The sequence below is a fragment of the Bradyrhizobium sp. BRP19 genome, from assembly GCF_020194195.1.
Lineage (GTDB): Bacteria > Pseudomonadota > Alphaproteobacteria > Rhizobiales > Xanthobacteraceae > Bradyrhizobium > Bradyrhizobium yuanmingense.
This window is the reverse complement of the sequence record NZ_JADYVZ010000006.1, coordinates 112,940-224,700: the sequence shown is the minus strand read 5'-3', so window position 1 is coordinate 224,700 and position 111,761 is coordinate 112,940. Positions and strand designations below refer to the sequence as shown.

Annotated in this window: 110 protein-coding genes and 1 tRNA gene (2 of these 111 running past the window's edge); 58 read left to right on the top strand and 53 right to left on the bottom strand. The window is 65.1% G+C overall.

Translation table 11 applies throughout. The annotated features are described in order from the left end of the window. The 4 genes from I6F36_RS21000 to I6F36_RS20985 form a co-directional block, all read left to right on the top strand. Positions 1-491, top strand: the 3' end of a protein-coding gene (locus I6F36_RS21000) for an aminotransferase class I/II-fold pyridoxal phosphate-dependent enzyme (protein ID WP_036038885.1). It extends 724 nt beyond the left edge of the window; the window shows 491 of its 1,215 coding nt (coding positions 725-1,215); its start codon lies off the left edge, out of view; the stop codon is at positions 489-491. 9 nt (positions 492-500) lie between these two features. Then, entirely contained in the window at positions 501-2,981 is a 2,481-nt protein-coding gene (locus I6F36_RS20995) for a DNA translocase FtsK (protein ID WP_036024275.1), read from the top strand. Between the two features lie 152 nt (positions 2,982-3,133). Continuing rightward, positions 3,134-3,892, top strand: a complete 759-nt coding sequence (locus tag I6F36_RS20990; RefSeq protein WP_225172057.1) for an outer membrane lipoprotein carrier protein LolA — start codon at positions 3,134-3,136, stop codon at positions 3,890-3,892. 160 nt (positions 3,893-4,052) lie between these two features. Next, positions 4,053-4,868: an exodeoxyribonuclease III gene (locus I6F36_RS20985; protein ID WP_036003067.1), complete on the top strand. Its 816-nt coding sequence runs from the start codon at positions 4,053-4,055 to the stop codon at positions 4,866-4,868. A gap of 142 nt (positions 4,869-5,010) precedes the next feature. Here the strand turns inward: I6F36_RS20985 and I6F36_RS20980 are convergent, their stop codons facing one another. Beyond that, positions 5,011-5,454 carry a Crp/Fnr family transcriptional regulator gene (locus I6F36_RS20980; protein ID WP_025033074.1) on the bottom strand — a complete coding sequence of 148 codons (444 nt, stop codon included), beginning with the start codon at positions 5,452-5,454 and terminating at the stop codon, positions 5,011-5,013. Between the two features lie 58 nt (positions 5,455-5,512). Beyond that, positions 5,513-6,199 (bottom strand): response regulator transcription factor, encoded by a 687-nt coding sequence (locus I6F36_RS20975; protein WP_008142830.1) that lies wholly within the window; start codon positions 6,197-6,199, stop codon positions 5,513-5,515. Positions 6,200-6,402: 203 nt separating this feature from the next. On the opposite strand from I6F36_RS20975, the gene I6F36_RS20970 reads away from it, so the two are divergent. After that, positions 6,403-6,972, top strand: a complete 570-nt coding sequence (locus I6F36_RS20970; RefSeq protein ID WP_036024277.1) for a L,D-transpeptidase — start codon at positions 6,403-6,405, stop codon at positions 6,970-6,972. A gap of 79 nt (positions 6,973-7,051) precedes the next feature. Here the strand turns inward: I6F36_RS20970 and I6F36_RS20965 are convergent, their stop codons facing one another. Then, positions 7,052-7,741, bottom strand: a complete 690-nt coding sequence (locus I6F36_RS20965; protein ID WP_225172056.1) for a YggS family pyridoxal phosphate-dependent enzyme — start codon at positions 7,739-7,741, stop codon at positions 7,052-7,054. A gap of 109 nt (positions 7,742-7,850) precedes the next feature. Here I6F36_RS20965 and I6F36_RS20960 point away from each other — a divergent pair, with 109 nt between their 5' ends. Then, positions 7,851-9,554, top strand: coding sequence for a diguanylate cyclase (locus I6F36_RS20960; RefSeq protein ID WP_225127963.1), 1,704 nt, complete (start codon positions 7,851-7,853; stop codon positions 9,552-9,554). Positions 9,555-9,723: 169 nt separating this feature from the next. On the opposite strand, the gene I6F36_RS20955 is transcribed toward I6F36_RS20960, so the two are convergent. Then, positions 9,724-10,770: a diguanylate cyclase gene (locus I6F36_RS20955; RefSeq protein ID WP_225172103.1), complete on the bottom strand. Its 1,047-nt coding sequence runs from the start codon at positions 10,768-10,770 to the stop codon at positions 9,724-9,726. Positions 10,771-10,957: 187 nt separating this feature from the next. Between I6F36_RS20955 and leuS the strand changes: the two genes are divergently transcribed. The 3 genes from leuS (at position 10,958) to holA (ending at position 15,241) form a co-directional block, all read left to right on the top strand. Further along, on the top strand, positions 10,958-13,609 hold the full coding sequence (gene leuS, locus I6F36_RS20950; protein ID WP_225172055.1) for a leucine--tRNA ligase: 2,652 nt from the start codon (positions 10,958-10,960) through the stop codon (positions 13,607-13,609). Then, positions 13,596-14,147: an LPS assembly lipoprotein LptE gene (gene lptE, locus I6F36_RS20945; RefSeq protein ID WP_036003091.1), complete on the top strand. Its 552-nt coding sequence runs from the start codon at positions 13,596-13,598 to the stop codon at positions 14,145-14,147. Before leuS ends, lptE begins: the two co-directional genes overlap by 14 nt. Positions 14,148-14,212: 65 nt before the next feature. Then, a complete protein-coding gene (gene holA / locus I6F36_RS20940; RefSeq protein WP_036024285.1) occupies positions 14,213-15,241 on the top strand; it encodes a DNA polymerase III subunit delta in 1,029 nt (342 codons plus the stop codon). 160 nt (positions 15,242-15,401) lie between these two features. On the opposite strand, the gene I6F36_RS20935 is transcribed toward holA, so the two are convergent. From I6F36_RS20935 to hemJ, 7 genes are all read right to left on the bottom strand, one after another. Next, positions 15,402-16,289, bottom strand: a complete 888-nt coding sequence (locus I6F36_RS20935) for a ParB/RepB/Spo0J family partition protein (protein WP_036003095.1) — start codon at positions 16,287-16,289, stop codon at positions 15,402-15,404. Positions 16,290-16,426: 137 nt separating this feature from the next. Next, positions 16,427-17,293 (bottom strand): ParA family protein, encoded by an 867-nt coding sequence (locus I6F36_RS20930; protein ID WP_036044952.1) that lies wholly within the window; start codon positions 17,291-17,293, stop codon positions 16,427-16,429. A 28-nt stretch (positions 17,294-17,321) separates the two neighbouring features. Then, complete coding sequence (rsmG, locus tag I6F36_RS20925; protein ID WP_225172102.1) at positions 17,322-17,993, bottom strand: 16S rRNA (guanine(527)-N(7))-methyltransferase RsmG; 672 nt, start codon at positions 17,991-17,993, stop codon at positions 17,322-17,324. 124 nt (positions 17,994-18,117) lie between these two features. After that, positions 18,118-19,998 (bottom strand): tRNA uridine-5-carboxymethylaminomethyl(34) synthesis enzyme MnmG, encoded by a 1,881-nt coding sequence (gene mnmG / locus I6F36_RS20920; protein WP_225172054.1) that lies wholly within the window; start codon positions 19,996-19,998, stop codon positions 18,118-18,120. A gap of 527 nt (positions 19,999-20,525) precedes the next feature. Beyond that, positions 20,526-21,881, bottom strand: a complete 1,356-nt coding sequence (mnmE, locus tag I6F36_RS20915) for a tRNA uridine-5-carboxymethylaminomethyl(34) synthesis GTPase MnmE (protein ID WP_225172053.1) — start codon at positions 21,879-21,881, stop codon at positions 20,526-20,528. Between the two features lie 311 nt (positions 21,882-22,192). Beyond that, entirely contained in the window at positions 22,193-23,458 is a 1,266-nt protein-coding gene (rho, locus tag I6F36_RS20910; RefSeq protein WP_008133567.1) for a transcription termination factor Rho, read from the bottom strand. 255 nt (positions 23,459-23,713) lie between these two features. Continuing rightward, entirely contained in the window at positions 23,714-24,148 is a 435-nt protein-coding gene (gene hemJ, locus I6F36_RS20905; protein WP_225172052.1) for a protoporphyrinogen oxidase HemJ, read from the bottom strand. Between the two features lie 460 nt (positions 24,149-24,608). Here hemJ and I6F36_RS20900 point away from each other — a divergent pair, with 460 nt between their 5' ends. The 4 genes from I6F36_RS20900 to dnaQ are packed head-to-tail and all read left to right on the top strand — an operon-like array spanning position 24,609 to position 27,447. Beyond that, positions 24,609-25,454, top strand: a complete 846-nt coding sequence (locus I6F36_RS20900; protein ID WP_036003121.1) for a pyruvate, water dikinase regulatory protein — start codon at positions 24,609-24,611, stop codon at positions 25,452-25,454. A gap of 9 nt (positions 25,455-25,463) precedes the next feature. Continuing rightward, positions 25,464-26,072, top strand: a complete 609-nt coding sequence (locus I6F36_RS20895) for a Maf family nucleotide pyrophosphatase (RefSeq protein ID WP_225142265.1) — start codon at positions 25,464-25,466, stop codon at positions 26,070-26,072. Between the two features lie 23 nt (positions 26,073-26,095). Continuing rightward, positions 26,096-26,695, top strand: a complete 600-nt coding sequence (gene coaE / locus I6F36_RS20890; RefSeq protein ID WP_109141967.1) for a dephospho-CoA kinase — start codon at positions 26,096-26,098, stop codon at positions 26,693-26,695. Positions 26,696-26,724: 29 nt separating this feature from the next. After that, positions 26,725-27,447 (top strand): DNA polymerase III subunit epsilon, encoded by a 723-nt coding sequence (gene dnaQ / locus I6F36_RS20885; protein WP_109141966.1) that lies wholly within the window; start codon positions 26,725-26,727, stop codon positions 27,445-27,447. Here the strand turns inward: dnaQ and secB are convergent. Next, entirely contained in the window at positions 27,438-27,926 is a 489-nt protein-coding gene (gene secB, locus I6F36_RS20880; RefSeq protein ID WP_109141965.1) for a protein-export chaperone SecB, read from the bottom strand. The genes dnaQ and secB overlap by 10 nt on opposite strands. A 397-nt stretch (positions 27,927-28,323) precedes the next feature. On the opposite strand from secB, the gene I6F36_RS20875 reads away from it, so the two are divergent. The 3 genes from I6F36_RS20875 to I6F36_RS20865 are packed head-to-tail and all read left to right on the top strand — an operon-like array spanning position 28,324 to position 31,128. Next, positions 28,324-29,031 carry a Tim44/TimA family putative adaptor protein gene (locus I6F36_RS20875; RefSeq protein ID WP_225142264.1) on the top strand — a complete coding sequence of 236 codons (708 nt, stop codon included), beginning with the start codon at positions 28,324-28,326 and terminating at the stop codon, positions 29,029-29,031. Further along, complete coding sequence (locus I6F36_RS20870; RefSeq protein ID WP_225172051.1) at positions 29,009-30,541, top strand: murein transglycosylase A; 1,533 nt, start codon at positions 29,009-29,011, stop codon at positions 30,539-30,541. The genes I6F36_RS20875 and I6F36_RS20870 overlap by 23 nt, the downstream gene beginning before the upstream one ends. After that, positions 30,538-31,128: a Smr/MutS family protein gene (locus I6F36_RS20865; RefSeq protein WP_225135512.1), complete on the top strand. Its 591-nt coding sequence runs from the start codon at positions 30,538-30,540 to the stop codon at positions 31,126-31,128. The genes I6F36_RS20870 and I6F36_RS20865 overlap by 4 nt, the downstream gene beginning before the upstream one ends. Positions 31,129-31,523: 395 nt before the next feature. Here the strand turns inward: I6F36_RS20865 and I6F36_RS20860 are convergent, their stop codons facing one another. From I6F36_RS20860 to hslV, 5 genes are all read right to left on the bottom strand, one after another. Next, positions 31,524-32,648, bottom strand: a complete 1,125-nt coding sequence (locus tag I6F36_RS20860; protein ID WP_225172050.1) for a hypothetical protein — start codon at positions 32,646-32,648, stop codon at positions 31,524-31,526. A 28-nt stretch (positions 32,649-32,676) separates the two neighbouring features. Further along, positions 32,677-33,981: an ATP-dependent protease ATPase subunit HslU gene (hslU, locus tag I6F36_RS20855; protein WP_036003145.1), complete on the bottom strand. Its 1,305-nt coding sequence runs from the start codon at positions 33,979-33,981 to the stop codon at positions 32,677-32,679. Positions 33,982-34,030: 49 nt separating this feature from the next. Further along, entirely contained in the window at positions 34,031-34,648 is a 618-nt protein-coding gene (locus I6F36_RS20850; RefSeq protein ID WP_225144164.1) for a DUF2585 domain-containing protein, read from the bottom strand. Continuing rightward, positions 34,645-35,127: a GNAT family N-acetyltransferase gene (locus tag I6F36_RS20845; RefSeq protein ID WP_109141961.1), complete on the bottom strand. Its 483-nt coding sequence runs from the start codon at positions 35,125-35,127 to the stop codon at positions 34,645-34,647. Before I6F36_RS20845 ends, I6F36_RS20850 begins: the two co-directional genes overlap by 4 nt. Positions 35,128-35,317: 190 nt before the next feature. Then, positions 35,318-35,878 carry an ATP-dependent protease subunit HslV gene (gene hslV / locus I6F36_RS20840; RefSeq protein ID WP_225172049.1) on the bottom strand — a complete coding sequence of 187 codons (561 nt, stop codon included), beginning with the start codon at positions 35,876-35,878 and terminating at the stop codon, positions 35,318-35,320. 191 nt (positions 35,879-36,069) lie between these two features. Between hslV and hisB the strand changes: the two genes are divergently transcribed. The 8 genes from hisB to I6F36_RS20800 all read left to right on the top strand — a co-directional run bounded on the left by hisB (position 36,070) and on the right by I6F36_RS20800 (position 41,170). After that, positions 36,070-36,663, top strand: coding sequence for an imidazoleglycerol-phosphate dehydratase HisB (gene hisB / locus I6F36_RS20835; RefSeq protein ID WP_036044988.1), 594 nt, complete (start codon positions 36,070-36,072; stop codon positions 36,661-36,663). Positions 36,664-36,727: 64 nt separating this feature from the next. After that, positions 36,728-37,258, top strand: a complete 531-nt coding sequence (locus I6F36_RS20830; protein ID WP_225172048.1) for a DUF2628 domain-containing protein — start codon at positions 36,728-36,730, stop codon at positions 37,256-37,258. After that, complete coding sequence (gene hisH / locus I6F36_RS20825; protein WP_109141958.1) at positions 37,255-37,905, top strand: imidazole glycerol phosphate synthase subunit HisH; 651 nt, start codon at positions 37,255-37,257, stop codon at positions 37,903-37,905. The genes I6F36_RS20830 and hisH overlap by 4 nt, the downstream gene beginning before the upstream one ends. Then, entirely contained in the window at positions 37,902-38,633 is a 732-nt protein-coding gene (gene hisA / locus I6F36_RS20820) for a 1-(5-phosphoribosyl)-5-[(5-phosphoribosylamino)methylideneamino]imidazole-4-carboxamide isomerase (RefSeq protein ID WP_225172047.1), read from the top strand. Before hisH ends, hisA begins: the two co-directional genes overlap by 4 nt. 3 nt (positions 38,634-38,636) lie before the next feature. Continuing rightward, positions 38,637-39,410: an imidazole glycerol phosphate synthase subunit HisF gene (hisF, locus tag I6F36_RS20815; protein ID WP_018646048.1), complete on the top strand. Its 774-nt coding sequence runs from the start codon at positions 38,637-38,639 to the stop codon at positions 39,408-39,410. Positions 39,411-39,512: 102 nt separating this feature from the next. Beyond that, a complete protein-coding gene (locus I6F36_RS20810; protein WP_036003183.1) occupies positions 39,513-39,836 on the top strand; it encodes a phosphoribosyl-ATP diphosphatase in 324 nt (107 codons plus the stop codon). Positions 39,837-39,872: 36 nt separating this feature from the next. Then, positions 39,873-40,829, top strand: a complete 957-nt coding sequence (coaA, locus tag I6F36_RS20805; RefSeq protein ID WP_036003185.1) for a type I pantothenate kinase — start codon at positions 39,873-39,875, stop codon at positions 40,827-40,829. A gap of 101 nt (positions 40,830-40,930) precedes the next feature. Continuing rightward, on the top strand, positions 40,931-41,170 hold the full coding sequence (locus tag I6F36_RS20800; RefSeq protein WP_036003274.1) for a hypothetical protein: 240 nt from the start codon (positions 40,931-40,933) through the stop codon (positions 41,168-41,170). A 45-nt stretch (positions 41,171-41,215) separates the two neighbouring features. Here the strand turns inward: I6F36_RS20800 and I6F36_RS20795 are convergent, their stop codons facing one another. The 5 genes from I6F36_RS20795 to I6F36_RS20775 all read right to left on the bottom strand — a co-directional run bounded on the left by I6F36_RS20795 (position 41,216) and on the right by I6F36_RS20775 (position 47,619). Beyond that, a complete protein-coding gene (locus tag I6F36_RS20795; protein WP_225172046.1) occupies positions 41,216-42,274 on the bottom strand; it encodes an AI-2E family transporter in 1,059 nt (352 codons plus the stop codon). A gap of 71 nt (positions 42,275-42,345) precedes the next feature. Continuing rightward, positions 42,346-42,975: a histidine phosphatase family protein gene (locus tag I6F36_RS20790; RefSeq protein ID WP_036024309.1), complete on the bottom strand. Its 630-nt coding sequence runs from the start codon at positions 42,973-42,975 to the stop codon at positions 42,346-42,348. A gap of 84 nt (positions 42,976-43,059) precedes the next feature. After that, a complete protein-coding gene (locus I6F36_RS20785; protein WP_225172045.1) occupies positions 43,060-45,303 on the bottom strand; it encodes a PAS domain-containing hybrid sensor histidine kinase/response regulator in 2,244 nt (747 codons plus the stop codon). Between the two features lie 201 nt (positions 45,304-45,504). After that, positions 45,505-45,972 carry a hypothetical protein gene (locus tag I6F36_RS20780; protein WP_036003195.1) on the bottom strand — a complete coding sequence of 156 codons (468 nt, stop codon included), beginning with the start codon at positions 45,970-45,972 and terminating at the stop codon, positions 45,505-45,507. A 108-nt stretch (positions 45,973-46,080) separates the two neighbouring features. Further along, the gene (locus tag I6F36_RS20775; RefSeq protein WP_225172044.1) at positions 46,081-47,619 is read right to left on the bottom strand and encodes a YifB family Mg chelatase-like AAA ATPase; all 1,539 of its coding nucleotides are present in this window, start codon (positions 47,617-47,619) and stop codon (positions 46,081-46,083) included. A 228-nt stretch (positions 47,620-47,847) separates the two neighbouring features. Between I6F36_RS20775 and I6F36_RS20770 the strand changes: the two genes are divergently transcribed. Both I6F36_RS20770 and I6F36_RS20765 read left to right on the top strand, forming a co-directional pair. Further along, on the top strand, positions 47,848-48,093 hold the full coding sequence (locus I6F36_RS20770; protein WP_018644993.1) for a PilZ domain-containing protein: 246 nt from the start codon (positions 47,848-47,850) through the stop codon (positions 48,091-48,093). Positions 48,094-48,173: 80 nt separating this feature from the next. Next, positions 48,174-48,971: a tetratricopeptide repeat protein gene (locus tag I6F36_RS20765; RefSeq protein WP_128265741.1), complete on the top strand. Its 798-nt coding sequence runs from the start codon at positions 48,174-48,176 to the stop codon at positions 48,969-48,971. Between the two features lie 119 nt (positions 48,972-49,090). Here I6F36_RS20765 and I6F36_RS20760 read toward each other — a convergent pair whose 3' ends face one another. The 7 genes from I6F36_RS20760 to rsmI form a co-directional block, all read right to left on the bottom strand. Next, positions 49,091-50,380, bottom strand: a complete 1,290-nt coding sequence (locus I6F36_RS20760; RefSeq protein ID WP_036003204.1) for an AAA family ATPase — start codon at positions 50,378-50,380, stop codon at positions 49,091-49,093. Further along, entirely contained in the window at positions 50,377-51,108 is a 732-nt protein-coding gene (locus tag I6F36_RS20755; protein ID WP_109141930.1) for a CpaD family pilus assembly protein, read from the bottom strand. Before I6F36_RS20755 ends, I6F36_RS20760 begins: the two co-directional genes overlap by 4 nt. Positions 51,109-51,157: 49 nt before the next feature. After that, entirely contained in the window at positions 51,158-52,675 is a 1,518-nt protein-coding gene (locus I6F36_RS20750; protein ID WP_225113139.1) for a type II and III secretion system protein family protein, read from the bottom strand. 10 nt (positions 52,676-52,685) lie between these two features. Next, a complete protein-coding gene (gene cpaB / locus I6F36_RS20745; RefSeq protein WP_036024324.1) occupies positions 52,686-53,507 on the bottom strand; it encodes a Flp pilus assembly protein CpaB in 822 nt (273 codons plus the stop codon). 284 nt (positions 53,508-53,791) lie between these two features. Then, entirely contained in the window at positions 53,792-54,736 is a 945-nt protein-coding gene (gene gshB, locus I6F36_RS20740; protein ID WP_036024326.1) for a glutathione synthase, read from the bottom strand. A 10-nt stretch (positions 54,737-54,746) separates the two neighbouring features. After that, complete coding sequence (locus I6F36_RS20735; RefSeq protein WP_036045010.1) at positions 54,747-55,148, bottom strand: YraN family protein; 402 nt, start codon at positions 55,146-55,148, stop codon at positions 54,747-54,749. Next, a complete protein-coding gene (gene rsmI, locus I6F36_RS20730) occupies positions 55,135-56,085 on the bottom strand; it encodes a 16S rRNA (cytidine(1402)-2'-O)-methyltransferase (RefSeq protein ID WP_225172043.1) in 951 nt (316 codons plus the stop codon). Before rsmI ends, I6F36_RS20735 begins: the two co-directional genes overlap by 14 nt. Positions 56,086-56,439: 354 nt before the next feature. Between rsmI and I6F36_RS20725 the strand changes: the two genes are divergently transcribed. After that, complete coding sequence (locus I6F36_RS20725) at positions 56,440-57,672, top strand: penicillin-binding protein activator (RefSeq protein ID WP_225172042.1); 1,233 nt, start codon at positions 56,440-56,442, stop codon at positions 57,670-57,672. A gap of 100 nt (positions 57,673-57,772) precedes the next feature. Here I6F36_RS20725 and hemW read toward each other — a convergent pair whose 3' ends face one another. From hemW to rph, 3 genes are read right to left on the bottom strand one after another with little or no spacing between them, the layout of a single operon-like run. Continuing rightward, the gene (gene hemW, locus I6F36_RS20720) at positions 57,773-58,930 is read right to left on the bottom strand and encodes a radical SAM family heme chaperone HemW (RefSeq protein WP_157285181.1); all 1,158 of its coding nucleotides are present in this window, start codon (positions 58,928-58,930) and stop codon (positions 57,773-57,775) included. Beyond that, a complete protein-coding gene (gene rdgB, locus I6F36_RS20715) occupies positions 58,917-59,552 on the bottom strand; it encodes an RdgB/HAM1 family non-canonical purine NTP pyrophosphatase (RefSeq protein ID WP_225127987.1) in 636 nt (211 codons plus the stop codon). Before rdgB ends, hemW begins: the two co-directional genes overlap by 14 nt. 11 nt (positions 59,553-59,563) lie before the next feature. Further along, entirely contained in the window at positions 59,564-60,277 is a 714-nt protein-coding gene (gene rph / locus I6F36_RS20710) for a ribonuclease PH (protein ID WP_036024340.1), read from the bottom strand. A 168-nt stretch (positions 60,278-60,445) separates the two neighbouring features. Here rph and hrcA point away from each other — a divergent pair, with 168 nt between their 5' ends. Beyond that, entirely contained in the window at positions 60,446-61,534 is a 1,089-nt protein-coding gene (hrcA, locus tag I6F36_RS20705; protein ID WP_036003234.1) for a heat-inducible transcriptional repressor HrcA, read from the top strand. 94 nt (positions 61,535-61,628) lie between these two features. Continuing rightward, positions 61,629-62,246, top strand: coding sequence for a nucleotide exchange factor GrpE (grpE, locus tag I6F36_RS20700; protein ID WP_036003237.1), 618 nt, complete (start codon positions 61,629-61,631; stop codon positions 62,244-62,246). 152 nt (positions 62,247-62,398) lie between these two features. On the opposite strand, the gene pncA is transcribed toward grpE, so the two are convergent. Together pncA and I6F36_RS20690 are read right to left on the bottom strand one after the other, a co-directional pair. Beyond that, a complete protein-coding gene (gene pncA / locus I6F36_RS20695; RefSeq protein ID WP_036003240.1) occupies positions 62,399-63,121 on the bottom strand; it encodes a bifunctional nicotinamidase/pyrazinamidase in 723 nt (240 codons plus the stop codon). 230 nt (positions 63,122-63,351) lie between these two features. After that, positions 63,352-64,293, bottom strand: a complete 942-nt coding sequence (locus I6F36_RS20690) for a hypothetical protein (protein ID WP_193760603.1) — start codon at positions 64,291-64,293, stop codon at positions 63,352-63,354. Between the two features lie 394 nt (positions 64,294-64,687). Between I6F36_RS20690 and dnaK the strand changes: the two genes are divergently transcribed. From dnaK to I6F36_RS20650, 8 genes are all read left to right on the top strand, one after another. After that, on the top strand, positions 64,688-66,589 hold the full coding sequence (dnaK, locus tag I6F36_RS20685) for a molecular chaperone DnaK (RefSeq protein WP_225113134.1): 1,902 nt from the start codon (positions 64,688-64,690) through the stop codon (positions 66,587-66,589). 272 nt (positions 66,590-66,861) lie between these two features. Next, positions 66,862-67,998, top strand: coding sequence for a molecular chaperone DnaJ (dnaJ, locus tag I6F36_RS20680; protein ID WP_225142479.1), 1,137 nt, complete (start codon positions 66,862-66,864; stop codon positions 67,996-67,998). An 88-nt stretch (positions 67,999-68,086) separates the two neighbouring features. After that, the gene (locus tag I6F36_RS20675) at positions 68,087-68,686 is read left to right on the top strand and encodes a class I SAM-dependent methyltransferase (protein WP_036003251.1); all 600 of its coding nucleotides are present in this window, start codon (positions 68,087-68,089) and stop codon (positions 68,684-68,686) included. A 55-nt stretch (positions 68,687-68,741) separates the two neighbouring features. After that, positions 68,742-69,320 carry an NADPH-dependent FMN reductase gene (locus I6F36_RS20670; RefSeq protein ID WP_225172041.1) on the top strand — a complete coding sequence of 193 codons (579 nt, stop codon included), beginning with the start codon at positions 68,742-68,744 and terminating at the stop codon, positions 69,318-69,320. 6 nt (positions 69,321-69,326) lie between these two features. Next, positions 69,327-70,037: an orotidine-5'-phosphate decarboxylase gene (gene pyrF, locus I6F36_RS20665; RefSeq protein WP_036024347.1), complete on the top strand. Its 711-nt coding sequence runs from the start codon at positions 69,327-69,329 to the stop codon at positions 70,035-70,037. Between the two features lie 26 nt (positions 70,038-70,063). Continuing rightward, the gene (locus tag I6F36_RS20660; RefSeq protein WP_036003256.1) at positions 70,064-70,375 is read left to right on the top strand and encodes a DUF1330 domain-containing protein; all 312 of its coding nucleotides are present in this window, start codon (positions 70,064-70,066) and stop codon (positions 70,373-70,375) included. A gap of 284 nt (positions 70,376-70,659) precedes the next feature. Further along, entirely contained in the window at positions 70,660-71,475 is an 816-nt protein-coding gene (gene dapB, locus I6F36_RS20655; protein WP_109141920.1) for a 4-hydroxy-tetrahydrodipicolinate reductase, read from the top strand. A 26-nt stretch (positions 71,476-71,501) separates the two neighbouring features. Next, the gene (locus tag I6F36_RS20650; protein WP_036003261.1) at positions 71,502-72,125 is read left to right on the top strand and encodes a 2,3-bisphosphoglycerate-dependent phosphoglycerate mutase; all 624 of its coding nucleotides are present in this window, start codon (positions 71,502-71,504) and stop codon (positions 72,123-72,125) included. Between the two features lie 151 nt (positions 72,126-72,276). Here the strand turns inward: I6F36_RS20650 and I6F36_RS20645 are convergent, their stop codons facing one another. Beyond that, positions 72,277-73,173, bottom strand: coding sequence for a bifunctional helix-turn-helix domain-containing protein/methylated-DNA--[protein]-cysteine S-methyltransferase (locus I6F36_RS20645; RefSeq protein WP_036024351.1), 897 nt, complete (start codon positions 73,171-73,173; stop codon positions 72,277-72,279). A 54-nt stretch (positions 73,174-73,227) separates the two neighbouring features. Further along, positions 73,228-73,761 carry a DUF2244 domain-containing protein gene (locus tag I6F36_RS20640; protein WP_225127992.1) on the bottom strand — a complete coding sequence of 178 codons (534 nt, stop codon included), beginning with the start codon at positions 73,759-73,761 and terminating at the stop codon, positions 73,228-73,230. A 22-nt stretch (positions 73,762-73,783) separates the two neighbouring features. On the opposite strand from I6F36_RS20640, the gene nth reads away from it, so the two are divergent. After that, complete coding sequence (gene nth / locus I6F36_RS20635; protein WP_192893023.1) at positions 73,784-74,536, top strand: endonuclease III; 753 nt, start codon at positions 73,784-73,786, stop codon at positions 74,534-74,536. A gap of 20 nt (positions 74,537-74,556) precedes the next feature. Here the strand turns inward: nth and I6F36_RS20630 are convergent, their stop codons facing one another. The 3 genes from I6F36_RS20630 to I6F36_RS20620 all read right to left on the bottom strand — a co-directional run bounded on the left by I6F36_RS20630 (position 74,557) and on the right by I6F36_RS20620 (position 78,456). Next, positions 74,557-75,297, bottom strand: a complete 741-nt coding sequence (locus I6F36_RS20630; RefSeq protein ID WP_225127993.1) for a sulfate transporter family protein — start codon at positions 75,295-75,297, stop codon at positions 74,557-74,559. Between the two features lie 137 nt (positions 75,298-75,434). Continuing rightward, a complete protein-coding gene (nikR, locus tag I6F36_RS20625) occupies positions 75,435-75,881 on the bottom strand; it encodes a nickel-responsive transcriptional regulator NikR (RefSeq protein ID WP_197955077.1) in 447 nt (148 codons plus the stop codon). A 124-nt stretch (positions 75,882-76,005) separates the two neighbouring features. Then, positions 76,006-78,456 (bottom strand): heavy metal translocating P-type ATPase, encoded by a 2,451-nt coding sequence (locus tag I6F36_RS20620; protein WP_225127994.1) that lies wholly within the window; start codon positions 78,454-78,456, stop codon positions 76,006-76,008. Positions 78,457-78,519: 63 nt separating this feature from the next. Here I6F36_RS20620 and I6F36_RS20615 point away from each other — a divergent pair, with 63 nt between their 5' ends. After that, positions 78,520-78,795: a metal-sensitive transcriptional regulator gene (locus I6F36_RS20615; protein ID WP_036003300.1), complete on the top strand. Its 276-nt coding sequence runs from the start codon at positions 78,520-78,522 to the stop codon at positions 78,793-78,795. A 153-nt stretch (positions 78,796-78,948) separates the two neighbouring features. On the opposite strand, the gene I6F36_RS20610 is transcribed toward I6F36_RS20615, so the two are convergent. After that, the gene (locus tag I6F36_RS20610) at positions 78,949-79,914 is read right to left on the bottom strand and encodes a YiiX/YebB-like N1pC/P60 family cysteine hydrolase (protein ID WP_225127995.1); all 966 of its coding nucleotides are present in this window, start codon (positions 79,912-79,914) and stop codon (positions 78,949-78,951) included. A gap of 189 nt (positions 79,915-80,103) precedes the next feature. On the opposite strand from I6F36_RS20610, the gene I6F36_RS20605 reads away from it, so the two are divergent. Continuing rightward, a complete protein-coding gene (locus tag I6F36_RS20605) occupies positions 80,104-81,492 on the top strand; it encodes an NAD(P)/FAD-dependent oxidoreductase (protein ID WP_225127996.1) in 1,389 nt (462 codons plus the stop codon). Positions 81,493-81,682: 190 nt separating this feature from the next. Here the strand turns inward: I6F36_RS20605 and I6F36_RS20600 are convergent, their stop codons facing one another. The 5 genes from I6F36_RS20600 to rpmI all read right to left on the bottom strand — a co-directional run bounded on the left by I6F36_RS20600 (position 81,683) and on the right by rpmI (position 86,851). Then, positions 81,683-82,453, bottom strand: a complete 771-nt coding sequence (locus I6F36_RS20600; protein ID WP_225127997.1) for a sulfite exporter TauE/SafE family protein — start codon at positions 82,451-82,453, stop codon at positions 81,683-81,685. A gap of 55 nt (positions 82,454-82,508) precedes the next feature. Next, a complete protein-coding gene (gene pheT / locus I6F36_RS20595) occupies positions 82,509-84,917 on the bottom strand; it encodes a phenylalanine--tRNA ligase subunit beta (RefSeq protein ID WP_225172040.1) in 2,409 nt (802 codons plus the stop codon). Next, the gene (gene pheS / locus I6F36_RS20590; RefSeq protein WP_225172039.1) at positions 84,914-85,996 is read right to left on the bottom strand and encodes a phenylalanine--tRNA ligase subunit alpha; all 1,083 of its coding nucleotides are present in this window, start codon (positions 85,994-85,996) and stop codon (positions 84,914-84,916) included. Before pheS ends, pheT begins: the two co-directional genes overlap by 4 nt. Positions 85,997-86,210: 214 nt before the next feature. Then, positions 86,211-86,570 carry a 50S ribosomal protein L20 gene (rplT, locus tag I6F36_RS20585; RefSeq protein WP_027550107.1) on the bottom strand — a complete coding sequence of 120 codons (360 nt, stop codon included), beginning with the start codon at positions 86,568-86,570 and terminating at the stop codon, positions 86,211-86,213. Between the two features lie 80 nt (positions 86,571-86,650). Next, positions 86,651-86,851, bottom strand: coding sequence for a 50S ribosomal protein L35 (rpmI, locus tag I6F36_RS20580; RefSeq protein ID WP_008539890.1), 201 nt, complete (start codon positions 86,849-86,851; stop codon positions 86,651-86,653). Between the two features lie 275 nt (positions 86,852-87,126). On the opposite strand from rpmI, the gene I6F36_RS20575 reads away from it, so the two are divergent. Then, positions 87,127-87,522, top strand: a complete 396-nt coding sequence (locus tag I6F36_RS20575) for a hypothetical protein (protein ID WP_225172038.1) — start codon at positions 87,127-87,129, stop codon at positions 87,520-87,522. A 67-nt stretch (positions 87,523-87,589) separates the two neighbouring features. Here I6F36_RS20575 and infC read toward each other — a convergent pair whose 3' ends face one another. Beyond that, on the bottom strand, positions 87,590-88,129 hold the full coding sequence (infC, locus tag I6F36_RS20570; protein WP_074447655.1) for a translation initiation factor IF-3: 540 nt from the start codon (positions 88,127-88,129) through the stop codon (positions 87,590-87,592). 251 nt (positions 88,130-88,380) lie between these two features. Between infC and I6F36_RS20565 the strand changes: the two genes are divergently transcribed. Together I6F36_RS20565 and I6F36_RS20560 are read left to right on the top strand one after the other, a co-directional pair. After that, positions 88,381-89,169: a carboxylesterase gene (locus tag I6F36_RS20565; protein WP_225172037.1), complete on the top strand. Its 789-nt coding sequence runs from the start codon at positions 88,381-88,383 to the stop codon at positions 89,167-89,169. Between the two features lie 193 nt (positions 89,170-89,362). Continuing rightward, positions 89,363-89,830, top strand: coding sequence for a nuclear transport factor 2 family protein (locus I6F36_RS20560; RefSeq protein WP_225172036.1), 468 nt, complete (start codon positions 89,363-89,365; stop codon positions 89,828-89,830). A gap of 129 nt (positions 89,831-89,959) precedes the next feature. Here the strand turns inward: I6F36_RS20560 and I6F36_RS20555 are convergent, their stop codons facing one another. The 3 genes from I6F36_RS20555 to I6F36_RS20545 all read right to left on the bottom strand — a co-directional run bounded on the left by I6F36_RS20555 (position 89,960) and on the right by I6F36_RS20545 (position 92,754). Next, complete coding sequence (locus tag I6F36_RS20555) at positions 89,960-90,757, bottom strand: acyl-CoA thioesterase domain-containing protein (RefSeq protein ID WP_225172035.1); 798 nt, start codon at positions 90,755-90,757, stop codon at positions 89,960-89,962. 180 nt (positions 90,758-90,937) lie between these two features. Continuing rightward, the gene (gene queG / locus I6F36_RS20550) at positions 90,938-92,113 is read right to left on the bottom strand and encodes a tRNA epoxyqueuosine(34) reductase QueG (RefSeq protein ID WP_225153089.1); all 1,176 of its coding nucleotides are present in this window, start codon (positions 92,111-92,113) and stop codon (positions 90,938-90,940) included. Next, the gene (locus tag I6F36_RS20545; protein WP_036024387.1) at positions 92,062-92,754 is read right to left on the bottom strand and encodes a glutathione S-transferase family protein; all 693 of its coding nucleotides are present in this window, start codon (positions 92,752-92,754) and stop codon (positions 92,062-92,064) included. The genes queG and I6F36_RS20545 overlap by 52 nt, the downstream gene beginning before the upstream one ends. Before the next feature lie 169 nt (positions 92,755-92,923). Here I6F36_RS20545 and I6F36_RS20540 point away from each other — a divergent pair, with 169 nt between their 5' ends. The 3 genes from I6F36_RS20540 to I6F36_RS20530 all read left to right on the top strand — a co-directional run bounded on the left by I6F36_RS20540 (position 92,924) and on the right by I6F36_RS20530 (position 95,973). Further along, positions 92,924-93,730: an undecaprenyl-diphosphate phosphatase gene (locus I6F36_RS20540; RefSeq protein WP_036003355.1), complete on the top strand. Its 807-nt coding sequence runs from the start codon at positions 92,924-92,926 to the stop codon at positions 93,728-93,730. A gap of 173 nt (positions 93,731-93,903) precedes the next feature. Further along, positions 93,904-95,229 (top strand): FAD-binding oxidoreductase, encoded by a 1,326-nt coding sequence (locus I6F36_RS20535; protein ID WP_225172034.1) that lies wholly within the window; start codon positions 93,904-93,906, stop codon positions 95,227-95,229. A 3-nt stretch (positions 95,230-95,232) separates the two neighbouring features. Further along, positions 95,233-95,973, top strand: coding sequence for an SDR family oxidoreductase (locus tag I6F36_RS20530; protein ID WP_036003361.1), 741 nt, complete (start codon positions 95,233-95,235; stop codon positions 95,971-95,973). A gap of 186 nt (positions 95,974-96,159) precedes the next feature. Here the strand turns inward: I6F36_RS20530 and I6F36_RS20525 are convergent, their stop codons facing one another. Next, positions 96,160-97,125 (bottom strand): complex I NDUFA9 subunit family protein, encoded by a 966-nt coding sequence (locus I6F36_RS20525; protein WP_225144138.1) that lies wholly within the window; start codon positions 97,123-97,125, stop codon positions 96,160-96,162. 151 nt (positions 97,126-97,276) lie between these two features. Here I6F36_RS20525 and I6F36_RS20520 point away from each other — a divergent pair. Then, positions 97,277-97,363: transfer RNA gene (locus tag I6F36_RS20520), tRNA-Leu, on the top strand. A 156-nt stretch (positions 97,364-97,519) separates the two neighbouring features. On the opposite strand, the gene I6F36_RS20515 is transcribed toward I6F36_RS20520, so the two are convergent. Together I6F36_RS20515 and I6F36_RS20510 are read right to left on the bottom strand one after the other, a co-directional pair. Then, entirely contained in the window at positions 97,520-98,017 is a 498-nt protein-coding gene (locus tag I6F36_RS20515; protein ID WP_057030568.1) for a lysozyme inhibitor LprI family protein, read from the bottom strand. A 295-nt stretch (positions 98,018-98,312) separates the two neighbouring features. Next, a complete protein-coding gene (locus tag I6F36_RS20510; RefSeq protein ID WP_225172033.1) occupies positions 98,313-99,182 on the bottom strand; it encodes a tripartite tricarboxylate transporter substrate binding protein in 870 nt (289 codons plus the stop codon). Position 99,183: 1 nt separating this feature from the next. Between I6F36_RS20510 and I6F36_RS20505 the strand changes: the two genes are divergently transcribed. Continuing rightward, positions 99,184-99,579 (top strand): hypothetical protein, encoded by a 396-nt coding sequence (locus I6F36_RS20505; protein WP_225172032.1) that lies wholly within the window; start codon positions 99,184-99,186, stop codon positions 99,577-99,579. A gap of 90 nt (positions 99,580-99,669) precedes the next feature. Here I6F36_RS20505 and I6F36_RS20500 read toward each other — a convergent pair whose 3' ends face one another. Then, complete coding sequence (locus tag I6F36_RS20500) at positions 99,670-100,935, bottom strand: MFS transporter (RefSeq protein ID WP_036024395.1); 1,266 nt, start codon at positions 100,933-100,935, stop codon at positions 99,670-99,672. 275 nt (positions 100,936-101,210) lie between these two features. Here I6F36_RS20500 and I6F36_RS20495 point away from each other — a divergent pair, with 275 nt between their 5' ends. From I6F36_RS20495 to I6F36_RS20450, 10 genes are all read left to right on the top strand, one after another. Further along, positions 101,211-102,521, top strand: a complete 1,311-nt coding sequence (locus tag I6F36_RS20495; RefSeq protein WP_225172031.1) for a UbiA family prenyltransferase — start codon at positions 101,211-101,213, stop codon at positions 102,519-102,521. 207 nt (positions 102,522-102,728) lie between these two features. Next, entirely contained in the window at positions 102,729-103,343 is a 615-nt protein-coding gene (locus I6F36_RS20490; RefSeq protein WP_225113827.1) for a ribonuclease D, read from the top strand. Positions 103,344-103,507: 164 nt separating this feature from the next. Then, the gene (gene lptC, locus I6F36_RS20485; RefSeq protein WP_036003378.1) at positions 103,508-104,239 is read left to right on the top strand and encodes an LPS export ABC transporter periplasmic protein LptC; all 732 of its coding nucleotides are present in this window, start codon (positions 103,508-103,510) and stop codon (positions 104,237-104,239) included. A gap of 5 nt (positions 104,240-104,244) precedes the next feature. Further along, positions 104,245-104,961 carry an LptA/OstA family protein gene (locus I6F36_RS20480; RefSeq protein ID WP_036003381.1) on the top strand — a complete coding sequence of 239 codons (717 nt, stop codon included), beginning with the start codon at positions 104,245-104,247 and terminating at the stop codon, positions 104,959-104,961. 224 nt (positions 104,962-105,185) lie between these two features. Continuing rightward, positions 105,186-106,199 (top strand): LPS export ABC transporter ATP-binding protein, encoded by a 1,014-nt coding sequence (lptB, locus tag I6F36_RS20475; RefSeq protein WP_036024403.1) that lies wholly within the window; start codon positions 105,186-105,188, stop codon positions 106,197-106,199. Positions 106,200-106,289: 90 nt separating this feature from the next. Continuing rightward, positions 106,290-107,927 (top strand): RNA polymerase factor sigma-54, encoded by a 1,638-nt coding sequence (rpoN, locus tag I6F36_RS20470; RefSeq protein WP_225128030.1) that lies wholly within the window; start codon positions 106,290-106,292, stop codon positions 107,925-107,927. 81 nt (positions 107,928-108,008) lie between these two features. After that, entirely contained in the window at positions 108,009-108,614 is a 606-nt protein-coding gene (gene raiA / locus I6F36_RS20465) for a ribosome-associated translation inhibitor RaiA (protein WP_036009184.1), read from the top strand. 219 nt (positions 108,615-108,833) lie between these two features. Next, entirely contained in the window at positions 108,834-109,295 is a 462-nt protein-coding gene (gene ptsN / locus I6F36_RS20460) for a PTS IIA-like nitrogen regulatory protein PtsN (RefSeq protein WP_008141251.1), read from the top strand. A gap of 410 nt (positions 109,296-109,705) precedes the next feature. Continuing rightward, positions 109,706-110,926, top strand: a complete 1,221-nt coding sequence (locus tag I6F36_RS20455; protein ID WP_225172030.1) for an O-antigen ligase family protein — start codon at positions 109,706-109,708, stop codon at positions 110,924-110,926. A gap of 13 nt (positions 110,927-110,939) precedes the next feature. Further along, positions 110,940-111,761, top strand: the 5' portion of a protein-coding gene (locus I6F36_RS20450; protein WP_225172029.1) for a glycoside hydrolase family 5 protein. The gene runs 198 nt beyond the window's last position; the window shows 822 of its 1,020 coding nt (coding positions 1-822); its start codon is at positions 110,940-110,942; the stop codon falls past the right edge of the window.

Below are 111,761 nucleotides of genomic sequence, written 5' to 3'. Positions count from 1 at the left end.
GCGTGGTCGCGTTCCAGTCACTGTCGAAGCGCTCCAACCTGCCGGGCCTGCGCGTCGGCTTTGCCGCCGGCGACAAGAGGTTCATCGGCATGTTCCTCGAGCTGCGCAACATCGCCGCGCCCCAGGTGCCGGTGCCGCTGCAGCATGTCGCGACGGTCGCCTATGGCGACGAGGCGCATGTCGAGGAGAATCGGCGGCTGTACCGGATCAAGTTCGACCTCGCCGACCAGATCATCGGCAATCGTTACGGCTATCGCCGCCCCGATGCCGGCTTCTGCGTCTGGCTCAACACCTCCGAGATCGGCGACGACGTGTCGGTGACGCTCAAGCTGTTCAGGGAAGCCGGCGTGCGCGTGGTGCCCGGCAGCTTCCTGGCGCGACAGCAGCCTGACGGATTCAATCCCGGCGCAGGCTATATCCGCCTCGCACTGGTGCAGGACGGCGAGACCACGGCGCAGGCGCTGCACCGGCTGGTCGAGACTCTGGGTTAGGCGGGGCCCGTGAGCATGTCGGCAATCGAACGCGTCATTCCTCTGGTCGGCCATCTGCCGCCCTCGATCCGCGAGGGGCTGGCGCGGCGCATGCGCGAGCTCGCCGGCCTCGGCCTGATCGCGCTGGCGGGCATCGCCGCGGCGGCGCTGATGACGTGGTCGGTGCAGGATCCCAGTCTCAGCCACGCGACCTCGCGGCCGATCCGCAACATCCTCGGCTATGCCGGCGCGATCGGCGCCGATCTCGCCATGCAGATCCTGGGGCTCGGCGCGATCATGCTGGTCCTGACCGTTGCGGTCTGGGGCTGGCGTATGATGACGCATCGGCCGTTCGACCGCGAGGCGCTGCGGCTCGGCTCCTGGATTCTCTGCACGGTGATCGCGGCAGGCTTCGTCAGTTGCTTTCAGCATGGCGGGGCCTGGCCGCTGCCGACCGGCCTCGGCGGCGTGGTCGGCGATGCGCTGGTGCGCGCGCCCGCGGTGATCTTCGGGCCGGCCGGTACGATCTATCGCATCGTGCTGGGCACGATCCTGTTCGCCGCGATGACAGCGACCTTCCTGATCGCCTGCGGCCTCGGCGCGCGCGAGCAAGACGACGAGATCGCTGAGGTCGCCGATGACGACAAGCCGCTCGACGAAGACGAGGAGAGCGATCGGGGTTCGGTCTCGCTGGGCTGGCTGTTCCATGCATTGATGAGCACCAAGGCGCGGCTGATCTGGCTGTGTGGTGCCGCCTACCGCTCGCTGGTCTCGAGCGGACCGAAGACCAAGGCCGCCCAGTTCAGCCGGCAGGAGCCGAATCTCGGCGGCGGCCGCTCGGCGCCGTCGATCTCGCCGCAGTCTCAAGACGAGGACTACGAGGACGAGCACGAAGACGAATTGGAGGACGAGGAGGAGGAAGAGGAGGAGCCCGCCGCGCGCGCCCCGAAGAAAAAAGCCGCGCCGAAGCCCGCTTCCAAGAAATCCTCCGACAAGTTCGACCTCCCGTCCGTCTCCATGCTGGCCGCACCAAAGGCCGGCGATCGCCAGCCGCTCAGCAAGGCCGAGCTGGAGAACAATTCCCGTTCGCTCGAAGGCGTGCTGCAGGATTTCGGCGTGCGCGGCGAGATCGTGAAGGCCAATCCCGGTCCGGTCGTTACGCTGTACGAGCTGGAGCCGGCGCCCGGCATCAAGTCCTCGCGCGTGATCGGCCTTGCCGACGACATCGCCCGCTCGATGAGCGCGCTGTCGGCACGCGTCGCCGTCGTGCCCGGCCGCAACGCGATCGGCATCGAGCTGCCGAACGCGCATCGCGAGAAAGTGTATTTGCGCGAATTGCTGGTGGCGAAGGAGGCGACCGACACGGTGGCGAAGCTGCCGCTCTGCCTCGGCAAGACCATCGGCGGCGACCCCGTCATCATCGACCTCGCGCGCACCCCGCACATGCTGATCGCCGGTACCACCGGCTCGGGCAAGTCGGTCGCGATCAACACCATGATCCTCAGCCTGGTCTACCGGCTGCGGCCGGACCAGTGCCGCCTGATCATGGTCGATCCGAAGATGCTCGAGCTCTCCGTCTATGACGGCATTCCCCATCTGCTCACGCCTGTTGTGACCGACCCGAAGAAGGCGGTGGTCGCGCTGAAATGGGCCGTGCGCGAGATGGAAGAGCGCTACAAGAACATGGCCAAGCTCGGTGTGCGCAACATCGACGGTTACAACACGCGCCTGCTCGAATTGAAGGCCAAGGGAGAGGAGCCGACGCGCACGGTGCATACCGGCTTCGACAAGGAGACCGGCAAGGCGATCTACGAGGAAGAGAAGCTCTCGCTCGATCCGCTGCCCTACATCGTCATCATCGTCGACGAAATGGCCGACCTGATGATGGTCGCCGGCAAGGACATCGAAGGCGCGGTGCAGCGTCTGGCGCAGATGGCGCGCGCCGCCGGCCTGCACGTGATCCTGGCGACGCAGCGTCCGTCGGTCGACGTCATCACCGGCACCATCAAGGCGAACTTCCCGACCCGTATCGCCTTCCAGGTCACGTCCAAGATCGACAGCCGCACCATTCTCGGCGAGATGGGCGCAGAGCAGCTGCTCGGCCAGGGCGACATGCTCTACATGGCGGGCGGCGGCCGCATCAGCCGCGTGCACGGACCGTTCGCCTCCGACGAGGAAGTCGAGAAGGTGGTGCGTCACCTCAAGACCCAGGGACAGCCGGAATATCTCGAAGCCGTCACCGCCGAAGAGCCGACCGAGGACGAGGACGGTGCCGTGTTCGACGCCACCGGCATGGGCGGCGATGGCGGCGGCGATCTCTTCCAGCAGGCGGTTGCGATCGTCAAACGCGATCGCAAGGCCTCGACCAGCTACATCCAGCGCCGCCTGCAAATCGGCTACAACCGCGCCGCATCGCTGATGGAGCGCATGGAACTGGAAGGCATCGTCGGTCCCGCCAACCATGCCGGCAAGCGCGAGATTCTGGTCGAGGAAGAAGACAGCCATATGTGAGGCGAGGAGCCTCTGAGCAACATTTCACGCAAATTCGATATCTGCTTTTGCCCGAAATCACGGTAAAAGGGCGCCCAGCCACACAGGACGACGCGTTGATCAGACATCCGGACATTCGATTCGCTGCCACGATCGCCGCGCGAAGCGCGCGCATGGCCGGCGTGCTTCTCGTCACCGCCGCGATGGTGACCGCTGCGGCTTTCGCGCAGACCGTGCCGGTGCCGAAGCCCGCGCCGAAGGGGCGTGACGGCGGCGCGACCGCCGGTGGGCCGGCCGTCACCGGCGCGACGCAGGCGCCGCCCAATCCGGTGATCCCGGATCCGCGGCGCAACGTTCCGAGCAGCATCTTCCAGACCTTCGACGCCAACCAGAAAGCGCAGGCGGCCAAGGTCAGCGCCTATCTGTCGTCGCTGCAGACGTTGGTCGGGAATTTCGTCCAGGTCGGTCCCGACGGCAGCAAGACGCAGGGCGACTTCTACATCCAGAAACCCGGCAAGGTACGCTTCGAATATGATGCGCCGAGCCCGATCGACATCGTCGCCGACGGATCCTCGCTCGTGGTGCGCGACCGCAAGCTCGCGACCCAGGACGTCTACCCGCTGTCGCAGACGCCGCTGCGCTTTCTATTGTCCGACCGCATCGACCTGATGAGGGACACCAATGTCGTTGGCGTCTCGGCCGACGACGTCTTCGTCAGCGTCACCATCGAGGAGAAGCAGGCCCTGGTCGGCACCAGCCGCTTGCTGCTGATGTTCGGCGCCAAGGACGGCCAGCTCAAGCAGTGGACCGTCACCGATCCGCAGGGCTACGACACGACGATTGCGGTGTACAATCTGGACTCGAGCAAGAAGCTCGACCCCAACATGTTCAAGATCGATTTCACCAATTACAACACGCCGTCGCGGGGTTGAGCGCTCCGCTGCCGTAGGGTGGGCAAAGGCGCTCTTGCGCCGTGCCCACCACCTCTCCTCACGGCCATCACGGTGGGCACGCTTCGCTTTGCCCACCCTACGAGAGCTCGCTGTGGACAAGCATTTTCCCCACGCCAATCCATGCTAAGACGCATTTCCTATGCGTCTTTCCCTGACAACCTGGAACATCAATTCGGTGCGGCTACGCATCGACCTGGTCGCGAAATTTCTCAAGAGCGCGCGGCCAGAAGTGCTGTGCCTGCAGGAGACCAAGTGCATCGACGATGCTTTTCCGCTGAAGCGCTTCAAGCGGCTCGGCTACGAGCACGTCGCGCTGAACGGTCAGAAGGGCTATCACGGCGTCGCCATCATCTCGAAGATCCCGTTCGAATCGAAGGACATCCGCACCTTCTGCGACAAGGTGGATTCGCGCCACATCTCGGTGTCGTTCGGTGAAAAGGCGGGCATCGCAAAACCACTGGTGCTGCATAATTTCTACGTGCCCGCGGGCGGCGACATTCCCGATCCCGCGCTGAACGAGAAATTCGACCACAAGCTCCGCTTCCTCGACGAGATGAAAGCGTGCGAGCCGCTGCATCCGCGCGGTGAGGACCGCCACATCCTGGTCGGCGATCTCAACGTCGCCCCGCACGAGAACGACGTGTGGTCGCACAAGCAGCTGCTGAAAGTGGTCTCGCACACGCCTGTCGAAACGGAGAAGCTGAAGGCGGCGCTCGCGGCCGGCGAATGGGTCGACGTCGCGCGCGAGCGCATCCCGATGTCGGAGAAGGTCTATACGTGGTGGAGCTACCGCTCCGCCGACTGGACCATCGGCGATCGCGGCCGCAGGCTCGACCACATCTGGGTCTCGCGCGCGCTGAAGGATGCAGTCAGCGATTTCAGGATTCTGCGCGATGCGCGCAGCTGGGAGCGGCCATCGGACCACGTGCCTGTGACGGTGACGCTGGAGGTGTGAGCCGCGGTGGTCATTCCGGGGCGCGCCACTTGGCGCGAGCCCGGAATCCATTCATCAACTGACTCTGCCGCTCAATGGATTCTCAGGTGCGCAATTGCGCACCATAGTTCGCGACTTCGTCGCGCCCCGGAATGACGACGGCTCAGCTCGTCAGCTTCGCACCCGCCATCAGGATATCACTGGCGATCTGGCTGGAGCGCACCGCGAACTCGTCGCGCAGGCGCACCGCCGCAGCGGGATCGCTTTCGAGCACGCGCTGGAACAGGCTGCGGGCGACGCGGATGACGGAGGAATGCTCCAGCGCGACCGCGCTCGACGGCCGCTTCATCGGCACCACCAGCGCGAGCTCGCCGATCAACGCGCCGGGACCGGCGATCATTTCGGCGCCGGCGCCGTCTTCAACCCGGAAGGCGCCGCGCTGGACCACGAAGCCGGCGTCGGCGTCGTCGCCGAGATTGAACAGCACGTCGCCGCGGACGAAATCACGCTGCTCCGAGCCGATCGCCAGCATGCGCAACGAGGCGTCTCCCAACAGGCGCAGTGTCGGGACACGCTCGAGAAGCGCTACATCATCGTCGATTGACATTCAGGTCCGAGGCTCGAAGGCGTGCGATCTAAAACGATTCGCACGCCATCGAAGCGTATCACGGCACCAGCTTGTAGCCACCGGCTTCCGTCACCAGGATCTCCGGGTTGGCGGCGTCCTTCTCGATCTTCTGGCGGAGGCGGTAGATGTGGGTTTCCAGCGTGTGCGTGGTGACGCCGGAATTGTAGCCCCAGACTTCCTGGAGCAGGGTCTCGCGCGACACCGGCATCTGGCCGGCCCGGTAGAGGAAGCGGAGAATCGCGGTTTCCTTCTCGGTGAGGCGGACCTTCCGGGCATTGGCCGCGGTCAGCATCTTCGAGCCGGGGCGGAAGGAGTAGGGCCCGACCGAGAACACCGCGTCCTCGCTGGCTTCATGCTGACGGAGCTGGGCGCGGATGCGCGCCAGCAGCACGGCGAAACGGAAGGGCTTTGCCACATAGTCGTTGGCGCCGGATTCCAGGCCCAGGATCGTGTCGGAATCGGTGTCGTGCCCGGTCAGCATGATGATCGGGGCCTTGAAGCCGCCCTTCCGCAGCGAGCGGACAACCTCGCGGCCGTCGGTGTCGGGCAGGCCGACATCCATCAGAACCAGATCGGGGGAATTGGCCTTCGCGGCGCTGGCGCCCTTGGCGCCGGTATCGACCGCAGAGGCTTCGAATTCTTCGTGTAGCGATAATTGCTCCACCAACGTGTCGCGCAGATCGGTATCGTCATCCACGATCAGGATCTTGCGGGCATTGGCCATGGGGGGTCATCCTTTTGGGGTCCGGCTCGGCGGCACATCCATGCCGCACCCAGCCGCGAGGGGAAGTTTAAGGTCGCCGTGATTATTGTTGTTCGTGTTGAAGTAGTGGGCTGTTACCGATTCACAAGCCAGAAGCACTCTAACTCAGAATAGCAGGACGTTTTGATGAATGTCCTGTAATGAATTCGACATTGCACGTTCACATGAAAAACAAAGCAGCTTCAGTCGGTTACATCAGGAATCGAGGCCCCGGGCCGCTCTCGGCGATCCGCGTTAAGCCTGCTGCCGGCAATCCGCGCCGAGGCTGGCTGACGGCGGGAGCGCTGACCATTCCGGTTGCGCTGGGGCGAGGCGGCATTCTCGCCAACAAGCGCGAGGGCGATGGCGGCACCCCCAGAGGCAGCTTCCGGCCCAGGCAATTGTGGTGGCGGGGCGACCGGCACAGCCGTCCCCGGACGTTCCTGCCGGCCCGGATGATCACCGGCGTGGACGCCTGGTGCGAGGATCCGCGGGACCGCCGCTACAACCAGAGCATCCGGCTCGGCGAGGGGCAGGGCGGCGACCGGCTCCAGCGCGCCGACCATCTCTACGACTTCATCATCGAGATCGACCACAACACCCGACCCCGCATCGCCGGCCGCGGCAGCGCGGTGTTCCTGCACCTTGCCCGCGACAATTTCGGCCCGACCGCCGGCTGCGTCTCCATGACGAAATCCGCCATGCTGCAATTGCTGCGGCGCCTGGGCCCGCGCACAAAGATCATCATCGGGTGAGGCACACCGCCGTCATTGCGAGGAGCCCTTGCGACAATATTGACAGCGTTCGGGCGGCATCGGCCCTCGCCAACGGCAATTACCGATGCCCGAAGATCGCGCTGCCGACGCGCACATGGGTGGCACCCAGCATGATGGCGGTCGCGAAATCGGCGCTCATGCCCATCGAGAGATTCGTCAAGCCATTGCGCGCGGCGATCTTGGCCGTGAGCGCAAAGTGGGCGGCGGGCGGCTCGTCGACCGGCGGGATGCACATCAATCCGGAGATCGTCAGCCCGTAGGTGTCGCGGCAGCTTGCAATGAAGGCATCGGCCTCGCCCGGGGCAATCCCGGCCTTCTGCGGCTCCTCGCCGGTGTTGATCTGGACGAACAGCTGCGGGTGCCTGTTCTGGGATTCGATTTCCTTGGCTAACGCTTGGCAAATGCTCGGACGGTCGACCGAATGGATGGCGTCGAACAGCGCAACCGCCTCTTTCGCCTTGTTGGATTGCAGCGGCCCGATCAGATGCAGCGCGATATCGGGGTAAGCAGACGTGAACGCCGGCCACTTGGCTTTGGCCTCCTGCACCCGATTCTCGCCAAATACGCGCTGTCCTGCGGCGATAACCGGGATAATTGCATCCGCTGCGAACGTCTTGGACACGGCGATCAGCGTGACCGAGGCGCGGTCACGCTGCGCGTCCCTGCAGGCGCGTGCAATTTCGGCTTCGACTGCGGCGAGCGCGTTTGGTGAATGGCCGGTGACCGGCGCGACGTTGGCTTCCGTCATGACGTCTCTTGGTTGTGACCATAGCCCGAGTTAGGTCCAATTTTACCGAGTTCAAGAAACAGTTTTTGAACCCTTCGCTTTACCTTAGCCCGCGGGGTGGGTAGCGAAAATGGCAAGCGTCAGTCTCAACCGCAAGCGCGCGAAACTCAAGCAGGTTCTCGGTATCCGGGCGCGGCTTGCGTTGCTCGCGGTGATTCTCGTGACGCCCTTGATGATCGAGCGCATCCGTTCCCTCGAAGACACGCGCGCGCGGCAAGTTGCGCAGGCCGCGGCTGAATTCACCACGGTGGCGAGGCACAGCGCCGATGCGCAGCGCCAGGTGATCTCGTCGGTCGAGACCATTCTGAAATCGGAGGCCTTCATCCGCGCCTCCGCCGGCGGCATCAGCAAGAGCTGCGACGTGCTGCGCGCGAGCCTGCCGTCGAGCCTGCCCTGGATCCGCACGCTTCTGATCGCCGGCCAGGACGGCCGCATCCAATGCGCCACCAACAACATGTATGTCGGCCTCGATCTCAGCGACCGACCGTACTTCCAGCAGGCCCAGGAAACCGGCCGCTTCGTGCTGAGCGACTTCATCATGTCGCGACCGGTACCGTCGCCAACGGTGATGGCGGTCTATCCGGTCTCCGCCTTCAGCGGTGTGGCTGATGCCGTCGTGCTCGCCACCGTCAATCTCGACTGGATGTCGAAGGTCATGAACAATCTGGGCGGTCGCGCCGGCATCACTGCGGTGCTGGTCGACAGCGCGGGCACCGTGCTGGCGGCCCCGGCCGATCAGCACAGCGCGGTCGGCCGTCCGCTCGACAACATGCCGCTGATGTCCGCGATCGCCGACAAGGCGCTGCGCTCCGATCAGGATGAGGGTTCGCTGTCCTTTCTCGCCGCCGACGGCTCCCGCCGCGCGGTCAGCTATATCCGCATCGCCGGCACCAATGCCCGCCTGATCGCCAGCATCGACGAAGACAAGGTGTCCGCAGCGGTCAGCCGCGACATCCGCACCGCCTATCTGCAGCTCGCCTTTGTGCTCATGTTCGTCCTGCTCGGCGCGCTGATCGCCGCCGAAAAGCTCGTGATCAAGCCGATCGAGATGCTCGCCGACATGGCCAAGCGGCTCGGCGAGGGAGACCTGTCGGCGCGCGCCGCGCGCAATCGCCTGCCCGCCGAGTTCGTGCCGCTGGCCCGCGCGTTCAACGCGATGGCCGCGCAGCTGAGCCAGCGCGAGCGCGAGCTGATCGCAAGCAACGACCGCCTGACGGTGATGGCGTCGATCGACATGCTGTCCGGTCTCGCCAACCGCCGCGGCTTCCAGAGCCGGCTGGATTTCGAATGGATGCGCGCGCAGCAATATGGCAGCGAGCTGGCGCTTCTGATGATCGACGTCGACCATTTCAAGCTGTTCAACGACACGTACGGCCATCTCGAAGGCGATTCCTGCCTGACGCGGCTCGGCGAATCACTGTCCGGCATCGCCGCCGACACGATGGGCTTCGCGGCCCGCTACGGCGGCGAGGAGTTCTGCCTGCTGCTGCCGAACACCGACGTGACGCGCGCCGTCGCGATCGGCGAGCAGGTGCGTTCGGCCGTGCTGAGGCTCTGCCTGCCTCACATCACCTCGAACCACATGATCGTCACGGTCTCGATCGGCGTCGCCGCGACCAAGCCGAGCGAATCCTTGCGTCCCGGCGACCTGATCGAAGCCGCCGACGCCGCGCTCTACGCCGCCAAGCATCGTGGCCGCAACAATGTCGTCGAGCACGGCGTGCAGGCGATCGCGACCAGCACGGCCGAGATAATGATGGTGGCGAGCGCCTAAAGCGCTGGTTCTTCACCTCGCCCCGCTTGCGGCAGGCTATCGCGTATGAGATGTGGGCCATGGGCACCGACTATCTCCACGTCGTCATGGCCGAGCTTGACGCCTCTCGAAAATTGAAATGCGATTGCCCTGCCGCAAGCGGGGCGAGGGAGCATACCGTCGCTGACCGCTAGCCCGCAGCCCCGGCGCGATCGAGCTCGATCTCCGTTACCACACGATTGCGGCCGCCGCCCTTGGCGAGATAGAGCGCACGGTCGCAGCGTTCGATCAGATCCGTGATCGCCTCGCCGACCCGGAATTGCGCCACGCCGATCGACACGCTGATGCCGGGCAGGGTCTCGCCGGTCGATCGACGCGTGAGCGTGCAATCTGCGATCGCGCGCCTGATGCGTTCGGCGATCTCGGCGCAAGCGGCGAGATCGGCGTCCGGCAGCACCGCGATCAGCTCCTCGCCGCCATAGCGTGCCGGCAGATCTTGCGCGCGAACCTTCTCGCGCAGGACCTTGGCCATCAGGCGCAGCACCTGGTCGCCGACACCGTGGCCGAAATTGTCGTTGAACGACTTGAAGTAGTCGATGTCGAGCATCAGCACGCTGAGCGGCTCGCCCCATTCCGCCGTCGTCTGCGCCTTGCGCAGGAATTCGTCGAGGGCCCGCCGGTTCGCCAGCCCGGTCAGCGTGTCGGTCCGGGCGCGCTGCTCGGACCGCGACAGCGAATCGCGGATCACGTCGAGCTCGCGGGTCTTTTCCGCAAAGCCTGCCTCCAGCCGCGTCGCCCGCGTGGCCGCCCGCGCCAGCTCGTTCATGAGCTGGGCAACCAGCAGCTTTGGATCGACGCCGGCCTTGCCCTGGTCAGCCACCTGGCTGATGACCTGCATCTGCGAATGATTGTCGGCGATCGCCGTCGCCAGAAACTCCTTCGCCGTCCCCATCAGCGCCTGCAGCCGCTCGGACGTGTCGACCACGACGGCACCCACCTGCGGCGCGACGTAGGTCTCGAACAGATCCTGATTGGTTTGGGCGTCGAAGGGACGATTGTGGTCGATCAGGAGATCGATCGCGTTGCGCAGATCGTCATGGCTGCCCGCGAAATACTGGAACCAGACGGCAAAGTTGGCCGGGGTCGGTGCAATACGCTGTTCGGCCATGCTCCGCATCGCCCGCCCGGCGACGGACGCGGCATAGTCGTAATCGGGATCGTCGAAGCTGGAATCCATGTGCGGTAACGCGGCCTTGTCGGGCTGCAACTTGGCATCGACGCCTTAATCACACCCCAACGCGGACCCTCGTAGTTATGCGGAGGGGTCAAAGTTCCAAAACGCGGCAACCCATTGACCCCTTAAGGGCTTCTATGGCCTAGTCCGCCGTCTTGAGACGGCCGAACCACGAAAACCCAACGATTCCATGACCTCCGAACGCTATAACGCCCGCGACGCCGAACCGCGCTGGCAACGCCTCTGGGACGAGCAGGCGATCTTCGTCTCCAAGAACGACGATCCGCGGCCGAAATATTACGTGCTCGAGATGTTCCCCTACCCGTCCGGGCGCATCCATATCGGCCATGTCCGGAATTACACGCTCGGTGACGTGCTGGCCCGCTTCATGCGCGCCAAGGGGTTCAACGTGCTGCATCCGATGGGCTGGGACGCCTTCGGCCTGCCGGCCGAGAACGCCGCGATCGAGCGCAAGGTCGCCCCGAAGGCCTGGACCTACGACAACATCGCCGCGATGAAGAAGCAGCTCCGCTCGATCGGGCTGTCGCTGGACTGGTCCAGGGAGATCGCGACCTGCGACCCCTCCTATTACAAGCACCAGCAGAAGATGTTCCTGGATTTCCTGCGCGCAGGGCTTGCCGAGCGCGAGAAGCGCAAGGTGAACTGGGACCCCGTCGACATGACCGTGCTCGCCAACGAGCAGGTGATCGACGGCCGCGGCTGGCGCTCGGGCGCCGTGGTCGAGCAGCGCGAGATGAACCAGTGGGTCTTCAAGATCACGAAGTACTCGCAGGAGCTGCTGTCGGCGCTCGACGGGCTGGACCGCTGGCCCGACAAGGTACGGCTGATGCAGCGCAACTGGATCGGCCGCTCCGAGGGCCTGTTGATCCGCTTCGCGCTGGATGCGGCGACGACGCCGGCCGGCGAGAGCGAGCTGAAGATTTTCACGACGCGGCCGGATACGCTGTTCGGCGCCAAGTTCATGGCGATCTCGGCGGATCATCCGCTGGCGCAGGCCGCCGCCGCAAAGAACCCTGAGCTTGCGGCTTTCGTTGCCGAGATCAAGAAGATCGGCACCGCGCAGGAGATCATCGACACCGCTGAGAAGCAGGGTTTCGACACCGGCATCCGCGCGTTGCATCCGTTCGATCCGTCCTGGAAGCTGCCGGTCTATGTCGCCAATTTCGTGCTGATGGAATACGGCACCGGCGCCATCTTCGGCTGCCCGGCGCACGATCAGCGCGACCTCGACTTCGTCAACAAGTACGCTCTCGGCAACACGCCCGTCGTATGCCCGGAAGGCCAGGACCCGAAGAGCTTCGTCATCACCGACACCGCCTATGACGGCGACGGCCGCATGATCAATTCTCGCTTCCTCGACGGCATGACCATCGAGCAGGCGAAGGAAGAGGTGGCGAAGCGGCTCGAGACGGAGCTGCGCGGCAATGCGCCGGTCGGCGAGCGCCAGGTGAATTTCCGTCTGCGCGACTGGGGCATTTCGCGCCAGCGCTATTGGGGCTGCCCGATTCCCGTCATTCACTGTCCGAAATGCGACGTGGTGCCGGTGCCGGATGCCGACCTGCCCGTGAAGCTGCCGGACGATGCGACCTTCGACAAGCCGGGCAACGCACTCGATCATCATCCGAGCTGGAAGCACGTCACCTGCCCGCAATGCGGCGGCAAGGCTCAACGCGAAACCGACACCATGGACACGTTCGTGGACTCGTCCTGGTACTTTGCGCGCTTCACCGATCCCTGGAACGAGGCTTCGCCGACCACGCCTGCGGTCGCCAACCGGATGCTGCCGGTCGACCAATATATCGGCGGCGTCGAGCACGCGATCCTGCATCTGCTCTACAGCCGCTTCTTCACCCGCGCGATGAAAGCGACCGGGCATATCGCTCTGGACGAGCCGTTCGCCGGCATGTTCACGCAAGGCATGGTGGTGCACGAGACCTACCAGAAGGCCGACGGCAGCTATGTGCAGCCGGCCGAGGTGAAGGTCGAGGTCGGCGGCAACGGACGCCGCGCCACGCTGCTGACGACGGGCGAAGACATCGCGATCGGCCCGATCGAGAAGATGTCCAAGTCGAAGAAGAACACGGTCGACCCCGACGACATCATCGAGACCTATGGCGCCGACGTCGCCCGCTGGTTCATGCTGTCGGACTCCCCGCCCGACCGCGACGTGATCTGGAGCGACGAGCGCGTCCAGGGTGCCTCGCGCTTCGTGCAGCGGCTGTGGCGGCTGGTGAACGATGCCGCCACCCTCGGCAAGGCTGCGCCGGCAGCCCGGCCGGCCAGCTTCGGCCCGGACGCCACGGCGTTGCGCAAGGCCGCCCACGGCGCGCTGGACAAGGTCACATCAGGAATCGAGCGGCTGCACTTCAACGTTTGCCTCGCCCATATCCGCGAATTCACCAATGCATTCTCGGAGGTGCTCCAGCGCGCCGGCCAGCCCGCCCCGGATCTCGCTCCAGATTTGGCTTGGGCGATCCAAGAGGCCAGCCAGATTCTGGTCCAGCTGTTCTCGCCGATGATGCCGCACCTCGCCGAGGAGTGCTGGCAGGTGCTTTTTGAGAATGGTCTTGGCCGAAAGGGGCTGGTTTCGGAGGCCGATTGGCCGCAAATCGAACGCGATTTGCTGGTTGAAGACAGCGTGACCCTGGTGGTGCAGGTCAACGGCAAGAAGCGAGGTGAGGTCACAGTTGCAACAGCGGCCCAAAATCCGGAAATCGAGGCTGCCGTTTTGGCCCTCGATGCGGTAAAGCTGGCCCTGGACGGCAAGCCCGTCCGCAAGGTGATCATCGTTCCCAAGAGGATCGTGAATGTTGTCGGCTAGGACCCGTATCGCAGCCCGCTTGCTGGCAGTTGCCGCGCTGGCGGCGCTGACGGCCGGCTGCTTCCAGCCGATGTATGCCGAGCGCAGCGACGGCACCCCGGGCCTGCGCGAGAAGCTGATGGGGGTCGAGCTGCCCCCGATCAACAAGCCCAATGCGTCCCGCGAGGCCCGCGTCGGCGTCGAGATCCGCAACGCGCTGGCCTTCAAGCTTTACGGCACGGCGACGGGCATGCCGCCGACCCACCGGCTCGACATCCGCTTCACCACCAGCCGCTCCTCCCTGATCGTCAGCTCCGCAACGGGATTGCCGACCAGCGAAAATCTCGGCATCGACGCCCAGTACAATCTGGTCGAAGTCGTAACCGGCAAGTCTGTGATGACCGGCTCGACCTTCTCGCGCGTGTCCTATGACATGCCGGGGTCCTATCAGCGTTTCTCGCGCACCCGCGCCGTGCGCGATGCCGAGGATCGCGCCGCCAACGAGATCGCCGAGAACATCACCACCCGGCTCGCCTCGTTCTTCACCGCGGGAACGTAATACGCTTCCGTCATTCCGGGTTCGCCTTCTGACGAGGCATTCCGGAATGACGAGTATCGGACGATATGGTCGCACTGCGCGGAAAAGAGATCGACGCCTTCCTCGCCCGCCCCGATGCGGGCCGTCCGATCATCCTGCTCTACGGTCCCGATGCCGGCCTCGTGCGCGAGCGCGCCGACGCGCTGATCGCGTCCGGCGTCGACGATCCCAACGATCCGTTCTCGCTGGTCAAGCTCGACGGTGACGAGCTCTCCGCCGAGCCGTCGCGCCTGGTCGACGAGGCCATGACGGTGCCGCTGTTCGGCGGCCGACGCGCCATCCGCGTTCGCGCTGGCTCGCGCAGCTTTGCCTCCGGCATCGAGACCCTGGCCGAGATGAACGTGAAGGATTGCCGCATCGTGATCGAGGCCGGCGAGCTCCGTCCGGAATCGCCGCTGCGCAAGACCTGCGAGAAAGCCAAGACCGCCGTGGCGATCGGCTGTTATCCCGACACCGAGCGCGATCTTGCCAAGCTGATGGACGACGAGCTGCGGATCGCGAATTTGCGCATCGCGCCGGACGCCCGCGCGGCGCTGATGTCGTTCCTCGGCGGCGACCGTCAGGCCTCGCGTAACGAGCTGCGCAAGCTGACGCTCTACGCCCATGGCAAGGGCGAGGTCACGCTGGATGACGTCATGGCCGTGGTCGCCGATGCCTCGGAGCTGAAGCTCGATCCGATCGTCGACGGTGCCTTCGCCGGGCGGCCCGACATCGTCGAGACCGAGTTTGCAAAGGCGATGATCGCCGGGACCTATCCCGGCGTGATCATCTCGGCCGCGCAGCGCCAGGCCGCGTGGCTGCACAAATCCGCGCTGGCGATTGCCGACGGCACGCCCGCCTCCGCCGTGCTCGACGGCGGCTTTCCGCGCCTGCATTTTTCACGAAAGCCCGCGGTCGAAACCGCGCTGCGCAATTTCAGCCCGGCGCGGCTCGCCGCTGTGATCGAGCAGCTGGCGACCGCCGCCCTCGACACGCGCAAGCAGTCCACCCTCGCCGCCGCCATCGCCCAACGCGCGCTGATGGCGATCGCCGCGAATGCGAAACGGCGGGGCTAGACCTCCGCTCTCTCCACGTCATTGCGAGCGCAGCGAAGCAATCCAGAGTCCCTACGCGGAAAGATTCTGGATTGCTTCGTCGCTTCAGCGCAAAATTGCTTCGCAATTTTGTCGCGAGCTCCTCGCAATGACGCGTGGAGAGAGTGGCGTGAAAATGGCTCTACAGCGCGCCCTTGGCCAGCCGCTTCATCACCTCGTCGAGCTGATCGAGGTTGCGGTAGTTGATCTGCACGGAGCCGCCGGGATCGCGGTGATTGACGGTGACCTTGAGGCCGAGCGCGTCGCTGACGCGCTTCTCCAGATCGATCGTGTCGGGATCCTTCTCCTTGCCCCCGCTGGCGCGCGCCTTCTGCGGCTTGCGCTCCGGCACGCCCTCTTCATGCGCAAGCGCCTCGGCCTGGCGGACGTTGAGACCTTCCTCGACGATGCGCTTGGCGGCGGCGAGTGGATCGGGCACGCCGATCAGCGCGCGGGCGTGGCCGGCCGTCAGCTCGCCGGTCGCGATGAAGGCCTGCACCTCCGCCGGCAGCTTGGTCAGCCGCATCATGTTGGCGACGTGACTGCGGCTCTTGCCGACGACCTTGGCGATGTCCTCCTGGCTGCGTTTGAACTCGTTGGCGAGCGCATGATAGCCCTGCGCCTCTTCCATCGGGTTGAGGTCCTCGCGCTGCACGTTCTCGACGATCGCGAACTCCAGCGCATCGCTGTCGCTGATGTCGACGGGCACGATCGGCACTTCATGCAGGCCGGCCATCTGCGAGGCGCGCCAACGCCGTTCGCCGGCAATGATCTCGTAGCGATCCTGCGCGCCTTTCACCGGACGCACCACGATCGGCTGGATCACGCCATGCTGCTTGATGGACTCCGAGAGCTCCTTCAGCTCGGTGTCCGAAAAGGTGCGGCGCGGGTTGCGCGGATTGGCCTTGATGAATTCAATCGGCACCTTGCGCTGCGCGCGCGGACGATCGACATGCTGAGCCTCGCCGCCGACGTCACCGATCAGACTTGCAAGACCCCGGCCCAGTCGCGAACGCGCTTCGTCGGCCATCGCCAGCTCCCTTGGATTCACGGTGCAGCACTCCAGAACTGAATTATCGTAGGGTGGGTAAAGCGAAGCGTGCCCACCGATTGTGTGCGGAAGACGGTGGGCACGGCGAAGACGCCTTTGCCCACCCTACGGCATTGTCAATGCGTGGTGCGCAACTCGCGCTCGCGCTGGATCACTTCGGTGGCGAGGCGCAAGTAAGCTTCGCTGCCGACGCATTTGAGATCGTAGACCAGCACCGGCTTGCCGTAGGACGGCGCTTCCGAGATGCGCACGTTGCGCGGGATCATGGTCTTGTAGACCTTCTCGCCCATGAACTGGCGGACGTCGGCGACGACCTGGTTCGACAAATTGTTGCGCGAGTCGAACATGGTCAGCACGATGCCGTGGATCGACAGGTTCGGGTTGAGCGTCGAGCGCACCTGCTCCACCGTCTGCAACAATTGCGACAGACCTTCGAGCGCGAAGAACTCGCATTGCAGCGGCACCAGGATCGCGTCGGAGGCTGCCATGGCGTTGACCGTAAGCAGGTTGAGCGAGGGCGGACAGTCGATCAGCACGTAGGTGTAGTCGGCGTCCGGCGAGACGTTGTTGTTGAGCGCGCCGATCGCATCGCGCAACTTGAAGGCGCGGCCGGGCGTGGTGCCGAGCTCGAGCTCGAGGCCGGAGAGATCCATGGTCGAGGGTGCGATGTGCAGCCGCGGCACTGCGGTCGAGACCACCGCCTCGCGCAAGGCGGCTTCTCCGACCAGCACGTCATAGGTCGAGCAGGAGCGGTTGCGGCGATCGATGCCGAGACCGGTCGAGGCGTTGCCCTGGGGATCGAGATCGACGATCAGGACCCGCTCGCCGATCGCCGCGAGCGCCGTGCCAAGATTGATCGCTGTGGTTGTTTTTCCAACGCCGCCCTTTTGATTCGCCAAGGCGAGGATGCGCGGATGGCCATGGGGGACCTCGTCGGTCTTTTGGGCCGTCTGTTCTTGCTGCGGTTCGTCAATCACGCTCATCGCAATTCCCCAATCACCCCTCAACGCCTCAGCTGCGCCGTTCGGCGGCATTGAGCTCCACGATCCAGCCGTCGCCCGTGCGGCTTTGGTGGAGCTGTGGCCGAATATTCCAATATTTAGCGGCTTCGGTCAATTCAGCCTCTACATCTTGACCCTTGAGAAACAACGCCTTTGCGCCTTGGCGCATCAGCGGCTCCGCAAAGCCGATGAGTTGATGTAGCGGAGCGAGCGCACGCGCGGTGACGCAATCGACGGGGCCGGTGATTCTATCCACATTATCCCCGATCTCAGCGAGATGTACGACTCCCGGAGATGTGGTGACGCGGATCGCTTCGCGCAAAAAAGCGGCCTTCTTGGCGATTCGCTCGACGAGATGGACGCTCGCGCCAGGTGTGCCGGCCATGGCGCAGGCGAGCACGATGCCGGGAAAGCCGCCGCCGCTCCCCAGATCCGCCCAGCGTTTTGCGGCCGGCGCGAGATTAACCAGCTGGAGCGAGTCGGCGATGTGTCGGGTCCAGAGGTTTGGCAAGGTCGATGGCGCGACCAGATTGGTCTTGGCCTGCCACTCCCGGAGTAGCGCGATGTAGCGATCAAGCCGCTCCTCGGTTTCACGTGAAACGGGAGCGAGCTTAAGGGCAGCGATCTTGTCCGCAGCGATGATGGAATCGAGCGCCTTGTCGTTGGCTGCGGCCTTGCTGATCTTCGGGCTGGCCGCCCCAGGTTCAGTTCGCCGCCCGGCGCCCTCACCCGCTCCGAGTCGCCGCGATGGCGGTCGATCCCCGCCGGGTCCGCGCTGTTTCACGTGAAACGCCTATGCGATTGGCTTATGCGATTGCTTTGGAAGTCTTCCGTGCCTCGCGGCGGAGATAGGCCGCGAGAATGCCGAGCGCCGCCGGCGTCATCCCGTCGATCCGGCCGGCCTGGCCGACGGTGAACGGTCGTGCCTTCTCCAGCTTGGCGCGCACTTCATTGGAGAGACCGGGAACGAGGCGGTAATCGACATCCGCCAGCACCATTCCCTCGTCGCGCCGGAAGGCTTCGACGTCGGCGCTCTGGCGCTCCAGGTAGACGTCGTACTTGGCGTCGATCTCGAGATGGGTCGCGATGACGGGATCGATGGCCGACAGCTCAGGCCAGATCGCGCGGACCTGGCTCCAGCCGATCTCCGGATAGGCCATCAGCTCGAAGGCCGAGCGGCGCTGGCCGTCCCGGTTCAGCGATAGCCCATGCTTGATGGCCTCGTTCGGGGTGATGGTCAGGGACTTCGACAGCGTCCGGGCAGCGTTCAGGGCGTCCATCTTGGCACGATGATGCCTGATCCGGGCGCTGCCGACACATCCCAGAGCGATGCCTTTCTCGGTCAGACGCTGGTCGGCATTGTCGGCCCGCAGGGTCAGCCGGTACTCGGCCCTGGAGGTGAACATGCGATAGGGCTCGCTGATCCCGCGGGTGACGAGGTCGTCGATCATCACGCCGAGATAGCCGTCGGCACGGTCGAACACCGTCAGCGCAGCGCCGCTGGCGGAGAGCGCGGCATTCAGGCCGGCCACGATGCCCTGCCCGGCGGCTTCCTCATATCCGGTGGTGCCGTTGATCTGCCCGGCCAGGAACAGCCCGCGCAGACGCTTGGTCTGGAGGGTCGGATCGAGCTCGCGGGGATCGATGTGGTCGTATTCGATGGCGTAGCCGGGACGAACCATCTTCACCCGCTCCAGGCCGGGAATGCTGGCGAGGATCGCGAGCTGGACCTCCTCTGGCAACGAGGTCGAGATGCCATTGGGATAGACGGTCGTGTCGTCGAGCCCTTCCGGCTCCAGGAAGATCTGATGGCCGTCGCGGTCGCCGAAGCGGACGATCTTGTCCTCGATCGAGGGGCAATAGCGCGGTCCGGAGCTCTTGATCTGGCCGGAGTACATCGGAGAGCGATGGAAATTGGCCCGGATCACCTCATGGGTGGCGGCCGTAGTCCGGGTGATCCCGCACTCGATCTGCGGCGTCGTGATCCGCTCGGTCATCACCGAGAACGGCTCCGGCGGCTCGTCGCCGGGCTGCATCTCGACTGCGGACCAGTCGATGGTGGTGCCGTCGAGACGCGGCGGCGTCCCGGTCTTGAGACGTCCAAGAGTGAAGCCGGCGCGCTCGAAGGAGCCGGAAAGGCCCATCGCAGGAGCCTCGCCGACGCGTCCGGCGGGCCAGTTCTTCTCACCGAGATGGATCAGTCCGCGAAGGAAGGTGCCGGTGGTGACGACAACGGCCCCTGCCCGGAGCTCCCGGCCGTCGGCTAGGCGGAGTCCGGTCACCCGGTTATCGATCACGACCAACTCGTCGGCTTCGCCCTCGATGACGGAAAGACCTTCGGTCTGGCGGATCGCGGCCTGCATCGCCGCCGCATAGAGCTTGCGGTCGGCCTGGGCCCGCGGACCACGGACGGCAGGACCTTTCCGGCGATTGAGGACGCGAAACTGGATGCCGCCAGCATCACCCACACGGCCCATCAGGCCGTCGAGCGCATCGACCTCGCGGACCAGATGGCCTTTTCCGAGCCCGCCGATGGCGGGATTGCAGGACATCGCGCCAACGGTGGAGAAGCGGTGCGTCACCAGAGCGGTCGTCGCACCCATCCGGGCAGAAGCAGCCGCGGCCTCACAGCCCGCGTGGCCGCCGCCGATGACGATGACGTCGAAACTCTCTCGCTCTGATCGCATGGGCGGACTTCTAGCTTAGAGGCGAGAAAGCCGGAAGTGGAAACTCGGGGGTGACGTGTTTCACGTGAAACAGGCGCGGGCCCAGGTCGGAAGCACTTTCGCGAAAACAACCCCATGCACAGTAGGAGGTGCATTGATTCACAAGTTGTTTCACGTGAAACAAGATCGGGGCGGCGAGATGGCCAAGCACACAAGCCCTATCACCTGCCCCTTGCCTGGGCTACCGGAGCTGCCAGCCGAACGCGGGGCACCGCATCATGCTCCGTCATTGCGAGCGCAGCGTCGCAACCAGAATCTCGCGGCGCAGACAGTCTGGATTGCGTCGTCGCAAGGGGTCCTCGCAATGACGAGGTTCGAAGCACGGCCGCCGCCTTGACACTCTCTCCGAAGATCGGAACGGTCGACCGATTGGGCCCGGCGCTGTTTCACGTGAAACAACCAGAACCACCGCGCGGAACCGAACCCCCTTGTTTCACGTGAAACAGACGAAATGGAACAAGCGCTAGTTCTACAATGAAGAACTAGCGCTACTTTCCGATGCAGAACTTCTGAAAGATCGCCCCAAGGACGTCCTCGACGTCCACCCGGCCGAGCAGTCGGCCCAGGGCATAAGCGGCCGCCCGCAGCTCTTCGGCCGCGAGCTCCTCTCCGTCTTCTACAAGGTCCAGACTCCGGCGCAAGCTATCTGAGGCACGGCTCAACAATTCGCGCTGGCGGGCCCGGGTCACCATGGCGCCCTCGGTCGTTCCGAAGAACTCCGAAGCGAATTTCACCAGCGCCTCGACCAGCTCGGGGATGCCGTCGCCCCGGCTTGCCGAGATCCCGAATCCACTCGGCTTGGCTCCTCCGACCCCGCCGAGATCGATCTTGTTACGGACGATCCACACTGAGCCGCCGGGCGAAGCAGCACCGTCCGCCGATGTCCAGCGCGAGCGCGTTGTAGCCGGATCAACGGCTTGCCCGCCCTCCACCAGCCACAACACCAGATCGGCGTCCTCGGCTCGCGCGCGGGCGCGGCGTACGCCTTCCTGCTCGACCGGATCCTCGGTCTCGCGGATACCGGCGGTGTCGATCACCGTGACGGGAAAACCGTCGAGATCGAGCTGCACCTCGATCACGTCGCGCGTGGTGCCGGCATGCGGCGAGACGATCGCGACCTCGCGGCGCGCGAGCTGGTTGATCAGCGTCGACTTGCCGACATTCGGCTCGCCGGCGATGGCAACGACAAGGCCCTCGCGCAGCCGTTCAGAATGTCCCTGTGCCGCAAGCACTTCTGTGATTTCGTCGTGCAGCGCTTTGATCGCTTTGACCGCCGGCGCCCTCAGCTCCGCCGGCACGTCGCCTTCATCGGAAAAATCGATGCCGGCCTCGATCAGCGCGGAGGCCTCGATGATGCGCTCGCGCCAGTCGCGCGCGCGGTCGCCGAGCAAGCCCTGTAATTGGCGCAGCGCCTGGCGGCGCTGGCGGTCGGTGTCGGCGTGGATGAGGTCGTCGAGCCCCTCGGCTTCGGTCAGGTCGAGCTTGCCGTTCTCGAAGGCGCGGCGCGTGAACTCGCCGTGCTCGGCCGTGCGCGTATTCGGGATATCGGAAATCGCTGTGAAGAGCGCCGCCAGCACCGCCCGGCCGCCATGGACGTGAAATTCGGCGATATCCTCGCCGGTCGCGCTGGCCGGTCCTGGAAACCAGAGCACGACCGCATCGTCGATCGGCTGGCCCGCGCGATCCCGGAGCAGCCGGCGGCTCGCCTGTCGCGGCGCCGGCAGCCGGCCCGCAAGCGCCGTCAGCACGAGGCCAGCTTGCGAGCCGGAGACGCGGACCACGGCGATCGCGCTGGGCGCCCGCCCGGATGACAGCGCAAAGATGGTCTGGTCTCGCGGATGCATGGCCTATTTGTCCGGCTGCGGCCGAAAACGCAAACGTCCGTTTTTTGCGGTCGAGCCAACCGGATTTTGCCGCACCAGATTCTGCAGCAAATCGATTTTGCACTGCAATATAACTGCAGCATTTTGCTGCAGTTAACCTGATCGCAGGAGGAGAGGCCGACCAGAATTTCAAGGATTACTTGTTGATATCAACAGCTTAAGGAGAAACGGAAATCGGGGTACCCGCTGCCGCTCATGCTGCACCTTCGCTGCAGCAAAGCCGCAACAAAAAGGGCGCCCGAAGGCGCCCAGAATTCCTTGTTGCAGTGCACTCAGGTGTTCATGGAGTCGAAGAACTCCGAATTGCTCTTGGTCGAGCGCAGCTTGTCGAGCAGGAAGTCGATCGCGTCCATCGTCCCCATCGGATTGAGGATGCGGCGGAGCACGTACATCTTCTTGAGGACCTGCGGATCGGTGATGAGCTCCTCCTTGCGGGTACCGGAGCGCGAGATATCGATCGCCGGGAAGGTGCGCTTGTCCGAGACCTTGCGGTCCAGGATCAGCTCCGAGTTACCCGTGCCCTTGAACTCTTCGAAGATGACTTCGTCCATGCGGCTGCCGGTATCGACCAGCGCGGTCGCGATGATGGTCAGCGAGCCGCCCTCCTCGATATTGCGGGCCGCGCCGAAGAAGCGCTTCGGGCGCTGCAGCGCGTTGGCGTCGACACCGCCGGTCAGCACCTTGCCGGATGACGGCACCACGGTGTTGTAGGCACGCCCCAAGCGCGTGATCGAATCGAGCAGGATCACGACGTCGCGGCCGTGCTCGACCAGGCGTTTTGCCTTCTCGATCACCATCTCGGCGACCTGAACGTGGCGCACCGCCGGCTCGTCGAAAGTCGAGGACACCACCTCGCCCTTCACCGAGCGCTGCATGTCCGTGACTTCTTCCGGACGTTCGTCGATCAAGAGCACGATCAGATAGCATTCGGGGTGATTGTGCGTGATCGAGTGCGCGATGTTCTGCATCAGCACGGTTTTACCGGTGCGCGGCGGCGCCACGATCAAGGCACGCTGGCCCTTGCCGATGGGCGCAACGATGTCGATCACGCGTGCAGACAGGTCTTTCCGCGTGGGATCGTCGATCTCCATGCGGAAACGCTGATTCGGAAACAGCGGCGTGAGGTTGTCGAAATTGACCTTGTGCTTGGCCTTTTCCGGATCCTCGAAATTGAGCGTGTTGACCTTCAGCAGCGCGAAGTAGCGTTCGCCCTCTTTCGGGCTGCGGATGTGGCCTTCGATGGTGTCGCCGGTGCGCAGGCCGAAACGGCGGATCTGCGAGGGCGACACGTAGATGTCGTCGGGGCCCGGCAGATAATTCGCATCGGGCGAGCGGAGAAAGCCGAAGCCGTCGGAGAGAACTTCGACGACGCCCTGGCCGACAATATCGGTCTCGGCGAGCGCCAGCTGCTTGAGGATGGCGAACAGCAGCTCCTGCTTGCGCATGGTGCTGGCATTCTCGACCCCATTCTCCTCCGCGAACGAGACCAGCTCGGCCGGCGTTTTGGACTTGAGGTCTTCGAGTTTGATTTCCCGCATTGGGGTGGTCCTGTGGGGTAACCTGAAAAGAGGGGGTGCGAGGAGGCTCTGAAATGCGGACGCGAGCAGGTGCAGGTAAGGTCCGCAGGTCTGGCAAGGTGAGCGCCGGTGAGGCTTCAATCCTGATGCGGTGTCCGGCCTCTGGAAGGCTCGGACACAACCACATCCGCCTGCGTTGGGTGGGATATCGATAATATAGAAAATCGCCTAGCGCTCCGCAAGCCGAAGCGCTGAGCTAATCGCCGCGCACGCTGCCTAGAACGGCTTCACGATCACCATGATGACGATGACAATCATCAGGACGGTCGGCACCTCGTTGATAATCCGATAGAATTTCTGGCTTCGCGGGCGCCGGTCGGCGGCGAAATCCTTGACCCAGCGGGAAAAAAAGCCGTGGACCGCCGAGAGCACCAGGACCAGTGCCAGTTTTACGTGCAGCCAGCCGAACGAGAACCAATGACCGGACCAGGCGAGATACAGCCCGGCGAGCCAGGTGACCGTCATCGCGGGGTTGATGATCGCCTTGAGCAGCCGGCGTTCCATCACCTTGAACGTCTCCGACTGCTTCGAGCCGATTTCGGCCTCGCAGTGATAGACGAACAGCCGCGGCAGATAGAGCATGCCGGCCATCCAGGAGATGACGGCGATCACGTGCAGCGCCTTGATCCAGAGATAGACGTCTTCGAACATTTTCGGGGGTCCGGCTTGCTGCCCAGCGTGGGAACGCTGGGGATAGTAAGAACCCGTTAAGGTCTTACCCCGCACACATATCCCTCCGTAGCGCCTTCCTCAAATCTAGAATCTTAGATTCTTAAGGTTTGAGTCTATGTGACCGTGGATTGGACTCACGCAATTCCATCCGCGCGTTCGCGCGCGCTTGTTCACATCCATCCACATATTCCGGACAGCATCCGGCGACTTCCGATAAGTCAGCCGGCTTCAAAGACTTGCGCGATTGTATCGGCAGCTTATCAAGGGACTTGTCCGCGCAATCCCGCTTCCCTCTCGGCGAGGCGTCGGATTTGTCCTGACCGGCAGCGGTGTGAAGAAAATCACGCCTTGTCCCGCCCCTGGTGTCGCACATCCCTTTCCGAGAGGTTAAGCTCCACAGAAATCCACAAACCACCCCAACGAAATTCAAAGGGTTTTTGTGCCGACCTCGAACAATTATTTCCATCTCCACCTGGTCTCGGACTCCACGGGTGAGACGCTCATCACCGTGGCGCGCGCGGTCGCGGCCCAATACGCCAACGTGACGCCGGTCGAGCACGTCTATCCGCTGGTGCGCAGCCAGAAGCAGCTCGACCGCGTGCTTGATGAGATCGAGGAAGCGCCAGGGATCGTGCTGTTCACGCTGCTCGAGAAGGATCTGGTCGCCAGACTCGAGGATAAGTGCAAGCAGATCAATGTTCCGAGCCTGTCGATCATCGGACCGGTGATGCAGCTGTTCGAGGCCTATCTGGGAGCAGCGACCACCGGCCGTGTCGGCGCCCAGCACGTGCTCAACGCGGAATATTTCAAGCGCATCGATGCCTTGAACTACACGATGATCCATGACGACGGTCAGCATGTCGAAGGTCTCGACGAGGCCGACGTGGTACTGGTCGGGGTGTCCCGGACATCGAAGACGCCGACATCGATCTATCTCGCCAATCGCGGCATTCGCACCGCCAACGTGCCGCTGGTGCCGGGCATTCCGGTGCCCCCGCAGTTGGAGACGCTGACGCGGCCGCTGGTGGTCAGCCTGCACGCGACGCCGGAACGCCTGATTCAGATCCGGCAGAACCGTCTGCTGTCCATGGGCGCCGAGTCCAGCAGCGGCAGCGATACCTACACCGACAAGCAGTCGGTCACGGAGGAGGTCGCGTTCGCGCGCAAGCTGAGCGCCAAGCATGACTGGCCGCTGCTGGACGTCACGCGCCGCTCCATCGAGGAAACCGCGGCGGCGATCATGAAGCTGTATAGCGATCGCCAGCGCAACCGGCCGTCCGAGTAAGTGTCGCCGATGAGCCTGTGGCGCGGCAAACGTCCGTTGATCCTGGCCTCGCAAAGCAGCGCGCGCAAAATGCTGCTGGCCAATGCCGGGCTCGCATTCGAGGCTGTCACCGCTGATATCGACGAGCGTGGCATCCAGGCCGCGTCAAAGCTCTCCAACCCGCGCGAGATCGCCCTGCTGCTGGCCCGCGAAAAGGCCAAGGCTGTTTCTGCCTGTTATCCCGGACATTATGTGATCGGCGCCGACCAGACGCTGGCGCTCGGGAGCCGTCTCTTCAACAAGCCGGCAGGCCGCGCCCAGGCGCTGGCGCAATTGCGCGATCTCGCCGGTCGGACGCACGAGCTGAATTCCGCCGTCGCCGTGGCGCAGGATGGCAGGATTCTCTTCGAGGACGTTTCCGTGGCGCGCATGACCATGCGGGGAATGAGCGAAGCCGATCTTTCGGCCTATCTCGACGCCGCGGGCGACGCTGTGACCAGAAGCGTCGGCGCCTATCAGCTCGAGGGCCTCGGCATCCATCTGTTCGAGCGCATCGAGGGCGACCATTTCACCATTCTCGGCCTGCCGCTGCTGCCGCTGCTTGCGTATCTGCGCAGCGAGCAGCTAATTGCGGTGTAGATGCGAGAGAAGGCTGGGTGCTGATGCGAATTCTCGGACTGACCGGCTCGATCGGGATGGGCAAATCCACCACCGCGAAATTGTTCGCGGAGGCCGGCGTCCCCGTCTACGACGCCGATGCCGCCGTGCATCAGCTCTATGAGGGCGAGGCCGCCCCCGCGATCGAGGCCGCTTTCCCCGGCACCACCGCGAATGGCAAGGTCGACCGGCAAAAGCTGTCGGCGCGTGTCGTGCACGATCCCGCCGCGATCAAGCAGCTCGAGCAGATCGTTCATCCCATGCTCGGCGCGTCCCGGCAGAAATTCTTTGCCGACGCCGAGGCCGCCAAGGCGCCGGTCGTGGTGCTGGACATCCCGCTGCTGTTCGAGACCGGCGGCGAGAAGCGGGTCGATGCCGTGGTCGTGGTCTCGACCTCGCCCGAGCTGCAGCGCCAGCGGGTGCTGGCGCGCGGCACGATGGACGAGGCCAAGCTCGATGCCATCATCGCCAAGCAGATGCCGGATGCCGAGAAGCGCAAGCGGGCCGATTTCGTGGTGGATACCTCACACGGACTTGACCCCGTGCGGGCCCAAATCGCGCACATCCTGGCCGAGGTCGTTAAGATGCCGCAGCGGCGGACCTGATTCGCCGCCTCACACGGCTTCCAAGAGACATGCGCGAAATCGTCCTCGACACCGAAACCACCGGCCTCGATCCGCTGCGCGGCGATCGGTTGGTCGAGATCGGCTGCGTCGAGATCTTCAACCGCATGCCGACCGGACAGACGTATCACGTCTACATCAACCCCGAGCGGGACATGCCGGCGGAAGCGTTTGCGGTACACGGATTGTCGTCCGAATTCCTGGCGACCAAGCCGTTGTTTCACGAGGTCGCCGACGATTTTCTGGCGTTCATCGGCGACGCCCCGCTGGTGATCCACAACGCCTCGTTCGACATCGGCTTCATCAATGCCGAGCTCGACCGCATCAAGCGCACCGCGATCCCGCGCGAGCGCCTGGTCGATACGCTGCTGCTGGCGCGTCGCAAGCATCCCGGCGTGTCCAACCGGCTCGACGATCTCTGCTCGCGCTATTCGATCGACAATTCACACCGTACCAAGCACGGCGCGCTGCTGGACGCCGAGCTGCTCGCCGAGGTCTATGTCGATCTGGTCGGAGCGCGGCAGTCGCAGCTGCTGCTGGCCTCGGACGCCGAGGAGATCAGGGTCAATAGCGCCGGCGATGCGCCGCGGCGGCAACGCCCGGTGCCGCTCGCGCCGCGGATTTCCGAAGCCGAGCGCGAGGCCCATCGGGCCTTCATCGCAACGCTCGGCGACAAGGCGATCTGGAACGAGTACCTGCCCGCTCCAGTCGCGCTGGCGGCGGCTCAGGCCTGACCGGCCTGTCCGCCCTGAGCGGCCATTTGCCGCTCCATGTTCTGGCGGTAGAGACCGACGAAGTCGACCGGATCCAGCATCAGCGGCGGGAACCCGCCATCGCGCACCGCCGTCGCAATGATCTCGCGTGCGAACGGGAACAACAGGCGCGGGCACTCGATCATGACCAGCGGGTGCAGGTTCTCCTTGGGCACGTTGACGATCCGGAACACGCCGGCATAGGCGAGCTCGAACGAGAACATCACTTTACCGGCGGTCTCGGCCTTGCCCTCGACCGACAACGTCACCTCGAATTCCTGTTCATTGAGATTGTTGGCGTTGACGTTGATCTGGATGTTGATCTGCGGCGGCTGGCTCTGCGGCTGCAGCGAGCTCGGCGCGTTGGGATTTTCGAACGAGAGGTCCTTGGTGTATTGCGCCAGCACGTTGAGCTGGGGAGCCTGGGCCGCCTCGGGAGGGGTACCGTTACCGTTGGTCATGAAAGTGTCTCCTTACCCGATTGGGGCTGAATTTCGCGGCGGTTGGCTAACATAGGGCCGGCTCGTTCCACAAGGACGAACGGTCCCGGACCGGGAATTCGGGCCGCAATCGCGGCTTTGACGTTCCTCCTGCCTTTTCCGCGAAATTTCGCCTTAAACGATTGAAGATGCGCCATTTCCAGGCAGGATCGGGTTTCCCCTTAAGCATAAAACGCGCTACACTTGGCGCTGTGCCAAAAGGCGCCATTGGCCGGGCCAGATTTCGTGCCTACATCCCACGGACCTGACGTGGACCCAAAATGGTGATGTAGACTTGCCGTTTCCGTAAGGAACGGTCTACTGGCCGGATTGATTTTCCCGGCAACGAGCCCTGCAAAGACCAGAAAGCGAATACGACGTGGACATCTACACCATCATATTCCTGGCGCTGGCCGTCTTCATCTTCTTGCGGCTGCGTAGCGTGCTGGGGCAGCGCACCGGCAACGAGCGGCCGCCGTTCGATCGCACCGCCGCCCGCAACGCGCTCGGAGGCGCCCAGGACAACAACGTCGTGACCATGCCGGGCAAGGTGATCGACCAGGCCCCGCTGGCGCCGACGGCCGAGCCGACCGCGCCGGCCGATCGCTGGAAGGGGCTGACCGAGCCGGGCACGCCGCTGGCGCAGGGTCTCGATGCCATCGTCGAGAAGGATTCCAGCTTCGACCCGCGCCATTTCCTCTCGGGCGCGCGCGGCGCCTACGAGATGATCGTGCTCGCTTTTGCCAATGGCGACCGCCGCGCGCTGCGCGATCTGTTGTCGTCGGACGTCTATGAAAGCTTCGACGCTGCGATCAAGGAACGCGAGAAGAACGAGCAGAAGACCGAGACGCGGTTCGTGTCGATCGACAAGGCCGAGCTCGTCGGCGCCGAGTTGCGCGATCGCAGTGCGCAGCTCACCGTGCGCTTCGTCTCGCAGATGATCTCGGCCACCCGCGACAAGGCCGGCAACATCGTCGACGGCAGCGCCGACACGGTCGCCGACATCACCGATATCTGGACTTTCGCCCGCGACACCTCCTCTCGCGATCCGAACTGGAAGCTGGTTGGCACCGGAAGCGCGAATTAAGATCTTCCTGAAGAACGGCGCGACGGCGCTTTGCGCAGCTGCCGTCGCGCTGTCGTCGTTTTCGCTCGGCGCCGAGGCGGCGCGGCGTCACCATCGCAGCCACCACCATCTGCCGCGAACGCCTGCCGCTCCGCCGCGGGCCTTGCCCTATCCGCAGCTCTCCCTGCCGTTCGAAATTCCCGGCGCGCAATATCTGCCGCTGGCCTGGGCGGACGTGAAGGGGTGGGGCGACGACAATCATCTCGCCGCGTACAAGACCTTCCGCGCCAGCTGCAAGCCGATCAATGCGCAGAACGGCGAAGCCAAGGCCGAGCCCAAAGCTTTGGGCACATCGCTGGGTGAGCCCTGCCGCGTCGCTAAAACGCTCGATCTCGCCGACGACGGCAAAGCGAAGACCTTCTTCGAGGAGAATTTCACGCCGCTGCGGATCTCGCGGCTCGGCGAGCCCGAAGGCTTCGTCACCGGCTATTACGAGCCGGTGCTGGAGGGGTCGCGCACGCAGTCCGATGTCTACAACGTGCCGGTCTATCGCCGTCCCTCGAACTTGTTTGTGCGCGGCTACAAGCAGGATGCGCTCAGCCTGCCCAACAAGGGCCCGGTCTATCGCAAGATCGGCCGCCGCAAGCTGGTGCCCTATTACGACCGCGGCGAGATCGAGGACGGCAAGATCGCCGGCCGGGGGCTCGAGATCGCCTGGCTGAAGGATCCGACCGATCTGTTGTTCGCGCAGATCCAGGGCTCGGCCCGCATCAAGTTCGACGACGGCAGCTCGGTTCGACTCAATTACGACGCCTATAACGGCTATCCCTACACGGCGGTCGGTCGCATCCTGATCGAGCGCGGCATCATCCCGAGAGAGGAGATGTCGATGCAGAAGATCAGGGAGTGGATGGCGCAGAACCCCGACGGCGCCAAGGAGCTGCGCCGCGCGAACCGCGCCTACATCTTCTTCCGCGAGGTCAACCTCTCCGACAAGGAGGAGGCAGTCGGCGCGCAAGGCATTCCCTTGACCGCGGGGCGCTCCATCGCCGTCGACAAATCGCTGCATGTCTACGGCACGCCGTTCTTCATCGAGGGCGAGCTTCCGATCGAGTCAGAACGCGCCAAGACGCCGTTCCGCCGGCTGATGATCGCGCAGGACACCGGCTCTGCCATCATCGGGCCAGCACGGGCCGATCTGTTTTTCGGCGCCGGCGCGGATGCCGGCCGTGTCTCCGGCCGGCTGCGCCACCCCATGCAATTCGTGATGCTGGTGCCGAAGAGCCTCGATCCCGCCCCGCGCGCCGCGAAGCTGCCGATCCCGGACCCAAGGCCCGCCGAGAAGATCGCAAAGCTGTTTCCGCAGACCGATCCGGCGAAGACCGGCACGCCCGTCGCCGCGGCGGCGCAAGGCAAGACCGAAACGATTGCCGTCGCCGGCCCGGTTCCGCTGCCGGTGCCGCGTCCCGCGATCGAGCCTGCCCCTGAGCCGCGCCGTCCGGCAAAGAATCGTCCTCATCGCCCGCAATGAAGCGATCGTCCCGTCCGCCCGTGCTGGAGCCTCGCCCCTCGCCGCGCCGTCGCGCGCTGAGCGAGGAGGAGCGCGAGCTGTGGGATCTCGTCGCAAAGCATGTCAAGCCGCTGCGAAAGCATCGCGCGGCCAAGGCGCATGCTATCCCGCGCGCCGAATCTTCGCCCGGGTCCCAGGTGACGAGGACTTCGCCACCGTCGAGGCCGGTTGCCGCTGCACCGGCGCCGCGCGCTGCAAAGCCGTCGATTCCGCCGCTAGCGCCGCTCGGCAAGCGCGAGCGAACCAAGCTGTCGCGCGGCCGCAGCGAGATCGAGGCACGGCTCGATCTGCACGGCATGACCCAGATGCGCGCCCATCGCGCGCTGGCCGGCTTCCTGCACCGCGCCCATCAGGACGGCCTCACCTTCGTGCTCGTCATCACCGGCAAGGGACGCAGCGGCGGCGAAAGCGGCGTGCTCCGCCGCCAAGTGCCGGAATGGCTCAGCCTGCCGGAATTCCGCGCCTTCGTCGTCGGCTTCGAGGAAGCCGCGATCGGCCATGGCGGCGAGGGGGCGCTGTATGTGCGGATCAGGCGGGCGAGAGGGTAGCAGTCTCGGCGCATGCGGCTTCCCTTGCCTCTCCCGCTTGCTGGAGAGGCCGACGCGCGAAGCGCGCGGGTGAGGGTTCTCTCCTCTTGGGGAATCCCTCTGTGGAGACACCCTCTCCCCAACCCTCCCCCGCAAGCGCAGGGCAATCGCATATGACTTGTGGCGGCGGTCTGCGCGCACGCCTCGTCCTTCGAGACGGCGCTGACGCGCCTCCTCAGGATGAGGCTAATCGGCGTCAGTGCCCGTTGAAACTGCCACCGCGCACTCCGACCTCATCCTGAGGAGCCCGCCTCAAGCGGGCGTCTCGAAGGATGGCCGCAGGGAAAATCTCAAATGCGATAGCCCTGCCCGCAAGCGGGTGAGGGAGCTCACCTTCTCTGAGGCTGGGTCTACCTCTAAAACGGTCGGATGATTCCGACGCGTGGGATCAGCGTGAGGATCAAACCGAAAATGTTGGTCCTGCGATCCTCCGCCGGAATCAGCGCAGCTTCCTGCTTGGCCGGCAGCATCTTCACCGCGTGCAGGATCAGGAACATGCAGACCGCCCAGTTCGAGATCCAGCGTGAATAGTCGAACACCATCGCGAACATCACGAGATAGGCTACACTGATGCCGACCAGTGCTGCGATGACGAGCCGCTTGTGCAGATCGCTGGCGAGCGCGCCGATCAGGCTGGCAAAGAAGCGCCACAGCGGCGCGTGCAGCCAGATCAGAGCTGCGAACACGGGCACGCCGAGGATGTTGTGCGGCAGGCGGCCCCAGGTGTCGGCAACCTCCTTCGCCAGCGGCTGGTACCAGATGTAGGCAAATTGCAAGAGGTCGATGCGCGCAGGATCGGCCATCCGGCTTTTGAGATAGGCGACGAAGTCCGCTTCGGGGACCGGCATCGTTCCCAGAAACTGCGCGGCGAAGAACAGCGCGGAGACAATGGCGAGAGCGACCCCGCCGAAGACAACATTGCTGCGGTCACAACCGTAAGCAAGGTAATGCCGGATCACGACGATGGTGATGATCGTCGGCACGTACATCAAGAGATGAATGTGGTGGATCAGCACGAGAACGATCGAGAACAGCGCAGCCGTCGCCACGAAGACCAGCGAGCCCGCCGGCATCAGCAGCAGGATGATCGCCAGCGCGCAGCCATAGATGTCGAAATGGCCGAGCGTGTGCATGAAGTTCTTCAGGAAGAACGGCGAGCCCGCGGTGAAGACGAACAGCGGCAGCGTTTTCGCGGAGAAGCCGAACGTGTTCTGGAAGAGCCTGGCATAGAGACCCAGCGTTGCCAGCCACGTCGCCCCGCCGAGCGCGAACACCGGCCATACCGGCACCTTGTCGGTGAACAGCGCGACGATTGCCCCGATCAGCGCGCGCTTGATGAAGCCGAAATGATAGTCGACCAGGAGATGGATGTAGGGGACGTAGGGCGGCAGCTGGATCTTGTGAATGAGCACGCCGACGATGACCGCCGCGTTGATCGCGAGCAGGAGCCGCCAGGGATTTTGCAGGATGCGTACGGTCACGCCGCATCAATAGCGTGACCGCTCCGAATCACAAAATGAAGCGGCTCAGATCCGCATTCTTGGCGAGGTCGCCGATGTGCTTTTGCACGTAATCCGCATCGAGCCGGACCGTCTCGCCGTTGCGGTCGGGGGCGGTGAAGGAGATCTCGTCCAGCACCCGCTCCATCACGGTCTGCAGCCGCCGGGCGCCGATATTCTCGACCGTTGAATTGACGGCAACCGCAATGTCGGCCAGCGCATCGATGGCGCTGTCGGTGATGTCGAGTGTCACGCCTTCGGTCTGCATCAGGGCGACATATTGCTTGATCAGCGAGGCCTCGGGCTCGGTCAGGATGCGGCGCATGTCGTCGCGGGTCAGCGCCTGCAATTCGACGCGGATCGGCAGGCGGCCCTGCAATTCCGGCAAGAGGTCGGACGGCTTGGCGACGTGGAAGGCGCCGGAAGCGATGAACAGGATGTGGTCGGTCTTGACCGCGCCGTGCTTGGTCGAGACCGTGGTGCCCTCGATCAGCGGCAGGAGATCGCGCTGCACGCCCTCGCGCGAGACGTCGCCGCCGACGCGGCCGTCGCGGGCGCAGATCTTGTCGATCTCGTCCAGGAACACGATGCCGTTGTTCTCGACCGCGCTGATCGCCTCCAGCGTCAGCTGCTCGGTGTCCAAGAGCTTGTCGGATTCCTCGTTGACGAGGATCTCGTGCGAGCTTTCCACTGTCAGCCGGCGAGTCTTGCTGCGGCCGCCGAGCTTGCCAAAGATGTCGCCGAGCGAGATCGCGCCCATCTGCGCGCCCGGCATGCCCGGGATCTCGAACATCGGCATGCCGCCGCCCGACGACTGCGTCTCGATCTCGATTTCCTTGTCGTTCAGTTCGCCGGCGCGCAGTTTCTTGCGGAAGGATTCCCGTGTCGCCGAGCTCGCATTGGCGCCGACCAGCGCATCCAGCACGCGCTCCTCGGCGGCAAGCTGGGCGCGCGCCTGCACGTCCTTGCGCTTTCGCTCGCGCACCTGCGCGATTGCGACCTCGACGAGATCGCGGATGATCTGCTCGACGTCGCGGCCGACATAGCCGACCTCGGTGAACTTGGTCGCTTCGACCTTCAGGAACGGCGCATTCGCGAGCTTGGCGAGTCGCCGCGCGATTTCCGTCTTGCCGACGCCGGTGGGGCCGATCATCAGGATGTTCTTCGGCAGCACCTCCTCGCGCAAGGAGCCGGTGAGCTGCTGCCGGCGCCAGCGGTTGCGCAGCGCGATCGAGACGGCGCGCTTGGCGTCGCCCTGGCCGACGATGAAACGGTCGAGTTCGGAAACGATTTCGCGGGGGGAGAAGTCTGTCATGTCTGATTAGCTAGGGCGAGAGACGGCCAAGGACAAGCCGCATTTTGGGTCAGATGATCGGCGGGCCGGATTGCCACTGCTTCACGGCATCGATCGGATGGATCAGCATCAGGATATTGAGCGTCAGATTGTCGCGAATGTGGAGCGCCAGCACGATCTCGAAGGAGATGCCCAGCAGCACGGTCGCGGTGACAGGCAGCGCGCGAGCGGCCAGGAACCCCAAGATCATGGCCAGATTGTCCGAGACCGAATTGAGGATGCTGTCGCCGTAATAATCCAGCGAGATCGTGCCGGCGCGGTAGCGCTCGATGATGAAGGGCGAGTTCTCGACGATCTCCCAGGCGCCTTCGATCAGGATGGCGATGATCAGCCGTGCGGGCCAGGAGAGAGACAGCAAGGGAAACCGCGCGAACAGCAGCCAGGTCAGGCCGTAGAACAGGAAGCCGTGCAGGACGTGTGAGAACGTGTACCAGTCTGCAATCTGCTGAGAATTCTCCGAGCTGTTCACCACGCCGTGCCACAGCTTGATGGTGCCGCAGGCGCAGATCGGCACCCGCCCCATCGCCAGCAGGATCGCGGCCTGCAGCGCCAGCAGCAACAGCGCGATGCCGGCCCAGGCGAGCGGCGGGAATGTGGTCTTGGCGGCGGGGCTTGCGGCTAGCGTCATGGGTCTCGGATCATCAGGAGTGCGGGACCATCGGGCGTGACGATCTCGTGCTGCGGCACGAAGCCAGCTTTCTCATAGGCACGAATCGCGCGCGCATTGGAAGGACTCGGGTCTATCACGATGCGCGGCACACCGCGCGCGAAGAGCTGGTCGATGAAGGCGCGGATGAAAGCGGAGCCGTGGCCGCATCCGAGCATGTCGGCCTCGCCGATGAACTGATCGAGGCCGCGAGTGCCCACGGGCTGCGGGCCGAAGCTGATATGCCAATCGCCGAGCCGGTAGCACTGCAGGTAGGCGAAAGGCCGGCCGTCAAGGCTGACGATGAACTGCGCCAGGTCAGGATGATCGAGGTCGCCGCCGACGAATTCAAGCGTCTCCGGATCATGCCACCATTCGGCAACATGCGGTGCGGCGAGCCAGCGCCGGATCAGCGGCATGTCGGCCGCGGTCATGGGACGGAAGGCGTAGCTTTGCGTCATCTAGCGTCCACAGCGGTGCTGCTCTCCCTCTCCCGCTTGCGGGAGAGGGTTGGGGAGAGGGTGTTTCCGCAATGGGACAATCCCCCAGAGGGAAGAGCCCCCACCCGGCGCTTCGCGCCGACCTCCCCCGCAAGCGGGAGAGGTTGCACCGACCGTGCGGAGAGGCACTCGGACAAATGACCCCTCCGCCCTACCCCGTAGCCAGGCTCTCGATCGTCAGATTCCGGTTGGTGTAGACGCAGATGTCCGCGGCGATGTCCAGGGAGCGGCGGACGATGGTCTCGGCGTCCTTGTCGGTGTCGAGCAGGGCCCGGGCCGCCGCCAGCGCGTAATTGCCGCCGGAGCCGATCGCCATCACGCCGGCCTCGGGTTCGAGCACGTCGCCGGTGCCTGTCAGCACGAGGGAGACGTCCTTGTCGGCCACGATCATCATGGCCTCCAGCCGCCGCAGATAGCGGTCGGTGCGCCAGTCCTTGGCGAGCTCCACCGCCGCCCGGGTCAGCTGCCCCGGATATTGCTCGAGCTTGGATTCGAGCCGCTCGAACAGCGTGAAGGCGTCAGCCGTGGCGCCGGCAAAGCCGCCGATCACGTCGCCCTTGCCGAGCTTGCGGACCTTCTTGGCATTGGACTTGATCACGGTCTGGCCGATCGAGACCTGGCCGTCGCCGCCGACCACCACCTTGCCGCCCTTGCGGACCGTTAGAATCGTGGTGCCGTGCCAGCCCGGCGAGCTGTTCTGGGAGTCCTGCATGAATACCTCACTGTCCGGCCTGATTTAGGCGGTCGGGACGAAGGGCACAACGGGCCGTTCCGGGCCGAATTTCGCTCACCATAGGCAGAAGTAGAGGTCCGGCCGGCCGTTCCCGCAGTAGCGAAGGTGTCATTTGGCTGTTAAGAGACTGGCGTTTTCGGCTCCCTAGCTAGGATGAAAGCCAGCTTTCAATGCGCACCGCGACGATCAAGCGCAAGACCAAGGAAACCGACATCGAGGTCTCCGTGAACCTCGATGGCACCGGCGTGGCCAATATCGCGACCGGCATCGGCTTTTTCGACCATATGCTCGATCTCCTCGCCCGCCATTCCCGCATCGACCTCACGGTCAAGGCGGTGGGCGATCTGCACATTGATTATCACCATACCACCGAGGACACCGGCATCGCGCTTGGCCAGGCGGTCAAGCAGGCGCTCGGCAACATGGCGGGTATCACCCGCTACGCCGGCGTGCACATGCCCATGGACGAGACGCTGACGCGCGTGGTGATCGACATCTCGGGCCGCCCGTTCCTGGTGTTCAAGGCCGACTTCCCCCGGCACAAGATCGGCGAGTTCGACACCGAGCTGGTGCGCGAGTGGTTCCAGGCTTTTGCCATCAACGCCGGCGTGACTCTCCACGTCGAGACCCTATATGGCGATAACAGCCATCATATCGCCGAGTCCTGCTTCAAGGGTCTGGCGCGGGCGCTGCGCACGGCCGTGGCGATCGATCCGAAGGCGGCGGGCGAAATCCCGTCCACCAAGGGCTCGCTCGGCGGCTGACATCTTCCGTCTTGCGGCGAAGGCTGCTGGCGGCATCACTGATTTTCGAGAACGGGGCATCACCATGCCTGTCTACACAGTCCATGCTCCCTCCCCTGGCGGAGCCGATCTGCGCGCGCCCGACAAGTTCGTGTTCGTGCGCGACGGCTTCCATTTCTGGGCGATGATCTTCGGTCCGTTCTGGCTGTTGTGGAATCGGCTGTGGCTGGCGCTGATCGGCTATCTGATCTTCCTGGCCGCGTTCAACGCGGGGCTGTCGAGCCTCGGCGTCGGGCGCTCCTCGATCTTCTTCGCCGATTGCATCGTCGCGGTGCTGATGGGCCTCGAAGCCTCGAGCCTGCGCCGCTGGACCTTGTCGCGCGGCAAATGGCGCCAGCTCGACATCGTCGTCGCCGACGACAGCGACACTGCGGAGCGCCGCTTCTTCGAACGCTGGAGCCAGAAGCAGAACGGTAGCGCTGGCGATCAATGGGCCGTCGATCGCGGCGGCCCGCCGCCGACCCGCAATGTGCCGGGCCAGCCATTCTCGAACCCGCCGCCCATTCCAGCCGGCGGCATCATTGGGTTGTTTCCAGAACCGGGAGGGTCAAGATGAGCGTCGCCATCATCGATTACGGTTCCGGCAATCTGCATTCCGCCGCGAAAGCCTTCGAGCGCGCCGCGCGCAGCCTGGAGAGCCCGCAAAAGGTCTTTGTTACCAGCGATCCGGACCAGGCTTACGAGGCCGATCGCCTGGTGCTGCCGGGTGTCGGTGCCTTCGCCGATTGCCGGCGCGGGCTCGATGCCGTCAACGGCATGGTCGAGGCCATCACCGAAGCGGTGCGCGTCAAGGCGCGGCCGTTCTTCGGCATCTGCGTCGGCATGCAGCTGATGGCGAGCCGCGGCAAGGAACACGTCGTCACCGAGGGCTTGAACTGGATCGGCGGCGACGTCGAGAAGATCACGCCGCGCGATGAAAGCCTGAAGATCCCGCACATGGGCTGGAATACGCTGGACCTGCTGCAGGAGCATCCGGTGCTGAACAAGCTGCCGCTCGGTCCCAAGGGCCAGCACGCTTATTTCGTGCACTCCTATCATCTCAACGCCGCCGACGAGGCGGATGTGCTCGCGCGCGCAGACTATGGCGGACCCGTCACGGCGATCGTCGGCAAGGACACCGCCATCGGCACGCAATTCCACCCCGAGAAGAGCCAACGCTTCGGGCTGGCCCTGATCTCGAATTTCTTGCGATGGAAACCGTGATTCTCTTTCCCGCGATCGACCTCAAGAACGGCCAGTGCGTGCGCCTCGAGCAAGGCGACATGGCGCGCGCGACCGTGTTCAATCTCAATCCGGCCGCACAGGCGCAGAGCTTTGCCGCGCAGGGCTTTGAATATCTCCACGTCGTCGACCTCGACGGCGCCTTCGCCGGCAAGCCTGTGAATGCCGGGGCCGTCGAGGCGATGCTGAAGACGATCAAGATTCCGGTGCAGCTCGGCGGCGGCATTCGCGATCTCGCGACCGTCGAAGCCTGGCTCGACAAGGGCATCACCCGCGTCATCATCGGCACCGCCGCGGTGCGCGATCCTGAATTGGTGAAAAGCGCCGCCAAAAAATTCCCCGGCCGCGTCGCGGTCGGGCTCGATGCGCGCGACGGCAAGGTCGCGGTCGAAGGCTGGGCCGAGACCTCGCAAGTGACTGTGCTCGAGATCGCCAAGCGCTTCGAGGATGCCGGCGTTGCCGCCATCATCTTCACCGACATCGCGCGAGACGGCTTGCTCAAGGGCTTGAACTTAGAGGCGACCATCGCGCTGGCCGATGCCATTTCGATTCCCGTGATCGCCTCCGGCGGCCTCGCCTCGATCGAGGACGTGAAAGCCATGCTGCGCGCGAAGAAGCTCGCCGGCGCGATTGCCGGCCGCGCGCTCTATGACGGCCGGCTCGATCCCGCCGCCGCCCTCACCTTGATCCGCGACGCGCGCAGGAGCTGACCCATGTTCAAGGTGCGCGTGATCCCCTGCCTCGATGTCAAGGACGGCCGCGTCGTCAAGGGCGTCAACTTCGTCGATCTCAGGGATGCCGGCGATCCCGTCGAAGCCGCCATCGCCTATGACGCCGCCGGCGCCGACGAGCTCACCTTCCTCGACATCACCGCGACCCACGAGAACCGCGGCATCATGCTGGACGTGGTCCGGCGCACGGCGGAAGCCTGCTTCATGCCTGTCACCGTCGGCGGCGGCGTGCGCGAGGTCAACGACATCAAGACGCTGCTGCGCGCCGGTGCCGACAAGGTCTCGATCAACAGCGCCGCGGTGTCGCGGCGCGAATTCGTCAAGGAAGCCGCTGAAAAATTCGGCGAGCAGTGCGTGGTGGTCGCGATCGATGCCAAGCGCGTCAAGCGTCCGGGCGGCGACCGCTGGGAGATCTTTACCCATGGCGGGCGCAACTCGACCGGCATCGACGCGATCGAATACGCGCAGGAGGTGGTTTCGCTCGGCGCCGGTGAAATCCTGCTCACCTCGATGGACCGCGACGGCACAAGGCAGGGATTCGATATTCCGCTGACCCGCGCGATCGCCGACAGCGTTCCCGTCCCCGTGATCGCCTCGGGCGGCGTCGGCAATCTCGACCATCTCGTCGACGGTATCCGCGACGGGCACGCCACCGCGGTGCTCGCGGCTTCGATCTTCCATTTCGGGGAATTCACCATTCGTGAGGCCAAGGAGCACATGGCGCGGCGTGGGCTGCCGATGCGCCTGGATGCCTGACGACTCCGGTTCGTAACGATGCTAACATTGGCGGACGGGGATGGCCGCCGTGGCCAAATCTGTTGCCAAGCTTGCTTTCAAGCGTGTTTCCGAGTGAGTCCGATGCCGCGTTTCACGATCCATGATCTGGCCGAAACCATCGACGTCCGCGCAGCGTCCGGCGGCGAAGCATCCTATACCCGCAAGCTGCTCGACAAAGGCCCCGAGCATTGCGCCAAGAAGTTCGGCGAGGAAGCAGTCGAAACCGTAATCGCTGCAGTCGAAAACGATCGCGCGCATCTGATCGCTGAAAGTGCCGACCTGCTCTATCATTTCCTTGTGCTGCTGAAGGCGCGCGGCATAAAGCTGGAAGAGGTCGAGGCCGCGCTGGACAAGCGGACCTCGATGTCGGGGCTGGAAGAGAAGGCGTCGCGCAAGGGCGGCTAGGCAAGGGCGAATAGATCGCAACGGAAAGGCGGCGTCATGGATATCCGCGCACCCGAGCAGCAGTACAATCCCTACCGCGTTTATACGCGTGAGGAATGGGCGCGACTGCGCGACGATACGCCGATGACGCTCGAGCCGGGCGAGTTCGACCGGCTGCGTTCGCTGCACGATCGCCTCGACCTGCAGGAGGTCGAAGACATCTATCTGCCGCTGTCGCGCCTGTTGTCGATCTACGTCGATGCCATGCAGCGGCTGTATTACGCCGAGCGCCAGTTCCTCAACATCAGGGACCGCAAGGTGCCCTACATCATCGGCGTCGCCGGCTCGGTGGCGGTCGGGAAATCCACCACGGCACGCGTGCTCCAGGCCCTCTTGGCGCGCTGGTCGCCGCGGCCGAAAGTCGAACTGATCACCACGGACGGATTTCTCTATCCCAATGCGGTGCTCGAGCGGCACGGCATCATGCAGAAGAAGGGTTTTCCGGAGAGCTACGATCTGCCGATGCTGCTCAACTTCCTCTCCGACATCAAGGCTGGCCGTCGCCACGTCCGCGCGCCGGTCTATTCGCATCTGACCTACGATATCGTGCCGAACCAATGGGCCGAGATCGACCAGCCCGACATCCTGATCGTCGAAGGCGTCAACGTGCTGCAGACCGGCAAGCTGCCGCGCGATGGCAAGGCGGTGCCGGTGGTTTCCGACTTCTTCGATTTCTCGGTCTATATCGACGCCGACGAGGCGGCGCTGCGGCAATGGTACATCAAGCGCTTCCTGGCGCTGCGCGACACCGCATTCACCAATCCAAAATCCTACTTCAACCGCTATGCTCTGTTGTCGGACGAGGAAGCCACCGCGACCGCGATCGCGATCTGGGAGCGTACCAACCTCGCCAATCTCGAGGACAACATCCTGCCGACCCGGCCCCGTGCGACGCTGATCCTCAAGAAGGGCGCCGACCACACGGTGGAGAGCGTGGCGCTCAGGCGGCTGTAATCGCCTTGGTGCCCGGGCCCTGCCCATTCGCGCAGAGTATCTTTTGATGCAGACCAACGATGGGTATTCCGCTATTCCTTGGAAAACGGCGGGGGCACACCATGGTTGATCGTCTCAGGAGCGCTGCGGAGCAGCTGGAAGCTCCGGTCTGCCCGGACTGTCATGTCGAGATGAAGTGGTTCCGCTCGGAATTGCTCACGGACGAGCCGACCCCGGTCATCGCGCATCTCTTCGTGTGCCCCCATTGCAAGCGCGCCGCGCAGGCAAATACCGTCTTCCGGGGAGGCCAGACGACGCCGGACAAGCTGTCTGCACCGCGCTTTATTGTCTCTGCTGCATGAGATTGCGCATCGGCCGGATCGCCCGCTCCAGGCCCGGCATGACGATCATTTCGGGGCCCCCTGTTTCGACTTCGAGACGACGAAGATGTGCCACGTCGTCAGAAACATTGCAGCGACGAGCGGGCCGATCACGAACCCGTTCGCTCCGAACGTCGCAAGGCCGCCCAGCGTGGCGAGCAGCACGATATAGCTCGGCATCTGGATCGACTGGCCGACCAGGATCGGGCGGAGAAAATTGTCCGCAAGGCCGATCACGAAGGTACCGAAAGCGAGCAGGATGAGGCCCTTCGTGACCGAACCTGCAACAAGCAGGTAAAGCGCAACCGGAACCCAAACCAGCGCGGAGCCGAGCACCGGCAGCAGCGAGAGCAGCGCCATCAGTGCGCCCGCCAGCAGCGGCGCTGTGAGGCCGAGCAGCCAGAAGATGAGCCCACCGAGCGCTCCCTGTATCAAAGCGACGAGAACGATCCCCTTGATCGTTCCACGAACCGCCAGGGTGAAGACATCGAGAATTTCGGCGGTATGGCTCGGGCTCAGCGGGAGCGCCTCGCGAATGCGGGCATTGAGCTCGTCACCGTCGCGCAGCAGGAAGAACAGCAGGTACAGCATCACGAGCAGGCTTGCGACGAACTCCAGCGTCACCTGACCGATGTTGATCGCATGCCCGGCCAGCTGTTGGCCGGCAGGGACGACCAGACCCGACAGGCGCTCCCTCAGGGCCGAAAAATCGATGCCGGCCAGACGATCCCCGAGCGACGCAGCCCAGGCGGGCAGCGCGGATTTCAGCTGCTGCAGGGGATGAGCGAGGCTGATCTCCCCGCTCTGAACGCGCTGATACAGCTCCCCGCCCTGGTCGATCAGCGACGCGATGATGATCGCCACGGGGATCAGGACCATGACGACCACCACGATGACGGTGACGAGGGCGGCAAGGTTGTGCTTTTCGGGCACGGATTTCAGGATCCGTCGATAGAACGGGGCGAAGATGATGGCCAGCAGCGTGGCCCACAACACGGCACCGGAGAACGGCCAAAGCACCCAGACGAACGCGACGGAGATCGCGCCGAGCAGGATGAGGAATGAACGATTCTCCGATGTTCTCACGTGTTCGCCAGCTCTTCGCTCGTTCGCCAGATGATGTCCGTAGCACAACATCGTGGCGGAGCGGCAGGTCCTCACCTGCCCGCTTTTGCGATCCAATCCGCAAGCGTGATGCGCCCTGCGAAGGTGGCGGGACCCGAGCTGCCGGCCTTGTAGACGAAGGCCTCGCCTTCCCCGACGTTGCCGGCGTCCTTGCCGAAGGCATCGGCGATGTTGGTCTTGTGGGTGACCAGGACGGTGTTGGTGCCGGACTGCGGCGGCGCATCGACGAGCTGACGCACGGCCTGCCCGGCCTTGGCGTTGGCGCCGGTCGGGTTTGCCATTCCCGATGCGCTGGCGTTGCTGCTGTCGGTCAGGGCATCGACCGGCTTGACCTCACGGCCGGAGATCAGCTTGCCGGCCTCGACCGCGCGGTTCAGCCGGCTGGTGTAGACGTCGCCGATGGGGATCGCGAGGTCCTTGATCGCCGTCCCGATCTGGCGCGCCGCGTCCCTGCCCTTCTCGCTGAGCTGACGCTGGGCACTCATGTCGTCGAACTTGAAGGGATAGACATCCTTCTGGCTGTCGTCAGTCGCGGTGTGTCGGAAGATCAGGACGTAGCCGCCCTGCTTGAGCGACGAGATGAGGTCCGGTGTGTCGGCGGCTGCGTGGCGGGAGATTCCAGCCAGGAGAACAATCAGGGCGAGGCGGCAAAGCACGTTCATGCGCAAATCCTTTGGTTGCAAAATGCCCCCGGTGGGATCGTGACGCGCAACGCGCTCAATTTCAATTGCGATCGTCAGACGAGATCAGGTTCCCGTGAGATCCGGAACCGTCTGGTGCCGGGATGCGGCGAGGCCCGCCAGAGCCTCCTCGAGTTTCTCACGGTCGACCGGCTTGATCAGAAATCCGTTCATGCCTGCCTCGAAGCAGGCATAACGATCCTCCACCAGCGTGTTGGCGGTGAGCGCCAGGATCGGCGTCCGGGAATCGCCCAGCGCGGCCTCGTGCGCGCGGATGCGCTTTGTCGCCTCGATGCCGTCGAGCTGCGGCATCTGGATGTCCATCAGCACGAGATCGTAGGGCGTGCCGGCCGATGAGGCGGCGAGCCAGGATTCCAGCGCGGCCTCGCCTTGGACGGCAATGACGACGCGGTGGCCGAGCTTGGTCAGCAGCGAGCGCATCAGCAAGGCGTTGATCTCGTTGTCCTCGGCAACGAGGATCGACAGGCCTTTCACCGGCGCGGGGCCGGCGGAGGCCGGCGGCGGCTCCGGCGCGAGATCGGGCGAGGCGACCTCCGGCGTCAAAGCGAGGCGTGCGGCAAGCGAGGCCGCGCGCAGCGGCTTCACCAGAAAGCCGGTGAAGGCCGCCGACAGCTTCTCGTGCCGCGAGCTCGACGTCAGCAGCACGAGGCGCTGCAAGGCATGCGCGCGGGCGGCCTCACCGAGCTGATCGGCCGCGGCGGGGCCGATCGCCCGATCGATCAGCACCGTGTGCCAGGAGCGTTCCGGCAGCAATGCTTCGGCGACCGCCGCATCTGCAACCAGGCAGGTCTGGCCGCCCCAGCGTTCGAGGCGCCGCGCGATGAGCGAGGCTTCGATGCCGTCGGCGACGAGGAGCATCGACTTGCCGGTGAGGTCGGGACTCGGAAATGCGGTCTGCCCGGCGCCGCCTTGCGACGGCGGAAGCGGCACCGCGACCTCGAAGGTCGAGCCCTTGCCCGGCTCGCTCGTGAGCGTGATCCGGCCGCCCATGCGCTTGACGATGCGCTCGCTGATGGCGAGGCCAAGTCCGGTGCCGCCATAGGTGCGGGCGACGCGCTCGTCGGCCTGCTCGAATTCGCGGAAGATGCGCTGCTGGGCTTCGGCTGCGATGCCGATGCCGGTGTCGCGAACCAGGAAGCTGATCTCGTTCGGCCAGATGCCGGGCTCGACGATCAGTGCCACGCCGCCGCTGCTCGTGAACTTGATGGCGTTGCCGGCGAGATTGAGCAGCACCTGGCGCAGCCGCGCGGCGTCGCCGACCACTTCGAGCGGCAGGCGCTCGTCGACATAGGCGGCGATCTCGAGCGACTTCGCCTGCGCGCGCGGCGCGAGCAGCTCGGTGATCTCTTCGACCAGGGTCGAGAGCGCGAAGGGACGTTGATCGAGGTCGAGCTTGCCGGCCTCGATCTTGGAATAGTCGAGCAGCTCCTCGATTAGCGCCATCAAGGCTTCGCCCGAGGTCTTCACCGCCCTGGCATAGGTCGCCTGCTCCGGCGTCAGATCGGTGTCGAGCAACAGGCCGCCCATACCGATGATGCCGTTCAGGGGGGTGCGGATCTCGTGCGAGGCCATCGCCAGGAAGCGCGACTTGGCGCGGTTGGCGGCGTCGGCCTGGTCGCGCGCGTCGGACAATGCGCGCTCGGTCTCGGTGCGGTCGGTGACGTCGCGTCCGACGCTCTGCAACTCGGCGGGCTGGCCGGCATCGAGGCGGACATAGCCCTCGCGCCAGGCGATCCAGCGCGCGCCGAGCGGGGTTGCGATCTTCTGGTCGTGGATGCGCGTGCCGCTGCTCTCGCGGGCACTGTCGCCCTGCTCCAGCACGTCGAAATCGAATCGCGTGCCGACCAGCGCGCTGCGCGCCTGTCCCGCGAGCGCGCAATAGGCCTCGTTGGCAAAGGTGATGCGGCCGTCGGAAGCGCGCAGCACGATGAGGTCGCCCTGCTGCTCGAACAGGCTGCGGGCGCGCTCTTCCGCTTCCTTCAGCTCCCAATTGCGGTCGATCAAGGCTTCGTTGTGGGCGGCGAGCGTCCGCAGCCGCTTATTGACGAAGCGCAGACGCATGCTCAGCGTCGCAAGGCCGAGGCAGGCGAGCGCGAACAGGAAGCTGGCGCCGATCGCAAAGGTGTGGGGATCGTAGCCGGAATTGTCGGACCGGCTGCCGGAGACGAAACCATAGGCGCCGCCGAACGTCGCCGAGAAGATCATGAAGGAGCGGATCGCGAAAGCGAGCCTCGGATGCCGTCGCCTGAAACGACGCATGCGCACCTTGATCCGGAACGTCCGACCCATCGCAACCGACCCTTGCCTGAAACCCCGCCGCCGCGTGCGACGATGGCCCGCCGACCTTGCGAACAAATTGCGGCGGTGGCGCCGCCTCCGAACAGGGTTGACGAGACGTTAACGGGTCAGAGCATGATCCGGACCCGAAGGGCCGCGTTAGCGAAAAGTGTGCAGCGGTTTTCCGATCAGATCATGCTCAAACACAAAGCTCTAAAGCGATGCCGCCTGGAAGCGGCCATGGCCGCCGCGGGCGCCGACGATCAGCGCCGCCGCCTCGCGCGGCGAGAACGTCTTTGAGCGCACATAGATGCGGTAATCCGCCGGTCCTTCGCTGGAGAGATAGACCACCTGGCCGCCGTCGACCGGCTGCGCGGCGATCGAGACGAGACGCGTCGAAGGGCTGGCCTGGCAGGTGTCAGGCTCGGAGCCGAGGCCGTCGTCGACCACGGCAAAATCCGCGGCGTCGGCATCCTCGGTGATCTGAACCCGCACCGTTGCCCGCGCGGGATCGTCGGTGAAGGCGACATGCACACCGGCGGTCCAGAACAGCGAGGTGAGCTCGACCGATGTGTCGCCCAGCGCGATGCAGGGATGCGACACCGATCCGATCTCGGCGCGGGCGAACACCGCAGCCGCCAACAGGGGAACAGCCGAGGCCAGGAACTTGAAACGCAACATGACGCTCTACTCGCTAGGCCCCGGGAACTCACAACCGAAACGCGTCGGGCCTTATGGTTTGCAGAGCGTAAAGGAAAGTCGTTACCGCCGGGTTGATGCGCGGAATGATCAAGCCAGCTGGCGCACATCCTCCGCGAGTGCGCGGTACGACAGCGCTTCGGCGAGGTGCAGCCGGCCGATCTTGTCGGCATGGTCGAGGTCGGCCAGCGTGCGCGCCACCCGCAGCACGCGGTGATAGCCGCGCGCCGACAGGCGCATGGTCTCCGCGGCGTCGCGCAGCAGTTTTTGGCCCTGCGCGTCCGGCTTTGCGATCTCCTCCAGCACGGAGGCGGGGGCTTCAGCATTGGTGCGGACATGGGGCAGGCCTGCATCCGCATAGCGCGCCAGCTGGATGTCGCGCGCCGCCGCCACGCGGGCAGCGACCTCGGCCGATCCTTCCGACGGCGGCGGCAGGATCAGGTCGGCGGCCGTCACCGCCGGCACCTCGATGCGCAGATCGATGCGGTCCATCAGCGGACCGGAGATGCGCGCCTGGTAATCGCCGGTGCAGCGGTCGATGCGGCCGCGCTTGCAGGCATAGCCGGGCTCAAACGCATTGCCGCAGCGGCAGGGATTCATCGCCGCGACCAGCATGAAGCGGGCAGGGTAGGTGACGCGATGATTGGCGCGCGACACCGCGACCTCGCCGTTCTCGAGCGGCTGGCGCAGCGAATCCAGCACGCGCGGATCGAACTCCGGCAATTCGTCGAGGAACAGCACGCCCTGATGCGCCAGCGAGATCTCGCCGGGCTTGGCGCGCGCGCCGCCGCCGGTGAGCGCGGCCATGCTGGCGGAATGGTGCGGCGAGCGGAACGGGCGCCGCGCCGTCAGCGCGCCGCCTTCGATCTCGCCGGCGACCGAGGCGATCATGGAGACCTCGAGCAGCTCGCTCGGCGACAGCGGCGGCAGGATCGAGGGCAGGCGCGCGGCCAGCATCGATTTGCCCGCGCCCGGCGCGCCGATCATGAGCAGGTGGTGCCCGCCGGCGGCCGCGATCTCCAGCGCGCGCTTGGCGCTTTCCTGGCCCTTGATGTCGCGCAGGTCGAGCGTTGAGGCGGCGGCCTCGTGCACCTTCGGCGTCGGCCGCGACAGCACCTGGGTGCCCTTGAAATGGTTGGCGATCTGGATCAGCGAGTGTGCGGCAATGATCTGGATGTCCGGGCTCGCCCACGCCGCCTCGGAGCCGCAGGACGCCGGGCAGATCAGTCCTTCCTCGCGCATATTGGCGCCGATCGCGGCGGGAAGGACGCCGGCCACCGGCGCGATCGAGCCGTCGAGGCCGAGCTCGCCGAGCACGGTGAAGCCGGTCAGCGCATCCGAGGGGATCGCGCCGATCGCGGCCATCAGCCCGAGCGCGATCGGCAGGTCGTAATGGCTGCCCTCCTTCGGGAGGTCGGCCGGGGCCAGATTGACGATGATCCGCCGCGCCGGCAGCGCCAGCCCCGAGGCGATCAGCGCCGAGCGCACCCGCTCGCGCGCCTCCGATACCGCCTTGTCCGGCAGGCCGACGATGGCAAAGGCCGGCAGGCCGGGCGCGACCTGCACCTGCACGTCGACCGCGCGGGCCTCGATCCCCTCAAAGGCGACGGTAGAAACCCGCTGAACCATGCCGAACCAGCCTGCCCATTGCTGCAATTAGGGGTAGCAGAGCGCGGCCGTTTCCGCAAGAACAATACGGGAACAATCGCTTGGCGGCCGGTCAAATCTTAACCAATCGTAAACGCAGCCCAGACACTACGTCTCGAATGCCGCCTTCTCTCCTCAGCACATTCCAACGAATGTCCGCTACTCCTAGGGCTGCGGGATGGGCCGTGGTCTAACGGGTGAACAGTTCAAATGCTTGCAAATCGCCGGAGAAGCGAACGTCGGGTGTGCAGCCGCCTCGCCAAGATCCATTTTGGCGCGGGCTCGCTGCCGCGGGATTGCACGATCACGGACATTTCGGATGGCGGCGTGAAAGTGGTGGCGGAATTTCTGGAAGTGCCGCCGCAATTCACCATCATCTTCGCGCCTGATTATTCCCGCCAATGCCGCCTGCGCTGGCGCATCGGCTGCGAATTCGGCGCCGAGTTCGTCGACTGAACCTCAACAGGCGCGCCTCCTTAACGGGACTTTAGCGTTAATGGGTAAGCATCTCTGATCAGTTGCCGAGTGATCAGAGTATGCCCAAGCGTTCGTTCCTCGCCTTATCCCCGGCGGGATATCTGTGTTCCGCCGTCCTGATCCTCGCCCTCGGCGGCTGTCAGACGGCCGGCATCGACGACGTCACCGGTGCGCTCGGCGGCAAGCGGGAGTCCGCCGCCAAGCTTGACGGCAAGTCCGACAGCAAGGCCGACCCCACGCCGGAGATGGACGCACTTCGCGAGCGTTATCGCGCCAAGCCGAGCGATCCCGCCATTGCTCTCGAATACGGCAAGGCGCTGCGTGGCAGCGGCCAGCGCGCGCAGGCGGTCGCAGTGCTGGAGCAGGCCGTGCTCGCCCGTCCCGGCAACAAGGCGCTGCTCGCCGGCTACGGCCGCGCGCTCGCCGACAACGGCAATTTCCAGCAGGCCTTCGACGTCCTCGGCCGGGCGCATTCGCCCGAGGATCCCGATTGGCGCATCCTGTCGGCGCAGGGCGCTGTGCTCGACCAGCTCGGCCGCAACGAGGAAGCCCAGCAATATTACGCCGCGGCGTTGAAGATCGTGCCGAACGAGCCGACCGTGCTGTCCAATCTCGGCCTGTCCTACATGCTGCAAAATAATCTATCGAAGGCCGAACAGGTGCTCGGCCGCGCCCATCAGCGCAATCAGAACGATGCGCGGGTCCGCGCCAATCTGGCGCTCGTGCTGGGATTGCAGGGTCGCGAGGCCGAGGCCGAAATCCTCGTCAAGGCAGATCTGCCGCCGGACCAGGCCGCGGCCAAGGTCGCGGCGCTGAAGCAGCTGCTGGCGAAAAAGCAGCAGCGGGCGGACAGGTAGTCCGCCCTAGAGCATGATCCGGACCCGAAGGGCCGCGTCAGCGCAAAGTGTGAAGCGGTTTTCCCTCGCGACAAACGCGGAAGGCGTTTGCGCGGAGATCATGCTCAAATAAGCCGCGCCTACGACGCCTTGCGATGCGGGGCCGAGCTGCGCCCCGACTTGCCCTTCAGCTTCTTCAAAAGCGGCTCGAGCAGCGAGCGCTTCGGCTTCTTCACCTCGCCGCGGCCGGCGAGGCGGTTCGCCATATTCTGGAACAGAACGGTGGTGCGGTGGGTCCTGGAGACCTCCGCGATCATCTGGCCGTTATTGGCCGCGGTCGAGAACAGTTTCGAATCGAACGGGATCACCGCGATCGGCTGGCTCTCCATGGTCTTGGCGAAGGCCTTGACCTCGATCTCCGCACGCTTGTGCATGCCGACCTGGTTGAGGCAGTACAGCGGCGGCCGGTCGTTCGGTCGCGCCGCCTTCAGCACGCTCAGCATGTTCTTGGTGTTGCGTAGATTGGCGAGATCGGGCTCGGCCACGATCACGATGTCGTCGGCGTTCACCAGCGCGCGCCGGGTCCAGCCGGACCATTGATGGGGCACGTCGAGCACGATGCAGGGCGTCGTCATGCGCAGCGTGTCGAACACGGCATCGAAGGCTTCAGCACCGAAATCGTAGACGCGGTCGAGCGTGGCGGGCGCTGCCAGGAGGCTGAGGCGATCGGTGCATTTGGCGAGCAGGCGCTCCATCAGCGCCGTGTCCGGCCGGTCCTGCGACAGCACCGCGTTGGCGATGCCCTGCACCGGATCCTGGTTGTAGTCGAGGCCCGCGGTGCCGAAGGCGAGGTCGAGATCGATCACGACGGAATCGAGCGAGAGATCGCGGGCGATGGTCCAGGCCAGATTATGCGCGACGGTGGACGCGCCGACGCCGCCTTTGGCGCCGACCACGGCGATGACGCGGCCGGTGATGATGGCTTCCGAGGCCGAGAACAGGCTGCAGATCGAGCGGACCACGTCGATGGTTTCGACCGGGCCGACCACGTAGTCGTTGACGCCGCGGCGCACCAGCTCGCGATAGGGCGCGGTGTCGCTGGGGCTGCCGATCACGACCACGCGTGTGCCGGGATCGCAGACGCCGGCGAGGTCGTCCAGTCCTTCGAGGATGTCGCGCGTGCCGTCGGACTCGATGACGATCACGTTCGGCGTCGGCATCGATTCATAGGCTTCGATCGCCGCGGCGAGGCCGCCGTCCTTGGCGCTGAGATGGGCCTTGGCGAGCCGGCGATCCTGGCCAGCCGCCGTCACCGCCTTGAGCGTCTGCTCGGTCTCGCAGAAGGCTTGCACCGAAATGCGAGGAACCGGCGCGATGTGTTCCTCGGGGTGCTGCGGATCGTCCGCGTCTTCGTCGTGGATGCCTGTCATTTGGCGGTATCGCTGAGTTTGGCCTTGTCGGATTCGGGATAGGTGGTCGTCGTCGTCGTGCCCTTGCGATAGCGATCGAACGCGATGTCGCGCCGTGCGGTATAGGCGGGCGTCTCGGCGCGCGGTTGCTCGAGGTCAGCCGGGTTGTCGATCATCGCGGCGAGATTGCGCTGGCTGGCGCAGCCCAGATTGAAATAGGGGCGGTTCTCGGTGTAGCCGGGGTTGAGGATGTTGGGGCCGACATCTTCGGGCCACAGCCCGCAGGGGCCGGCGACGGCGGTGATCTTGGAATAGCTCAGGCGGATGGTGGGCAGCAGCCCCGGATCCTCAGGGCGATAGGGCCGCTGGGCGATGGCGCGCGACGGCACGCCGCCGGACGTGAGCACCGAGCGGATCTCCTGATAGGTTGCGGCGGCCGCGCGCGAATTGGCGGTGTCGACCGGCACATCGACGACGACCGAGCCGGTGCCTTCGCGCATCCAGTCCCGCGCGATGCCCGCGACGTCCGAATGCTGCGCAGCCGAGAGGCCGCCTCTGCTCTTGCCGACGAAGATCACGATCGACTTCTTGCCTTCCTGCACCGCAATCGGATGGCGCTGGCGATAATCGGTCGGCACCGTCTGGGTGACGATCTCGGTGGTGTTGCAGGCGCCGAGCATGACGGAGAGGCTCGTCAGTGCCAGCGCGAGCCGCAAATTGCGCCGTCGATCGGCTGATGTTGTCGTCATCCCCTGATCCCTCCTGCCCCTGCCTTGCCCGGTCCCCAAACCGTTCGTCTCAGTCGATGATGAAGCCGAAATCGCCCGGCGTGCCGGCCACCGGATCGACACGGCTCGCGATGCCATAGAGGCGGTTGACCCTGCCGAGCAGCGCCCTCTGTGCGTCCGAGGCCGGCGCGAAGCCGTCGTCGGGCCGCGACAATTCCTTCTGGGCAACCGCGCGCACCACGTAAGGCGTCACGATCACCATCAGCTCGGTCTCGTTGTTGACGAAGTCCTGGCTGCGGAACAGCGCGCCGATGATCGGCACCTGGTCGACACCAGGCAGTCCGTTGATCGCCTGCTTGGTCTGCTGCTGGATCAGGCCGGCCATCGCCATCGAGCCGCCCGAGGGAATTTCCAGCGTCGTTTCGGCGCGGCGGGTCTGGATCGATGGAATGGTGATCGAGTTGGTCGAGGACCCGGTCACGGCCTGCGTTAACGTGATCGAGTTGGTGTTCGACAGCTCCGAGACCTCGGTCATCACGCGCAGGCTGATGCGGCCTTCGCTGAGCACGACCGGGGTGAAGTTCAGCGAGATGCCGAACTTCTTGTAGGTGACCTGGGTGGTACAGACGTGAGTGACGGGATCGCAGGCGTAGCCCCCGGGAATCGGGAATTCGCCGCCGGCGATGAAAGTGGCGGATTCGCCCGAGATCGCGGTGAGGCTCGGTTCGGCCAGGGTCCGCATGACGCCGGCGCTTTCCATTGCCCGCATCGTGGCGTTGACGGTGGCGACGCCCTTGGCGAGGCCGGTGACGCCGAGCCCATTGCTGCTGACGATCGGTCCGCCAGAGACCGAGAACGGATTGGAATTGTTGAAATTCACCACCGCCGTGCCGGCATTCAGGCTGGCGCTGAGATCGACGCCGAGCTGCTTGACGATGTCGCGGCGGACTTCGCCGACCACGACCTTGAGCATGACCTGGTCGCGGCCGCGCACGACGATGTTGTTGACGACCTTGTCCGCGCCGCCGACCAGCTTTGCGGCAACGTCGCCGGCCTGCTGGGCCTCGACCGGGCTCGACACCGAGCCGGTCAGCATCACGCTGTCGCCGACGCCCTCGATCTGCACGCCCGGCAGCGACTGGCGCAGTGCCGAACGCATGCCGTTGAGGTCGCGCTTCACCGCGATGTCATAGGAGGCGACCTGCTGGCCATCGGCCGCGAAGAACACGACGTTGGTCTGGCCGACCTGGCCGCCGATGATATAGGCGCGCTGGGCCGAGCGGATCACCGCATTGGCGATCTTGGGATCGGCCACCAGCACGTCCTTGACCTCGCGCGGCAGGTCGATGACGACGGACTTGCCGATGCCGAGCGACAGAAAGCGCGACCGCGCCGGTGCGATAGTCCCAACCGACGATAAGCCGAGATCCGACGCCTGCATCGGCGCCTGGTCGCCGACCGGCGCCTCCGCAGCACTGAGGACGCCGGAAGCCGCGAGCAGCCCCAGCACCAACATCGTCCCCGCCAGGACCGAGCGCACGCGCTTCCCCCGAATGCGCAAGCCCGTCCGATCACCCCCGTAGTTCATGCTGTCCCCATCACTTCTGTGACGTCAGTTGCCGTGCCTGGACGCCGTAACGGATTACGTTCACGCCGCCTGGGCGCTTGATCGCCTGGTCCTCGGGCGTGCCGTCGACTGCGTTGGCATCGACGATGCTGCGCAGCGCGAGTGTCAGAGTGCCGCCCTGCCGTGCGGCCGAAAGCGTAGCGATCTGGTCGGGCCGCAGCTCGAGCGTGACGGTCTTGCCGACCACCGCGTTCTGGCCCTCCTTTTCCTTCGGGGCCTGGTCGATCGCGAGCACACGGATGTTGGTGAGAATGACCTCGGACAGGATGAGGTCGTTGCCGCCGGTCGGGCCGTTGGTGTTGCCGCCGTCCGGATTCTTCAGCCGGCGGGTCAGGACGATGTCGACGCGGTCATTCGGCAGGATGAAGCCGCCGGCGCCGGTTTCGGCTGAAATCTCGGTGGAGACGGCACGCATCCCGGACGGCAGGATCGCGGCCATGAAGCCGGAGCCTTCGGCCTTGACCAGCTTCTGCTCGCGGATCGGCTCGCCCTGCATCAACGGCACGCGCGCGATCGAGCCCGCGATCTGGGTCGGTGCCTCGGGCCTGCTGTCGCGGCGGATGAAGGCGCTGCTGGCGGTTGCCGCGGGCCAGGCCTGCCATTGCAGGTCTTCGGGCTTGACGGCCTGGCCGAGCTGGATGTCGTTCTTGGCGATAAGGACCTCGACCGTCGGCAGCTTCTCGGCGACGGGCAGGACGGCCGCGGGCGGATTCTGATAGCCGCTCGCCAGATATGCAGCGACGCCGCCGGCGCCGAGAGCGATGACGAGAACGACAATGCGTGCGGTGTTCATACGCTTCTACTCTTACGCGGGGCACTCGAACCGCACCTGGCGTGTTCCCCCGCATCGATGAGTAGGCAGCAAAAGTATAAGGGGTGTTGCGAGGCCGAACGTGATCGCCGGCCGCGATGCTGGTTTTCGGCAGATGGTGAACGCGGCGTTATTGGGTCGGCCAACAGCCCCGTAGTTTCACCTACGCGGGCACGTACGTTCGCACGGCGCGCGCGGCGTCATGGTGAATACGTCGTTAGCATCCCGGACTTCGCTAACGCTCCATCCGGGCTACGCGCAGAGCTCTACTTCTTCCGCTTCGCTTCGATCACGTCCCAGATCTTCGCGGCCACATCAGGCCCGCCGAGCCGCGCGATGGCGCGGATGCCGGTGGGTGAGGTCACGTTGATCTCGGTGAGATTGCCGTTGATGACGTCGATGCCGACGAACAACAGGCCGCGCTCGCGCAGCGCCGGGCCGACCGTGGCGCAGATCTCGCGCTCACGCGGGGTGAGCTCGGTCTCCTGCGCCGCGCCGCCGCGCACCATGTTGGAGCGGAGGTCGTCGGCGGCCGGCACGCGGTTCACCGCGCCGGCGAACTCGCCGTCGACCAAGATGATGCGCTTGTCGCCGTGCTTCACCTCGGGGATGAATTGCTGGATCACCCAGGGCTCCCTGAACGTCACCGAGAACATGTCGAACAGCGAGCCGAAATTCATGTCCTGCGGCATCACGCGGAATACCGCCGCGCCGCCATGGCCGTGCAGCGGCTTCATGACGACCGCGCCGTACTTGTCGCGGAACGCGTTGATCTCATCCAGGTCGCGCGAGATCAGCGTCGGCGGCATCAGTTGCGGAAAATTCATCACGAACAGCTTTTCCGGCGCGTTGCGCACCGAGGCGGGATCGTTGACGACCAGCGTCTTCGGATGGATGCGCTCCAGGAAATGCGTCGAGGTGATGTAGGCGAGGTCGAACGGCGGATCCTGGCGCAGCAGCACCACGTCGAACCCGTTCAGCGCCTCGCGCCTGGGCTCGCCGAGGGTGAAATGGTCGCCGGGCTCGTCGCGCACGGTCAGGAGCTGAACCGGCGCGACCAGCTCCTCGCCGACCATCGAGAGCTTGTCGGGCGTGTAATAAGACAGGCCATGGCCGCGCTTCTGCGCCTCCAGGAGCAGCGCGAAGGTGGAATCGCCCTTGATGTTGATGCGGGCGATGGGGTCCATCTGGACGGCGACGTTCAGTTTCATGGGCTGCCTTTCAGGTCGAGGCGTCGAATGCCGCCAACAGATGGCGCGGAAGCGAGCGCGGCGCAATCAGCATGGCGTCGAATCGCAATTCGAATTCGGCATGCTCGGGATGCGCTGCGAGCCAGCCTTGGGCGGCGTCGATGATGCGCTGCTGCTGGCGCGGCGTCACGGCGAAAGCGGCCTCGTCCAGCGTGGCGCGGGCCTTGACCTCGACGAAGGCGATCAGGTTGCGGCGCCGCGCCACGATGTCGATCTCGCCATGCGGCGTGCGGTAACGTTTGGCGAGAATGCGGTAGCCCTTGGCCATGAGGTAGGCGGCGGCACGGCTCTCAGCGGAAATACCGGTCTGGAACGCTGCGACGCGCTCGGGCGACGCGACCTTCGGTTCCGCAGGAATCTCAGTCTTCGCCATCGCTGCCCCGCGAATCCTTTGCGAGCTCGAGCGCGCGGGCATAGACCTCGCGGCGCGGCCGGCCCGACAACGCGACCGCGTGCGCCACGGCATCCTTGACGCTGTGCGCGGCAAGCTGCTCGCGCAACAGACTATCGAGCGCGTCCGATGTCAGAACCTCGGCGTCGGCCGCGGGCGGAGCGATCACCAACACGAATTCGCCGCGTGTCTCCAGCGTTGCAGCCTCGCGCGCCAGCTCGCTCAGCGTTGCGCGCGAAATCTCCTCATGCAGCTTGGTCAGCTCGCGGCAGATCGCGGCCTCGCGCGGCCCCATGATCTCGGCGAGATCGGCCAGCGTATCCTGCACGCGGTTGCCTGACTCGAACATCACCAGCGTCGCGTCAATGCGGGCGAGCTCGGTGAGACGGCTGCGCCGCGCGGCTGATTTCGCCGGCAAGAAGCCTTCGAAGAAGAAGCGGTCGGTCGGCAGCGCGGCGACCGACAGCGCGGCCAGCACCGAGGACGGGCCGGGCAGCGCATACACCGCATGGCCGGCGGCGCAGACCTCGCGCACCAGCTTGAAGCCGGGATCGGAGATCAGCGGCGTGCCGGCGTCCGACACCAGCGCGACCGAGCCGCCCTGTCCCAGGGCTTCCAGGATTTTGGGACGCGCGGCCTCCGCATTGTGCTCGTGATATGGCTTGAGCTGGGCCTTGATCGCATAGCGCTCGGTCAGGCGGCGTGTGATGCGGGTGTCCTCACAGGCGATGACGTCGACGCCGGCGAGCGTCTGCAGCGCCCGCAGGGTGATGTCGCCGAGATTGCCGATCGGGGTCGCGACCAGATGGAGGCCCGGCGCGGCCTTCGGCGCCGCGAGCCGATGGGCATCGATGGAGAAACCGTGCGAGGCGGCGTCTTGAGCTTCAGGCGTATTTATCGGGGCCGGCTTTGCGCGCATAATGGAGCCAACTTAGGCACGATCGCTAAGGCTGGGAACCGGCTCGCCGAAAAAGATCGTGCCCAAAGATCGTATCCGGGTGAGGGGCGAGGAACGGACGGGAATGTGATCGGTCGAGATCGCGCCGGGAGGCAGGAGGGGCCCTCGCGCCATATTCGCGACGGAAACGCCGCCTTGATGAGTGAATGAGTGACGGCGAAGAGCTGCCGGGACGGGATTGCGGCCGCGTTAAGCGGTTGTTATCCTTTTGTTTTGGTTAACTATTTGCCGACACACTGCCTGAATCCGCGGCCCCCCGTCGCGGAAAGCAATGTCGTGATCAGCCGGCGACGGCGGGTCGGAAGAGAAGCTGCCATGGTCGGCCCGCGTCATCCAAAGTCTCACCTTCCGGGATCCCGATCGCCAGGGGCGACCCGGCGGACTGCGCTCGGCCTGTTGCTCGGCGCGCCCGTGCTGTCGGCCTGCGCCGGCGTGCAGCAAAGCCTCAGCCAGTTCTCCAACCCGTTCTCGAGCTCCGCGCCGCCGGCCCAGCCGGCAGGACCGCAGCAGCAGGCGACGACCGCCGGCACCGGCGGCGTGAAGGTCGGCCTGATCCTGCCGCTCTCCGCGGCCGGCAATGCCGGGCTCGCCGCGCAATCGATGCGCAACGCCGCCGAGATGGCGCTGGCCGAGTTCCAGAACCCGAACATCCAGCTCCTGATCAAGGACGACAATGGCAGCCCGCAAGGCGCGCAGGCCGGCGCGCAGCAGGCGGTCGACGAGGGTGCCGAGATCATCCTCGGGCCGCTGTTCGCGCAATCGGTGCCGGCGGTGGCGCAGGTCGCGCGCACGCGCGGCATTTCCGTCATCGCCTTCTCGACCGATTCCAGCATCGCCGGACGCGGCGTCTATCTGCTCTCGTTCCTGCCGGAGTCCGACGTCAACCGCATCGTCGAATATTCCGCCGGCATCGGAAAGCGCTCCTTCGCCGTGCTGGTGCCCGACAACGCCTATGGCAATGTCGTCGAGGCCGCGGTGAAGGCGGCGGTGCCGCGGCGCGGCGGGCGCATCGTTGCGTTCGAGAAATACGGTGCCGATCGCGCCATGCCCGCGCGCACCGTGGCGCAGCAGCTCGGCAGTGCCGACGCGCTGTTCATTGCCGATGACGGCGATGCCGTCGTGTCAGTGGCGGATGCGATGACGGCCGCGGGCGCGAACCTGCGCAACATCCAGCTGCTCGGCACCGGCCTGTGGGACAATCCGCGCGTCTATGCCAGCGCCGCGCTGCAGGGCGGCCTTTACGCCGCGCCCGATCCGGCCGGCTTCCGCGCCTTCTCCGGCCGCTACCGCACGAAATACGGCGCCGAGCCGATCCGCACCGCGACCCTTTCCTATGACGCGGTCGCGCTCGTTGCCGCGCTGGCGCGCACGCAAGGCGGCCAGCGCTTCTCCTCCGACGTGCTCACCAACCCCTCAGGCTTCGCCGGCATCGACGGCCTGTTCCGCTTCCGTGCTGATGGCACGAATGAACGCGGACTTGCCGTGATGAAGGTGACGCAAGGCGGCGGCGTTGCGGTGGCGGGCTCGCCGAAGAGCTTTGGGGCGTAATGGTTTCGTAGCCCGGATGGAGCGCAGCGTAATCCGGGTTCTGTCCACGCGGTGAGACCGTCCCGGATTGCGCTACGCTCCATCCGGGCTACGAGATCCGCTAAGCCGCGAGATCCGCGACCACGGCATCCAGCACCGGAAAACCGCTGCTGGTCACGCGCAACCGTCCCGTCGCATCGACCGTGATCGCGCCTTCCTCGCGCAAGAGCGCGATGCGGCGGGGGTCGAGAGGGCGGCCGGCGAGGGCCTTGTAGCGCTCGGGATCGATGCCTTCGGCGAGCCGCAATCCCATCAGCAGGAATTCGTCGGCGCGCTCCTCGCTGTTGAGGAGCTCGTCGCTGACGACGCCGTCGCCGTTGGTCTCGACCCGCATCAGCCAGGCCTCGGGACGCTTTTCGGTGGCGGTGGCGTGCCTGATCCCGTCGATGTCGAGACGGCCATGTGCGCCGGGGCCGATGCCGGCATATTCCTCGCCGCGCCAGTACACCAGATTGTGCCGGCACTCGGCGCCGCGCCGCGCGTGATTGGAGATCTCGTAAGCGGGTAGCCCGAGCTTGTCGCAGGTCTCCTGCGTGACGTCGTAGAGCGCGCGGGCGACCGCTTCGTCCGGCGTCTTCAGCTTGCCGGCCTGGTGCAGGCCGAAGAAGGGCGTGCCTTCCTCGATCGTCAATTGATAGAGCGACAGGTGCTCGGCCGCTTCATCGATGGCGTGCCGCAGCTCGCCCGCCCACATCGCCGGCGTCTGGTCGGGGCGGGCGTAGATCAGGTCGAACGAATAGCGGTCGAACGCGCGGCGCGCGATGGCGACGGCATCGAGCGCTTCGCGCGCGCTGTGCATGCGGCCGAGCGCTTTGAGCGAGGCGTCGTCGAGCGCCTGCACGCCGAGCGAGACGCGGTTGACGCCGGCGATGCGATAACCGGCAAAGCGCGTGGCTTCGACGCTGGTCGGGTTGGCTTCCAGCGTTACCTCGACGTCGCCTGCGACGGTCCAGTGCTTGCCGATCGCGTCTAACACCGCGCCGACGGTGGCGGGCTGCATCAGTGACGGCGTGCCGCCGCCGAGGAAGATCGAGGTGACCTCGCGGCCGGGCGCGCGCTCGGCGGTCGTTGCGATCTCGCGCGCGAAGGCGGACGCAAACCTCGCCTCGTCGATCGCGGCATGGCGGACATGGCTGTTGAAGTCGCAATAGGGGCACTTCGACAGGCAGAACGGCCAGTGCACATAGACGCCAAACGCATCCTTGTTAGCGCGGCTCAAGGCAGATCTCCGCCAGTTTCCGAAAAGCGCGGGCGCGGTGCGACAGGCCGAGGCCAAGCGGCGGCAGGCCGTGCTTCTCGATGCTGGTCATCTCGCCGAAGGTGCGGCTGTGCCCGTCCGGCAGGAACATCGGGTCGTAGCCGAAGCCGGCCGTGCCGCGCGGTGGCCAGATCAGCGTGCCGTCGACGCGCGCCTCGACCTCCTCGCGATGATCGTCGGGCCAGGCCACGCAAAGCGCGGAGACGAAGTGGGCCTTGCGCTTGTCCGGCGTGGTGGCGCCGCGCTCCTGCAGCAGGCGCTCGATCTGCGCCATCGCCGCGTTGAAATCCTTGGTCGGGCCGGCCCAGCGCGCGCTGTAGATTCCCGGCGCGCCATCGAGCGCATCGACCACGATGCCGGAATCGTCGGCGAAGGAGGGCAGCTTGGTCGCCTGCGCTGCGGCTACCGCCTTGATCGCGGCGTTGCTGCGGAAATCGTTGCCGGTTTCCTCGGGCTCGTCTAGGCCGAGCTCGCCCGCCGACACCGCCTCGATCCCGTACGGCGCGAGCAGCTCCCTCATCTCGGCGAGCTTGCCGGGATTGTGGGTGGCGATGACGAGCTTGTCGGTGATTCGGCGGTGCATGGGCCTATTGACTACGCCACGGCCAGTTTCTGCAAGTCCACCAGGCGCGCAATGCCCTTCTGCGCCAGGGCGATCAGCTTCAGGAACTCGTCCTGCGTGAACGGCTCGCGTTCCGCGGTGCCCTGCACCTCGATGATGCGGCCATCGCCGGTCATGACGAAATTGGCGTCGGTCTCGGCTTCCGAATCCTCGGCATAGTCGAGATCGAGCACCGGCGTGCCGTTGTAGATGCCGCAGGAGATCGCGGCGACGTTGTCGCGCATCACGTTGGCCTTCACCATGTTGCGCGCCTTCATCCAGTTGAGGCAATCGGCAAGCGCGACCCAGGCGCCAGTGATCGAGGCCGTGCGCGTGCCGCCGTCGGCCTGGAGCACGTCGCAATCGACCGTGATCTGGCGCTCGCCAAGAGCTTCGAGATCGACGATGGTGCGAAGCGAGCGGCCGATCAGGCGCTGGATCTCGACGGTGCGGCCGCTCTGCTTGCCGGCGGAGGCCTCGCGGCGGGTGCGTTCGGAGGTCGCGCGCGGCAGCATGCCGTATTCGGCGGTGACCCAGCCGCGGCCCTGCCCCTTCAGCCACGGCGGCAGGCGATCCTCCAGTGTGGCGGTGACCAGCACATGGGTGTCGCCGAATTTAACGAGGCACGAGCCTTCCGCATATTTGACCACGCCGCGCTCCAGCGTCACGGGGCGCAATTCGTCGGGCGCACGGCGGCTTGGCCGCATGGGAAATCTCCAAAACTCACGGGAATAGGCTGTTCGCGGTGCTTGTAGGTGGGGCGGGGGTGGGCGGCAAGGGCTTATTCACCCCCTGACCGTCGGCCTGCAAACGCAACGCTTGTCAGACGCGGCCCGGATGGACAAATTATAAGGATCCGAGAGGAGTTACCGTCTGTGGCCCATCACGATCCGATCCATCTGATCGCGCCGCGCGCAGGCCTTGCCCAGCTCAACGAGCGTTCCCGCGACATCTTTCGTCAAATTGTCGAAAGCTATCTCGCGACCGGTGAGCCGGTCGGCTCGCGCAACATTTCCCGCCTGATTGCGATGCCGCTGTCGCCAGCATCTGTGCGCAACGTCATGGCCGATCTGGAACAGCTCGGCCTGATCTATGCCCCGCACACCTCCGCCGGCCGGCTGCCGACGGAACTGGGCCTGCGCTTCTTCGTCGATGCCCTGATGCAGGTCGGCGACCTCAACGAGGCCGAGCGGCAGGCGATCCAGAGCCAGCTCTCGTCCGTCGGCGAGGCGCAATCGGTCGAGGCGGCGCTGGACCAGGCCTTGATGCGGCTCTCCGGCCTGACCCGGGCCGCCGCCGTCGTGCTGACGCCGAAATCCAATGCGCGGCTGAAGCACATCGAATTCGTCCGCCTGGAACCGGAAAAAGCGCTGGTGATCCTGGTCGGCGAAGACGGCCAGGTTGAAAACCGCGTGTTGACGCTGCCGCCCGGAGTTCCCTCTTCGGCGCTGACAGAGGCCGGCAATTTCCTCAATGCGCGGATCCGCGGCCGGACCTTGGCCGAAGCGCGGCTCGAGCTCGAGACCGCACTCGGCGAGGCCCGTGCCGAGCTCGATCAGCTGACACAGAAAGTGATCTCGGCCGGCATTGCCAGCTGGTCCGGCGGCGAGAGCGAGGACCGTCAGCTCATCGTCCGCGGCCACGCCAATCTGCTCGAAGATCTGCACGCGCTGGAGGATCTGGAGCGGGTTCGCCTGTTGTTCGACGACCTCGAGACCAAGCGCGGCGTGATCGATCTGCTCGGCCGGGCCGAGACCGCCGAAGGCGTGCGCATCTTCATCGGCAGTGAGAACAAGCTGTTCTCGCTGTCGGGGTCCTCCACCATCATCTCGCCCTATCGGGATGCCGCCGGCCACATCGTCGGCGTTCTCGGCGTGATCGGCCCGACGCGGCTGAATTATGCCCGCGTGATCCCGACCGTGGACTACGCCGCCCGCATCGTCAGCCGCCTGTTGGGGGGCTGACCGGCCTTTCTGCCGATCACGGGCGCTTGATTTTCGCGGGCTTAAGCACGATATCCGGGCCAACATCCCTGAAACGAGTTCGAGATCAGAGCCGATGACCGAGCAAGACCGGCAACCCCAAGACACGACTGCAGCGACCGGCGAGCCCGTGGTGTCGAAACCCTACATCATGCCCGACGATCCCGAGCCGGGTTCGGTCGAAACCCTGCAAAAGGAAGCGGCTGAAGCGCGCGACCGCATGCTGCGGACGCTGGCCGAGATGGAGAATTTGCGCAAGCGCACCGCCAAGGAAGTTGCCGACGCCCGCCTCTATGGCATCACCGGCTTCGCGCGCGACGTGCTCGACATCGCCGACAATCTCCAGCGCGCACTCGATGCCGTTCCGGCGGAGGCGCGTGCTGCGGCTGATCCCGGCCTGGTCTCGTTGATCGAGGGCGTCGAGCTCACGGAGCGCGCGCTGCTCAACGCGCTGGAAAAACACGGCGTGAAGAAGCTGGATCCTCAGGGCCAGAAGTTCGACCCGAACTTCCACCAGGCAATGTACGAAGTGCCTGACGCGTCGGTGCCGTCGGGCACCGTGGTGCAGATCATGCAGGCCGGCTACACCATCGGTGACCGCGTGCTGCGCCCGGCGCTGGTCGGCGTCGCCAAGGGCGGCGCGAAGACTGCGCCCGCGGCGAACAACAACGAATCGAGCAGCGCGGCGAACTGAGTGTTGGCGTCATTCCGGGGCTCGACGAAGTCGAGAACCCGGAATCCATTGAACAGCAGAGACAACCGCACAATGGATTCTCAGGTGCGCAAATTGCGCACCATAGCTCGCGCTGAAGCGCGCCCCGGAATGACGGAAGGATAGCGCGCCGCCTACGCGCTCACCGCGATATCCGCAGACTGAATCCGCTTCACGCCCGCCTTGGCCATGTCGGCCCAGGCCTTGGCGAGCGAGCCCTGCGTGTCGATGCCGCGGCAGGCGTCTTCCACCACATAGACCTCGAAGCCCGCCTTGCGCCCGTCGAGCGCGGTCCAGGCGACGCAGAAGTCTGTCGCAAGACCAGCGACGAAGACGCGCTTGATCTTGCGGCCCCTCAGGTAGCCGGCGAGCCCGGTCGAGGTCTTGCCGTCGGCCTCGAGGAAGGCCGAATAGCTGTCGACGTTCTTGTGAAATCCCTTGCGGATGATGAGCTCGGCGTGCGGGATCGACAGGTCCTTCGACAGCGCCGCGCCCTCGGTGCCCTGCACGCAATGGTCCGGCCACAGCACCTGCTTGCCGTAGGGCAGGTCGACCGTTTCGAACGGCTTCTTGCCGGAATGAACCGACGCAAACGAAACGTGGCCCGGCGTGTGCCAGTCCTGCGTCAGCACCACATTCGCAAATGCCTTCGAGATCTTGTTGATGACCGGCACCACCTGCTCGCCTTCCTTCACCGCGAGGCTCCCGCCGGGCAGGAAGCAGTTCTGCACGTCGATCACGAGCAGCGCGGACGCTTCGTCCGGCTTGATCGGTGCGGCCGCGAACAGCGCGCTTGGCGCGAGCGTCGCCAGCGCCGTCGTTCCAAGCATTGCCAAGACCTGTCGCCGAACCAGCATGTCTACCTCCCCTCCAGGATGATCCAACGGGAGGAAGCCTAGTTCCGTTCGTGTACGAACAGAAGCCCGAAAATGCGGCCGGTTCTGTCCAGCGCGTGGGCTGACAAAGCCCATAGCGCCGTCATCCCGGGGCGCGCAAAGCGCGAACCCGGGATCCATAACCACAGGGAGAAGTTGGGCGAAGGTTCTTCGTGAAACTGCGACCAACCACGATTAGCGCCGGCTTCGCCCTACCCCTTCGGCTGAATCCCGTCGCGCACGGCACGGAAGCGGGTGAAGGCGACTTGCCATTGGTCGCGCGGGGCGCTGGCGATGATGCGCAATGAAGCGCCGCCGCTCGAGAAGCGGATCCACTGCACCACCGTCACCGGGACCTTGTCCTTGCCGCTGACGCCGTCGATCCGGGTCTCGAAGCCTTGCTGGCCGTTGATGCGGATCGGCTCGGACATGGTGATGCGCGACTCGCGCACGCCGGGAATCTGGAGCGCCGCCTCCTGGGCGAAGCGGGCGCGGTCGTCGGCGGCTTGCGGGGTGGCGCCGATCAGGCCGAGGATCATGAACGGCCTCGCCTCGTAGCCCACGCTCTCATCGCCGTCGGCCAGGATGATGCTCGAGCCCGGTGCCAGGGTCTTGATGTCCTTGAAGTCGGCGAGATCGGTGATCTTGAACGGCAGCAGCGCGATCTGCTCCTCGGCCGAGACCTGCCTGCGGGTGGTGGCGCTCGCGAACATCTGTCGCACCGCCTCGTCCGTGTAGATCTTGGTCGCATTCTCCGGGATCTGTACCGCGACATAGCCGGAGAAGCCGGCGCCGGGCACGATCATCGAATACCGCTTCACCGGGGTATCGCCGGCCTTGCCGCTTTCGGTGGTGAAATAGGCAAGGCCAGCGGGGGTCTCGACCTTGTCCTGCTTGACGCCGCCGGTCCCCCCGGGATTGGAATTGAAGGCGCTCACGACCTCGCCATAGGCGGCCGGCGGCAGCTCGGTGACCAGCACCTTGACGTTGCCGTCCTCGCTCTCGAAGCCCGGAAAGGTCTTGGCCGTGCTGAGGCCGATCAGCGGCACCATGCCGAGACGCAAGCCGGGTGGGAAAACGACGTCGGCGGCGAAGGCCGGAAGCGCTGTTACGGCGAGGAGGGCGAGCGCGGCGAGGGGGCGGATCAGCTTCATGGCCACTCTGATTGGTTCACATTGAGGCCGTTCGATGGTCGGCCACGGGGCCGCTTTGTCGCGCGAAGCAGCTGCGCCGGCTGTGCGGTCGGTCCGCCTTTTAGCCGGTTTGGCCTCGCCGCAACAGGGCGGGCGGGCTTGCGGGTGCGGGGGCTTGCCGACGCCCGGACCTGTTAATAATTCCTCACCCGCAAGGGCGGTTGAGCCCGGATATCACCTTCCAAAACCCGATGTTTTAGCGGCAGAAACCTAGCTTCGGTCCTTGCGGGCCCCTCCCCCCCTCCTATATGAGCCTCAATCATCGCAATATCGCGGATGTTTGATCTTAGGGGGTTTCGGTTCGGGTGCCTCTTGGGCCCAGCCAACCTGCCGCAAAAAGAAGGATATCAGGACCATGGGAAAGGTCATTGGGATCGACCTCGGCACCACGAATTCGTGCGTCGCCGTGATGGATGGCAAGAACGCCAAAGTCATCGAGAATTCCGAAGGCATGCGCACGACGCCTTCGATCGTCGCCGTCACGGATGACGGTGAGCGCCTCGTCGGCCAGCCGGCCAAGCGCCAGGCCGTCACCAATCCCGAGCGCACCTTCTTCGCAGTGAAGCGCCTCATCGGCCGCCGCTACGACGACCCGATGGTCGAGAAGGACAAGAAGCTCGTTCCCTACAAGATCGTGAAGGCTTCCAACGGCGACGCCTGGGTCGAGGCCGACGGCCAGACCTACTCGCCCTCGCAGGTCTCGGCTTTCATCCTGCAGAAGATGAAGGAGACCGCGGAAGCCCATCTCGGCCAGAAGGTCGAGCAGGCCGTCATCACCGTTCCCGCCTACTTCAACGACGCTCAGCGCCAGGCGACCAAGGACGCCGGCAAGATCGCGGGGCTCGAAGTGCTGCGCATCATCAACGAGCCGACCGCGGCCGCGCTCGCCTATGGCCTCGACAAGACCAAGGCCGGCACCATCGCGGTATATGACCTCGGCGGCGGTACGTTCGATATCTCCATTCTCGAAATCGGCGACGGCGTGTTCGAGGTGAAGTCGACCAACGGCGATACCTTCCTCGGCGGTGAAGACTTCGACATGCGCCTCGTCGGTTATCTCGCCGACGAGTTCCAGAAGGAGCAGGGCATCAACCTGCGCAACGACAAGCTCGCGCTGCAGCGCCTAAAGGAAGCTGCCGAAAAGGCCAAGATCGAGCTGTCCTCGACGACGCAGACCGAGATCAACCTGCCCTTCATCACCGCGGACCAGACCGGCCCGAAGCATCTGACGATGAAGCTCACCCGCGCCAAGTTCGAGGCGCTGGTCGACGACCTCATCCAGAAGACCGTCGAGCCCTGCCGCAAGGCGCTGAAGGACGCCGGCGTCACCGCCGGTGAGATCGGCGAGGTCGTGCTGGTCGGCGGCATGTCGCGCATGCCGAAGGTCCAGGAAGTCGTGAAGCAGCTGTTCGGCAAGGAGCCGCACAAGGGTGTCAACCCGGACGAAGTCGTGGCGATCGGCGCTGCGATCCAGGCCGGCGTGCTCCAGGGCGACGTCAAGGACGTGCTGCTGCTCGACGTCACCCCGCTGTCGCTGGGCATCGAGACGCTGGGCGGCGTGTTCACCCGCATCATCGACCGCAACACCACGATCCCGACCAAGAAGAGCCAGGTGTTCTCGACGGCTGAAGACAACCAGAATGCCGTCACCATCCGCGTCTTCCAGGGCGAGCGTGAAATGGCAGCCGACAACAAGATGCTTGGCCAGTTCGACCTGATGGGCATTCCGCCGGCGCCGCGCGGCATGCCGCAGATCGAGGTGACCTTCGACATCGACGCCAACGGCATCGTCAACGTCTCGGCCAAGGACAAGGCCACGGGCAAGGAGCAGCAGATCCGCATCCAGGCCTCCGGCGGTCTGTCGGAAGCCGACATCGAGAAGATGGTCAAGGACGCCGAGGCCAATGCCGAGGCGGACAAGAAGCGCCGCGAGGCCGTCACCGCCAAGAACGAGGCGGATGGCCTGGTGCATTCGACCGAGAAGGCTTTGGCCGAGCACGGCTCGAAGGTTGCCGAGACCGAGCGCCGCGCCATCGAGGATGCCGTCAGCGACCTCAAGGAAGCGCTGAAGGGCGACGATGCCGAGGCGATCAAGGCCAAGACCCAGACGCTGGCGCAGGCTTCGATGAAGCTCGGCGAGGCCATGTACAAGCAGCAGGCCGAGGCCGACGCCAAGAAGGATGCGGCCAAGGACGACGTCGTCGACGCGGAATTCACCGAGGTCGACGACGACAAGAACAACAAGAAGTCCGCTTAAGCCCCGAGAGGGTGACGATGCGGACGGCTTGGACCCCACACACGCTACCGGCCTCCTCCCTTGCGGGGGAGGCCGTCGTGTCGGGACGGACGGGCCAGGACTCCTTTCAAGACTCCTTCAAAGTCGGCCCCGTTACGATCGATCAATTCCCAGCCGTTATTCTCAGCGCTGCCAGGCTGCCCTCCGCCGCAAGGTCGAAGGGCGCTCATACCGCCGCATGTCAGCGTTGTTCCGCGCCAACTTGAATCGCGATTGGATAGACCGAGCTCATCATGTCCACGTCCACCAAGCGCTGCTATTACGAGACCCTCGAAGTCGAACGCGACGCCGACGAAGGCAAGCTGAAATCGTCGTTCCGCAAGCTGGCGATGAAATTCCATCCCGACCGCAATCCCGGGGATGAGACCAGCGAAGTCAAGTTCAAGGAAATCAATGAGGCTTACGAGGTCCTGAAGGACAAGGACAAGCGCGCCGCCTATGACCGTTACGGCCACGCCGCGTTCGAGCAGGGCGGCGGCTTCGGCGGTGGCGCCGGTTTCGGTGCCGGCTTCGCCTCCTCTTTCTCCGACATCTTCGAGGACCTGTTCGGCATGGCCGGGCAGCGCGGCCGCGGCGGCCGCGAGCGCGGCGCCGATCTGCGCTACAACATGGAAATCACCCTCGAGGAAGCCTTTGGCGGCAAGACCGCGCAGATCGAGATTCCTGTCTCGGTCACCTGCGAGGCCTGCTCGGGCATCGGTGCCAAGGCCGGCACCAAGCCGAAGACCTGTTCGACCTGCGGCGGCGCCGGCCGCGTGCGGCAGTCGCAGGGCTTCTTCACGCTGGAGCGGACCTGCCCGGGCTGTCAGGGCCGCGGTCAGATGATCGAGGACGCCTGCCCATCCTGCTCGGGACAAGGGCGGGTGACCCGCGAGCGGACGCTCTCGGTCAACATTCCGCAAGGTGTCGAGGACGGCACACGGATCAGGCTCGCCGGCGAGGGCGAGGCTGGCGTGCGCGGCGGGCCGCCCGGCGATCTCTACATCTTCCTGTCGCTGGCCCAGCACCAGTTCTTCCAGCGTGACGGCGCGGATCTGCATTGCCGCGTGCCGATCTCGATGGTGACCGCCGCGCTCGGCGGCGAATTCGAGGTGCCGACCATCGACAAGGGCAAGACCAAGGTGAAGGTGCCCGCCGGCACCCAGTCGGGCCGCCGATTCCGCATTGCATCAAAGGGCATGCCGGTGCTGCGGTCGCGCCAGATGGGCGACATGTACGTTCAGGTCATGGTCGAGACCCCGCAGAACCTCACCAGGAAGCAGCAGGAATTGCTGGCCGAGTTCGAAAAGCTCTCCTCCGGCAATACCCAGCCGGAAGCCGAGGGTTTCTTCGCCAAGGTCAAGGATTTCTTCGGCAATCGGGCGAACTGACGCGTCTTGACCGTATCGCCTCCGGCCTATACGTCTTTATGACCATTTTCTGACACGCCGCGGTCCTGCGGTTCCGTCCGGTCCCGACATGCCATTGCCATCGTCCGCGCGTGCGTTGAAGAAGCCTCGTCTCGATGACGAGGTGCGCTTTCTCAGGTCGTGGATCGAAAAGCCCTTGCACATGGGCGCGGTGATGCCGTCCGGCAAGCTGCTGGCGCGGACCATGGCTCATTATGTCGATCCCGATTCCGACGCACCGGTGGTCGAGCTCGGACCCGGCACCGGCGCCATCACGTCCGCGCTGATCGAGCGCGGGGTCGACCAGAAACGTCTCGTTCTCGTCGAATACAATCCCGGCTTCTGCGCGCTGCTGCGCGACCGCTACCCGCAAGCCAAGGTGGTGCAGGGCGATGCCTACCGCCTGCGCGACACGCTCTGGAATGTCTTGAGCGCGCCGGCCAGCGCGGTCGTGTCCGGCCTGCCGCTCGTCACCAAACCGATGCTGACGCGGCTGCGGCTCATCCGCGATGCCTTCACCGCGCTCGCGCCCGGTGCGCCCTTCATCCAGTTCACCTATGCGGTGGTGCCGCCGATCCCGAAATCGCTATCCGGCGTGTCCACAGAGGCCTCGGAACGGATCTGGATGAACCTTCCGCCGGCCCGCGTCTGGGTGTATCGCAAGCATTAAATCCGCCGGCTCCTCTTTGCGCGGCGGGCTCGTTTCGCCGAATGCATGAGATTGGATGCCAGCCCTCAAGATCCTGATCATTCCCGGCTCGCTGCGCACCGGCTCGCACAATGCGAAGCTGGCGGCGGTGGCTGCTTACGAATTCGTCCAGGTCGGCGTCGACGTCACCCGCATCTCGCTCGCCGATTTTCCGCTGCCGATCTATGACGGCGATCTCCAGGCCAAATCCGGCGTGCCCAAGCACGCGATCAATCTGAAGCGCATGATCGGCGCGCATCACGGCGTCCTCATCGTCTCGCCCGAATACAACGCCTCGGTGCCGCCGCTGCTGAAGAACGCGATCGACTGGGTCAGCCGCGTGCACGAGCTGCACGAGGCGCGCGGAGAGGTGTTCCGCAACCGGGTCTTCGCGCTTGCCGGCGCGTCGCAGAGCCGGTTAGGTGCTGCTCGCGCGCTGCAGGCGCTGCGGCTGATCCTCTCCGCCTGCCACGCCAACGTGATTGCCAGCCAGCTCACGCTCGCCTTTGCCGACCAGGCCTATGACGATAGGGACAGGCTGAAGAACGAGGGCGATATCGCCGCGCTGAAGCAGCTGGTGGCGCAATTGATCGACGTTTCCCAACGCATGATGTGAGGTGACATGACGCCAGCCGAGATCGCCCCGAAGGACCGCCTGATCGTTGCGCTCGATCTGCCGAGCGTTGATGCCGCGGAGGCGATGATCGCGAAGCTCGGCGACAGCGTCACGTTCTACAAGATCGGCTATCAACTCGCTTATGCCGGCGGCCTGCCGCTGATCGGCAAGCTCGCTGATGCGGGCAAGAAGGTGTTCGCCGATCTCAAGATGCACGACATCGGCAACACCGTGACGCGCGGCGTGGAGAGCGTCGCCAAGCTGGGCGCGACCTTCGTCACCGTGCACGCCTATCCGCAGACCATGAAAGGCGCCGTCGAAGGCCGCGGCAGCGCCAGCCTGAAGATCCTCGCCGTGACGGTGCTGACGTCCTACGACGACGACGATTTGCATGCAGCCGGTTATCGGCTCAGCGTGTCGGAGCTGGTCGAGGCGCGTGCGCAGCAGGCGCAGGTGCTCGGTGTCGATGGCCTCGTGTCCTCGCCGGAGGAGGTGGGTAGCCTGCGCAAGATCGTCGGCCACCAGATGAGCCTAGTCACCCCCGGCATTCGTCCGGCGGGCGCCGCCAGCGGCGACCAGAAGCGCATCATGACGCCTAGCCGTGCGATCGCCGCCGGCGCGGATTATCTGGTCGTCGGGCGCCCGGTTGTGGAAGCCGCCGATCCCAAGGCGGTCGCGGACACCATCCACGCCGAGATCGCGCAAGCGCTCGGCTAACCCACTAAACAACAGGGAGAAGAACAATGGCAAAAGGCTACTGGATCGGGCGTGTCGACGTCAGCAATGACGAGGGCTATAAGCCCTACGCCATCGCCAACGGCCCGATCTTCAAGAAATGGGGCGGCCGCTTCGTCGTCCGCGCCGGCAAGTTCACCGCCGTCGAAGGCGCCAGCCGCAACCGCAACGTCGTGATCGAATTCCCTGACTACGAGACCGCGCTCGCCTGCTACAACTCGCCGGAATACCAGGCCAACATCAAGGTGCGCCAGCCGCACTCGATCGCCGACCTCATTGTCATCGAAGGCTACGACGGCCCGCAGCCGCAGGACGGCTGAGGCTCGATCCCGTCTTACCCTCCCTGGAGGGGCCTGGAGGGGAAGGGTCGATCGCGCGCAGCGCGAGCGGGGCGGGGTGATCTCTCCACCGGGCACTGTTCGTCGCGGAGAGACCGTCACCCCACCACGCAATCTCGCTTTGCTCGATCGCGTGCCGACCCACGGGCGAGCTACGCTCGTCCCGGACCCCTCCAGGGGAGGGTAAGAGCGCCTGCGCCCCCCGATTCCCCTCGGTTGCCGGAACTGCCTCCCCCCGCTACAACGGCCTCGAAGAGGATCGCACCATGTCCGACATGCGCTTGATTGTTGCGGGAGCCGGCGGCCGGATGGGCCGGGCGCTGGTGCGGGCGATTGCTGAAAGCGAGGGCGCCGTGCTGGCCGGCGCGCTGGAGGCGCCGGGCTCCCAGCTGCTCGGCAAGGATGCCGGCGTGCTCGCCGGCCTGCCCGCCAACGGCATCAAGCTCTCCGCCGATCTCTGGGCGATGTGCAAGGAGGCCGACGGCATCCTCGATTTCACAGTGCCTGCGGCGACCATCGCCAATGTCGCGATCGCCGCCGAACGCGGCCTCGTGCACGTCATCGGCACGACCGGCCTGTCCGGCTCGGACAATGCCGTGATCAAGAGCGTCACCAATCGCGCCGTGGTGGTGCAGTCGGGCAATATGAGTCTCGGCGTCAATCTGCTCGCCGCCGTGGTCAAGCGCGTTGCCAAGGCGCTCGACCAGAGTTTTGATATCGAGATCGTCGAGACCCATCACCGCATGAAAGTCGATGCACCCTCGGGCACCGCGCTGATGCTGGGGCAGGCCGCAGCGAGCGGCCGCGGGGTTACTCTCGATGACCATTCCGAACGCGGCCGGGACGGCATCACCGGCGCCCGTCGGCCGGGCAATATCGGCTTCGCCTCCTTGCGCGGCGGCACCGTGGCCGGCGATCACAGCGTGACCTTCCTCGGCCCGTTCGAGCGCCTGACGCTGTCGCATCAGGCCGAGGACCGCATGCTGTTCGCCCATGGTGCGCTCAAGGCGGCGCTGTGGGCGCACGGCAAGAAGCCGGGGCACTACACCATGGCCGACGTGCTCGGCCTCGACGATATCTGATCCAATCAAGCAACGGAAAGCAGTCAATGAGCGAACGCCTTCTCGTGCTCGTGCGCCACGGCCAGAGCGAATGGAATCTGAAGAACCTGTTCACGGGCTGGAAGGACCCTGACCTCACCGAGCTCGGCGTGAAGGAAGCCAAAGAAGCCGGCCGCAAGCTGAAGGCACAGGGCCTGGTGTTCGACGTCGCCTACACCTCGGTGCTGACGCGCGCGCAGCACACGCTCGATCTCATCCTCGCTGAGCTCGGCCAGGAGGGTCTGCCGACTTCGAAGGACCTCGCGCTCAACGAGCGCGACTACGGCGATCTCTCCGGTCTCAACAAGGACGACGCCCGCAAGAAATGGGGCGAGGAGCAGGTGCTGATCTGGCGCCGCTCCTACGACGTGCCGCCGCCCGGCGGCGAAAGCCTGAAGGACACGCTCGCGCGCGCGTTGCCGTACTACGTGCAGGAGATCCTGCCCGGTGTGCTCAACGGCAAGCGCACGCTGGTTGCCGCCCACGGCAACTCGCTGCGCGCGCTGATCATGGTGCTGGAGAAGCTCTCGCCCGAAGGCATTCTGAAGCGCGAGCTCGCCACCGGCGTGCCGATCATCTACCGCCTCAACGCGGATTCGACCGTGGCCTCGAAGCTGGATCTGGCGGGGTAGACTTTGCCGCAAGCGCGGTGCCGTAGGGTGGGTTAGACGGCGACTGCGCAAAGCGCAGTCGCTGGCGTAACCCACCACTTCTGTTCTGCGGAAACCAGAGAGGTGGGTTACGCTGCGCTAACCCACCCTACGAAATCCTACTGCATCTTGCCTACTGCAGCCCAAGCTGCCCGGCCTCCCAGCCCAGCATCGCCTGCTTGCGGGTGATGCCCCAATGATAGCCGGTGAGCGTGCCGCTCTTGCCGAGTGCGCGGTGGCAGGGCACGACGAAGGAGACCGGGTTCTTGCCGACGGCGGCACCGACGGCGCGTGAAGCCTTGGGATTCCTGATGTTGCAGGCGATGTCGGAATAGGACACTGCGCGGCCCATCGGAATCTTCAAGAGCGTCTCCCACACCCGCACTTCGAAATCGGTGCCGATCAGCACCACGCGCAGCGGCTGATCCGGCCGCCACAATTTTGGATCGAAGATGCGCGCGGCGAGCGGCGCGGTGCCTTCGTGATCTTCCACATAGGTGGCGTTCGGCCAGCGCCGCGTCATGTCGGCGAGCGCGATCTTCTCCTCGCCGTGATCGGCGAAGGCGAGGCCCGACAGGCCGCGATCGGTGGCGATCACGATCGCGGTGCCGAACGGCGAGGAATGGAAGCCGTAGCGCAGGGTGAGGCCGGCACCGCCGTTCTTCCATTCGCCCGGCGACATCGCTTCATGGGTGACGAAGAGGTCGTGCAGCCGGCCCGGCCCGGACAGGCCGGAGTCGAGCGCCGCGTCAAGGATGCTGGCGGAATCCCTGAGCAGGTTCTTGGCGTGGTCGAGGGTGAGTGCCTGCATGAAAGCCTTCGGCGTGATCGAAGCCCAGCGGCGGAACAGATGGTGCAGCTCATCCGGCGTGACGCCAGCGGCATCCGCCATCGCCTCGATGGTCGGTTGCGCGCGCCAGTTCGCCGAGATGAAGGCGATCGCCCGCCGCACCGAATCATAGTCGCGCAACGCGGCGTTCTGGGTGCCCGGCCTGGCCAGGCGCTGGTCATGTATCGCAAGGGTCATCATGACCGGAAATGTAGGGGAGGCGCTGGCGCGAAACCACCCGATTTCCGACTGTGCTCAGGTCGCCGGATGATAGGTCGGGCCGCGCCGCGCGGCGTTGAGAGCCCCCACCAAGGCATTGTAAAAGCTGGCCTTTTCTGCCGGCCCGAGAAAGCCCGCGATGAGCAGGCGGCGGCCGCGGGAGATCAGATAAAGGTGCTCGATGCCGTATTCCTCATCGACCTCTTGGTCGAGCCGGACCCAGAGCGGATTGAAGGTCCATTCGGAAACCTGGCCACGATGGCTGACGCGCCGCACCCGCAATTCCGACGGCGTCACCACGATTTCCTCGCTGGCCCGTGCGGCGCGAAAATTGACCTTGAAGGCCCACCAGATCACGAGCACGTCGAGACCGAAGAAGCCGAACACCGGCCAGGCGCCCATCATCAGGAAAGTGAGGCCTGTGACGAAGCCGACGGCGCTCAGGAACAGCATCACGGCGAGAAAGCCGGTGCGGTTCAGCGAGCGGTGCGGCGTCAGCAGCGCGGAGAAGATCTGAGGCTCATCCTCGCTCTCAGATCGCGACCGCGCTATTTCGTTGCCTGTGCTCATCGTCCATCAGTATATCCCGATCATGGCGAAAATCACCCGCAAGCCGGTCCCGCGCAAAGCGGCGGTGCCGAAGAGAACGGCAAGACCGGTCGCGACCAAGCCGAAAGCGCCCGCGAAGAAATCACTTAAAGCCACAAGACCGTGGACGCCGGCCGAGGTCCACGAGGTCTTCAGCCGTTTCCGCAAGGCCAATCCGGAGCCCAAGGGCGAGCTCGAGCACGTCAACCCGTTCACGCTGCTGGTCGCGGTGGTGCTGTCGGCACAGGCGACCGATGCCGGCGTCAACAAGGCGACGCGTGCGCTGTTCGACGTTGCCGACACCCCGCAGAAGATGCTCGATCTCGGTGAGGAGCGCTTGCGCGACTACATCAAGACGATCGGACTCTACCGCACCAAGGCCAGGAACGTGATCGCGCTGTCGGCCAAGCTGCTCAATGAATTCGGCGGCGAGGTGCCGCGCACGCGCACGGAGATCGAGTCATTGCCCGGCGCAGGTCGCAAGACCGCCAACGTCGTGCTCAACATGGCCTTCGGCGAGCACACCATGGCGGTCGACACCCATGTCTTCCGCGTCGGCAACCGCACGGGCCTAGCGCCCGGCAAGACGCCGCTGGAGGTCGAGCTTGGCCTGGAAAAGGTGATCCCGGCCGAGTTCATGCTGCACGCGCATCATTGGCTGATCCTGCACGGCCGTTATACGTGCCTCGCGCGCAAGCCACGCTGCGAAGTCTGCCTGATCAACGATCTCTGTCGCTGGCCGGAGAAGACGGTGTGAGGCAACGCCGCCCCGGGCCGCTATCGCACCTGCCGCGCCGGCTCGATCAGCTCGGGCCGGGGGCCTGACAGGCGCTTGTGCATGTGGACCATGAAGGCCATGCCGAAGATCGGTGTCGCCAGGTTCACGATCGGAATCGAGACGAAGGCGGCGATGAACAGGCCGGCGGTGAAGACCGTCGCGGCATTGTCGCGCCGCATCGCCTTGGCTTCCTCCGGCGGGCGGAAGCGCATCGCGGCGAGCTCGAAATATTCACGGCCAAGCAGCCAGGCGGCGGCGAGGAAGAAGATCAGGAAACCGGCGCCGGCGAACAGCACCAGCGGCAGAGCGGCGAGATAGACCAGGATGGCCACGAGCGCGGTCTTGATGCCCTCGAGCATCGCCCGGCTGAACGGCAGTGCCGCGCCCGGCCGCTCGGCCGGATAATGCTCGCGCTCAACGATGTCGGCGACGTCGTCGACGAACAGGCTTGCCACGAGCGAGGTGATCGCCGGCATCAGGAAGATGCCGCCGAACACGACGCCGAGACCCGTCGCGATCGAGACGATCCAGGACAGAACCTCGATCGATGAATGCCAGCCCGGCCCGAGCAGGCCTTCCAGCCACACCTCGCCGGAGGTCGCAAACCAGCTGAGCAGCCGCTGCAAGCCGATCGCCAGCACGGTGATCAGCACCAGCGCAAGCCCGATCGACCGCCACAGGATCGAGCGCATCGGCGGCGAGATCAATTGCGACAGCGCCCTAATGGCGGCATCCAGCATGGGGGACCCTCTGAGGTAGACACTGCGCGAGAGGTAGACACCGGATGCGGCTTCGGCAAGGGCGGTGGGCCGTCTCCCCTTGTCGGTGAAGGTGGCGCGATTTCTTCTTTACCCTCCCCTGGAGGGTAAGATTCAGCCTAGTCGTGTCTATGCCCGTGCTTGCGCGCCTTCGCCGGCTTGCCATTCCCGGTCGGGATCATCACCACGCGGCCGTAGCGCACGCCGCGTTCGGCGATGATGTGGTCGGCGAAATGTCTGACTTCGGAGGCAGCGCCGCGCAACGCCGTCATCTCCATGCAATTGTTGTCGTCGAGGTGAACATGCAGCGTCGCCAGCGCGAGGTCGTGGTGGCCGTGGAATTCCTGCACCAGCCGTTTCGACAGATCGCGCGCCGCGTGGTCATAGACGTAGACGAGGCCGGCGACGCATTGGCCAGTTTGCGCGGTGTCCTCGGCGCTCTGCTGCAGGCCGGCGCGCGCGAGGTCACGGATGATCTCGGAGCGGTTCTGGTAACCGCGCGCTTCGGCCGCGGCGTCGATCTCCGCCAGGAGATCGTCCTCGATCGTGATGGTAATCCGCTGCATCAGATGCTCCCGCTTATGTCCTCTGAACCGTAGCCCGGATGGAGCGAAGCGCAATCCGGGACGGTGCAATATGCGGCAGGACCCCCGGATTTCGCTTACGCTCCATCCGGGCTACACAGCGTCCTTACAGCCGCGTCGCACGCAGCCGCAGCGCGTTGCCGACCACGCTCACCGAGGACAGCGCCATCGCCGCCGCGGCGATGATCGGGGAGAGCAGCAGACCGAACGCCGGATAGAGAACGCCGGCGGCGATCGGAATCCCGGCGGCGTTGTAGACGAAGGCGAAGAACAGGTTCTGCCGGATGTTGCTCATCGTCGCCTGCGACAGTTTTCGCGCGCGGACGATGCCGACGAGGTCGCCCTTGAGCAGCGTCACGCCGGCGCTCTCCATCGCCACGTCGGTGCCGGTGCCCATGGCGATGCCGACCTCGGCCGCCGCCAGCGCCGGGGCGTCGTTGACGCCGTCGCCGGCCATGGCGACGCTGCGGCCGGCCTTCTGCAGCTTGGTCACCACCGCGCTCTTCTGGTCGGGCAGCACTTCGGCCTCGACCTCGGCAATGCCGAGCCGGCGCGCCACGGCCTCGGCCGTGGTGCGGTTGTCTCCGGTCAGCATGATCACCTTGATGCCTTCCGCCGCGAGCGCCTTCAGCGCCTCCGGCGTCGAGGCCTTGACCGGATCTGCGATCGCAAACAGGCCGGCAAGCCGGCCGTCGACGGCCATGTTGATCACGGTGGCGCCGTCACCGCGCAGCCGCTCGGCTTCGGCGGCAAGCGAATGGGTGTCGACGCCGATCGACGACAGATATCTGGCATTGCCGAGCACGATGGTCTTGCCGTCGACCTTGCCCGTCGCGCCCTTGCCCGTCGGCGAGTCGAACTGCTCGACCTGGCCGAGGGTGAGCTGCTTTTCCTTGGCCGCGCGCACGATGGCGTCGGCCAGCGGATGCTCGCTGGCGCGCTCGACGGTGGCCGCCAGCCGGAGGATGTCTTCTTCCGCGAAGCCGGACGCCGGCGCGATCGTCACCACCTTGGGCTTGCCTTCGGTCAGCGTGCCGGTCTTGTCGACCACCAGCGTGTCGATCTTCTCCATCCGCTCCAGCGCTTCGGCGTTCTTGATCAGCACGCCGCCTTGCGCGCCGCGGCCGACGCCGACCATGATCGACATCGGGGTGGCCAGGCCCAGCGCACAGGGACAGGCGATGATCAGCACGCTGACCGCGGCGACGAGGCCGAAGGCGAGCCGCGGCTCCGGTCCGAACCAGGCCCAGGCGACAAAGGCCGCGACGGCGATGACGATCACCAGCGGCACGAACCAGCCGGAGACCTGATCGGCTAGGCGCTGGATCGGCGCGCGCGAGCGCTGCGCATCCGCGACCATCTGCACGATCTGCGACAGCAGCGTCTCGCGCCCGACCTTGTCGGCGCGCATGATGAAGCTGCCGGACTGGTTCAGCGTGCCGGCGATGACTTTTGCGCCAGCCTCCTTGGAGACCGGCATGGATTCGCCCGTCACCAGCGATTCATCGAGCGACGAGCGGCCTTCGAGGATGATGCCGTCGACCGGCACCTTCTCGCCGGGACGGACGCGCAGGCGATCGCCGGCGTGCAGCGTGTCGATCTCGACCTCGTGCTCGCTGCCGTCGGCGTCGACGCGGCGCGCGGTCTTCGGCGCGAGCTGCAGCAGCGCCTTGATCGCGCCCGAGGTCGCATCGCGGGCGCGCAGCTCCAGCACCTGGCCGAGCAGCACCAGGACGGTGATGACGGCGGCCGCCTCGAAATAGACTGCGACCGCGCCCTCATGGCCGCGGAAGGTGGCGGGGAAGATCTGCGGCGTGACCGTGCCGAGCACGCTGTAGACATAGGCAACGCCCGTACCCATCGCGATCAGCGTGAACATGTTGAGATTGCGCGTCAGCAGCGATTGCCAGCCGCGAACGAAGAACGGCCAGCCGGCCCACAGCACCACGGGCGTTGCAAAGACGAGCTGGATCCAATTCGACACGGTCGGATCGATCCAGCTGTGGGGGCCCGCGAGGTGGCCGCCCATCTCCAGCGCGATCGGCGGCAGCGACAGCACGCCGCCGATCCAGAACCGTCGCGTCATGTCGGCGAGCTCGGGATTTGGGCCGGTCTCAAGGCTTGCGACCTCAGGCTCCAGCGCCATGCCGCAGATCGGGCACGTGCCCGGACCGACTTGGCGGATCTGCGGGTGCATCGGACAGGTGTAGATCGTGCCCGCGGGCATCTCCGGTTCGGGCGCCTTGTCCTTGGCAAGATACTTGGCGGGATCGGCGGCGAACTTGGTGCGGCAGCCGGACGAGCAGAAATGGAAGGTCTCGCCGTGATGTGTGATGCGATGCTTCGAGGTCGCGGGATCGACCATCATGCCGCAGACGGGATCTTTGACCTTGGTTGCGGCGTCGCCGTGATGATGGTCGTGGCCGGCATGATCGCCGTGGCCGCCGCAGCACGAGGTAGCCTCGGGCTTCGCCGCCGGCGCTGCAGCTTTCGTGGAACAGCCGCATCCGGAATGCGTTCCCGCGCTGTGACGATGCTCGTGCTCGTTGTTGTTCATTGCCATGTTCCGGCCTTTGCGCTTGGTCTTGAAACCTATACCCGGTAGGGGTATATAGACCCCATGCGCAAGGACATCAAGGCATCCGTCGGAAAACGTCTCGGCCGAATCGAGGGCCAGGTTCGTGGCCTCTCGAGAATGGTAGAGGAAGACCGCTACTGCATCGACATCGTGACGCAAATCGCGGCGGTGCGCGCCGCGCTGCGCCGGGTCGAGGAAGAGGTTTTGAAGGATCACGTCGCCCATTGCGTCGAGCACGCCATCGCGAGCGGCGACAAGGCCGACCAGCGCGCCAAGATCGCGGAGCTGATGGCGGTGATCGGACGGGCGGATCGGTAGCGCGCGCTCTCTCCACCGCCGTTGCTTCGCTGCGCTCGTGGCGAAGTCTCGTAGGGTGGGCAAAGCGGAGCGTGCCCACCGTCGGTCAGTGATCGCGCCCGAACGTGGGCACGGCGCTTCGCGCCTTTGCCCACCCTACGAGACCGTGCGAACCTAAGCCGTCTTCTCCCGCGCCCGCGCGCGATACATCGCGAGCTCGCTCAGCTGCACGAAATGCTCGGAGAAAGCCACACTGGCTCGCGCAGGCGGCGCGCTCACTTCTTGAGCCGGAATTTCACCCGACGTCGCTTCGTCAGCCGCTTCAGGAGCGAGCGGCGGCGCCACGAGCGTTTCTGGAAACACACTAAATGAGCCCGCCACCTCCTCGAGCGGCTTCTGCTTGTCGGCCCAGTGCAAGGCGGTGTAGTCGAACCCGTGCACGATGGTGGGTTTGACGACTTCGAAATAGGGCGAGATATCGAAGTCGCGGGGCATGTAGAGCGAGGAATCGCGGATGTGCAGGATCTCGCGCCGTGCGGCGCGGCTGCCGGCCTTGGTGATCTTCGGCAGGATCGGGTAGCGCACGGCGTCGAAGGCCTGCGCGATCAGCGCCGAGCAGATGATCTTGGTCGGGTCGCCCGAGCCGATCGCGATCATGCGCCGGCGCCAGCGCTGCGGTATCGGCAGCGGGAACAGATAGCGCATGAGGTCGACGATGTTCTTGGTGTCGTAGCCGAAGCCGATGCGGTTGATCGCATAGCGGCAGACCGTGGTGCGATCCTCATAGGACAGCCCGACCGGACGGCAGACGCGGGTGTGATAGGGGAAATATTTCGACAGCGGCGCCGAGGTGACGCCCTCGCCGATATTGGCCTCGATCAGAACATGCGGCTCGCCATTGGGCTCCTCTGCCCCATCGATCGGACCGACATAGAGCGCGGCGTGCGACCAAGTCGACTGCGTCAGGTATTTGATGATGCCGGAGATGCGGTTGTTGCCCTCGACCAGCAGCACGTCGCCGGGCTCGATGATGCCGCGCAGATGCTCGGGGTCGCTCGGCGTGAACGGCTCATAGCCCGGCACCTCCTTTGAGAGGTACGCGGCAATCACCTTGCCGACAGAATCCAGGACCGTCCCCATCTCAACCCCCCACGGCCTTTTCCGGCCGTCTTTTTCCCTTCTCTATCATGGTCGAAACGTGTTGCAATTCGGTTCATCACTCTGTGAGATCAAGCATGGTTGATTCACCATCCTGGTTGCTGCGCAACATCGGATACGGCAAGGTTCGCGGGCTGTTCACGTTCGCCGCAAGTCCCCGGAAACCATGACATGACAATCACGCGCCGCGGCTTTCTTTCGGCGTCGGCGGCCCTTGCGGCGATGCCGGTGCTGCGCGCATCCGCCGCGCCCCTGCCGCGCGAGGCTGACATCGTCGTGATCGGCGCGGGGGCGGCGGGAATTGCCGCGGCGCGGCGTATCTTGGCAACGGGCCGCAAGGTCATCGTAGTGGAAGCGGCCGCGCAAGTCGGCGGCCGCTGCATCACCGACAGCACGACCTTCGACACGCCGTTCGACCGCGGCGCGCGCTGGATGTACAATCCGGACACCAACCCGATGATCCGGCTGGCGCGCAGTGCCGGGCTGGACGTGCTGCCGGCGCCCTCGGGCCAGAAAATGCGCATCGGCCGCCGCAATGCCCGCGCGGGCGAGACCGAGCAGTTCCTGGCCGCCCTAGTGCGCGCCAACCGCGCCATCGACGAGGCCGGGCGGGGCAAGCTCGACACCTCCTGCGCATCGGTGATGCCGAAGGATCTCGGCGACTGGGCCGGCGCGGCCGAGTTCATGCTGGGCGCGAGCTTTGCCGGCAAGGACCTGAAGGAGCTCTCCGCGATCGACAAGGGACGCGCGCAGGACCGCAACGCGGCGATCGCCTGCCGGCAGGGTTTGGGCACACTGATCGCTAGGCTCGCCGAGCAGGCGCCGGTGGCGCTGTCGACGCCGGCGAGCCGCATCGCCTGGAGCAATCGCGACGTCAGCATCGAGACGCAAGCCGGCAAGATCGCGGCGCGCGCCGCCATCGTCACGGTCTCGACCAATGTGCTGACATCGGGCGCGATCAAGTTCGCGCCCGACATTCCCAAGCGGACGCTGGATGCGGCATCGAAGCTCAGCCTCGGTAGCTACGATCGCATCGTGCTGCAGCTGCCGGGCAATCCGCTCGGCCTGTCGCGCGACGATATCCTGATCGAGCAGAGCAATTCGACCCGCACGGCGCTGATGTTCGCCAATATCGGCGGCTCCTCGCTGTGCTCGATCGATGTCGGCGGCTCGTTCGGCCGCGATCTCGCCGAGCAGGGCGAGAAGGCGATGGTGGCTTTCGCCAGGGAATGGATCACGAAGCTGTTCGGCAGCGAGGCCGCTTCCGTGGTGCAGAAGACCAGCGCCACGCGCTGGAACGCCTCGCCTTACGTCATGGGCGCGATGTCGGCAGCCTCGCCGGGCGGCCAGCTGTCGCGAAGGACCCTGGCCGAGCCGATCGGCAATGTGTTCCTCGCCGGCGAAGCCACGCACGAGACGCTCTGGGGCACCGTCGACGGCGCCTGGGAAAGCGGCGAACGCGCCGCCGATGCAGCCCTGCGCAAGATCGGCGCGCTGAAGGACGAGCCGGCCGACGTGCCGACCCAGTCGACGAAGAAGCGGCGCGTGCCGAAGCAGTAAGACGATCAAGCCGCGATAAATTCCACTGTCGTCCGGACAGGCGCAGCGAAGCGGAGCGCAGATTCGGGGCCCATACTCACAGGGAGTGGTTTGGCGAAGACTCGGAGTTGCCACCTTGCCCCATAACCACTCCCCGGGGTTATGGGTCCCGGGCTCGCGCTACGCGCGCCCCGGGACGACAGCGGAGATGTTATCGCAGCACGCCATCCAGCACCGGCAATCCAAAGATCACCGCCATCGCAATCAGCGCGTAGCAGATGCCGCGAAACACCCTCTCGCTGGCGCGGCCGAACAATGAGCTGCCGAACGCAACGCCAACCGCATAGACCGGGCCGACGATCAGCGACAGCACCAGCGATTCGCGGCTGATCAGGCCGGTCGTCGCGTAGCTGACCATCGAGAAGAAATCCGAGGCGCCGAAGAACAGCACGATATTGGCGCGCGCGACCATCGGCGCGATCGGGCGGCCGAGCCAGTAGCCGACGATCGGCGGGCCGCCGGTTTGCGCGAGCCCGCTGCAGAAGCCGGAGAGGCCGCCGATGCCCACCGACAGCCAGGCATGGTCCTTGCCGCGATAGCGCCAGCCCGACAGCAGCAGAAGGAGCAGCGCCGCTACGAAGCAGGAGATGATCCAGCGCGTGGTAACGGGTTCGAGCACGCTGAGGAAATAGGTGCCGATGGGTACGCCGATCAGCGCGCCCAGCACTATCACGGCCGTGGCCTTGCGATCGGCCTTCCGCCATGCATCCGGCAGCAGCGGCGCGGCTGCGACGAAATCGATCACCAGCAGTAGCGCAGCAACGAGCCGCGGCGCCGCGATGCTGCTCGCCAGCGGCATGAAGATCAGCGCCGAACCGAAGCCGGAGAAGCCGCGCGCGGTGCCCGAAATGAAAGCGACGGCGCAGAGCGCCGCCGCAATCGTGAGGCTGACGTCCTTCGGAAGGAAGTCAGCGAACGTCATGCTCTATGACCCTCGAGCATGACGTCGTCCGAAAACCGCTTCACACTTTTCGGCGTCATGCTCGCAAGACGCCGCCGGTCTTCTTCGTGACCTCGGCCACGATCTTCGTTGCGACGGCCTCGATCTCCTGATCGGTCAGGGTTTTCTCGCGCGGCTGAAGCGTGACCGCGATCGCGATCGACTTCTTGCCGTCATCGATGCCCTTGCCTTCGTAGATATCGAAGACATTGACGCCGGTGATCAGCTTCTTGTCGACGCCTTGTGCGGCACGCACGATGTCGCCGGCCTTCGCGCTGCGGTCGACAATGAAAGCGAAGTCGCGCGTAACCGGCTGGAACGCCGAGAGCTCGATCAAGGGTTTTGCGCGCGTCGGCTTCTTCTTCGCCTCGGGGATGCGGTCGAGGATCACCTCGAACACGATCAGCGGCCCGTCGGCGCCGAGCGCCTCGAGCGCCCTGGGGTGCACTTCGCCGAAATATCCGAGCCCGTTCTGCGGTCCGATCTGGATCGTACCGGAGCGGCCCGGATGCAGCCAGCCGGGACCACCCGCCACGATCTGCAGCGCCTGCATCGGCGCGCCGGCGGCCGCCAGCACCGCCAGCGCATCGGCCTTGGCGTCGAACACGTCGGCCTGCGCCGAGCCGGTCCAGTGCCGGCCGAGCCCTTCGGACGAAGCAAGGCCGCGGCGCACGCCACTCGCCGCCATGAACTGGTCCTGCGGGCGATCGCCCTTGAACACCTGGCCGACCTCGAACAGCGCGACATCGCCGAAGCCGCGATCGGCATTGGCCTGCGCCGCCGCGATCAGGCCGGCCAGCAGGGTCGGGCGCATGTCGGAGAGATCCGAGGCGATCGGGTTGGCAACCTCGAGCTCGCGCTGTCCGCCGCCGAACAATTCGGCCGCAGGCTTGGCGATGAACGACCAGGTCACGGCTTCGACCATGCCGCGGCTCGCGAGCGCGCGCCGCGCGCGGCGGTTGCGCAGCTGCAGCGGCGTCAGCACCGGCTTGCGCGGCTCGTCGCCGCGCTCGAACGGCGTCATCGGCACCTTGTCGACGCCGAAGATGCGGACGATCTCCTCGACGATGTCGGCCTTGCCGTGCACGTCGGAGCGCCACGAGGGCACTGCGACCTTTACCACCGGGCCGGGACCCGCCATCATGAAGCCGAGATGGGTCAGGATGCGCTTCATCTCGACCTGCGGCACCTCGATGCCGGAGAGGCGCTTCACTTCCGTGACCGGGAAGTCGATCATGTGGTCGTCGGCGAATGATCTGCCGACCACGATCGTTTCGGACGGCGTGCCGCCGCACATCTCCATCACCAGCTTGGTCGCGAGCTCGATGCCGGGCACCATGAAGGCCGGATCGACGCCGCGTTCGAAGCGGTAGCGCGCGTCCGAATTGATGCCGAGCTTGCGGCCGGTCTGGGCGATGTTGATCTCGTTCCACAGCGCCGATTCGATCAGCACATCGGTCGTGTTCTCGTCGCAGCCCGACGCTTCGCCGCCCATGATGCCGGCGAGCGATTCGACGCCGTGCTCGTCCGCGATCACGCAAATGGCGGGATCGAGATTGTAGGTGCGGCCGTCGAGCGCCAGCAGGCTCTCGCCCTCGCGCGCGCGGCGCACGACGAGATTGCCCTTCACCTTCTTGGCGTCGAACACGTGCAGCGGGCGCGCGCGGTCGTAGGTCATGAAGTTGGTGATGTCGACCAGCGCGTTGATCGGACGCAGCCCGATCGCGGTCAGCCGCTTCTGCAGCCATTCCGGCGACGGCCCGTTCTTGACGCCGCGCACGAGACGGAGCGCAAAGCCCGGGCACAGCGTGGCATCCTCGACCGTCACCTTCACGGGACAGGGGAATTCGCCCTTGACCGGCTTGATGGTGGGATCCTTGAACTTGCCCATGTCGGCGGCGGCGAGATCGCGCGCGATGCCGTGCACGCCGGTGCAGTCCTGCCGGTTCGGCGTCAGATTGATCTCGATGACGGGATCCCCGAGGCCGGCCCATTCGGCATAGGCCGCACCAATGGGCGCGTCCGCCGGCAATTCCATGATGCCGTCATGATCATTGGAGATCTGCAGCTCGGCCGCCGAGCACAGCATGCCGCGGCTCTCGACGCCGCGGATGGTGCCGACACCGAGCGTGATATCCTTGCCGGGAATGTAGGTGCCGGGCGGCGAGAACACGCTGACGAGCCCGGCGCGCGCATTCGGCGCGCCGCACACCACCTGCACCGGCGCACCACCGTCGCCGGTGTCGACCATGCAGACGCGCAGGCGATCCGCATTCGGATGCTGCTCGGCCGAGATCACCTTCGCAATGGTGAACGGCTTCAGCGCCTTCGCCTTGTCCTCGATGTTCTCGACCTCGAGCCCGATCATGGTGAGCTTGTCGGCGAGCTTTTCCAGCGGCTCGTCAGTGTCGAGATGATCCTTCAGCCAGGAGAGGGTGAATTTCACGAGCTCAGCCCTCCGGCAAGCGTTGGCACTTCGAGCGGCTTGAAGCCATAGTGGCTCAGCCAGCGGACGTCGCTGTCGAACAGCTGGCGCAAATCGGCGATGCCGTATTTCAGCATGGCGATGCGGTCGATGCCCATGCCCCAGGCGAAGCCCTGGTACTCGTCGGGATCGATGCCGCAGGCGCGCAGCACGTTCGGATGCACCATGCCGCAGCCGAGAATCTCGAGCCAATCCTCGCCCTCGCCGAAGCGGATCTCGCCCTTGTCGCGGCGGCACTGGATGTCGACTTCGAGCGAAGGCTCGGTGAACGGGAAGAACGAGGGCCGGAAGCGCATGTTGATGTGGTCGACCTCGAAGAACGCCTTGCAGAACTCGTGCAGGATCCATTTGAGATGGCCGAGATGCGAGCTCTTGTCGATGACGAGGCCCTCGACCTGGTGGAATTGCGGCGTGTGGGTCGCGTCCGAATCGATGCGATAGGTGCGGCCCGGGCAGATCACGCGGATCGGCGGCTTCTGGCTCAGCATGGTGCGCACCTGCACCGGCGAGGTGTGGGTCCGCAGCAGCATGCGCGAGCCGTCCTGCTTCGGATGGAAGAAGAACGTGTCGTGCATTTCGCGCGCCGGATGGCCTTCCGGGAAATTCAGCTTGGTGAAGTTGTAATCGTCGGTCTCGATGTCGGGGCCTTCGGCCACCGAGAATCCCATGTCGGCGAAGATGGTGGTGAGCTCGTCCCAGACCTGGCTCAGCGGATGGATGCGGCCGGCCTCAGCCGGCGCATCGCGCAGCGGCAGGGTCACGTCGACGGTCTCGGACGCCAGCCGCGCATCGAGCGCCGCCGACTTCAGCACATCGCGCCGTACCGCGAGCGCCTGGCTGACTTCGTCCTTGGCCTGGTTGATCGCCGCGCCTTGCGTCTTGCGCTCGTCCGGCGACATCTTGCCGAGCGTGGCGAGCAGCGCCGAGATCGAGCCCTTCTTGCCGAGGGCTGCAACACGCACGGCCTCGAGCGCGGCCTCGTCGGCAGCGGCGGCGATGTCGGCGATGATCTGGGCTTGGAGCTGGGCAAGATCGGTCATGGCAATCCCTTTTGGCCAGGATGCTGAGCCGATGATCCTAGCCCGTCACGCCCGGCCAAAAGCGCGAAGCGCATCTTCGCGTTAGATTCGCCGGGCATCCACGTCGGAGAAGTGTATGCGCGAGAGATGACCGCCGGGGCGATGAACGCGCGACACGCGCCTCTGCCCGGGCCATCACAAGCTGAACGCTGCGCAAGTCGCGCAGTGGGGCGGCTTACGCCGCCAGCGCGGCTTTGGCCTTCTCGGCGATCGCTTGGAACGCGGCGGGCTCGCGGATCGCGAGATCCGACAGCACCTTGCGGTCCACGGTGATGCCCGACTTGGCAAGGCCGTCGATAAATCGGCTGTAGGTCAGGCCGAACGGACGGACCGCGGCGTTGAGGCGCTGGATCCAGAGCGCGCGGAAGGTGCGCTTGCGACGCTTGCGGTCGCGGAAGGCGTATTGCTGGGCCTTCTCCACGGCCGGCTTGGCGGCGCGGATGGTGTTCTTGCGGCGGCCATAGAAGCCCTTGGCGGCCTTGTAGACTTTCTTGTGCTTGGCGTGGGCGGTCACACCGCGTTTGACGCGAGACATGACGAAATCCTTCAGAGATGACTTTGGTTATCGGATCGCCGCGGGATGCGCGGCAGAGGTGGCAATGATCGTGGACCCGATCAGGCGTTCGGCAAGAAGTACTTCTTGACGTTGTCGCCGTCGGTCTTGAACAGCACGCGGGTGCCGCGGAGCTGACGGATCTGCTTCTTCGTCCGCTTGATCATGCCGTGACGCTTGCCGCGCTGGGCGTGCATCACTTTGCCGGTGGCAGTCACCTTGAAGCGCTTTTTAGCGCCCGATTTGGTCTTCAGCTTGGGCATTTGGCTCTCCTAATGGCCACAGAGATCCGCCCGCGAAGGCGGCTGGACCGTCAAAAATGCTCGTTAGAGCGTTGATTGTGCTCAAGTTTTGCGAACAGGCGCGAAACCCGCACGAGACACCGCCACGGCAGCCCGTAAATCAGCCGGGCGGTGAAGGCTGGGCTTATGACAGAGGAGAGGCCAATTGGCAACGATGAACCGCCGCAACCTGCCCGCCGACTATTGAACGCTGCCACCCCTCATGTCCAAGCCTTCTCGCCTGAAGCAGGTCCAAAATGGCTCATTTCCCGCAACTTCTGATTTCATTCGCCCGCCCGCGCCCTCTGACGCTGTTCGCCGTGCTCGCCGCGGCTGCGCTGCCACAGGCGGCTGACGCCCGCGCCGGCGGCTATGACGGCATCTGGAACGTCACCTTCGCCACCACCCGCGGCAATTGCAGCTCGGGCTACAGCGTTCCCTTCACCGTGACCGGCACCCGCGTCTCCTCCGCCGGCGGCGGCCGGGTCTCGGGCCGGGTCAACCGTTCCGGCGCTGTCGCCGTGCAGGTCTCGGTCGGCGCCTCCCACGCCAGTGGCGGCGGCCGGCTCGCCGGCGTGAACGGCGCCGGGTCGTGGAAGGGAATTATCTCCGGCGACCAGTGCAGCGGAACCTGGCAGGCGACGAGGACCTGACACACAAAACGGCCCGCCGGGGATCCGGACGGGCCGTTGAATTCTCGAGGTCCTAAAGCGTTGCGCGTCAGCGCGGCGCCAGCACCATTACGACCTGGCGACCTTCGAACCGCGCGTCCTGCTCGACCTTGGCGAGCTCGGCGACGTCGGTCTTGATCTTGTCGAGCAACTTGGTGCCGATCTCCTGGTGCGCCATTTCGCGGCCGCGATAGCGCAGCGTGATCTTGACCTTGTCGCCCTCTTCGAAGAAGCGCTGCATCGCGCGCATCTTCACGTCGTAATCGTGGTCGTCGATCATCGGACGGAGCTTGATCTCCTTGATCTCGACGGTCTTCTGCCGTTTGCGGGCTTCCGCGGCTTTCTTCTGAGCGGAATACTTGTACTTCCCGTAGTCCATGATCTTGCAGACGGGAGGGCTGGTATTCGGCGAAATCTCGACCAGATCCATCCCGACTTCCTGCGCCATGCGGATGGCGACGACGGTCTCGACCGTGCCCTTGTTGTCACCGGTCTGGTCGATCAGCTGGATTTGCGCATTGCGGATATCATCATTGATGCGCGGCCCGTCTTTGCTGGCAGCGGGCGGAGCTTTATTAGGACGGCGAATGGGTGGTTCTCCAAAGTTGTGAAAGAAGCGGCTATTTTGAAGGAAGATGCGTTTGCCGGCAAGCAAGTCGCTGGTGCGAGGCGCGAAAAACCCTCAAATGCGAGGCATTTTGGTCACGGCCCTCGGCACGCTGACCGACATAGACACCTTGCCTCTGTTCCGCAAGCGTCCCAAAGGACCAATAGCGATGCCGGTCGTGCTTTCGGAACAGGTCCGGACAGCTCAAACCGCACAGCCAGAGTAAACGTTCCATGACCGACGCAATTCCCGATGCCGCGCTTGAATTCATCGATGTGGGCGAGGGGCCGTCCGCACGCAGGATCGCGGTGCGCCGCCGTCCCGGAAAAGGCCCCGGCCTGGTCTGGCTGGGCGGATTCAAGTCGGACATGCAGGGCGGCAAGGCCGTGGCGCTGGATGCCTGGGCCCACGAGCGCGGCCGCGCAATCGTCCGCTTCGACTATTCCGGCCACGGCGAATCCAGCGGCGATTTCGCCATTGGGACGATCGGCAGCTGGCTCGAGGATAGCGTTGCGGTGTTCGAACGCTTCTGCGACGGCCCGCAAATCCTGATCGGCTCGTCGATGGGCGGCTGGATGGCGCTGCTGCTCGCCCGCGAGATCAGGAAGCGTGCCGGCAAAGCGTCGCTTGCAGGGCTCGTGCTGATCGCGCCGGCGCCCGATTTCACCGAAGAGCTGATGTGGAAGAATTTTTCGCCCGCAGTGAAGAAGGAAATCGAGACCAAGGGTTTCTGGCTGCGCCCGTCGGAATATGGCGACGGCTCGCCCTATCCGATCACGCGGAACCTGATCGAGGAGGGACGCAACCACCTCGTGCTGGGCAGCGCCATCGATCTCGGCTGCCCCGTCCGCATCCTGCAAGGCGCGAAGGACCCTGATGTGCCCTGGCAGCACGCGTTTGCGCTGACTCATCGCCTGCCGGCCGACGACGTCGTGCTGACCATGATCCAGGACGGCGATCACCGCCTGTCACGCCCGCAGGACATCGCGCGCCTTCTTGCGGCGGTGGCTGAGATCGGGTGATGTGTCCTCTTCCTTCTCCCCTTGCGGGAGAAGGTGGCTTCGCGAAGCGAAGTCGGATGAGGGGTTCTCTCCACGAGCCCGAATGAGAGTTGGACTCGCGGAAGCAACCCCTCACCCGAACGAAATGCGCGTCAACGAGCGGAGCTGCCCTCTCCCGCAAGGGGAGAGGCATAACAACTGGGAGGCAACACCAATGACCACCACCGCCATGCTGCGCGCCTTCTGCGATGCCGTCGAGCAGCGCAACGGCGAAGCCTTCGCCCAGCTGTTCACCGAGGACGGCGTCTATCACGACGTCTTCTACGGCGCCTTCGCCGGCCGCGCGAAGATCGCCGCGATGATCGACGACTGGTTCTACCGCACCGCGACCGATTTCCGCTGGGACATGCATGATCCCGTCACCGACGGCACCACGCTCTATGCGCGCTACACCTTCAGCTATAGATCAACCCTGCCGGAAGCGAACGGCGCGCGGGCGATGTTCGAGGGCGTTGCGATCATGAGGCTGAAGGGCGGCAGGATCGCCTGCTATCACGAGGTCGCCAACACCGCGCCGGCGTTCGTCGATTTGAACTTCGCCCCGGAGCGGATCGCGAAGATCGTCGCCAAGCAGGGTGCCGAGCTGAAGGCGCGGCCGGAGATGCAGCGGCATTTGGACTAGGTCGTCATTCCGGGGCGCGCGAAGCGCGAACCCGGAATCCATTTCAACTCTTGGCCTGCGGCCCGATGGATTCCGGGTCTGCGCCTGACGGCGCATCCCGGAATGACGACCGGAGAGAGGCGCGCGCTCCTACCGCTTCGACGGATTCACCATCGGCTTGCGCTGCGCCAGCGCGGCCACCGTCGCGGTGCCGATCGGACCCTGTTCGTCATAGAGCCAGCATTCGCCGATCGCGACACCGTCGGTGGCGTGGTGGTTCACCACCTCGAAGCCGATCCACTCCGTCGCCGGCAGGCGGTGCAGATAGATCGTGACATCGCTGTTGATGTAGCCGAGCCCCTGGTCGCCGGCATTGGCAAACGGGCTCGCAAAATCGGCGCCGGTGGCGACGCGGACGAACGGCGTCATCGGGGTGCCCGCGACGAGCTCACGCACCTCGCTCATCCACAATCTGCGCGGGCCGAGCGAGCCCATATGGCCGACGATCGGGCGTGTCGCCCATTTGCCGTTCATGCCGAGCCTGGGATCGGTCGGCTTGGGGATCTCGGCCGGCTTCGGTGCGTCCCAGTTCGGCGGCGACCAGACATTGCCATCGGGATTTTGCGTCTTGCGCAGCAACTGGCACGAGGCGCGCGCCATGCTGACCCCGCCGGAGGCGAACTCCGCTTCCACCACGCGGATGCGCATGCCGTCGCGCACCAGCCGCGTCGTCACCTCGATCGGCTTGTCGATGGTCGGCAGTCGGAACATGTCGACCGTGAGCCGCGCCGGTACGAATTCCGGCCCGGAATGGCGCTCCTCGATGACGAAGCCGAGCAGGCCGACGACGACGCGCCCGTGCAGCGATTTCGGATCCCATGGACCGTTGGCGGCTTCCGTCGGATGGAATGTATCACCGTCGCGGGTGAAGAAAGGCATGTTTGTCATGCGCGCGAGATTGCGGGAATGGATGGGGAAATCAAGGGTGGTGAGAGCATGTGCCAGCCACAACACGAGTGTCATCGCCCGGCTTGACCGGGCGATCCAGTACTCCGCGGCAGTTGTGATTGAATCGATAGGCCGCGGCGTACTGGATTCCCCGCCTTCGCGGGGAATGACTACGGTGAGCTAGGAAGCGGCGCGCCACTCCTTGCGCACACTCTCGTCGTGCTCGTTACTGATCGCAGCACCCTTCATCGCCTCAAACTCTTCGCGCGCCAGCAACTGGCCCAGCGCCCACACCGCCGCGCCGCGCACCAGCGGACTTGCGTCATCCAACAATCGCCGCGCCGCCTCAGCCAGCGCCACCTCGCCTGAGTTGCCGATCGCAATCAGCACATTGCGCACGAACCGGTCGCGGCCGATGCGCTTCACCGGCGATTTCGTGAACAGCGCACGGAATGCCGCGTCGTCCAGCCGTGCCAGCTCAGCGAGCGAGGGCGCGCGCAACTCGTCGCGCGCGGCGAGTTTTGCCTCACGCCCCTCTTGCGCAAACTTGTTCCAGGGGCAGGCGGCAAGGCAATCATCGCAGCCATAGATGCGGTTGCCGATGCTCTTGCGAAACTCGTGCGGGATCGGGCCCTTGTTCTCGATGGTCAGATACGAGATGCAGCGCCGCGCATCTAGCTTGTAGGGCGCTGGAAACGCCGCGGTCGGGCAGATGTCGAGGCAGGCTCGGCACGAGCCGCAATGATCGATCTCGGGTTCGTCGCGCGGCAGCTCCAGCGTGGTGTAGATCGCGCCGAGAAACAGCCACGAGCCGAACTCGCGCGAGACGAGATTGGTGTGCTTGCCCTGCCAGCCCAGATGCGCGGCCTGCGCCAGCGGCTTCTCCATCACTGCCGCGGTGTCGACGAACACCTTCACCTCGCTCGACGCGGTCGCGACCAGCCAGCGCGCCAGCGCCTTCAGCCGCTTCTTGATGAGGTCGTGATAGTCGTCGCCTTGCGCATAGACCGAGATCGCCGCGCGCGCGCGCTGCTTCAGGATCGCGAGCGGATCGGAGTCGGGACCGTAATTGACGCCGAGCATGATCACGCTGCGCACATCGGCCCACAGCCCGCGCGGGTCGACGCGGCGCTCCGGCTGGTTCGCAAGCCAATCCATGTCGCCATGGCCGCCCGAGGCGATGAATTCGAGGAAGTGTTGTCCGGCTGCATCGATCGAGCCCGGCGCGGTGACGCCGATGCAGTCGAAGCCGAGCGCGTGCGCTTCGCGCGCCAGCGCCGCCTTCAGTTCAGTCGGGTCGCAGCTCAGAAATCCAGGTCCACATAGGTCCGCGACGCCGGCACGCCGGCCAGCCATTCGCTGAGGAGCGGACGGAACGACGGGCGGGATTTCACCCGCGCGTACCACGCCTTTGCTGCGTCGTCCTCGCTCCATGGCACGTCGCCCAGATAGTCGATCGCCGAAAGGTGCGCCGCGGCGGCGAGATCCGCGTAGGTGAGCCGGTCGCCGGCGAGGAAGTTGCGGGTCTGCGCCAGCCAGCCGATATAGGCCAGATGATAGCGCACATTGGCCTTCGCTGCGCGCATCACGTCGGCCGAAGGCGGCCCGCCGCCGTTCTCCTCGCTCATGAAGCGCTTGTAGATGCGCTCGGTGACGAGTGGATGCGAGACTTCCTCAAAGAACTTTTCGTTGAACCAGGCCATCAGCCGGCGCACCTCGACACGCTCGGCAAGCGTCTCCGGCATCAGGCGCTTGGGGCCCATCCCGGCCCCATAGGCCTCATCGACATATTCGGCGATGATGGCCGCGCCCGGAATCGGCGGCTGCTCGTCGTCCACCAGCACGGGCGTGGTGCCGGCCGCATTGAGCAGCAGAAACGCCTCGCGCCGCTCCCAGCTGCGCTCCTCGATCAGCTTCAGGTCGAGCCCGTATTCACCCGCGATCAGGCGAATGAAGCGCGAATGCGGACAGAACGGATGATGAAACAGCGTAAACATGAAGCCTTTGACTATGTGATGGTGCTTAAGAATCCATCAATGTTTGTGCGGCGCCACACTAGTCCTTCAAAACCTCGAAGCAAGGGCGTGATTTGGCATTTTGCGATTGCGGCATGGGGTCGAATAGGCGAGAAGAGCCCCGCTTTTCCAGCCGAAATGGACCGTAAATATGTCAGACGCTATACGGGCAGTGATCCTCGGCATCATCGAGGGCGTGACCGAGTTCCTTCCCGTATCCTCGACCGGCCACCTCCTGATCGCCGAGCGCTTCTTTCATCTCGGCGAAGGCGCGTTCTGGGATTCGTTTACGGTTCTGATCCAGCTGGGCGCGATTCTCGCGATCGTGGGGCTGTACTTCCGCAAGCTGTGGGACGTCGTGATCGGCCTGTTCACGGGCGATGCCTATGCTCGCCGCTTCGTGATCGGCGTGCTGGTCGCATTCCTGCCCGCTGTCATCGTCGGCCTCGTCGCCGGTAAGTACATCAAGCTCCTGCTGTTCAATCCGTGGGTCATCTGCTTCACACTGATCGTCGGCGGCGCCGTCCTGCTCTGGGTCGACAAGCTCGAGCTCAAGCCGCGCGAGTATGATGCCACCAGATTTCCGCTCTTGATGTATCTCTATATCGGCATCGCGCAGTGCGTGGCCATGATCCCGGGCGTGTCGCGCTCCGGCGCCAGCATCGTCGCCGCGATGTTGCTCGGAGCCGACAAGCGCGCGGCGGCGGAATTCTCGTTCTTTCTGGCGATCCCCACCATGATCGGCGCGTTCGCCTACGACTTCTACAAGAGCCGCGCCGAGATGACGATGGACCACATCAACATCGTCGCGATCGGCTTCGTGGTGTCGTTCATCACCGCGATCATCGTGGTGAAGACGTTTTTGACCTATGTCACCCGGCACGGTTTCCTGCTGTTCGCCTGGTGGCGCGTCATCGTCGGCACCCTCGGCCTGATCGCGCTGGCGCTGGGACGGTAGGCCCTTGGTCCGTAGCCCGGATGGAGCGCAGCGCATCCCGGTCCGTCGTCACTTGGGGCACGATCCCGGAATACGCTGCGCTCCATCCGGGCTACGCTTTCAACGCAATATAAGCTTTTGATCGGTACTCAGTTTCGCAATGCCGGGCGGCGCGCCGGCGCAGGAGCTGAGCCATGACCCTCGTCAGCGGCTGGGGGCGCTTCCCGGTCGTCGATACCGAGATGCTGCGTCCGCGCGCGTTCGCGTCGGTAGCCGACGCCATCGTGTCCGGCACCGTGGCGCGCGGCAATGGCCGTGCCTATGGCGATGCCGCGATCGGGACCGTCACGACGTTGACGATGACGGGCTTCGACCGCATCAGGTGGTTCGATCCGGCGACCGGCCGAATCCGCCTCGAGGCCGGCGTGCTGCTCTCGGACCTGATCGAGACCTTCGGCCCGCGCGGCTTCCTGCCCTTCGTACTGCCCGGCACGCGTTTCGTGTCGATCGGCGGCGCCATCGCCGCCGACGTGCACGGCAAGAATCACCATTGCGAAGGCGGCTTCGGCCGCTATGTCGACAGCATCCTGCTGCGCACGGGCGAGGGCGAATTGATCGAAGCCTCGCGCGAGCAGAACTCCGACGCATTCTTTGCGACAATCGGCGGCATGGGCCTGACCGGGGTCATCCTCGAAGCGACCTTGCGGCTGCGCAAGGTCGAAACGGGATGGATCCGCGAGCGCGTGATCTCGGCATCCGATCTCGATGCCGCGATGCGCGCGCTCGATGCAGGCGATGCCGCAACTTATTCGGTGGCCTGGATCGATTGCGCCGCCCGCGGCAAGGATCTCGGCCGCTCGCTGATCTATCTCGGCGAGCACGCCGGCAAGGACGAGCTTCCTGCCGGCGCCGCGGCGTTTCCCGCCGGCAAGCATCCCGGTCTTGGCGTGCCCATCGATTTGCCCTCGATGACGCTGAACCGCTTCAGCATCCGCGTTTTCAACGAGCTGTATTATCGCATGGGCGCGCGCCGCGCCGGCGGCAGCCATGTGGTCTCGCTCTATCCCTATTTCTTTCCGCTCGACAGCATTGCCGACTGGAATCGCATCTACGGCAAGCGCGGCTTTCTGCAGCATCAATGCGTGATCCCGGAGAACGGCGCGCGGGACGTGGTCGGCGAGATTCTGGGTCGCGTCGCGCGGCGCGGCGATGCCTCCTTCCTCGCGGTGCTGAAGAAGCTCGGCGAGGGCGAGGGCATCCTGTCGTTTCCGCTGCCCGGCTACACGCTGGCGCTGGATTTCCCTGTGCGCGGCGACATCCTGAATTTTCTCGACGAGATCGACCGTCTCGTTGTCGCGGCCGGTGGCCGGCTCTATCTTGCCAAGGATGCGCGCCAGTCGCGCGAGACGCTCGAAGCCGGCTATCCCGCCCTGCCGCGCTTCAACGCGATCCGCAAAGCGCTCGACCCTGCCGGCAACATCCGCTCCAAGCTTTCACAACGTCTGTTCGATGAGGTCTAGGCCGTGACGTCGCGCAAGTCTGTACTGGTGCTGGGCGGCTCATCCGACATCGGCCGCGCCACGGCGCGCGCCTTTGCCAAAGCGGGATACGATGTGGGGCTCGCCGGCCGCGACGTCGGCGCGCTGGAGCCTGACGCCGCCGATCTTCGCGCGCGCTACGATGTCGAGGTCGGTGTTCACACATTCGACGTGCTCGACACCGCCTCATTCGAGGGCTTCGTCGGCGGCCTGCCCGCGCTGCCCGATGTCGTCATCTCGATCGTCGGCCTGCTTGGTGTGCAGCAACAGGCCGAGAGCGATCTCGCCCAGGCCACCGCGATCATGCGCTCCAACTACGAAGGTCCGGCCCTGATCCTCGGCCTGTTCGCGGAGAAGTTCTTGGGCCGCGGCAGCGGCACGCTGGTCGGCGTGTCCTCGGTCGCCGGCGATCGCGGCCGCGCCTCCAACTATGTCTATGGCTCGGCCAAGGCCGGCTTCTCCGCCTTCTTGTCCGGCCTGCGCGCCCGCGCCAGCCGTGGCGGCGTCCACGTCGTCACGGTCAAGCCCGGCTTCGTCCGCACCAGGATGACCGAAGGCATGAAGCTGATCGGCCCGCTCACCGTCGAAGCCCCCGTCGTCGGCGCTGCGATCCTTCGCGCCGTCGAGAGCAAGACCGACATCGTCTATGTCAGCGGCAGATGGCGTCTCGTGATGCTGATCATCAAGACGCTGCCGGAAGCGGTGTTCAAGAAGCTGAAGTTTTGAAAGTCGTGTAACAGGCCAGTCTTCGCTCCAGCGACAGTGCACCCCCTCGCCCCGTTCTTACGGGGAGAGGGTTGGGGTGAGGGGTCTCTCTCCGCACGAGCGGTCTTCGAGAGACCTGTACCCCTCACCCGGATTGCTGCGCAATCCGACCTCTCCCCGCAAGCGGGGCGAGGTAAAGAAGATCCCTCACACGCTCATGCGCTGGAACTGGCCCTGCGGGCGGAAGCGCCAGAGATATTGCGGGGCGATCGCTTCCAGCGAGTCGGCCTGGATGCCGAGGCCTTCCAGCGTCAGCCCGGCCGCCTTCGCCGCGTCCGACACGATATTGTCGCGCTCGAGCAGCGTGACCTGGTCCGGCGTCAGCTTGAACGCGCCCGGCGCGAATTGCAGGAAGTTGGCCTGGAAGCGGGCGAGGCCGAATGTCAGCGGCACCAGCATGCGCTTGCGGTCGGTGATTTCGAGGATCGCCTCGATGATCTCGCGCATGGTCAGCACTTCCGGCCCGCCGAGCTCGTAAGTGGCGCCCGCCTTGGCCTTGCCGTCGGCCGCATCCGCGATCGCGCTGGCGACGTCGCCGACATAGACCGGCTGCATCTTGGTCTCGCCGCCGATCAGGGGCAGCACCGGCGACATCCGTGCCAGCGCGGCAAAGCGGTTGGTGAACTGGTCCTCGGGGCCGAACATCACGGACGGGCGGAAGATCGTGGCGGAGGGAACCGCGGCCAGGACCGCGGCTTCGCCGGCCGCCTTGGCCCTGGCATAGCGTGAGGGCGACTGCGCATCGGCCCCGATCGCCGAGACATGCACCAGCGCGCTACCTGCGGCGGCCGCCGCCTTGGCGACGGTCTCGGCGCCCCTGGCCTGGACGGCGTCAAACGTCTGCCCGCCGCTCTCGGTGAGCACGCCGACCAGATTGATCACGACATGCGAATCACGAAGCGCCGCCTCGACCGAGGCCGGATAGCGCAGATTCGCCTGCACGGTGTGAATCTGCCCGACCCGGCCGAGCGGCTGCAGGTATCCGGCGAGTTCCGGCCGCCGCACCGCAACCCGAACCCGGTAATCCCGCTTGCACAGGGCGCGGACGACGCTGCGGCCCAAAAACCCAGATCCGCCGAAAACCGTGACCAGCGTGTCCAGATTCGATGCCATGGGAGCCATTCCTGCGGAAAAGAGTGCGTCTTGTCAGGCTTGTATCGGGCCGGTTTGCGATGCGCAATCGGCATCCCGACCCCGGCCTCACGCATGAATTGACAACGGCGTCACCGAACCGTAGTAACCGCCTCCGTGCCCCAAACGGCATGCCCAGGTGGTGGAATTGGTAGACGCGCTGGCTTCAGGTGCCAGTGGCTTAACGGCCGTGAAGGTTCGAGTCCTTTCCTGGGCACCATCCCCTGCTCAAGCGATTGAAATCGCTCATCCGCAGGACATCGAGCTGCTGACCGGTCCGCGACACCGAAGCACGGCGCTCATGGCGCCGAATGGCCGTCGTCGCCACGTCGGAAGGTGCCGGCAAGGCCGGTGACCCGAGCCCCCCTAGGAAGCCTCAGTGCTCGTTGACCGCAGCGCCCAGCTTGATGAGGCTCAGCGAGCGGTTCGCGGTCTCGCGCAGGCGGCAGTAGCTCGCGCCGCCCCGGTACATGCCGGGGTCGACGTTGTCGAAGACCGCGCAGAGGCGATCACGCGAGGCGGCGAAAACTTTCTGCGAGTCATTGACGGCCTTGATCGCGTCGGCGAACCCGCCGGCCTGAACCTTCTTCAGCGCCTCACTGGTTTTCTGCGTCCAGACGGCGAGTTCGCGCGCCGCGCAGGCCTTCCATCTGGCGACATCGTCATTCGCGCCCTCTGCCGCCTTGATGCAGGGGTCGGCGACGAGCCCGACGCAGGCGCTGCCGAAACCGCCGGTTTTCTCCACCTTCTTCAGGCAGGCATCGATCACGGCAAGGTCGGCTGGCGCGGTGCTCTGGGCGGTGTCTTGGGCGAAAGCCATCGATGCCAGCGGGAGGCCTGCGGCGAGAATCGCGGCGGCAAGCTTGAATTTCACGGGAGATCTCCGTTCGGGGCATCGATGCAACCTTGGTCACCGGAGGCCCGGCGTGGGTTCACCCGAATGTGGAGCAGGAGCCGTTCCTCACACCACCTTCTTCCCGGTCCGCTCCGCCACCGCCTTCTGCACGTCATATCTGGAAACCATCTGGGCGGCTCCGCAACGACGACCGTGCATTTGACACGCCGGCAGACGCCCGGAGTGTCGCCATGATCCGCTCGATGTCGGCTGGGCGCCGAATACGGAGAGCCACGACGAGCAAAGCGGGCTCGGCTGCTAGGCCGCGACGCGGCTAATCCGACGGCTTGACGCCGAGATCGCCCAGGATGCGGAGCATCACGTCGCTGTCGCGCTTGAAGATCCGATTCGTCGTTTCGAAATCGGCCGGCGATGACAGGATGAAGTTGTTCAGCATCTGCTGAACTTTCGGATCGGTTCCGGCTTGGATCAGCAGCGGCGAGAGGCGATCGACGATATCCCGCGGCGTGCCGGACGGGACCGCAAACGTGGTGAAGGGACGCAGATTGTAGAAGTCGCCGACGGCGCCTTGCTCGGTCATGGTCGGCGTGTCCGGATAGGGCGGCAGACGGGTGCCGACCACGCCGATCAGGTTGCCGGTGCCGGCCTGGATGACGGGCGCGGCTGCGGCATAGCTCCCGGCGGCGCCATCAAGCGTCTGTCCGGCGACGTCATTCCACATCGGCGCCTCGCCGCGATACTGGATGACCTGAACCTTTATGCCGTATTGCTTGGCGATCGTCTCGATCAGGACGTGCGGCGTCGAGCCCACGCCGTAGGATCCCCAGTTCACGCTGCCGACTTTCTTGCAGTATTCGATGAACTCGCGCAGGTTGGTCGCACCGGTCTTCTTCGCCGCCACGACCGGACCGCCAGCGCCGATGACCATCGTCAGATAGGTAAAATCCTTTTCGGGATCGTAGGGCAGGTCTCTTACCGTGACGCGGTTCTGGATCAGCGACGACGAGATCGTGCACAGGATGGTGGTGCCGTCCGGATCGGCGCGTTTCGCTTCTGCCACGCCGATGACGCCGCCGGCGCCGCCCTTGTTCTCGACGATGACCGGCTTGCCCACCTGCCGCGCCAGGAAGTCGCCGAACGCGCGCGCGATGCCGTCGGTCTGGCCGCCCGGTGGATAGGGCACGATGATCCTGATCGATTTGGACGGCCACGCGGATTGCGCCTCGGTCCTTACAGCCGGCGCGCACAACGCGACGGCCGAACCCATCACGAATGTTCGTCGTGTCAGCTTTCTCATTTCCCGCCCTTGGTCTTGTTGTTTCTTGTCGAGTCGCGAGGACCGATCGGATAAAACTAGCGAAGAACGTCGCTGCGTGACGTGTGGCACTGTGTCCACCACAAAGCAGGTGACTTCCATCGCGCGGAAAACGAATTCGCACGGCGGTTTCCGACGCTATTGGGAATTGCAGGGCGTCGTGATCGCTCGAGGGACGGCTGAAAACGACCTGCAAATACAGGCTCTTTCGGTGATGGCGATCCAAACCTTCCAGGGCCCCATTTTGGGTTCCGGATCCGAATAGAGCGATCTCAGATCGGTAGGGATGGCAGGCGGCAATCGCCGCGTCGCCGCGCGTGGGTCCTGTGGCGCTAGATCGGTCTTCTCGTGCCCCTCACACCACCCGCTTCCCCGTCCGCTCCGCCACCGCCTTCTGCACGAAGTACATCATCACCAGCGTGATGATCGTCGTGGTCACGACGACGTAGCCGATCCGGTCGAAATGGAGCAGCGCGCCGTCCGCGCCTTGCGCGATGATCGCGCTGGCGAGCACCGAGCCGAGCCCACCGGAGAGTTGCTGGAGCGAGGCGCTGACCGCGCTGAACGAGCCGCGCTGGCCGGGCTCCGGGATCGCCGACATCAGCGCCTGCGAGGGGATCATGCGCGAGAAGATGCCGACGAACATCAGCACGTTGACGATGATTGCGGTCGCGAGCGAGACGTGGCCGAGATGGGTGTAGATCAGCACCATGAGGACGGTCATGGCGCAGCCGAACACGAAGGTCGGATATTTGCCGAACGCGTCGCTGGCGCGGCCGACCAGCGGTCCCGTGACGATGCTGAACAGGCCGGAGACGAGATAGATCGTTGGCAGATGCGTGATGTCAATGCCGAGATTGTGCACGGTGTAGGCGCTGGAGAACGGCATCAGCATGTAGCCGCCGGTCGCCAGCAGCGTCGTGACGGCGAAGGCGAGCGTGTAGCGCGGCTCACCGACCGTCGCGACCAGATGGCGGAACGGGTTTCTGTCCTGCTTCAGCTTCAGATGCGCGTCGACCGGCTCCATGGCAAAGGCGATGATGGCGATCGTCACGATCGACAGCACCACGATGGCGATGAAGCAGACATGCCAGCTCCAGTAATTGGCGAGAAACAGGCCGGCGGGAATGCCGAGCACCTGGCTGGCGGCGAACGCCGTCTGGATGATTCCCATCACGCGGCCGCGCATCTGCAACGAGAACAGGTCGGTGATGATGGCGAGCACGACCGCGCCGATCACGCCGCCGAACAATCCGGTCACGATCCGGCCGATCAGCAGCACATGGTAGTTCGGCGCCACCGCGCACAGCAGCGTGCCGAGCGTGAAGCCGACATAGAAGAACAGCAGGAGGCGCTTGCGATCGAAACGATCGGCAAAGCCGGCGGCGAGGATGCCCGATAGTCCCGCACTGAACGCGTAGGCCGATACGGCAACGCCGAACTGCCCCGCCGTGATGCCGAGCGCGGGCATCAGGATAGCGCCGAGCGGCGACATGATGATGAAATCGAGGATGATCGTGAACTGCGTCAGCGCCAGCAGCGCGATGAGGAGCGCCTGGTAGCGCGAAAATCCGCGCGGACGCTGGTCGTCGATCGGCGCAGCGAGCGTTGGTTCGGTCATGGCACCTGATCCAGGGTGGGACCCCCGGGGAGGGAAATTGGCAGATAGGGTGGGCCGGGACGATATCCACGGCGCGCGAAGCAAAAGTTCTGCCGGGATAGGAAGCTCGCGCCGGATTGTGGGATCCGGGCAACAGCGCCTCGGGCGGAAGCCGCCCCCATCTCTCCAGGTGAATTAAGCCGCCTTTAGTGAATGTTCCCATAGGGTTGGCCGTCCAATTTCCTGCTCCCCCGGCCGAATGCCGGTCATGTCACGGCAAGTCAGAGCGTTTTCGGATGGAGCAGCGTGCCTCCCAGTATGATCCTGGCCTGTCCGAGCCGTCGGCGGCCCGGACCCTCGTCATCGACCTCGAAGGCGCGCTGCTGCGTTCCGAGCTGCTGATGGAGGCGCTGTTCTCCAGCCCCGGCCGCATGCTGGCGCGCTTCGGTGCGGGCGGACGGGCGGGGATGGCGGCGCTCACGGCGATCCTGGCGCGAGCCGAAATCGACTACGCCCATCTGCCCTATGATTCCGATGTGATGAACCGGGCGCTGGCGGCACGGGCGCGCGGCGAGAAGATCTATCTCGTCGCGGATCGGCTCGCCGCTCATGCCGCGGCGATCGCAGCGCATCTCGGCTTCGATGGCGTCGTCACGCACGCCGATCTCGCGGCGGGGCGCGTGCCGTTCGATTGTGCCTCCATCACGCGCATCGAAAATGGCGAGGTCCGCAGAGCCGGCCTCGCCACCTGGGTGAAGGCGCTGCGGGTTCATCAATACGCCAAGAACACGCTGGTGTTCGTGCCCGCGCTCACGGCGCATCAGCTGAACCTTTCGACGCTCGGCTACGCGCTGCTCGCATTCCTGGCGTTCTCGGCCTGCGCCTCGGGCGCCTATCTGATGAACGATCTGCTCGATCTCGCCGCCGACCGGCAGCATCCGAGCAAGCGCCACCGCGCGCTCGCAGCCGGCGATTTGCCGATCTCGTCGGCGCTGTCGGCCATTCCCGCATTGTGGTTGTTCGCGCTTGCCGCCAGCCTCTGCATCTCGCCGCAGTTTCTCGGCGTGCTCGGCCTCTATCTCGCCACCACGATCGCCTATTCGCTCGTGCTCAAGCGCAAGATGCTGGTCGACATCGTCACGCTCGCCGGCCTCTACACGCTTCGCATCGTCGCCGGCGCAGTCGGCGTCGGCGTGGTGCTGTCGGAATGGCTGTTGATCTTCTCGCTGTTCGTGTTCACCTCGCTCGCCCTGATCAAGCGCTTCAGCGAGCTCAGCATGCGCGAGAGCGTGGGCCTCGCCGATCCCTCCAACCGCGACTATCGCGTCACCGACCTTAACGTCATCGCCGCGATGGCGGCGGCAAGCGCCATGAACGCCGTGACCGTGTTCTCGCTCTACGTCTCGTCCTCGGCGGTGACGCCGCTCTACAGCCGCCCCTGGATGCTGTGGCTGCTCACGCCGCTGCTGCTGTACTGGTTCGGCCGTGCGCTGATGATGGCGCATCGCCGCGAGATGCCGGACGATCCGATCCTGTACGCGTTCCGGGACGGCCCCAGCCGCACCGCAGTCGCGGCGATGATCTGCATCATGCTCGCTGCGATCTGACCGGCTGTAAGGTCATGGCCGCTTGCGTGACCTGCTGCGACTGGCTACATCGCGATCCATTCGACTAAAGCGCGATGCGATTAAGATGAATCGTCATCGCGCTTTAGGTGATTGATTGAGCATGATCTTTTCGGAAAACCGCTGCACACTTTTCCGGATCATGCTCTAGCCTATGATATCGACGCACCGATTCGACCCGAGGTTTTCATGACCGTACGCCTGCACCGCGGCGACCTGCCCGACCTGTCCCGCTACACCGGAGCGGTGGCGATCGACACCGAGACCATGGGGCTGAACCCGCACCGCGACCGTCTCTGCGTGGTGCAGCTCTCTCCCGGCGACGGCAGCGCCGACGTGGTGCAGATCCCCAAGGGCCACACCGACGCGCCGAACCTGAAGGCGCTGCTCGCCAATCCGGCGGTCACGAAGATCTTCCACTTCGCGCGGTTCGACGTCGCGGTGCTGTACCAGACCTTCGGCGTCATGACCGGGCCGATTTATTGCACCAAGATTGCGTCCCGCCTGACCCGCACCTACACCGACCGCCACGGCCTCAAGGACCTCGTCCGCGAGGTGCTCAACATCGACCTCTCCAAGCAGCAGCAGTCCAGCGACTGGGGTTCCGACAGCCTGAGCGAGCCGCAGCTCGCCTACGCCGCCTCCGACGTGCTGCATCTGCATGCCTTGCGCGAGCGACTGGACGCCATGCTGGTGCGGGAAGGCCGCAGCCAGCTGGCGCAGGCCTGTTTCGACTTCCTGCCGACCCGCGCCCTGCTGGACCTCCAGGGCTGGGCGGAAGAGGACATTTTCGCGCACTCCTGAAGGCCCCCCGTGGCGGTTGGCCCGGGATTGCCGCCCCGTTTCGGACACTTTCGTAACGGCCTGTCGCCGGCTGCATATTTGGGCGGCGCCGGATAGAATGGGGTGCGCCCCCTCGACCGGACAAGGCGAGCGATACGTCAGGAGACAGGTAAGCAGGAACCCCGGTGAATTCGGCCCAGAACCCCACCTACGACGCCGCGCTTGCGGCGAAGTTTGCCAGCGCGGCCCGCCACAGCCGCCTGGTGCGGATTCTGCGCATCGCGGTCCCGGGTGCTGTGGTGCTGTCCATGGCTGTCATCGTCGGCGTCTCGATCTTCAATCCGTTCCGCATGCTGATGCCGAAGCTGCCGCTCGACTCCGGTAATCTGGTGGTGTCGGGCACCAAGATCACGATGGAATCGCCGCACCTCGCCGGCTACACGCCGGACCAGCGGCCCTACGAGCTCTGGGCCAAGACCGCGACGCAGGACATCACCGATCCCGATCATGTCGATCTCAATGACCTGCGTGCGAAAGTGTTGATGGAGGACAAGTCGACCCTGTTCCTCGATGCCCGCACCGGCCGCTTCGACAACAAGCAGCAGCAGCTCGATCTGCGCAAGGACATCTTGCTGCGCACCTCGACCGGCTACGAGGCGCGGCTCAATTCCGCCTTCGTCGACATGGGCAAGGGCACGGTCTCCTCGGACGAGCGCGTCGACGTCAAGCTGACCAACGGCACGCTGAGTGCGGATCGCCTGCGAATTACCGAAGGCGGCGACGTCATCCGCTTCGAGGGCAATGTGGTGATGCATCTGGACAAGCTGGATGAACCCGCCGCTGCTCAGCCTGGACCAACCGAGCCTGCGCCGACGAAGACGCGCACGCCTCAGAACAAGTCTGCCAATTCGAAGTGATTTTCATGATGAAGTTCTTCTCGCGCAACGACAACAGGCGCAGCGCGATCGTCAGCGCAGCCGCGCTTGCCTTTGGTGTCTTGATCGCATCCGGTGAAGGCCGCACGCAGAGTTCGGCGACTGCGCCCAACAACGCGCTGCAGGGCTTTACGCAAAACCGCGATCAGCCAATTCAGATCGAAGCGGCCTCGCTCGAGATGCGCGACAAGAAGAAGGAGGCGACCTTCTCCGGCAATGTGAAGGTCGTGCAGGGCGACACCACCATGACCTCGAAGACGCTGGTGGTGTTTTACGATTCGGGCGGCGGCGACAAGCCGGCCGCGCCGCAGCCTGCGGCGAAAGCGACCAAGAGCGCGCCGATGCAGTCGGCGCAGCCGGGTCCGGGCGGCAGCTCCTCGATCAAGCGGCTCGAGGCGCGCGGCAATGTCGTGGTCACCCAGAAGGACCAGGTGGTGACGGGGGAGAGCGCCGTGTTCGACACCAAGACCAACCTGATCACCATGTTCGGCGGGGGCTCGGGCCAAGTCGTCATGACCCAGTGCAAGAACGTCATGCGGGGCGATCGGCTGACTGTCGATATGACGACCGGCGTGTCACGTGTGGAATCCGACAGCGGCCGGGTTCAGGTCCTGCTGCCGCAGGGCTCCAGCAACGATTGCGGTTCGGGCAAGCCCGGCGGCGCGCCGCCTTTGCAGTTACCCGGTGCAAGTAAACCAAAATGAATTCAACGGCTTGGTTCGGATGCGGCCGAACCGAGGGTTGAAGCCTGCCCGGCGAGCCTGTATCTAGCGCGCAGGGCTTTCGAAGCGGGGTCCGCCGCTTTTCGGGCGTGTTTCACTGGGCATGAGACATTCCTTCACCCATGCTGCGTCGGCCAATCGCTCAGGCTGGCGCGACAGATCGCGCGGATTTCGCGCAAGACGACGCCAAAGGCTAGAAGGCGGGGATGGTCGATCTCTTCAGCATGTTCCGTCGGCGCCCCGCCAAGCGCGGCCGGCCAGGATTTGCGCGTCAGGACATCACTGCGCTCGGGGACAGCGTCGGCGGCCTCGTGCCCAGTCCCGTCAGGGACACGCCGATTGCCCGCGACCAGCCCCGCGGGCCCGACCAGTTCCAAGGTGACTACACGGGCGACTACGAGGCCGACTATCAGGCCGAGCCGCGTCCGCAGGCGGTTCATCCCGTCCGAACGGCCGCCAGGTCCAACGGTGCCGGCGCGCCGCAGCTGTTGAAGCGGCCCGGATTCCTGGCTGTGCATAGCGTGGAAAAGGCCTTTGGCAGCCGCCAGGTGGTGCGCGGCGTCAGCATCTATGTGCGCCGCGGCGAGGCCGTCGGCCTGCTCGGCCCGAACGGCGCCGGCAAGACCACCGTGTTCTACATGATTACCGGCCTGATCAAGGCCGATCGCGGCGCGATCGAGCTCGACGGCCACGACGTCACCAAGCTGCCGATGTATCAGCGCGCGCGGCTCGGCATCGGCTATCTGCCGCAGGAAGCCTCGATCTTCCGCGGCCTCACCGTCGAGCAGAACATCCGCGCCGTGCTCGAAGTGGTCGAGCCCTCGCGCAAGAAGCGCGAGCAGCAGCTCGACTCGCTGCTCGACGAGTTCAACATCACGCGGCTACGGAAATCACCGTCGATCGCGCTGTCCGGCGGCGAGCGTCGCCGCGTCGAAATCGCGCGCGCGCTGGCGACGCGGCCGAACTACATGCTGCTCGACGAGCCCTTCGCCGGCATCGACCCGATCGCGGTCGGCGACATCCAGGACCTCGTCCGCCATCTCACCAATCGCGGCATCGGCGTGCTGATTACCGACCACAATGTCCGCGAGACGCTCGGCCTCACCGACCGTGCCTATATCGTCTATGCCGGGGAAATCTTGACCGAGGGAACCCCGGATGAGATCGTTGCCGATCCGGACGTGCGCCGCCTTTACCTTGGCGAGGAATTCCGCCTCTAGCCCTTTTTTCCAATTCGTCAAGCCGTGTACATCGGGCTGAGACTAGGATAAGCAAAAATCGGACCAACTTTTGGGATCGGTTCTTGCTTCATGGCGCTTACGCAGAGATTAGAGTTCCGGCAATCGCAGTCGCTAGTCATGACGCCGCAGCTGATGCAGGCGATCAAGCTGCTGCAATTGTCCAATCTCGATCTCACGACCTTCGTGGAAGAGGAGCTCGAGCGAAACCCGCTGCTGGAACGGGCCAGTGACGAGGCCCCCGCGGGCGAAGCTTCGGCCGAGGCCGGCAGTTACGGCGATTCCGGGGGCGGCCAAGGTGACGGTCATGGCGATGGCCAGGGCGAGGACGGCTTCGGCGGCAGCGCGGAAGGCTTCGAGCCGGGCCAGGAAGAATGGATGAGCAAGGATCTCGGCACCCGCGCCGAGATCGAGCAAACCCTGGACACCGGCCTCGACAACGTCTTCTCCGAGGAGCCGGCCGAGGCGGCCGCGCGCAACGCGCAGGATGCCGCGCCAACCACCTATACCGAATGGGGCGGCGGCGCCTCCGGTGACGAAGACTACAATCTCGAAGCTTTTGTCGCGGCCGAGACGACGTTGTCGGGCCATCTCGCCGAGCAGCTCTCGGTTGCCTTCACCGCGCCCGCGCAACGCATGATCGGCCAGTACCTGATCGACCTCGTCGACGAGGCCGGCTATCTGCCGCCCGATCTCGGCCAAGCCGCCGAGCGTCTCGGCGCGTCGCAGGCCGAGGTCGAAAGCGTCCTCGCCGTGCTGCAAAAATTCGATCCGCCCGGGGTCTGCGCGCGTTCCTTAAGCGAATGCCTGGCGATCCAACTGCGCGAGCTCGACCGCTACGACCCCGCGATGCAGGCGCTGGTCGAGCATCTCGATCTGCTCGCCAAGCGCGACATCGCGGCTCTTCGCAAGATCTGCGGCGTCGACGACGAGGACATCGCCGACATGATCGGCGAGATCCGCCGCCTCAATCCCAAGCCCGGCATGAAGTTCGGCTCGGCGCGCCTGCAGACCATGGTGCCCGACGTCTATGTCCGCCCGGGTCCCGACGGCGGCTGGCATGTCGAGCTCAACAGCGACACCTTGCCGCGCGTGCTCGTCAACCAGACCTATTATTCCGAGCTGTCGAAGAAGATCGGCAAGGACGGCGACAAGTCCTATTTCACGGATGCGTTGCAGAACGCGACCTGGCTCGTGCGCGCGCTCGACCAGCGCGCCCGCACCATCCTGAAAGTGGCGACCGAGATCGTGCGCCAGCAGGACGGGTTCTTCACCCACGGTGTCGCCCATTTGCGCCCGCTCAATCTGAAGGCCGTCGCCGACGCCATCCAGATGCACGAATCCACGGTGTCGCGTGTCACCGCCAACAAATACATGGCGACCAACCGCGGCACGTTCGAGCTGAAATATTTCTTCACGGCCTCGATCGCCTCGGCCGACGGGGGCGAAGCGCATTCGGCGGAAGCGGTGCGTCACCACATCAAGCAGCTGATCGATTCGGAGGAGCCCTCCGCGATCCTGTCGGACGACACCATCGTGGAACGCTTGCGCGCCTCGGGCATTGATATTGCCCGCCGCACGGTCGCGAAGTACCGCGAAGCCATGCGCATACCTTCCTCGGTGCAACGCCGCCGCGACAAGCAGAGCGCTCTTGGTAACGTCCTCTCTACCGCCTTGTCCGATCGCTCCCGCAATCCCGAACCGGCCTGATTGCGCTGGCGCCAAATCGCGCTACTCTCGATGCCCCATCGAGACCGATCCAAGCTGGGCACCAACCAAGCGAGGCATCACATGACTCTCAGAATCTCGGGAAAGAGCATCAGCGTCGGCGAGGCGCTGCGCGGCCGCGTTGCCGACCGCACCGACGAGGTGCTGCGCAAATATTTCGACGGCAATTATTCCGGCCACATCACGCTGAGCAAGGACGGCTTCGGCTTTCGCACCGATTGCGCCCTGCATCTCGATTCGGGAATCACGCTGGAAGCCGATTCGAACGCACCGGATGCCTATGCCAGTGCCGACCAGGCGCTGGTGATGATCGAGAAGCGGCTGCGGCGCTACAAGAACCGGCTCAAGGACCGCTCCGCGCGCAAGGCCCATGCCGCCTCAGAGGCGATGGCTGCGCTCGACGCCACCAGCTATGTGCTGGAAGCGCCCGGAGAGGGCGAAGAGGAAGTCGCCGGCTACAGCCCCGTCATCATCGCCGAGCAAACCACGTCGCTGAAGCGGCTCTCGGTCAGCGAAGCCGTCATGGAACTCGACCTCAGCGGGGCACCCTGCCTGGTATTCCAGCATGGCTCGTCCGGTCGGGTGAACATCATTTACCGCAGGGCGGACGGCAATGTGGGTTGGATCGACCCGCCGGGAGCCAAGGTGGACGGCCAGGGCGGTGGCTAGGCCCGCCAGCCGGCGCCCGTACCATCCCGACCCTTAACAATGACGGGGGCAAAGCCGCACGCGGGAGTTGGCACCGGGATTGCGTTGGAGTAGAAGCCCCCCACATCTGGATCGGGGCTAAGTCCGCCTCCTGCTTCATGTTATTGACGCCGGCCGAGCTTGGTCTATCAAGCTGGCCAAATCGGAACCTGACGGTTTAATTCACCTCGGAAAGCTTCCATGCCGATTACCGATCTGGTCGCACCCGAGGCGATTCTCCCGGCATTGAAAGTCAACAGCAAGAAGCAGGCGCTGCAGGAGCTGGCGGCCAAGGCCGCCGAGCTGACCGGGCAGAACGAGCGCTCGGTGTTCGAGGTGCTGCTGCAGCGGGAGAAGCTCGGCACCACCGCGGTCGGCTATGGCGTCGCCATTCCCCACGGCAAGCTGCCCAAGCTGGAGAAGATCTTCGGCCTGTTCGCGCGGCTCGATCGCCCGATCGACTTCGAGGCGATGGACGGCCAGCCGGTCGATCTCGTCTTCCTGCTGCTGGCCCCCGAAGGCGCCGGCGCCGATCACCTCAAGGCGCTCGCCCGCATCGCCCGTCTGCTGCGCGACCAGGACATCGCCAAGAAGCTCCGCGCCTCGCGCGATGCGCAGGCGATTTATTCCGTGCTGGCGCTGCCGCCGGCAACGGCGGCGTAACCGTTCTTTTTTCCCGCCCGGCAAGGGCCCAATCGTGTCTCGCACCTGATTGTGAGGGCGGCGTCCCGTCATGCCACCTTGATCTCAAAGGTAGAAGGTACGACAATCTTCCCGCCTGAGACGCACGGCACAGTGGGCGGCGCCAAAATCCGCTGAGAGCCGTTCGAAGCCGTGGACCGAGCGGACGTGACTGGGAATGGAATGACGCCGTTGCGCCTCGCCGCCGCGGCGGGAGAGCGGCTCTGGGAATCAGGCCTCGACCGGCCGATGCCCGCGGCAGGCGCGCGTGCGAAGGCGCCCGTGGTGCGCGGTGAGGCAAGATTTGCCGCGCGTCAGGCGGTCAGCTCATGACCAGCCTGCACGATTCCGAGGAGGACGACAGCGCGATCTGGCAAGCGCCCGGCGTCGGCGTGGAAAAGCTCGCCAGAATCGTGATGCGTGGCTCGATCACCGTCAATGTGATCGCGTCGATGGGTGTCTTCAACCCCGCGCTGCTTCCCGCAGAATGGAGCTTCGTGCAACAGGCCGTTGCGCTGTTGATGTGGGTCATCCTGATCTACGCCAGTGCCTTCGTGCGACCCAGCCTGCGCGTGCAGCCCAATCCCGATTTCATCGCGCTGGTCGCATTCTATGCTCTCGCCGCTGTTTCTGTGCTCTGGACCGGCCTCGCCACCGCGGCGATCATGAAGAGCGCGGCCCTCGTGATGACGACCTTTGGTGCGTACTGCCTGATCACGCGGATCGACATCGACGAGATCGTCGGAGCGACGGCGCTGGGACTCTTCATCTTGGTCGCCGCCTCGGCCCTGTGCGCGGTTTTCGTGCCCGAGATCGGCGTCGATCAGAGCTGGATGCACAACGGCCAGTGGCAGGGAATCTACGAATCGAAGCAGACCCTCGGTTTCATCAGCGCCTATCTGATGTTCTTTGCCTGCTATCAGAAGATGACGGGCCAGGGCTGGACAGTTTTTCTGCTGACGTTTCTCCTGGCATCGACATGCGTCATCGCCTCGGAATCCCGTGGTGCCGGTGCCGTTGCAATTGCCGCCGGTGCACTGCTCATGACCTCGCTATGGTCGATCCGCTGCATGAGGATTTACGCGGTGCTGCCGGTCGTCATGTGCATCCTGGCTGCGCTCCTGATCCTGTATTTTTATGTCACGGGCTACGATTCCATCCATCTCGGCGAATCGACCATCAATTTGACCGAGCGAACCTTCATCTGGCAGTACGCCATCGGCCATTTCGACGATGCGCCGCTGCTGGGCTTCGGCATCAACGGGTTCTGGACGCGCCCTGCCATTTACGACTACTTCAACCAGAACCACGGCTGGGTGCTGGACAATTATCATAGCGGCTACATTGCGGTGGCGATGGAAACGGGATTCCTGGGATACGTGCTTTTCGTGGCGAGCGTCTATCTGTTCTCGGAAAAGGTCCTGTACCTGATCGCCACGCGGACGATCGACCGCCGCCACTGCGCTCTCATCATCGGATTCGTCGTCCTCAGCTTTCAATCGAATTTCACGGAGACGATGTTCCTTCGCTCGACGATGTTCACTTCGGTGCTGCTCGTCGCATTCTTCTTCGCGGTGTGCAGGCCGGTGCCACAGCAAGGCCTGCAGCAATGATGGGGCAGGCGGGATGAATGCCATCTGCGTCCGCTGGGCTGTAACTTTCGGTCTCGCAATGACGCTATCCGTGCTTGCAATCTGCTCCCCGGCAGAAGCAGCCGGACAGGCCGCGTCCGCGCCCCCAAAACTGGGGCGCGGCATCAACATCCTCGGCTATGACGGCATTTGGGAGGGAGGCCGGAACGCGCCATTTCGTCTGGACAACCTCACCACGATCAGGCGCGCCGGGTTCTCGCACGTCCGGATCAATTTCTTCGGCTTCAAGTTCATGGACCCGGAGAATGCGCTGGATGAGATCGTCTTGAGGCGGCTCGATGCGGTGATCGAGGAGGTGCTCGCCCGAAATCTCATCCCCATCCTGGACGAGCACGATACCCATATCTGTCAGCGCGACGTCTCCGAGTGCGCCGGGAAGCTGAAAGCGTTCTGGACGCAAATCGCCGCGCGCTATGCCGGAAAATATCCGAGGCTCGTCTTCGAGGTGCTCAATGAGCCGGGCGGGCAGATGACGTCCGCCGCCTGGAACGCCCTTCTGAACGAATGTCTCGGCATCATCCGCTCCACCAACCCCCGGCGGCCGGTGATCGCCGCGGTTCTCAACGTCGACGAGCTTCCCGTCGAGGACCTGGTCCTGCCGTCAGATGACCGAAACATCATCGTCACGTTCCACTATTACGCGCCGATCCGCTTCACCCATCAGGGCGCACCGTGGTCGCCGACGTTCTCGCAAATAGGCGCGCTCGATTGGGGCACGCCGGAGGACGAGCAGAAGGCGCGCGCCGATTTCGACAAGATCCGGTCCTGGTCCGAACGGGAGAAGCGTCCGATCTAT

Excerpts from the sequence above, each read along its gene's own strand:
- I6F36_RS20620 (WP_225127994.1), bottom strand. The coding sequence starts at position 78,456 with ATGAACAACAACGAGCACGAGCATCGTCACAGCGCGGGAACGCATTCC.
- rph (WP_036024340.1), bottom strand. The coding sequence starts at position 60,277 with ATGCGGCCAAGCCGCCGTGCGCCCGACGAATTGCGCCCCGTGACGCTG.
- I6F36_RS20505 (WP_225172032.1), top strand. The coding sequence starts at position 99,184 with ATGATCCTGATCGATTTGGACGGCCACGCGGATTGCGCCTCGGTCCTT.
- dnaJ (WP_225142479.1), top strand. The coding sequence starts at position 66,862 with ATGTCCACGTCCACCAAGCGCTGCTATTACGAGACCCTCGAAGTCGAA.
- coaE (WP_109141967.1), top strand. The coding sequence starts at position 26,096 with ATGCGAATTCTCGGACTGACCGGCTCGATCGGGATGGGCAAATCCACC.
- rpoN (WP_225128030.1), top strand. The coding sequence starts at position 106,290 with ATGGCGCTTACGCAGAGATTAGAGTTCCGGCAATCGCAGTCGCTAGTC.
- dnaQ (WP_109141966.1), top strand. The coding sequence starts at position 26,725 with ATGCGCGAAATCGTCCTCGACACCGAAACCACCGGCCTCGATCCGCTG.
- I6F36_RS20935 (WP_036003095.1), bottom strand. The coding sequence starts at position 16,289 with ATGGCCGACGAAGCGCGTTCGCGACTGGGCCGGGGTCTTGCAAGTCTG.
- I6F36_RS20555 (WP_225172035.1), bottom strand. The coding sequence starts at position 90,757 with ATGACAAACATGCCTTTCTTCACCCGCGACGGTGATACATTCCATCCG.
- raiA (WP_036009184.1), top strand. The coding sequence starts at position 108,009 with ATGACTCTCAGAATCTCGGGAAAGAGCATCAGCGTCGGCGAGGCGCTG.
- hisF (WP_018646048.1), top strand. The coding sequence starts at position 38,637 with ATGTTCAAGGTGCGCGTGATCCCCTGCCTCGATGTCAAGGACGGCCGC.
- queG (WP_225153089.1), bottom strand. The coding sequence starts at position 92,113 with ATGGCTGGCCGGCGTGCCGGCGTCGCGGACCTATGTGGACCTGGATTT.
- I6F36_RS20965 (WP_225172056.1), bottom strand. The coding sequence starts at position 7,741 with ATGACGGAAGCCAACGTCGCGCCGGTCACCGGCCATTCACCAAACGCG.
- I6F36_RS20750 (WP_225113139.1), bottom strand. The coding sequence starts at position 52,675 with ATGAACTACGGGGGTGATCGGACGGGCTTGCGCATTCGGGGGAAGCGC.
- I6F36_RS20645 (WP_036024351.1), bottom strand. The coding sequence starts at position 73,173 with ATGATGACCCTTGCGATACATGACCAGCGCCTGGCCAGGCCGGGCACC.
- hisH (WP_109141958.1), top strand. The coding sequence starts at position 37,255 with ATGAGCGTCGCCATCATCGATTACGGTTCCGGCAATCTGCATTCCGCC.
- cpaB (WP_036024324.1), bottom strand. The coding sequence starts at position 53,507 with ATGAACACCGCACGCATTGTCGTTCTCGTCATCGCTCTCGGCGCCGGC.
- I6F36_RS20565 (WP_225172037.1), top strand. The coding sequence starts at position 88,381 with ATGACCGACGCAATTCCCGATGCCGCGCTTGAATTCATCGATGTGGGC.
- dnaK (WP_225113134.1), top strand. The coding sequence starts at position 64,688 with ATGGGAAAGGTCATTGGGATCGACCTCGGCACCACGAATTCGTGCGTC.
- I6F36_RS20790 (WP_036024309.1), bottom strand. The coding sequence starts at position 42,975 with ATGAACGTGCTTTGCCGCCTCGCCCTGATTGTTCTCCTGGCTGGAATC.
- rplT (WP_027550107.1), bottom strand. The coding sequence starts at position 86,570 with ATGTCTCGCGTCAAACGCGGTGTGACCGCCCACGCCAAGCACAAGAAA.
- I6F36_RS20985 (WP_036003067.1), top strand. The coding sequence starts at position 4,053 with ATGCGTCTTTCCCTGACAACCTGGAACATCAATTCGGTGCGGCTACGC.
- I6F36_RS20975 (WP_008142830.1), bottom strand. The coding sequence starts at position 6,199 with ATGGCCAATGCCCGCAAGATCCTGATCGTGGATGACGATACCGATCTG.
- I6F36_RS20770 (WP_018644993.1), top strand. The coding sequence starts at position 47,848 with ATGCTTGCAAATCGCCGGAGAAGCGAACGTCGGGTGTGCAGCCGCCTC.
- I6F36_RS20780 (WP_036003195.1), bottom strand. The coding sequence starts at position 45,972 with ATGTTGCGTTTCAAGTTCCTGGCCTCGGCTGTTCCCCTGTTGGCGGCT.
- leuS (WP_225172055.1), top strand. The coding sequence starts at position 10,958 with ATGACCTCCGAACGCTATAACGCCCGCGACGCCGAACCGCGCTGGCAA.
- I6F36_RS20480 (WP_036003381.1), top strand. The coding sequence starts at position 104,245 with ATGATGAAGTTCTTCTCGCGCAACGACAACAGGCGCAGCGCGATCGTC.
- I6F36_RS20575 (WP_225172038.1), top strand. The coding sequence starts at position 87,127 with ATGGCTCATTTCCCGCAACTTCTGATTTCATTCGCCCGCCCGCGCCCT.
- I6F36_RS20810 (WP_036003183.1), top strand. The coding sequence starts at position 39,513 with ATGCCGCGTTTCACGATCCATGATCTGGCCGAAACCATCGACGTCCGC.
- I6F36_RS20865 (WP_225135512.1), top strand. The coding sequence starts at position 30,538 with ATGAAGCGATCGTCCCGTCCGCCCGTGCTGGAGCCTCGCCCCTCGCCG.
- I6F36_RS20955 (WP_225172103.1), bottom strand. The coding sequence starts at position 10,770 with ATGGATTCCAGCTTCGACGATCCCGATTACGACTATGCCGCGTCCGTC.
- pheS (WP_225172039.1), bottom strand. The coding sequence starts at position 85,996 with ATGACCGATCTTGCCCAGCTCCAAGCCCAGATCATCGCCGACATCGCC.
- I6F36_RS20830 (WP_225172048.1), top strand. The coding sequence starts at position 36,728 with ATGCCTGTCTACACAGTCCATGCTCCCTCCCCTGGCGGAGCCGATCTG.
- I6F36_RS20605 (WP_225127996.1), top strand. The coding sequence starts at position 80,104 with ATGACAATCACGCGCCGCGGCTTTCTTTCGGCGTCGGCGGCCCTTGCG.
- nikR (WP_197955077.1), bottom strand. The coding sequence starts at position 75,881 with ATGCAGCGGATTACCATCACGATCGAGGACGATCTCCTGGCGGAGATC.
- I6F36_RS20540 (WP_036003355.1), top strand. The coding sequence starts at position 92,924 with ATGTCAGACGCTATACGGGCAGTGATCCTCGGCATCATCGAGGGCGTG.
- I6F36_RS20495 (WP_225172031.1), top strand. The coding sequence starts at position 101,211 with ATGGAGCAGCGTGCCTCCCAGTATGATCCTGGCCTGTCCGAGCCGTCG.
- I6F36_RS20690 (WP_193760603.1), bottom strand. The coding sequence starts at position 64,293 with ATGAAGCTGATCCGCCCCCTCGCCGCGCTCGCCCTCCTCGCCGTAACA.
- I6F36_RS20980 (WP_025033074.1), bottom strand. The coding sequence starts at position 5,454 with ATGTCAATCGACGATGATGTAGCGCTTCTCGAGCGTGTCCCGACACTG.
- I6F36_RS20630 (WP_225127993.1), bottom strand. The coding sequence starts at position 75,297 with ATGCTGGATGCCGCCATTAGGGCGCTGTCGCAATTGATCTCGCCGCCG.
- I6F36_RS20760 (WP_036003204.1), bottom strand. The coding sequence starts at position 50,380 with ATGACAGGCATCCACGACGAAGACGCGGACGATCCGCAGCACCCCGAG.
- I6F36_RS20545 (WP_036024387.1), bottom strand. The coding sequence starts at position 92,754 with ATGTTTACGCTGTTTCATCATCCGTTCTGTCCGCATTCGCGCTTCATT.
- hslV (WP_225172049.1), bottom strand. The coding sequence starts at position 35,878 with ATGCAGGACTCCCAGAACAGCTCGCCGGGCTGGCACGGCACCACGATT.
- lptB (WP_036024403.1), top strand. The coding sequence starts at position 105,186 with ATGGTCGATCTCTTCAGCATGTTCCGTCGGCGCCCCGCCAAGCGCGGC.
- rpmI (WP_008539890.1), bottom strand. The coding sequence starts at position 86,851 with ATGCCCAAGCTGAAGACCAAATCGGGCGCTAAAAAGCGCTTCAAGGTG.
- lptE (WP_036003091.1), top strand. The coding sequence starts at position 13,596 with ATGTTGTCGGCTAGGACCCGTATCGCAGCCCGCTTGCTGGCAGTTGCC.
- rho (WP_008133567.1), bottom strand. The coding sequence starts at position 23,458 with ATGCGGGAAATCAAACTCGAAGACCTCAAGTCCAAAACGCCGGCCGAG.
- I6F36_RS20990 (WP_225172057.1), top strand. The coding sequence starts at position 3,134 with ATGGCCGGCGTGCTTCTCGTCACCGCCGCGATGGTGACCGCTGCGGCT.
- hemJ (WP_225172052.1), bottom strand. The coding sequence starts at position 24,148 with ATGTTCGAAGACGTCTATCTCTGGATCAAGGCGCTGCACGTGATCGCC.
- dapB (WP_109141920.1), top strand. The coding sequence starts at position 70,660 with ATGTCCGACATGCGCTTGATTGTTGCGGGAGCCGGCGGCCGGATGGGC.
- I6F36_RS20640 (WP_225127992.1), bottom strand. The coding sequence starts at position 73,761 with ATGAGCACAGGCAACGAAATAGCGCGGTCGCGATCTGAGAGCGAGGAT.
- I6F36_RS20735 (WP_036045010.1), bottom strand. The coding sequence starts at position 55,148 with ATGGCGAAGACTGAGATTCCTGCGGAACCGAAGGTCGCGTCGCCCGAG.
- nth (WP_192893023.1), top strand. The coding sequence starts at position 73,784 with ATGGCGAAAATCACCCGCAAGCCGGTCCCGCGCAAAGCGGCGGTGCCG.
- ptsN (WP_008141251.1), top strand. The coding sequence starts at position 108,834 with ATGCCGATTACCGATCTGGTCGCACCCGAGGCGATTCTCCCGGCATTG.
- mnmE (WP_225172053.1), bottom strand. The coding sequence starts at position 21,881 with ATGCATCCGCGAGACCAGACCATCTTTGCGCTGTCATCCGGGCGGGCG.
- I6F36_RS20775 (WP_225172044.1), bottom strand. The coding sequence starts at position 47,619 with ATGGTTCAGCGGGTTTCTACCGTCGCCTTTGAGGGGATCGAGGCCCGC.
- I6F36_RS20535 (WP_225172034.1), top strand. The coding sequence starts at position 93,904 with ATGACCCTCGTCAGCGGCTGGGGGCGCTTCCCGGTCGTCGATACCGAG.
- I6F36_RS20800 (WP_036003274.1), top strand. The coding sequence starts at position 40,931 with ATGGTTGATCGTCTCAGGAGCGCTGCGGAGCAGCTGGAAGCTCCGGTC.
- pyrF (WP_036024347.1), top strand. The coding sequence starts at position 69,327 with ATGACGCCAGCCGAGATCGCCCCGAAGGACCGCCTGATCGTTGCGCTC.
- grpE (WP_036003237.1), top strand. The coding sequence starts at position 61,629 with ATGACCGAGCAAGACCGGCAACCCCAAGACACGACTGCAGCGACCGGC.
- I6F36_RS20725 (WP_225172042.1), top strand. The coding sequence starts at position 56,440 with ATGGTCGGCCCGCGTCATCCAAAGTCTCACCTTCCGGGATCCCGATCG.
- I6F36_RS20785 (WP_225172045.1), bottom strand. The coding sequence starts at position 45,303 with ATGGGTCGGACGTTCCGGATCAAGGTGCGCATGCGTCGTTTCAGGCGA.
- I6F36_RS20970 (WP_036024277.1), top strand. The coding sequence starts at position 6,403 with ATGAAAAACAAAGCAGCTTCAGTCGGTTACATCAGGAATCGAGGCCCC.
- rsmI (WP_225172043.1), bottom strand. The coding sequence starts at position 56,085 with ATGCGCGCAAAGCCGGCCCCGATAAATACGCCTGAAGCTCAAGACGCC.
- holA (WP_036024285.1), top strand. The coding sequence starts at position 14,213 with ATGGTCGCACTGCGCGGAAAAGAGATCGACGCCTTCCTCGCCCGCCCC.
- I6F36_RS20850 (WP_225144164.1), bottom strand. The coding sequence starts at position 34,648 with ATGACGCTAGCCGCAAGCCCCGCCGCCAAGACCACATTCCCGCCGCTC.
- I6F36_RS20490 (WP_225113827.1), top strand. The coding sequence starts at position 102,729 with ATGACCGTACGCCTGCACCGCGGCGACCTGCCCGACCTGTCCCGCTAC.
- I6F36_RS20670 (WP_225172041.1), top strand. The coding sequence starts at position 68,742 with ATGCCAGCCCTCAAGATCCTGATCATTCCCGGCTCGCTGCGCACCGGC.
- I6F36_RS20755 (WP_109141930.1), bottom strand. The coding sequence starts at position 51,108 with ATGACGACAACATCAGCCGATCGACGGCGCAATTTGCGGCTCGCGCTG.
- rdgB (WP_225127987.1), bottom strand. The coding sequence starts at position 59,552 with ATGCACCGCCGAATCACCGACAAGCTCGTCATCGCCACCCACAATCCC.
- mnmG (WP_225172054.1), bottom strand. The coding sequence starts at position 19,998 with ATGCGATCAGAGCGAGAGAGTTTCGACGTCATCGTCATCGGCGGCGGC.
- I6F36_RS20610 (WP_225127995.1), bottom strand. The coding sequence starts at position 79,914 with ATGGGGACGGTCCTGGATTCTGTCGGCAAGGTGATTGCCGCGTACCTC.
- I6F36_RS20615 (WP_036003300.1), top strand. The coding sequence starts at position 78,520 with ATGCGCAAGGACATCAAGGCATCCGTCGGAAAACGTCTCGGCCGAATC.
- I6F36_RS20845 (WP_109141961.1), bottom strand. The coding sequence starts at position 35,127 with ATGACGCAAAGCTACGCCTTCCGTCCCATGACCGCGGCCGACATGCCG.
- I6F36_RS20895 (WP_225142265.1), top strand. The coding sequence starts at position 25,464 with ATGAGCCTGTGGCGCGGCAAACGTCCGTTGATCCTGGCCTCGCAAAGC.
- hslU (WP_036003145.1), bottom strand. The coding sequence starts at position 33,981 with ATGACAGACTTCTCCCCCCGCGAAATCGTTTCCGAACTCGACCGTTTC.
- I6F36_RS20650 (WP_036003261.1), top strand. The coding sequence starts at position 71,502 with ATGAGCGAACGCCTTCTCGTGCTCGTGCGCCACGGCCAGAGCGAATGG.
- pncA (WP_036003240.1), bottom strand. The coding sequence starts at position 63,121 with ATGCTGGTTCGGCGACAGGTCTTGGCAATGCTTGGAACGACGGCGCTG.
- I6F36_RS20660 (WP_036003256.1), top strand. The coding sequence starts at position 70,064 with ATGGCAAAAGGCTACTGGATCGGGCGTGTCGACGTCAGCAATGACGAG.
- I6F36_RS20560 (WP_225172036.1), top strand. The coding sequence starts at position 89,363 with ATGACCACCACCGCCATGCTGCGCGCCTTCTGCGATGCCGTCGAGCAG.
- coaA (WP_036003185.1), top strand. The coding sequence starts at position 39,873 with ATGGATATCCGCGCACCCGAGCAGCAGTACAATCCCTACCGCGTTTAT.
- I6F36_RS20960 (WP_225127963.1), top strand. The coding sequence starts at position 7,851 with ATGGCAAGCGTCAGTCTCAACCGCAAGCGCGCGAAACTCAAGCAGGTT.
- I6F36_RS20675 (WP_036003251.1), top strand. The coding sequence starts at position 68,087 with ATGCCATTGCCATCGTCCGCGCGTGCGTTGAAGAAGCCTCGTCTCGAT.
- gshB (WP_036024326.1), bottom strand. The coding sequence starts at position 54,736 with ATGAAACTGAACGTCGCCGTCCAGATGGACCCCATCGCCCGCATCAAC.
- I6F36_RS20930 (WP_036044952.1), bottom strand. The coding sequence starts at position 17,293 with ATGAGCGTGATTGACGAACCGCAGCAAGAACAGACGGCCCAAAAGACC.
- secB (WP_109141965.1), bottom strand. The coding sequence starts at position 27,926 with ATGACCAACGGTAACGGTACCCCTCCCGAGGCGGCCCAGGCTCCCCAG.
- I6F36_RS20500 (WP_036024395.1), bottom strand. The coding sequence starts at position 100,935 with ATGACCGAACCAACGCTCGCTGCGCCGATCGACGACCAGCGTCCGCGC.
- I6F36_RS20765 (WP_128265741.1), top strand. The coding sequence starts at position 48,174 with ATGCCCAAGCGTTCGTTCCTCGCCTTATCCCCGGCGGGATATCTGTGT.
- I6F36_RS20525 (WP_225144138.1), bottom strand. The coding sequence starts at position 97,125 with ATGGCATCGAATCTGGACACGCTGGTCACGGTTTTCGGCGGATCTGGG.
- I6F36_RS20600 (WP_225127997.1), bottom strand. The coding sequence starts at position 82,453 with ATGACGTTCGCTGACTTCCTTCCGAAGGACGTCAGCCTCACGATTGCG.
- hisB (WP_036044988.1), top strand. The coding sequence starts at position 36,070 with ATGCGCACCGCGACGATCAAGCGCAAGACCAAGGAAACCGACATCGAG.